At 65.5% G+C, this 113,226-nt stretch carries 108 protein-coding genes (1 of these 108 only partly in view); 67 read left to right on the top strand and 41 right to left on the bottom strand.

Annotation, left to right across the window (positions count from 1 at the left end; all coding sequences use genetic code 11):
* The 5 genes from ABIE08_RS15675 to ABIE08_RS15655 all read left to right on the top strand — a co-directional run.
* Positions 1-494, top strand: the 3' portion of a protein-coding gene (locus ABIE08_RS15675; protein ID WP_354552457.1) for an ABC transporter substrate-binding protein. Its footprint begins 1,048 nt before the window's first position; 494 of the gene's 1,542 nt are visible here — the last part of the coding sequence; its start codon lies beyond the left edge, outside the window; the stop codon is at positions 492-494.
* Positions 495-580: 86 nt separating this feature from the next.
* Positions 581-1,528, top strand: coding sequence for an ABC transporter permease (locus ABIE08_RS15670; protein WP_354552456.1), 948 nt, complete (start codon positions 581-583; stop codon positions 1,526-1,528).
* 11 nt (positions 1,529-1,539) lie between these two features.
* Positions 1,540-2,448: an ABC transporter permease gene (locus ABIE08_RS15665; protein ID WP_354552455.1), complete on the top strand. Its 909-nt coding sequence runs from the start codon at positions 1,540-1,542 to the stop codon at positions 2,446-2,448.
* On the top strand, positions 2,445-3,431 hold the full coding sequence (locus ABIE08_RS15660; protein ID WP_354552453.1) for an ABC transporter ATP-binding protein: 987 nt from the start codon (positions 2,445-2,447) through the stop codon (positions 3,429-3,431). Before ABIE08_RS15665 ends, ABIE08_RS15660 begins: the two co-directional genes overlap by 4 nt.
* Positions 3,428-4,267 carry an ABC transporter ATP-binding protein gene (locus ABIE08_RS15655; protein WP_354552452.1) on the top strand — a complete coding sequence of 280 codons (840 nt, stop codon included), beginning with the start codon at positions 3,428-3,430 and terminating at the stop codon, positions 4,265-4,267. Before ABIE08_RS15660 ends, ABIE08_RS15655 begins: the two co-directional genes overlap by 4 nt.
* Positions 4,268-4,480: 213 nt before the next feature.
* Here the strand turns inward: ABIE08_RS15655 and ABIE08_RS15650 are convergent, their stop codons facing one another.
* Together ABIE08_RS15650 and ABIE08_RS15645 are read right to left on the bottom strand one after the other, a co-directional pair.
* Entirely contained in the window at positions 4,481-5,470 is a 990-nt protein-coding gene (locus ABIE08_RS15650; protein WP_354552451.1) for a hypothetical protein, read from the bottom strand.
* Positions 5,467-6,228, bottom strand: coding sequence for an SDR family NAD(P)-dependent oxidoreductase (locus ABIE08_RS15645; protein ID WP_354552450.1), 762 nt, complete (start codon positions 6,226-6,228; stop codon positions 5,467-5,469). The genes ABIE08_RS15650 and ABIE08_RS15645 overlap by 4 nt, the downstream gene beginning before the upstream one ends.
* A gap of 65 nt (positions 6,229-6,293) precedes the next feature.
* On the opposite strand from ABIE08_RS15645, the gene ABIE08_RS15640 reads away from it, so the two are divergent.
* Genes ABIE08_RS15640 through ABIE08_RS15630 form a run of 3 tightly spaced genes read left to right on the top strand, consistent with a single transcriptional unit; the run spans position 6,294 to position 8,415 of the window.
* Positions 6,294-7,469, top strand: a complete 1,176-nt coding sequence (locus ABIE08_RS15640) for an N-acetylglucosamine-6-phosphate deacetylase (RefSeq protein ID WP_354552448.1) — start codon at positions 6,294-6,296, stop codon at positions 7,467-7,469.
* A gap of 2 nt (positions 7,470-7,471) precedes the next feature.
* The gene (locus tag ABIE08_RS15635) at positions 7,472-7,930 is read left to right on the top strand and encodes a hypothetical protein (protein WP_354552446.1); all 459 of its coding nucleotides are present in this window, start codon (positions 7,472-7,474) and stop codon (positions 7,928-7,930) included.
* Complete coding sequence (locus ABIE08_RS15630; protein WP_354552444.1) at positions 7,927-8,415, top strand: hypothetical protein; 489 nt, start codon at positions 7,927-7,929, stop codon at positions 8,413-8,415. Before ABIE08_RS15635 ends, ABIE08_RS15630 begins: the two co-directional genes overlap by 4 nt.
* A gap of 34 nt (positions 8,416-8,449) precedes the next feature.
* On the opposite strand, the gene ABIE08_RS15625 is transcribed toward ABIE08_RS15630, so the two are convergent.
* From ABIE08_RS15625 to ABIE08_RS15595, 7 genes are all read right to left on the bottom strand, one after another.
* Positions 8,450-9,397 carry an ABC transporter permease gene (locus ABIE08_RS15625; protein WP_354552442.1) on the bottom strand — a complete coding sequence of 316 codons (948 nt, stop codon included), beginning with the start codon at positions 9,395-9,397 and terminating at the stop codon, positions 8,450-8,452.
* Positions 9,394-10,275 carry an ABC transporter permease gene (locus ABIE08_RS15620; RefSeq protein ID WP_354552441.1) on the bottom strand — a complete coding sequence of 294 codons (882 nt, stop codon included), beginning with the start codon at positions 10,273-10,275 and terminating at the stop codon, positions 9,394-9,396. Before ABIE08_RS15620 ends, ABIE08_RS15625 begins: the two co-directional genes overlap by 4 nt.
* Positions 10,272-12,329 (bottom strand): ABC transporter ATP-binding protein, encoded by a 2,058-nt coding sequence (locus ABIE08_RS15615; protein WP_354552439.1) that lies wholly within the window; start codon positions 12,327-12,329, stop codon positions 10,272-10,274. Before ABIE08_RS15615 ends, ABIE08_RS15620 begins: the two co-directional genes overlap by 4 nt.
* A gap of 39 nt (positions 12,330-12,368) precedes the next feature.
* Positions 12,369-13,934 carry an ABC transporter substrate-binding protein gene (locus ABIE08_RS15610; RefSeq protein WP_354552437.1) on the bottom strand — a complete coding sequence of 522 codons (1,566 nt, stop codon included), beginning with the start codon at positions 13,932-13,934 and terminating at the stop codon, positions 12,369-12,371.
* A 56-nt stretch (positions 13,935-13,990) separates the two neighbouring features.
* A complete protein-coding gene (locus ABIE08_RS15605; RefSeq protein WP_354552435.1) occupies positions 13,991-15,505 on the bottom strand; it encodes a M81 family metallopeptidase in 1,515 nt (504 codons plus the stop codon).
* 257 nt (positions 15,506-15,762) lie between these two features.
* Positions 15,763-17,067, bottom strand: coding sequence for an amino acid aldolase (locus ABIE08_RS15600; protein ID WP_354552433.1), 1,305 nt, complete (start codon positions 17,065-17,067; stop codon positions 15,763-15,765).
* Entirely contained in the window at positions 17,058-18,521 is a 1,464-nt protein-coding gene (locus tag ABIE08_RS15595) for a M81 family metallopeptidase (RefSeq protein WP_354552431.1), read from the bottom strand. Before ABIE08_RS15595 ends, ABIE08_RS15600 begins: the two co-directional genes overlap by 10 nt.
* A 263-nt stretch (positions 18,522-18,784) precedes the next feature.
* Here ABIE08_RS15595 and ABIE08_RS15590 point away from each other — a divergent pair, with 263 nt between their 5' ends.
* From ABIE08_RS15590 to ABIE08_RS15580, 3 genes are read left to right on the top strand one after another with little or no spacing between them, the layout of a single operon-like run.
* Complete coding sequence (locus ABIE08_RS15590; protein ID WP_354552429.1) at positions 18,785-19,579, top strand: IclR family transcriptional regulator; 795 nt, start codon at positions 18,785-18,787, stop codon at positions 19,577-19,579.
* 7 nt (positions 19,580-19,586) lie between these two features.
* Complete coding sequence (locus ABIE08_RS15585; RefSeq protein ID WP_354552427.1) at positions 19,587-21,074, top strand: M81 family metallopeptidase; 1,488 nt, start codon at positions 19,587-19,589, stop codon at positions 21,072-21,074.
* Positions 21,075-21,088: 14 nt separating this feature from the next.
* Positions 21,089-21,472 (top strand): RidA family protein, encoded by a 384-nt coding sequence (locus ABIE08_RS15580; RefSeq protein WP_354552425.1) that lies wholly within the window; start codon positions 21,089-21,091, stop codon positions 21,470-21,472.
* 215 nt (positions 21,473-21,687) lie between these two features.
* On the opposite strand, the gene ABIE08_RS15575 is transcribed toward ABIE08_RS15580, so the two are convergent.
* The 10 genes from ABIE08_RS15575 to ABIE08_RS15530 form a co-directional block, all read right to left on the bottom strand.
* Entirely contained in the window at positions 21,688-22,701 is a 1,014-nt protein-coding gene (locus tag ABIE08_RS15575; RefSeq protein ID WP_354552424.1) for an aldose epimerase family protein, read from the bottom strand.
* A gap of 282 nt (positions 22,702-22,983) precedes the next feature.
* Positions 22,984-23,766, bottom strand: a complete 783-nt coding sequence (locus ABIE08_RS15570; RefSeq protein WP_354552422.1) for an SDR family NAD(P)-dependent oxidoreductase — start codon at positions 23,764-23,766, stop codon at positions 22,984-22,986.
* Between the two features lie 82 nt (positions 23,767-23,848).
* Positions 23,849-24,679, bottom strand: coding sequence for a carbohydrate ABC transporter permease (locus ABIE08_RS15565; RefSeq protein ID WP_354552420.1), 831 nt, complete (start codon positions 24,677-24,679; stop codon positions 23,849-23,851).
* On the bottom strand, positions 24,679-25,554 hold the full coding sequence (locus ABIE08_RS15560; protein ID WP_354552813.1) for a carbohydrate ABC transporter permease: 876 nt from the start codon (positions 25,552-25,554) through the stop codon (positions 24,679-24,681). The genes ABIE08_RS15565 and ABIE08_RS15560 overlap by 1 nt, the downstream gene beginning before the upstream one ends.
* A gap of 70 nt (positions 25,555-25,624) precedes the next feature.
* Positions 25,625-26,863 (bottom strand): extracellular solute-binding protein, encoded by a 1,239-nt coding sequence (locus ABIE08_RS15555; RefSeq protein WP_354552419.1) that lies wholly within the window; start codon positions 26,861-26,863, stop codon positions 25,625-25,627.
* A gap of 531 nt (positions 26,864-27,394) precedes the next feature.
* Positions 27,395-28,846, bottom strand: a complete 1,452-nt coding sequence (locus ABIE08_RS15550; RefSeq protein ID WP_354552417.1) for an aldehyde dehydrogenase family protein — start codon at positions 28,844-28,846, stop codon at positions 27,395-27,397.
* Between the two features lie 42 nt (positions 28,847-28,888).
* Positions 28,889-30,025: an amidohydrolase/deacetylase family metallohydrolase gene (locus ABIE08_RS15545; RefSeq protein ID WP_354552415.1), complete on the bottom strand. Its 1,137-nt coding sequence runs from the start codon at positions 30,023-30,025 to the stop codon at positions 28,889-28,891.
* Positions 30,026-30,276: 251 nt separating this feature from the next.
* Positions 30,277-31,260, bottom strand: a complete 984-nt coding sequence (locus ABIE08_RS15540) for a MurR/RpiR family transcriptional regulator (protein WP_354552414.1) — start codon at positions 31,258-31,260, stop codon at positions 30,277-30,279.
* Positions 31,261-31,364: 104 nt separating this feature from the next.
* Positions 31,365-32,393 carry a GntR family transcriptional regulator gene (locus tag ABIE08_RS15535; protein WP_354552412.1) on the bottom strand — a complete coding sequence of 343 codons (1,029 nt, stop codon included), beginning with the start codon at positions 32,391-32,393 and terminating at the stop codon, positions 31,365-31,367.
* On the bottom strand, positions 32,369-33,907 hold the full coding sequence (locus tag ABIE08_RS15530) for a UxaA family hydrolase (protein WP_436409559.1): 1,539 nt from the start codon (positions 33,905-33,907) through the stop codon (positions 32,369-32,371). Before ABIE08_RS15530 ends, ABIE08_RS15535 begins: the two co-directional genes overlap by 25 nt.
* A 237-nt stretch (positions 33,908-34,144) precedes the next feature.
* Here ABIE08_RS15530 and ABIE08_RS15525 point away from each other — a divergent pair, with 237 nt between their 5' ends.
* From ABIE08_RS15525 to ABIE08_RS15505, 5 genes are all read left to right on the top strand, one after another.
* On the top strand, positions 34,145-34,828 hold the full coding sequence (locus ABIE08_RS15525) for an amino acid ABC transporter permease (RefSeq protein WP_266331022.1): 684 nt from the start codon (positions 34,145-34,147) through the stop codon (positions 34,826-34,828).
* Positions 34,829-34,881: 53 nt separating this feature from the next.
* The gene (locus tag ABIE08_RS15520) at positions 34,882-35,526 is read left to right on the top strand and encodes an amino acid ABC transporter permease (RefSeq protein WP_354552408.1); all 645 of its coding nucleotides are present in this window, start codon (positions 34,882-34,884) and stop codon (positions 35,524-35,526) included.
* A gap of 55 nt (positions 35,527-35,581) precedes the next feature.
* Complete coding sequence (locus ABIE08_RS15515) at positions 35,582-36,322, top strand: amino acid ABC transporter ATP-binding protein (RefSeq protein ID WP_354552811.1); 741 nt, start codon at positions 35,582-35,584, stop codon at positions 36,320-36,322.
* 46 nt (positions 36,323-36,368) lie between these two features.
* Positions 36,369-37,169, top strand: a complete 801-nt coding sequence (locus ABIE08_RS15510; protein ID WP_354552406.1) for a transporter substrate-binding domain-containing protein — start codon at positions 36,369-36,371, stop codon at positions 37,167-37,169.
* A 305-nt stretch (positions 37,170-37,474) separates the two neighbouring features.
* Positions 37,475-38,275 (top strand): shikimate dehydrogenase family protein, encoded by an 801-nt coding sequence (locus ABIE08_RS15505; RefSeq protein ID WP_354552404.1) that lies wholly within the window; start codon positions 37,475-37,477, stop codon positions 38,273-38,275.
* 437 nt (positions 38,276-38,712) lie between these two features.
* Here the strand turns inward: ABIE08_RS15505 and ABIE08_RS15500 are convergent, their stop codons facing one another.
* Positions 38,713-39,459, bottom strand: a complete 747-nt coding sequence (locus tag ABIE08_RS15500) for a GntR family transcriptional regulator (protein ID WP_354552402.1) — start codon at positions 39,457-39,459, stop codon at positions 38,713-38,715.
* Positions 39,460-40,088: 629 nt separating this feature from the next.
* Between ABIE08_RS15500 and ABIE08_RS15495 the strand changes: the two genes are divergently transcribed.
* Genes ABIE08_RS15495 through ABIE08_RS15480 form a run of 4 tightly spaced genes read left to right on the top strand, consistent with a single transcriptional unit; the run spans position 40,089 to position 43,020 of the window.
* Positions 40,089-40,766, top strand: a complete 678-nt coding sequence (locus ABIE08_RS15495) for an amino acid ABC transporter permease (protein WP_354552809.1) — start codon at positions 40,089-40,091, stop codon at positions 40,764-40,766.
* Between the two features lie 14 nt (positions 40,767-40,780).
* Positions 40,781-41,428 carry an amino acid ABC transporter permease gene (locus ABIE08_RS15490; protein ID WP_266331015.1) on the top strand — a complete coding sequence of 216 codons (648 nt, stop codon included), beginning with the start codon at positions 40,781-40,783 and terminating at the stop codon, positions 41,426-41,428.
* On the top strand, positions 41,415-42,203 hold the full coding sequence (locus ABIE08_RS15485; RefSeq protein WP_354552400.1) for an amino acid ABC transporter ATP-binding protein: 789 nt from the start codon (positions 41,415-41,417) through the stop codon (positions 42,201-42,203). Before ABIE08_RS15490 ends, ABIE08_RS15485 begins: the two co-directional genes overlap by 14 nt.
* Before the next feature lie 22 nt (positions 42,204-42,225).
* The gene (locus ABIE08_RS15480; protein ID WP_354552399.1) at positions 42,226-43,020 is read left to right on the top strand and encodes a transporter substrate-binding domain-containing protein; all 795 of its coding nucleotides are present in this window, start codon (positions 42,226-42,228) and stop codon (positions 43,018-43,020) included.
* 281 nt (positions 43,021-43,301) lie between these two features.
* On the opposite strand, the gene ABIE08_RS15475 is transcribed toward ABIE08_RS15480, so the two are convergent.
* A complete protein-coding gene (locus ABIE08_RS15475; protein ID WP_354552397.1) occupies positions 43,302-43,565 on the bottom strand; it encodes a helix-turn-helix transcriptional regulator in 264 nt (87 codons plus the stop codon).
* Positions 43,566-43,655: 90 nt separating this feature from the next.
* On the opposite strand from ABIE08_RS15475, the gene ABIE08_RS15470 reads away from it, so the two are divergent.
* The 7 genes from ABIE08_RS15470 to ABIE08_RS15440 all read left to right on the top strand — a co-directional run bounded on the left by ABIE08_RS15470 (position 43,656) and on the right by ABIE08_RS15440 (position 50,898).
* Positions 43,656-46,574, top strand: coding sequence for a monovalent cation/H+ antiporter subunit A (locus tag ABIE08_RS15470; protein ID WP_354552395.1), 2,919 nt, complete (start codon positions 43,656-43,658; stop codon positions 46,572-46,574).
* Entirely contained in the window at positions 46,574-46,915 is a 342-nt protein-coding gene (locus ABIE08_RS15465) for a Na+/H+ antiporter subunit C (protein ID WP_354552393.1), read from the top strand. The genes ABIE08_RS15470 and ABIE08_RS15465 overlap by 1 nt, the downstream gene beginning before the upstream one ends.
* Positions 46,915-48,555: a monovalent cation/H+ antiporter subunit D gene (locus tag ABIE08_RS15460; protein ID WP_354552391.1), complete on the top strand. Its 1,641-nt coding sequence runs from the start codon at positions 46,915-46,917 to the stop codon at positions 48,553-48,555. The genes ABIE08_RS15465 and ABIE08_RS15460 overlap by 1 nt, the downstream gene beginning before the upstream one ends.
* Positions 48,552-49,037 carry a Na+/H+ antiporter subunit E gene (locus ABIE08_RS15455; protein WP_354552389.1) on the top strand — a complete coding sequence of 162 codons (486 nt, stop codon included), beginning with the start codon at positions 48,552-48,554 and terminating at the stop codon, positions 49,035-49,037. Before ABIE08_RS15460 ends, ABIE08_RS15455 begins: the two co-directional genes overlap by 4 nt.
* Positions 49,034-49,315, top strand: a complete 282-nt coding sequence (locus tag ABIE08_RS15450; protein ID WP_354552387.1) for a K+/H+ antiporter subunit F — start codon at positions 49,034-49,036, stop codon at positions 49,313-49,315. Before ABIE08_RS15455 ends, ABIE08_RS15450 begins: the two co-directional genes overlap by 4 nt.
* The gene (gene mnhG, locus ABIE08_RS15445) at positions 49,312-49,713 is read left to right on the top strand and encodes a monovalent cation/H(+) antiporter subunit G (protein WP_354552385.1); all 402 of its coding nucleotides are present in this window, start codon (positions 49,312-49,314) and stop codon (positions 49,711-49,713) included. Before ABIE08_RS15450 ends, mnhG begins: the two co-directional genes overlap by 4 nt.
* 111 nt (positions 49,714-49,824) lie before the next feature.
* Positions 49,825-50,898 (top strand): NAD(P)-dependent alcohol dehydrogenase, encoded by a 1,074-nt coding sequence (locus ABIE08_RS15440; RefSeq protein ID WP_354552383.1) that lies wholly within the window; start codon positions 49,825-49,827, stop codon positions 50,896-50,898.
* Positions 50,899-50,946: 48 nt separating this feature from the next.
* On the opposite strand, the gene ABIE08_RS15435 is transcribed toward ABIE08_RS15440, so the two are convergent.
* From ABIE08_RS15435 to ABIE08_RS15425, 3 genes are all read right to left on the bottom strand, one after another.
* Positions 50,947-52,377, bottom strand: a complete 1,431-nt coding sequence (locus ABIE08_RS15435; RefSeq protein ID WP_354552382.1) for an arabinose isomerase — start codon at positions 52,375-52,377, stop codon at positions 50,947-50,949.
* An 11-nt stretch (positions 52,378-52,388) separates the two neighbouring features.
* Positions 52,389-53,033 (bottom strand): SGNH/GDSL hydrolase family protein, encoded by a 645-nt coding sequence (locus tag ABIE08_RS15430; RefSeq protein WP_354552380.1) that lies wholly within the window; start codon positions 53,031-53,033, stop codon positions 52,389-52,391.
* 474 nt (positions 53,034-53,507) lie between these two features.
* Positions 53,508-54,629, bottom strand: coding sequence for a mandelate racemase/muconate lactonizing enzyme family protein (locus tag ABIE08_RS15425; RefSeq protein ID WP_354552379.1), 1,122 nt, complete (start codon positions 54,627-54,629; stop codon positions 53,508-53,510).
* 200 nt (positions 54,630-54,829) lie between these two features.
* Here ABIE08_RS15425 and ABIE08_RS15420 point away from each other — a divergent pair, with 200 nt between their 5' ends.
* From ABIE08_RS15420 to ABIE08_RS15360, 13 genes are all read left to right on the top strand, one after another.
* The gene (locus ABIE08_RS15420; RefSeq protein ID WP_354552377.1) at positions 54,830-56,029 is read left to right on the top strand and encodes a sugar ABC transporter substrate-binding protein; all 1,200 of its coding nucleotides are present in this window, start codon (positions 54,830-54,832) and stop codon (positions 56,027-56,029) included.
* A 61-nt stretch (positions 56,030-56,090) separates the two neighbouring features.
* Entirely contained in the window at positions 56,091-57,617 is a 1,527-nt protein-coding gene (locus ABIE08_RS15415) for a sugar ABC transporter ATP-binding protein (protein ID WP_354552375.1), read from the top strand.
* An 11-nt stretch (positions 57,618-57,628) separates the two neighbouring features.
* Complete coding sequence (locus tag ABIE08_RS15410) at positions 57,629-58,624, top strand: ABC transporter permease (RefSeq protein ID WP_354552373.1); 996 nt, start codon at positions 57,629-57,631, stop codon at positions 58,622-58,624.
* Between the two features lie 10 nt (positions 58,625-58,634).
* Entirely contained in the window at positions 58,635-59,348 is a 714-nt protein-coding gene (locus tag ABIE08_RS15405) for a FadR/GntR family transcriptional regulator (RefSeq protein ID WP_354552371.1), read from the top strand.
* A gap of 13 nt (positions 59,349-59,361) precedes the next feature.
* A complete protein-coding gene (locus ABIE08_RS15400; protein WP_354552369.1) occupies positions 59,362-60,405 on the top strand; it encodes a Gfo/Idh/MocA family protein in 1,044 nt (347 codons plus the stop codon).
* Positions 60,406-60,410: 5 nt separating this feature from the next.
* On the top strand, positions 60,411-61,223 hold the full coding sequence (locus ABIE08_RS15395; protein WP_354552368.1) for a sugar phosphate isomerase/epimerase family protein: 813 nt from the start codon (positions 60,411-60,413) through the stop codon (positions 61,221-61,223).
* Complete coding sequence (locus ABIE08_RS15390; protein ID WP_354552366.1) at positions 61,220-62,023, top strand: SDR family NAD(P)-dependent oxidoreductase; 804 nt, start codon at positions 61,220-61,222, stop codon at positions 62,021-62,023. Before ABIE08_RS15395 ends, ABIE08_RS15390 begins: the two co-directional genes overlap by 4 nt.
* Positions 62,023-62,802: an acetoacetate decarboxylase gene (locus ABIE08_RS15385; RefSeq protein ID WP_354552364.1), complete on the top strand. Its 780-nt coding sequence runs from the start codon at positions 62,023-62,025 to the stop codon at positions 62,800-62,802. The genes ABIE08_RS15390 and ABIE08_RS15385 overlap by 1 nt, the downstream gene beginning before the upstream one ends.
* Before the next feature lie 11 nt (positions 62,803-62,813).
* Positions 62,814-63,128, top strand: a complete 315-nt coding sequence (locus ABIE08_RS15380; RefSeq protein ID WP_354552362.1) for an L-rhamnose mutarotase — start codon at positions 62,814-62,816, stop codon at positions 63,126-63,128.
* 5 nt (positions 63,129-63,133) lie between these two features.
* Positions 63,134-63,898, top strand: coding sequence for an SDR family NAD(P)-dependent oxidoreductase (locus ABIE08_RS15375; protein ID WP_354552361.1), 765 nt, complete (start codon positions 63,134-63,136; stop codon positions 63,896-63,898).
* A 122-nt stretch (positions 63,899-64,020) separates the two neighbouring features.
* Positions 64,021-64,293 carry a helix-turn-helix domain-containing protein gene (locus ABIE08_RS15370; RefSeq protein WP_354552359.1) on the top strand — a complete coding sequence of 91 codons (273 nt, stop codon included), beginning with the start codon at positions 64,021-64,023 and terminating at the stop codon, positions 64,291-64,293.
* Positions 64,294-64,390: 97 nt separating this feature from the next.
* Positions 64,391-64,594: a hypothetical protein gene (locus ABIE08_RS15365; RefSeq protein WP_354552357.1), complete on the top strand. Its 204-nt coding sequence runs from the start codon at positions 64,391-64,393 to the stop codon at positions 64,592-64,594.
* 464 nt (positions 64,595-65,058) lie between these two features.
* On the top strand, positions 65,059-65,442 hold the full coding sequence (locus tag ABIE08_RS15360) for a DUF983 domain-containing protein (RefSeq protein ID WP_354552355.1): 384 nt from the start codon (positions 65,059-65,061) through the stop codon (positions 65,440-65,442).
* An 84-nt stretch (positions 65,443-65,526) separates the two neighbouring features.
* Here ABIE08_RS15360 and ABIE08_RS15355 read toward each other — a convergent pair whose 3' ends face one another.
* A complete protein-coding gene (locus ABIE08_RS15355; protein ID WP_354552353.1) occupies positions 65,527-66,918 on the bottom strand; it encodes an aspartate aminotransferase family protein in 1,392 nt (463 codons plus the stop codon).
* Between the two features lie 198 nt (positions 66,919-67,116).
* Here ABIE08_RS15355 and ABIE08_RS15350 point away from each other — a divergent pair, with 198 nt between their 5' ends.
* The 11 genes from ABIE08_RS15350 to ABIE08_RS15300 all read left to right on the top strand — a co-directional run bounded on the left by ABIE08_RS15350 (position 67,117) and on the right by ABIE08_RS15300 (position 77,779).
* The gene (locus ABIE08_RS15350) at positions 67,117-67,998 is read left to right on the top strand and encodes a MurR/RpiR family transcriptional regulator (RefSeq protein ID WP_354552351.1); all 882 of its coding nucleotides are present in this window, start codon (positions 67,117-67,119) and stop codon (positions 67,996-67,998) included.
* Positions 67,999-68,147: 149 nt separating this feature from the next.
* On the top strand, positions 68,148-69,467 hold the full coding sequence (locus ABIE08_RS15345; RefSeq protein WP_354552349.1) for a glutamine synthetase family protein: 1,320 nt from the start codon (positions 68,148-68,150) through the stop codon (positions 69,465-69,467).
* A gap of 1 nt (position 69,468) precedes the next feature.
* Positions 69,469-70,272 carry an N-formylglutamate amidohydrolase gene (locus ABIE08_RS15340; protein ID WP_354552347.1) on the top strand — a complete coding sequence of 268 codons (804 nt, stop codon included), beginning with the start codon at positions 69,469-69,471 and terminating at the stop codon, positions 70,270-70,272.
* Entirely contained in the window at positions 70,269-70,892 is a 624-nt protein-coding gene (locus ABIE08_RS15335; protein ID WP_354552346.1) for a cysteine hydrolase family protein, read from the top strand. Before ABIE08_RS15340 ends, ABIE08_RS15335 begins: the two co-directional genes overlap by 4 nt.
* A 213-nt stretch (positions 70,893-71,105) precedes the next feature.
* Positions 71,106-71,897 (top strand): ABC transporter ATP-binding protein, encoded by a 792-nt coding sequence (locus ABIE08_RS15330; RefSeq protein WP_354552344.1) that lies wholly within the window; start codon positions 71,106-71,108, stop codon positions 71,895-71,897.
* Entirely contained in the window at positions 71,884-72,612 is a 729-nt protein-coding gene (locus tag ABIE08_RS15325) for an ABC transporter ATP-binding protein (RefSeq protein WP_266330979.1), read from the top strand. The genes ABIE08_RS15330 and ABIE08_RS15325 overlap by 14 nt, the downstream gene beginning before the upstream one ends.
* Complete coding sequence (locus ABIE08_RS15320) at positions 72,609-73,511, top strand: branched-chain amino acid ABC transporter permease (RefSeq protein ID WP_354552342.1); 903 nt, start codon at positions 72,609-72,611, stop codon at positions 73,509-73,511. The genes ABIE08_RS15325 and ABIE08_RS15320 overlap by 4 nt, the downstream gene beginning before the upstream one ends.
* The gene (locus tag ABIE08_RS15315) at positions 73,508-74,557 is read left to right on the top strand and encodes a branched-chain amino acid ABC transporter permease (RefSeq protein ID WP_354552340.1); all 1,050 of its coding nucleotides are present in this window, start codon (positions 73,508-73,510) and stop codon (positions 74,555-74,557) included. Before ABIE08_RS15320 ends, ABIE08_RS15315 begins: the two co-directional genes overlap by 4 nt.
* Positions 74,554-75,729 (top strand): ABC transporter substrate-binding protein, encoded by a 1,176-nt coding sequence (locus tag ABIE08_RS15310; protein ID WP_354552338.1) that lies wholly within the window; start codon positions 74,554-74,556, stop codon positions 75,727-75,729. The genes ABIE08_RS15315 and ABIE08_RS15310 overlap by 4 nt, the downstream gene beginning before the upstream one ends.
* 5 nt (positions 75,730-75,734) lie before the next feature.
* The gene (locus tag ABIE08_RS15305) at positions 75,735-76,481 is read left to right on the top strand and encodes a cyclase family protein (RefSeq protein ID WP_354552336.1); all 747 of its coding nucleotides are present in this window, start codon (positions 75,735-75,737) and stop codon (positions 76,479-76,481) included.
* Positions 76,482-76,513: 32 nt separating this feature from the next.
* Positions 76,514-77,779 carry a cysteine desulfurase-like protein gene (locus tag ABIE08_RS15300; protein ID WP_354552334.1) on the top strand — a complete coding sequence of 422 codons (1,266 nt, stop codon included), beginning with the start codon at positions 76,514-76,516 and terminating at the stop codon, positions 77,777-77,779.
* Between the two features lie 283 nt (positions 77,780-78,062).
* Here ABIE08_RS15300 and ABIE08_RS15295 read toward each other — a convergent pair whose 3' ends face one another.
* Together ABIE08_RS15295 and ABIE08_RS15290 are read right to left on the bottom strand one after the other, a co-directional pair.
* On the bottom strand, positions 78,063-81,530 hold the full coding sequence (locus ABIE08_RS15295; RefSeq protein ID WP_354552332.1) for an ATP-binding protein: 3,468 nt from the start codon (positions 81,528-81,530) through the stop codon (positions 78,063-78,065).
* Positions 81,527-82,789, bottom strand: a complete 1,263-nt coding sequence (locus ABIE08_RS15290) for a metallophosphoesterase family protein (RefSeq protein WP_354552330.1) — start codon at positions 82,787-82,789, stop codon at positions 81,527-81,529. Before ABIE08_RS15290 ends, ABIE08_RS15295 begins: the two co-directional genes overlap by 4 nt.
* 269 nt (positions 82,790-83,058) lie before the next feature.
* On the opposite strand from ABIE08_RS15290, the gene ABIE08_RS15285 reads away from it, so the two are divergent.
* From ABIE08_RS15285 to ABIE08_RS15275, 3 genes are all read left to right on the top strand, one after another.
* Complete coding sequence (locus tag ABIE08_RS15285) at positions 83,059-83,979, top strand: PfkB family carbohydrate kinase (protein ID WP_354552328.1); 921 nt, start codon at positions 83,059-83,061, stop codon at positions 83,977-83,979.
* Positions 83,976-84,605, top strand: coding sequence for a bifunctional 4-hydroxy-2-oxoglutarate aldolase/2-dehydro-3-deoxy-phosphogluconate aldolase (eda, locus tag ABIE08_RS15280; protein ID WP_354552327.1), 630 nt, complete (start codon positions 83,976-83,978; stop codon positions 84,603-84,605). Before ABIE08_RS15285 ends, eda begins: the two co-directional genes overlap by 4 nt.
* A 100-nt stretch (positions 84,606-84,705) precedes the next feature.
* On the top strand, positions 84,706-85,278 hold the full coding sequence (locus ABIE08_RS15275) for an NADPH-dependent FMN reductase (protein ID WP_354552325.1): 573 nt from the start codon (positions 84,706-84,708) through the stop codon (positions 85,276-85,278).
* A gap of 5 nt (positions 85,279-85,283) precedes the next feature.
* Here the strand turns inward: ABIE08_RS15275 and ABIE08_RS15270 are convergent, their stop codons facing one another.
* Positions 85,284-86,543: a Xaa-Pro peptidase family protein gene (locus tag ABIE08_RS15270; RefSeq protein WP_354552323.1), complete on the bottom strand. Its 1,260-nt coding sequence runs from the start codon at positions 86,541-86,543 to the stop codon at positions 85,284-85,286.
* Between the two features lie 210 nt (positions 86,544-86,753).
* Between ABIE08_RS15270 and ABIE08_RS15265 the strand changes: the two genes are divergently transcribed.
* On the top strand, positions 86,754-87,569 hold the full coding sequence (locus ABIE08_RS15265; protein WP_354552321.1) for an IclR family transcriptional regulator: 816 nt from the start codon (positions 86,754-86,756) through the stop codon (positions 87,567-87,569).
* Positions 87,570-87,584: 15 nt separating this feature from the next.
* On the opposite strand, the gene ABIE08_RS15260 is transcribed toward ABIE08_RS15265, so the two are convergent.
* Complete coding sequence (locus ABIE08_RS15260; RefSeq protein ID WP_354552320.1) at positions 87,585-88,088, bottom strand: RidA family protein; 504 nt, start codon at positions 88,086-88,088, stop codon at positions 87,585-87,587.
* A 197-nt stretch (positions 88,089-88,285) separates the two neighbouring features.
* On the opposite strand from ABIE08_RS15260, the gene ABIE08_RS15255 reads away from it, so the two are divergent.
* On the top strand, positions 88,286-89,074 hold the full coding sequence (locus ABIE08_RS15255) for an SDR family NAD(P)-dependent oxidoreductase (protein ID WP_354552318.1): 789 nt from the start codon (positions 88,286-88,288) through the stop codon (positions 89,072-89,074).
* 32 nt (positions 89,075-89,106) lie between these two features.
* On the opposite strand, the gene ABIE08_RS15250 is transcribed toward ABIE08_RS15255, so the two are convergent.
* Positions 89,107-89,847, bottom strand: coding sequence for an MBL fold metallo-hydrolase (locus tag ABIE08_RS15250; protein ID WP_354552316.1), 741 nt, complete (start codon positions 89,845-89,847; stop codon positions 89,107-89,109).
* 144 nt (positions 89,848-89,991) lie between these two features.
* Here ABIE08_RS15250 and ABIE08_RS15245 point away from each other — a divergent pair, with 144 nt between their 5' ends.
* From ABIE08_RS15245 to ABIE08_RS15225, 5 genes are all read left to right on the top strand, one after another.
* Entirely contained in the window at positions 89,992-90,996 is a 1,005-nt protein-coding gene (locus tag ABIE08_RS15245) for a succinylglutamate desuccinylase/aspartoacylase family protein (protein WP_354552314.1), read from the top strand.
* Positions 90,997-91,274: 278 nt separating this feature from the next.
* The gene (locus tag ABIE08_RS15240) at positions 91,275-92,609 is read left to right on the top strand and encodes an extracellular solute-binding protein (protein ID WP_354552313.1); all 1,335 of its coding nucleotides are present in this window, start codon (positions 91,275-91,277) and stop codon (positions 92,607-92,609) included.
* A 67-nt stretch (positions 92,610-92,676) separates the two neighbouring features.
* Positions 92,677-93,549: a carbohydrate ABC transporter permease gene (locus tag ABIE08_RS15235; RefSeq protein WP_354552311.1), complete on the top strand. Its 873-nt coding sequence runs from the start codon at positions 92,677-92,679 to the stop codon at positions 93,547-93,549.
* 1 nt (position 93,550) lies between these two features.
* On the top strand, positions 93,551-94,396 hold the full coding sequence (locus ABIE08_RS15230) for a carbohydrate ABC transporter permease (protein ID WP_354552309.1): 846 nt from the start codon (positions 93,551-93,553) through the stop codon (positions 94,394-94,396).
* Between the two features lie 34 nt (positions 94,397-94,430).
* Complete coding sequence (locus ABIE08_RS15225) at positions 94,431-95,375, top strand: threonine ammonia-lyase (protein WP_354552307.1); 945 nt, start codon at positions 94,431-94,433, stop codon at positions 95,373-95,375.
* Between the two features lie 50 nt (positions 95,376-95,425).
* Here the strand turns inward: ABIE08_RS15225 and ABIE08_RS15220 are convergent, their stop codons facing one another.
* The 3 genes from ABIE08_RS15220 to ABIE08_RS15210 form a co-directional block, all read right to left on the bottom strand.
* Positions 95,426-96,514 (bottom strand): Ldh family oxidoreductase, encoded by a 1,089-nt coding sequence (locus ABIE08_RS15220; RefSeq protein ID WP_354552305.1) that lies wholly within the window; start codon positions 96,512-96,514, stop codon positions 95,426-95,428.
* Between the two features lie 324 nt (positions 96,515-96,838).
* Positions 96,839-97,639, bottom strand: coding sequence for a BtpA/SgcQ family protein (locus ABIE08_RS15215; protein WP_354552303.1), 801 nt, complete (start codon positions 97,637-97,639; stop codon positions 96,839-96,841).
* 41 nt (positions 97,640-97,680) lie between these two features.
* On the bottom strand, positions 97,681-98,445 hold the full coding sequence (locus tag ABIE08_RS15210) for a DeoR/GlpR family DNA-binding transcription regulator (protein ID WP_354552807.1): 765 nt from the start codon (positions 98,443-98,445) through the stop codon (positions 97,681-97,683).
* Between the two features lie 448 nt (positions 98,446-98,893).
* Between ABIE08_RS15210 and ABIE08_RS15205 the strand changes: the two genes are divergently transcribed.
* The 4 genes from ABIE08_RS15205 to ABIE08_RS15190 all read left to right on the top strand — a co-directional run bounded on the left by ABIE08_RS15205 (position 98,894) and on the right by ABIE08_RS15190 (position 103,168).
* Positions 98,894-100,024 carry an ABC transporter ATP-binding protein gene (locus ABIE08_RS15205; RefSeq protein ID WP_354552301.1) on the top strand — a complete coding sequence of 377 codons (1,131 nt, stop codon included), beginning with the start codon at positions 98,894-98,896 and terminating at the stop codon, positions 100,022-100,024.
* Between the two features lie 12 nt (positions 100,025-100,036).
* Positions 100,037-100,834 carry a carbohydrate ABC transporter permease gene (locus ABIE08_RS15200; RefSeq protein ID WP_266330953.1) on the top strand — a complete coding sequence of 266 codons (798 nt, stop codon included), beginning with the start codon at positions 100,037-100,039 and terminating at the stop codon, positions 100,832-100,834.
* 41 nt (positions 100,835-100,875) lie between these two features.
* Complete coding sequence (locus ABIE08_RS15195) at positions 100,876-102,150, top strand: ABC transporter substrate-binding protein (RefSeq protein WP_354552299.1); 1,275 nt, start codon at positions 100,876-100,878, stop codon at positions 102,148-102,150.
* Positions 102,151-102,277: 127 nt separating this feature from the next.
* A complete protein-coding gene (locus ABIE08_RS15190; protein WP_266330951.1) occupies positions 102,278-103,168 on the top strand; it encodes a carbohydrate ABC transporter permease in 891 nt (296 codons plus the stop codon).
* A 77-nt stretch (positions 103,169-103,245) separates the two neighbouring features.
* Here the strand turns inward: ABIE08_RS15190 and ABIE08_RS15185 are convergent, their stop codons facing one another.
* Positions 103,246-104,277 (bottom strand): C-terminal binding protein, encoded by a 1,032-nt coding sequence (locus ABIE08_RS15185; RefSeq protein ID WP_354552297.1) that lies wholly within the window; start codon positions 104,275-104,277, stop codon positions 103,246-103,248.
* 86 nt (positions 104,278-104,363) lie between these two features.
* On the opposite strand from ABIE08_RS15185, the gene ABIE08_RS15180 reads away from it, so the two are divergent.
* The gene (locus ABIE08_RS15180) at positions 104,364-105,044 is read left to right on the top strand and encodes a GntR family transcriptional regulator (RefSeq protein ID WP_354552295.1); all 681 of its coding nucleotides are present in this window, start codon (positions 104,364-104,366) and stop codon (positions 105,042-105,044) included.
* A gap of 99 nt (positions 105,045-105,143) precedes the next feature.
* Here the strand turns inward: ABIE08_RS15180 and ABIE08_RS15175 are convergent, their stop codons facing one another.
* The 7 genes from ABIE08_RS15175 to ABIE08_RS15145 all read right to left on the bottom strand — a co-directional run bounded on the left by ABIE08_RS15175 (position 105,144) and on the right by ABIE08_RS15145 (position 111,567).
* Positions 105,144-106,283 (bottom strand): extracellular solute-binding protein, encoded by a 1,140-nt coding sequence (locus ABIE08_RS15175; RefSeq protein ID WP_354552293.1) that lies wholly within the window; start codon positions 106,281-106,283, stop codon positions 105,144-105,146.
* A gap of 12 nt (positions 106,284-106,295) precedes the next feature.
* Positions 106,296-107,453, bottom strand: coding sequence for a CaiB/BaiF CoA transferase family protein (locus ABIE08_RS15170; protein WP_354552291.1), 1,158 nt, complete (start codon positions 107,451-107,453; stop codon positions 106,296-106,298).
* A gap of 7 nt (positions 107,454-107,460) precedes the next feature.
* Positions 107,461-108,021 (bottom strand): MaoC family dehydratase, encoded by a 561-nt coding sequence (locus tag ABIE08_RS15165; protein WP_354552289.1) that lies wholly within the window; start codon positions 108,019-108,021, stop codon positions 107,461-107,463.
* Positions 108,022-108,128: 107 nt separating this feature from the next.
* Positions 108,129-109,202 carry a Gfo/Idh/MocA family protein gene (locus ABIE08_RS15160; RefSeq protein WP_354552288.1) on the bottom strand — a complete coding sequence of 358 codons (1,074 nt, stop codon included), beginning with the start codon at positions 109,200-109,202 and terminating at the stop codon, positions 108,129-108,131.
* Positions 109,203-109,311: 109 nt separating this feature from the next.
* Positions 109,312-109,641 (bottom strand): L-rhamnose mutarotase, encoded by a 330-nt coding sequence (locus ABIE08_RS15155; RefSeq protein ID WP_354552286.1) that lies wholly within the window; start codon positions 109,639-109,641, stop codon positions 109,312-109,314.
* A 172-nt stretch (positions 109,642-109,813) separates the two neighbouring features.
* Positions 109,814-110,644 carry an amidohydrolase family protein gene (locus ABIE08_RS15150; RefSeq protein WP_354552285.1) on the bottom strand — a complete coding sequence of 277 codons (831 nt, stop codon included), beginning with the start codon at positions 110,642-110,644 and terminating at the stop codon, positions 109,814-109,816.
* 140 nt (positions 110,645-110,784) lie between these two features.
* Positions 110,785-111,567, bottom strand: a complete 783-nt coding sequence (locus tag ABIE08_RS15145) for an IclR family transcriptional regulator (protein ID WP_354552283.1) — start codon at positions 111,565-111,567, stop codon at positions 110,785-110,787.
* A 167-nt stretch (positions 111,568-111,734) separates the two neighbouring features.
* Between ABIE08_RS15145 and ABIE08_RS15140 the strand changes: the two genes are divergently transcribed.
* Positions 111,735-113,063 (top strand): sugar ABC transporter substrate-binding protein, encoded by a 1,329-nt coding sequence (locus tag ABIE08_RS15140; RefSeq protein ID WP_354552805.1) that lies wholly within the window; start codon positions 111,735-111,737, stop codon positions 113,061-113,063.
* The last annotated feature ends 163 nt before the right edge of the window (positions 113,064-113,226 follow it).

The following is a 113,226-nucleotide window of genomic DNA, read 5'->3' as shown; positions in this document are numbered from 1 at the left end:
CTGCTATCGCCGAAAAGGGCTATGCGAGCACGCCGCTCGAATACGCTTCGCTCAGCGACGTGCCGGATCTGTCGCTGCCGGCCGACATCATGGTTCCGGCCATGCAGGCCGCCGGCTTTAACGTCACCCGCAACGCCATCGACCTGGCGCGCTATTCGCAGCTGATCTTCCAGGGCCGTCCTCCGCAGTTCGACGTGACGATCATGTCGGGCGACGCCAATCCGGTGCAGTGGGCCTGCCCCGATCCGACCAAGGCCGGCTGGAGCACCTATTGCTCGGCGGAGTACACCAAGGCGCTCGCCGATGCCGACATCGCCCTCACGCCCGAGGACTATGCCGCACAGATGAAGAAGGCCGCCGACATCCTGCGCAAGGATGCCGTCATCGTCCCGCTGATCGCCAAGAAGGGCGTCGGCCTGTTCAACCCGGACCTCAAGGGCTTCCAGGAGCCGCGCGTCGGCGTGGCGCTCGAGATGTCCAAGCTGCACTGGTAGTCGCCTCCCGCGATCGGACCGCCGCCAGCCCATCGGGGCCGGCGGCGGTCACACCCGCCTGCAAGGCCTCTTCCTGGGAAAGTTGAATGGCGATCTACGTTCTGCGCAAACTGGCGTTCTTCCTGGGCGCGCTTTTCATCGCATCGGTCGCGATCTTCCTGCTGATCCGCGGCGCCGGCGGCAACGTCGCCGCCGTGGTGCTCGGCAAGGGCGCGACGCCGGAAGCGATCAATGCGCTGGCGCATACCTACGGCCTCGACCGGCCGATGGCCGTCCAGTATTTCGACTGGATCGGCAACATGCTCTCCGGCGACCTCGGCCGCTCCTTCCGCACCAATGAAAGCGTCGCCGATCTCGTCACGGCACGGCTTTCCGTGTCGATCCCCCTCGCCTTTTCCGGCCTCGTCCTCGGCCTCCTCATCGCCATTCCTGTCGGCACCTATGCCGCGCGCAATGTCGGCACGCCGTCCGGCGCCCTGCTCGCGCTGGTCAGCCAGATCGGCGTCGCCGTCCCGGTATTCTGGGCCGGCATCCTGCTGTCGCTGCTGTTCGGCGTCCGCCTCGGCTGGCTGCCGACCGGTGGCTGGACGGATTGGTCGGTGAGCCCCTGGGGCGCAATCCGCTCGCTCGTGCTGCCCGTGCTGTCGCTGGGCCTGATCATGGCCGCCGTGCTGATCCGCTATGTCCGCTCCGCCGTGCTCGACGTGATGAACCAGGATTATCTGCGTACCGCGCGGGCGGTCGGCATGACGCGCACCGAAGCGCTGCTGAAGGTCGGCCTGCGAAATGCCGCGCTGCCGCTCGTCACCATTGTCGGCCTGCAGATCGCCGAGCTGATCGGCGGCACGGTGATCATCGAGACCGTGTTCTCGCTGCCCGGCCTCAGCCGCATGATGCTCGCCAATGTCGCCGCGCGCGAAGTCATCGTCGTTCAGTCGACCGTGATGCTGATCGTCGTCTTCGTGATCTCGATCAATCTGATCGTCGACCTGCTGTACGGCCTGCTCGACCCGCGCGTCCGTGCGACCCGGTGAAGGAGAGCCCCATGATCCTGAGCAAATCCTCGCACCTCCCCAACCCCGCTCCCCTGGGCGTGCCCGCCTCGCCGCCGGCCCGCAGGCAGCGGCGCAAGCTGCCGCGCAACGCCTCGCTGCTCATCGGCATCGTGCTGACCACGATCTTTCTCGCCGTGGCGCTGGTGTCGTTCTTCTACCTTCCGTCCAACCCCAACATCCCGGTGATCCGCAACCGGCTGCTTCCCGCCGGAACGCCCGGCCACTGGCTCGGCACAGACGTCCTCGGCCGCGATATCGTCGCGCAGCTGATGGTCGGCGCGCGGACTTCGATCCTGGTTGGCGCCGGTGGCGCGACGCTGAGCCTGATCCTCGGCCTGATCGCGGGGCTCGCCGCCGCCTCCTCTGGCAAGATCGCCGACGAGGCGATCTCGCGCGGCGCCGACATCCTGCTGTCGATTCCCGGCATGGTGACGGCGCTGGTGCTGGCCGCCACCATGGGTTCCGGCGCGCTCACCACCATCCTGGCGCTGACGGCCTTCTTCACGCCGTCCTTCACCCGCGTCGTCCGCTCGGCGGCGATCGGCGTGCTCAACGAGGATTTCATCACCGCCGCCCGGCTCTATGGGCGCGGCAAGATCTTCGTGCTCATTCGCCATGTGCTGCCCAACATCGCCGGCGTCATGATCGTCCAGTTCACCCTCTATTTCGCCGCCGGCATCCTGACCGAGGCGGGCCTCTCCTATCTCGGCGTCGGCGTGCACCGGCCGTCGATCTCCTGGGGGCTGATGCTGAACGAAGCGCAGCAGCAGGTCGGCATCTCGTCGCCGCTCGCCATCTGGCCGGGCCTCGCCATCGTGCTGATGGTGCTCGGCCTCAACCTGCTCGGCGACGGCCTGCGCGACGTCCTCGACCCGAAGCTGGCCCGGAGAGCGTCATGAGCCAGGAAAACGCCATCGAGGTCCACAATCTCGTCGTCCACAATACGGCGCTGACGGCCGTGCGCGGCCTCGACTTCACGCTGCCCGCCGGCGGCCGCATGGGCCTGGTCGGCGAGTCCGGCTCGGGCAAGACGCTGACCGCGCTCGCCCTGATGGGCCTGCTGCCGATGGGCTGGCAGGCGAATGGCAGCGTCCGGCATGACGGCGTGGACCTGATCACGCAATCCGACCGGGCACTCTCCAGCCGGCGCGGGCGCACAATCTCCATGGTTTTCCAGGACCCGCTCTCCTCGCTCGACCCGGTGCGGCGCATCGGCCAGCAGGTCTCCTCTGTCATCCGCCGCCACACCAAGGCCGGCAAGACCGAAGCCGAGCGGCAGACGCTCGAGCTGTTCCGCCAGATGTCGCTGCCGCGGCCGGAGCAGTTGATGCGCGCCTATCCGCACGAGATTTCCGGCGGCCAGCGCCAGCGCATCATGATCGCCATGGCGCTCGCCTGCTATCCGCAACTAATCATCGCCGACGAGCCGACCACGGCGCTCGACGTCACCGTGCAGAAGCAGGTGCTGCGCCTGCTCAACACCGCCGTACAGGAGCGTGGCTCCGCGCTGATCATGATCACGCATGACCTGCCGATCATCGCCGCCATGTGCGACACCGTCGCCGTCATGTATGCGGGGCGGATTGTCGAGATGGGCCCGGTTGCGGACGTGTTCCGCAATCCGCGCCACCACTACACCAAGGGCCTGCTCGACTCCCAGCCGACCATGGACAATATCGCGCTCGATGGCAGTTCGAGGCTCGCCTCGATCCCCGGCATGGTGCCGCCGCTGCACAGCCTGCCCGCCGGCTGCGCCTTCCACCCGCGCTGCGCCGCCGCGACTGAGCAGTGCATGACGCAGGTACCGACGCTCGATGACGGCCCGCGCCGCGCCGCCTGCTGGCACCCGATCGGCGCCACGGTTCCCATGGAGGTCGCATGACCATGGCCGCAAACGATCCGACCCTCGTGCCGCCGCTGCTCGAGATGCGGCAGGTCACGCAGACCTATGCGCTGAACCGCCAGTCGCTGCTGGGCGCAAGGCCGCAACTGACCGTGCTCGACAACATCCATTTCGATGTCCGCCCCGGCGAGGCCGTCGGCCTGGTCGGCGAATCCGGCTCCGGAAAGACGACGCTGACCCGCATTCTGACCGGCATGGAGAAGCCGCGCGAGGGGCATGTTTTCTATGACGGAAGGGACGTCTGGGCGGGCGGCGCCGAGCACTGGCGCCAGTTTCGCCGCTCGGTGCAGGTGGTGATGCAGAACCCGCGCTCGTCGCTCGATCCTAGGATGCGCATCGGCTCGTCGCTGCTCGAACCGCTGCGCAGCCTGAAGATCGAGGGCGACCATGCCGCGCGCGTTTTCGAGGTGCTCGACCAGGTCGGCCTGACCCGCCAGGCGCTCGAGCGCTATCCGCATGAGTTCTCCGGCGGCCAGTTGCAGCGCATCGCCATCGCCCGCGCCCTGATGCCAGGCCCCAAGGTGCTGATCGCCGACGAGCCGGTTTCCGCGCTCGACGTGTCGATCCAGGCGCAGGTGCTGAACCTGCTCAAGGACCTGGTCAACAATCTGGGCCTGAGCCTGGTCTTCATCGCGCACGACCTCTCGGTCGTCGCCTATACGACCAGCCGGGTTTCGGTGATGTCGGCGGGGAGAATCGTCGAGGTCGGCAAGCCGATGGACCTCTTCGTCCGCCCGCAGGCCGAAGCGACGCAAAACCTGGTCGGCGCGATCCTGACGGTCGAGAGCGGCCTCGCGGGGAATGCGCTGGGGTAGTCCACCCCCATCATATCCTCACCCTGGCCGTCATCCTCGCGAAAGCGAGGATCCATACAGCTGAGACGTTGGGCGTTTCGTGCGTCAGCCAACCCGGCTGGATGGATCCCGGGTCTCCGCCCGGGAGGACGCCGAGTGTGGGGCTGGCGGAGGGCTGGAATGGCGGCCGCCCCCCCTTCACCAACGACCCTCAGGGAGAGGTGAAGAAGCCCCCTACCCCAAAAACCGCGCCGGGAACGCGTGCACGGCCGGCGGGCTTTGCCGGTCGGCGAGATTGGCCTCGATCGTCGGGAGCACCTCGGCCATCCAGTTCGCCGTGTCGACAACGAAGCCGGGCCCCTTCTGGTCGAGCAGGAACGGATAGATCCGCGCCTCGCTCAGGCCGCGGATCAGCGGCCGCCAGCTTTGATGGACATGGCCGCAGATCACATCCGGCTTTCCACGCTCGATCGCCTCGACCAGAGCGGTGGTGTTGCCGATATCCGTCTCCTGGTTCACGGCGAGGATGTGCAAATCCTGCGGAACGGCCGCGCTGGCGCGGGCCTCTTGGAACGCTTTGAGCCTCGCGGCCTGTTCCCTCGAGCCGATCGTCGAGTCGAGATAGAGATAGCGCCGACGCTCCGTGCCCAGCGCCTCGAACATGCCCGCGAAAGCCGGGCCATAGTCGAGACGATAGGTGTGGAAACGCGGATCGTCGAGGCTGGCGTCGATCAGGCTGACCTGGCTCGAGGTTTCGCTCAATGGCTCCAGCCGCGTCTGCCGGGTGAAGCCGGTCAGCACCACGGCGTCGAGCGCGTCCCACATGCCGGTCGGCATCCGCTCATTGGTGAAGCTCCCCATGACGAATTCATGCCCGGCCGAGACGACGCCCTTCTCGAACGCCATCACCAGCCGCGTATAGAACTCGTTGTCGAAGATGCCGCCGCCGACGATGTCGCGATTGTAGAAAAAGCCGATGCGCCGGTGCGCCTCGGCCCAGGGCGTGGCGACGAGGAAGGAGCCGCGGCCGACCTGGCGGCGGATGACACCCTCGCTCTCCAGGTCTTTCAGCGTCTTCACGACCGTGATCAGCGAGAAATCGCAGAGCCTGACGATCTCGTTCTGCGATTCGATGCGGTCGCCCGCCTGCAACCCGCTCGTCTTCCAGCGCCGGAAAAGCCAGTCGCGGAGTTGGAGATGGCGCGGCGAGGCGTCGAGGTTCAAACCGGCGGTTCCCATGTCTTCTGGATGGCGAGGATGCCGCCATCGACGAACAGCATCTGGCCGGTGATATAGCCTGCGGCGGGCGAGGCAAGGAAGACCGCCGCGCCGCCGACATCTTCCGGTTGTCCCACGCGACCAAACGGGATCTGTTTGTTGAGCGAGGCCCGCACGCCCGGAACGTCCAGCCCGCGCTGGGTCAGCGGGGTCTCGACGATGCCCGGGCCGAGGCCGTTGACGCGCACGCCGCGCCCGGCGAGCGACACGGCGAGCGAGCGAACCAGCATCAGCACTGCCCCCTTCGAGGCATCATAGGCAACGCTGTGGCGCTCGGCAGTCACCGAATTGGTCGAGCCGACCAGAACGATGCTGGCGCCCTCCTGCCCCGGCGCCAGCAGCCGCACGAAGGCCTGCGAGGCGAAGACATAGGCCTTCACATTGAGATTGAAGGTGCGATCGAACAGCGCCTCGGTCAGATCGTCGAAGGGCGTGTCGAGGAAGGTGCCGGCATTGTTGACCAGCGTGTCGAGGCGGCCAAGCCTGGCGTGCGCCTGTTCGACCAGCGACACCGCGCCGGCGGTAGTCGAGAGATCCGACTGGATGAAATGGCACTCGGTCAGCGCCGAAAGCTTCGCCAATGCGCCATTGTCCGGCAGGTGCGAATTGATCACCAGCCGGGCGCCCTGGCGGGCAAACGCCTCGGCAATGCCATAGCCGATGCCATGGGTCGATCCCGTTACCAGAACGCAGGGCTGCGTCATCTCTTTCTCCTTGCCGCGCAAAGTTATTTTGTTAGCATGATAACATCATAACGATGGAATGCGAGATGCACGTCAAGCAGAGATGGACGAATGTCACGATCGTGACCCCCGAGGGGCAGCGGCCAAACGAGCTACTCGTCCAGAACGACCGCATCGCCGGCATCGTCACCGCCGAGACGCCGGTGGGCGACGACTGGGAGCGGATCGACGGCAAGGGGGCGATCCTGTTTCCGGGCATGATCGACCTGCTGCAGCATGGCTTCGGCGAGCATCTCTATTGCGACGTCGATCCGGGCGCGGTCGCCGCCAATTCGCAGGTGATGCTGCGCCATGGCGTCACCGGCTTCCTGCCGGCGATCCCCTGCCTGCCACCCGCGAGCATGGAAGGCGTTCTCTCCCGCCTTGCTGCCCAATGCGGCGACGCGAAGGGCGCGCGGGCGCTCGGCGTGCATAGCGAAGGGCCCTGTTTCGGCTCGCCCGGCGCGCACAACCCGGAAAACATCGTCGCCCCCAGCGTCGAACTGGCCGAGCGGATGCTGGCCGCGACCGGGGGAATGCTTAAGGCGGTCACCGTGGCGCCCGAACGCGAGGGCGCGGAAGCTTTCATCGGCGTGATGAAGCGTGCCGGCGTTTCGGTCCATCTCGGCCACAGCTTGGCCCGGCCGGAAGACTTGCCGCGCTATGTCGCCTGGGGCGTCGATGCCGTCACGCACATGTACAATGTCATGCCGACCTATCCGCCGGGCAATATGGGCGTGCATGTCGTGTCACTGACGGACGCGCTGCTGGCCGAGCCGACGCTGGCGCTTGGCCTGATCTGCGACGGCATCCATGTCGATCCGCAACTGGTCAAGCTGCTGGCACAACTGCCTGCGGATCGCGTGTTCCTCGAAACCGATGCCATGAAATATGCCGGCACGCCGGGCAGGACCTTCGAATTCTATCCCGGCTACGTCGTCACCAGCGCGCCCGGCAAGGCGGTGCGAGACAGTCAGGGGGGGCTTTGCGGCTCGTCGCTGGCGCCGGACGAGGCAATGCGCAACTATCTCGCCTTCTCGGGCGCGGACCTGGTCCGCACCGCGCATGCGACCAGCCTGGTGCCGGCCCGCCTGCTCGGGATGGAAAGCGAGATCGGCAGCCTCGCGCGCGGAAAGCGCGCCGATTTCTGCGTCCTCGACCCGGCGACGCTGGCCGTCAAGGCGACCTATGTCGGCGGCGAATGCCTCTATGGGAGCGTTTGAGCATGGCGACGCACGAAAGTCCGATGCGCTATGAGGAGGATGGCAACGTCCATCTCGACTTCCACGGCGCGACCAACACGACCATCGACTTCATCGTCGAGCGCTTCGGCGTCGACGCCATGGACGCGATTTTCAGGAAGGTCGGCCGCGACGTTTACGCCAGCATCCGCAGCGACCTCATCGCCGGCGACACCAGCCAGTTGGTGCGCCACTGGCGCCATTTCTTCGATCGCGAGGGCGCCGACTACGATATCGAGATCGGCGAGGCGCAAATCGTTCTCACCGTTCGCCGCTGCACCGCCTGGCATCATGTGAAGGCCCTCGTCGGCCACGTCTCGCCGCATTTCTGCGACCAGACCAGCCGCACCAACGAAGCCATGGCCGAGGGCTCGCCCTTCGCCATCACGACGGAACTCACCGGCGAGGGTTCGTGCCGGCAGGTGATTGCGAGGCGCGCATGATCCCCAGCGACCACTTCACGCGGTTCTACAACGAGATCTTCAAGTTCCTCGAAAGCCAGGGCGAAGAGGCACTGGAAGCCTACTGGCTGGCGATCTCGAAAAACCAGGAACGCCACATCCTCGAGTTGATCCAGACGCAGGGGCTGGCGGGCATGTACGAATACTGGTCGCACATCAAGATCGAGGAAAACTGCGACATGGACCTCGATTTCAACGAGGACCGTCTCGAGCTTCGGATGAATGTCTGCCCGAGCCTTTCCAAGGTGATGGACAATGACGCCGCCCCGATGGAGCGCTATTGCGATCACTGCGCCGGATGGATCGGCCCGATCATGGACAAGACCGGATATCACATGGTCTACGACGTGATCGACCGCACCAAGCCGCAATGCGTGACGCGGATCTTCAAGGATCCGGACAAGGCGCGCGAGGCCGAGAAGGACGCCAAGCTGCTGATGGGCTGGCCGGGCCACAAGGTCGGTTAAGCGCCCCCGTCATCCGGGCTCGCTGAAGCTCCCCTCACCGGTACTCGATGCGCGGGTCGATATAGGCGTAGAGCACGTCGACGGCCAGGTTGATCGCGATGTAGAGCACCAGGATGATGACGATGCAGCCCTGGATCAGCGGGTAGTCGCGCGTCGAGATCGCCTGGATCAGCAGCCGGCCGATGCCGGGATAGGTGAAGACCGCCTCGGTTACCACCGCGCCGCCGATGAAATTGGCCATCATCAGCCCGACGATCGTGATGAAGGGCAGCAGCGCATTGCGCAGGATGTGCACGCCGACGATCTGCCGCTCCGGCAGCCCCTTCGAGCGCGCGGTCCTCACATAGTCGGCGCGGAGTTCGCTGACCAGCGAGGCGCGCAGGAAACGGGCCAGGATGCCCGAGACATAGATGCCCAGCGTCAGCGCCGGCAGAGCCAGATTGCGCAGCGCGCCGATCGGGTTCTCCCAGATCGGCACATAGGCCGAAGCCGAGGGCAGCCAGTGCAATTCGACCGCGAAGACCAGGATCAGCAGGATGCCGAGCCAGAAGGTCGGCACACCGAGCGCCAGCGCGCTCCAGCCCGACAGCACGCGGTCGAGCCAGGAACCCGGCCGGAGCGCGCTGGCGATCGCGACCGGAATGCCGATGACGAGCGAGACGATCGTCGCGGCGAAGGCGAGCTGCAGCGTCGCCGGCAGGCGTTCGCCGATCAGCTGCAGCACCGGCGCGCGGCCGCGGATCGAGATGCCGAAATCGCCGCGGATCGCGTTCCAGAGCCAGTCCGCATATTGCACCAGCACCGGCCGGTCGAGACCGAACTGCGCGGTGGCGGCGGCGATCTGCTCCGGGCTGGCATTGTCGCCGGCGATCGCGCCGATCGGCCCGCCGGGCACGGCATAGATCATCGCCCAGATGGCGGTGGAAGCGAGCAGCAGAACGGGCGCCAGCTGCAGCAGGCGGCGCAGCACGAAACCGATCATGGCGTTGCCCCTTCGCCCTTGGGAGCGATGACGGGATCGCGATGGCCTTCGAGCAGGCCGGACAGCGCCCGGCCCAGCACATCGAAGGAAAGGATGGTGAGCGTCAGCACAATGCCCGGCAGCACGGCGTAATACGGCGCCTCATGCAGGTAGGATTTTCCGGTGCGCAGCATCTCGCCCCAGCTGGGAGTGGGCGGCGGCACGCCGACGCCGAGGAAGGAAAGCGCTGCCTCGAGCAGGATCGCCACCGAGCAGAGCACGACGACCTGCACGAAGATCGGGCTCCAACTGTTCGGCAGGATGGTGCGGAACATGTTGTAGGTCGCGGTGCCGCCAAAGGCCTCCACGGCGGTGACGAAATCGCGCTTGCGGAGCGTCAGCACCTGCGCCCGCGTGATGCGGGCAAAGCTCGGAATGCCGGTCAGGCCCACCGCGATCAGGGCCGCCGCCTGGCTGCGGCCGAGCACCGCGATCATCGCCATGGCGAACAGGATCGCGGGGAGCGCCAGCAGCACGTCGACGAAGCGCATCAGCGCCGCATCGCGCCAGCCGCCGAAAAAGCCGGCGACGAGGCCGATCGGCACCCCGACCAGCGCCGCGATCATCACCGCGCCGCCCGCCGTCACCAGCGAGGTGCGCGCGCCGAAGATGACGCGGGAGAGGATGTCGCGGCCGAGTTCGTCCGTGCCGAACCAGTTGGTGGCGGAAGGGCCCTTCAGGGCGTTGGCGAGCTTCTGGCCCACCGGATTGAGCGGCAGGTAGTCGGCGAAGATCGCCGCCAGCGTGATGCCGACGAGGAAGATCAGCGCCAGCGCCGAGCCCTTGCTGGCGAGCAGCCGGCCGAGGATGGAGAGCGTCCTGGAGGCGATCTTCTTCACGAGGCCGCCTCCATCGCGCCGGATGCGAACACGTTGCGTCGCCCATCCAGAGGGCCGGCATGGTGGCAGGCCGTGCGGGTCGGGAGGTCAAGATAGCGCTCGAAGGGGGGCGCCTTGGCCGAGCAGATCTCGGTGGCGCGGAAGCAGCGCGGATGGAAGGTGCAGCCCGAAGGCGGCGAGGCCGGGTTGGGGATCTCGCCTTCGAGCACGATCCGCCGCCGCGTGTCGCGCACGGCCGGATCCGGCACGGGAGCCGCCGAAAGCAGGCTCTGCGTATAGGGATGGACCGGCAGGTCGTAGAGCCCGTCGCGCGAACTCTCCTCGACGATGCGGCCGAGATACATGACGGCGACCCGGTCCGAGACATGACGCACGACCGAGAGGTTGTGCGCGATGAACAGATAGGCGAGGCCGAGTTCGCGCTGCAAATCCTGCAGCAGGTTGATCACCTGCGCCTGGATCGAGACGTCGAGAGCGGCGACAGGCTCGTCGAGGATCAGCAGTTTCGGCTGAAGGGCCAGCGCGCGGGCAATGCCGATGCGCTGCTTCTGGCCGCCGGAAAATTCGCTGGGGAACCGGCCGAGCATGGTGCGCGACAGCCCGACAAGATCGAACAATTCGGCGATGCGCCGCGCGCCGCCCATTTCGTCATAGAGACCGTGGATACGCAGCGGCTCGGCCACGATGTCCTCGACCGAAAGCACCGGATTGAGCGAGGCATAAGGGTCCTGGAAGACATATTGCATCTGCCGGCGCGCCTTGCGCATCGAACCGCGATCGAGGTCGCGGATCGATTGGCCGGCGAAGCGGATGCTGCCGCCCGTGGCGCGGATCAGGCCCATGATGGCACGGCCGGTCGTCGTCTTGCCGCAGCCGGATTCACCGACCAGGCTGACCGTCTCGCCGGGATTGACGGAGAGGCTGACGCCATCCACCGCCTTGACCCAGCCGGTCGTGCGCCGAAGCACGCCGGTCTTGACCGGAAAATGCACTTTCAGGCCTTCGACGACCAGCAAGGGTTCCGGCATTCTCGGCGCCGCCTCCGCATGGAGGCGCGGCTCGGCGGCAAGCGGGGCTACCGGCAGTTCCTCGGCAAAGTGGCAGGCGGATAGACGGCTTTCGCCGACCGCGCGCTGTGCCGGATCCTCCGCCGCGCAGATCGGCCGGTTATGGCCCACGGCGCAGCGCGGCTGGAAGTCGCAGCCGCGGGGCAAGGCGCCCGGGATCGGCGGCTGGCCGGGGATCGGGTCGAGCCTTGAATCCGACGTGTCGATGCGCGGAATGCTGCGCAGCAGCGCGCGCGTATAGGGATGGCGGGGGCTGGCAAAGATCTCGGCGACCGGGGCCGTCTCGACAATGCGGCCGCCATACATGACGGCGACCCGGTCGGCGACTTCAGCGACGACGCCGAGATCATGCGTGATCAGGATGACGGCCGAGCCCATCTCGGCCTGGCGACGGGCGAGGACGGCCAGCACCTGCGCCTGCACGGTGACGTCGAGCGCGGTCGTCGGCTCGTCCGCGATGATCAGCTTCGGCTGGCCGGCCATCGCCATGGCGATGACGGCGCGCTGGCGCATGCCGCCGGAAAACTGGTGCGGATATTGCCCCGCCCGGCCCTCGGGATCGGCGATGTCGACCTCGCGCAGCAATTCCGCCGCGCGGGCATGCGCATCGGATTTCCGCAGCCTTCCGTGCGCCACTTCGCCCTCAGTGATCTGGCGTCCGACGGTAAGCACCGGATTGAGCGTCGTGGTCGGGTCCTGGAAGATGAAGCCGACATCGGTGCCCCGCATCTTTCGGAGCGTTTCCGGCGCGGCAGTAGTGACGTCGATGCCGCAGAGGCGGATCGAGCCCGCGACCCGCGCGGTTTCCGACAGCAGCCCGGTCACCGCGAGGGAGGTGACGCTCTTGCCGGAGCCGGATTCGCCGACGATGCAGAGCACTTCATTCGGATAGACGTCGAAATCGACGCCGCGAACGACGGGCACCGAGCGCCCCTCGCCGCCGAAATCCACCTTGAGCCCCCGGACGGAGAGAACCGGGTCAACCATGCGTGGATCTTCCGGCGAGAGAAGCGGTGCCCGTCGCCATCACTGGAAGCCCACCGTGCGGGCGACGAACAGGTTGTCGATATCGAGCGCGAGCCCGCCGAGCTTCGGCGACGCCACGATCAGGCCGGTGTCATAGGAGTTGGTCGGGATCGCGAAGGCGTCCGTGACCAGCACGCGATTGAGATTGTCGTAAGCCGCCTTCACATCGGCATCCGGACCGGACGTCGTATTCACCCGCTCGATGGCGGCAACATAATCGGGATGGGGATGCGGGTCCTTCAGCACCGGGTTCTTGACGACGCGGTAGATGCTGTTGGTGGCGACGCGGGAGGGGAATTTCTGCACGTTGCCGACCGCGCCGAAGGTGGCGTCGAAATTGCCGGCGAGCAGCGCCTCGGTATATTCCGCGCCCTGGCGGACATCGAGCTCGATGTTGATGCCGGCTTCGGCCAGCGCGCTCTGCAGGATCTGGCTGATGACGACGGTCGGCTCGTCGCTGCCCCAGACCAGCATCTTCCAGTTGCTCATTTCTGCCGGCGTCAGGCCGGACTCCGCGAGCAGTTCCTTGGCCTTGTCGAGATTATAGGCGAACTCGTCCGTATAGGCCGCGTCGAAGGCGGGGCTTGCCGGCGCCCAGGGCAGCGCCACGACCTCGCCCAGACCGGCATAGCCGACGCGCAGCATGCCCTCGCGGTCCATCAGATAGTTGAAGGCCTGACGGAATTTGGCGTTGGTGAAGGGCGGACGGGTCGAGTTGATGCGGAAGACCTGCACCAGCGGACCGGGGCCGCGCAGCACCTGGTAGCCGGCGTCCTGCAGGCGCACGGCGCTGCGCGAGGTGCCGCCATAGACGATGTCGACCGCGTCGGATTCGAGCGCCGCGCTGGCCGAGGCGTCCTCGCTGAAAATGGTGAACTCGATCTTCTCGGCGATCGGCTGGCCCTTGCGCCAGTAGTTCGGATTGGCCTTCAGCGTCAGGCCCTGGCCGACGGCGCGGCTATCCAGCAGATAGGCGCCGGTACCGGCCGGCACGGTCTCGACCGTGGCGATGCCGGCCGCCTCGATCGGGATCAGGAACTGCAGGAGATCGGTGATCTGGCGCTGCGGAGCCGGGCTCTTAAAGTTGATCGTGACGGTCTTCTCGTCCGGCGTCGTCCAATCCTTGACGATCGACATGGTGGCGTAGACGTTCTTGCCGCGCTCGGGATCGGCCGCCTTGGCCAGCGTCGCCGCCACATCGGCGGAGGTGAGCTTGGCGCCGCTATGGAAGGTGACGTCGTCGCGCAGGGTGACCGTCACGGACTGGTTGTCCGGCGCGATCGCCCAGGCGGTCGCCAGGCTCGGCACCGGCTCGCCCTCGGCCGTATATTCGATCAGGCTGTCATAGAGGTTCTTGATCAGGTGGAAGTTCACCGTCGAGAACTGCTGCGGGTCGAAATTGGTCATGTCGCCGAGCAGCGCCACGCGCAGCGTGCCGCCCTTCAGCGCCTGTTCCTCGGCATGCACCGGCGCGGTCCAGCCGGCGCTGCCGACGACGACAGGCGCGGTCGCGGCGAGGAACAGGAAGCCCAGCCGCCTGAGTGTCCGAAGGAATTGGGTCTTCATGATGTAGGCCCCCGTTCGAGTGCATGGAGTCGGCCATCGCCGACAGGATGGGACGGTCAGGCGTCGACGCGCTGGCCGGGCTGAGACGAGTGCGCCCGCCAGTCGTCAAAGGTTTCGATCGGATAGATCGGGCGCGGAATCCGTTTCCACGGCAGCGTGAACACGTCCGACTGGCCGGGACCGCGCGTATCGGCGCGAATGACGGTGGACGCGATCGGCGCGAAATACTGGAAGTTCGACGCCGTCTTCAGCACGGCGATGCCGTAATCAGTCGGCTCGACCCCCATGGCCCGGTAGACGCCCGGCACGTTTCCGGCGACGGCGCGCAGCGTGGTGATCATCAGCGTGACCGGACCGACATCGAAGATGACGGATGGTCCGAGATCGACCTCGCTCTGGTGGTTGTAGCCCTCGATCTTCAACAAGCCGCCGCCGACCGTGCGAACCGTGCCCGTGACTTCGAGCGGGGTGAAGAATTCCGTCGCCGCGTCGCCGCCAAGCGCCAGCGTCACCGTCGCCCCTTCCCCGGCCGCGACCAACCTGGCCGCCGCCACGGGCGAGATCAGCGGCACCAGCGCGCGCTTGCCGATACCCAGGCGCACCATGGCTTCGAGCAACAGGTTGCTGTCGCCCGCCGCGCCGCCAAACACCGTGTCGCCGGTATCGCTGAGGATCGCCAGACCGGGCGCGGCGTCCGCCTGACGGACCGCATCATCGACCGAGACCGACTCACGGATCTGGAAGTCATCGCGCAACGACCAGCAGAGATCGGCCAGATCGTCGGCGAGCTTTTCCGCCAAAGCCTGGTCGTTGTCGGTGACAACGATGGTGGCCCATCCGCCCTCGGCGACGTCGAGCCAGGGCTGCATCGGATAGTTCGACGCCTGCAGCACGCGCGGATCGGCCTCGACGGCACGGGCCGCGTCGAACCAGACCTTCATCGGTCCCTGCGAGGTCAGGAACTGCTCCTGATGCGAGACGAGCGGGATCTTGCGCCAGGCGATCGTCGGCTTCAGCCCCTCGGTCAGGATGCGCAGCAACAGCTTGGCGCCGAGGACGCCCGTGTCATAGACATCGTGCGGCTGGGTGCGGTGGCCGACGATGGCGGTCGCATTGTCGATGATCTTCTGCGTGACATTGGCATGGTGATCGAGACCGAGCACGATCGGCACGTCCGGGCCCAGGATCTCGCGGCAAAGCGCGATCTGCTCGCCCTCGACATCGTCGATTCCGTCGGCCGAGCAGGCGCCGTGCAGCTGCAGTTCCAGCCCGTCGATCTTGCCCGCCGCCAGCAGGCCGGCGCGGATCTTGTCCTGAAAGAATTGGAAGGTGTCCGCCGACAGTCGGCCGCCCGCCGAGGCATAGCCGCGAATGATCGGGATCAGCTCGATCTCGAGACCGGATTCCTCCATCACCTGGAGGTGGCCGCCGACCTGACCGAAGCCGCGCAGCTTCTCGAAGATCTCCTGGCCTTCATAGATCCCGAAGCCCGCATAGTCGTAGAGCGTCGTCGGCACCGGATTGAAGTCGTTGGTTTCCTGCGAGATGTGGATGACGGCGATACGCAACATCAATCTCCATGAGAATTACTTTTGGCCCCGCACGAATAGATTGACCGGGCGTCTGATTGGCCATCGGAGCGGCCAAGACATGCGCTGTATTGGACCAGAGCGAGCTCTGGATCAGCCCGATCTATATCGAAGCCTTATTGATATTCAGGCTAGGTAGCGGTCCGTTTCGTGTCAATCCCGCGACGTTTCACTGGACGAAACAACGTGGCACTGCAACAAATTCGTGCAATTGCACTGGGGAGCGCCCGGCGCCCCGTTCAGAAGAACGTCTTCAGCGCGCCGGTGACGCGGTATTCCTCGTCGACGCGGTAGAGCAGCGACCACTTGTCAAAGGTGGTGCAGGGATGGCTGATGCCGAAGCCGACCATGTCGCCGGTCCGGAGCGGACTGTCCTCGGGCGTGACGAGGTGGCAATGCTGGTCGTTGAGCGCCACGACCTCATGGCCGGCCGGCATCGCGGCTGGGGCGGCCATGCTGCCATCCGGCCGATACCAGCGCAGCGGCACCGGCAGGCCGGCATCGTGGCTGACGTCGCGCTTGCCCATGGTGAGCATGGTGCGGCCTGTCTCGGGACGAGACTGCACCATCGCCCAGACCTCCAGCGCCGGCTCGAGCCCGCCTTCGGGAAGCTTCAGCGAGGTTTCGCTGACAATGCGCCGGAACGCCGCCGCATAGGCGATGGAATCATGCGTCAGGTAGCAGCCGGACCGCAGCACGCGCAGCACCGGATGCGGAAACGAGACCCGGTTGAAGCGCTCGACAACGCGGTCGAAGAAGGCCGAGCCGCCGGCGCTGATGACGATCGGCGCGGCGGTGACGAACAGCCCCTCCTCCATCGCCAGCAACGCCATCGACGCGACATCGTCGATCAGGCCATCGGCCGTTTCCGGCGTCGGCAGCATGCCCTCGAAGCATTCGAAGCCGGCGAGCTCCAGCCCCGGCGCCGCCGCGATCGCACGCGCCAGCTCGATGGCGCCCTCGCGGGTACGGACGCCGGTGCGCCCGCCGGGAAAGCCCATCTCGACGAGAATGCGCAGCGGATTTCCTTTGGGCGGCGGATTGCGACGCGCGCCCTCGATCAGCATGGCGACGCCGTCGGGATTGTCGGCGAGGCAATAGAGCTCGAAGCCGCCCTCGGTGTGCAGCGCGCGGAAGCAGGCGTCGATCGCCTGGGTGCCGACCGGCTGGTTGGCGAGCAGCACGCGCTTAACGCCGAAGCGCAGGCAGACTCCGACCTGCTGCAGCGTCGCGGCGGTGATCGCCCAGGCGCCGTCCGCGATCTGCAGGTCGAACAGATGCGGCGACATCGTCGTCTTGCCATGCGGCGCGATGACAAGATCGTTCTCCGCCGTGAAGGCGCTCATCCAGGCGCTGTTGGCGGCCAGAACCTCCTGCCGGATCACGGCGACCGGCAGCGGCAGGTCGCCGGCGAGCAGGCTCCAGCCCTGCGCGGCGATATCGCCGACGGTCAGGCGCGGCGCGTCATAGGGCAGCCCCTTGGTCGAGGGATCGAGTTCGAGCGCATCGAGCGAAGCGATGTCGAGGCGGGGGATCAGAGCCATGGATTGGGGTCCAGCGGTGAAAGCGGGCGACGCGCCCGGGTGTAGGGAATCTTCGCCGTGTCGCTCGGATAGGGACCGCCCGTATCGAGGTAGTGCACCTTGTGGGCGATCGGCGCGAAGGCGGCGTGGAAATGGTTAGACGACTTCACCACGACGATCTTCTTGGCAGCGAGATCGACGCCGAGATCGGTGAAGACGGGAGGGCTGAAGGTTTGCGCCCGCGTCGAAGCCAGCACGACATCGAGATTGCCGATCGTCACGGCCGCCGCCGGGCCGAGCGAAACCCAGCTCTGCTCGAACGGCACCAGCAGATCGTCCGTGACGCCGCGCACGACCACGCGCGCATCGATAGGCTTGCCGGAGGTGGAGGCCGCCTTGCCGCCAAAGCGCAGATCGATCTCGGTGCCGATTCCAGCCGCCCGGCAGAAGCTGACGGCGACCGGGTCCCAGAGCGCGCCGATGGCGGCGGGAATTTCGGGATGGCGCAGCAGCGCCTCGACCATGACGGTAGAATCGCCGGCCACGCCGCCGCCGGGATTGTCCCAGCGATCGGCGAGAACGACCGGCTGGCCCAGTTCTGCCAGCGCCTGGACGATCGCCTCTTCCGGCTTGAAGTGATAGGGCCCGCCGCCGCCCGCGCCCCAGCTCAGGATCTCGCGGCCGAGGCGCTCGGCAAGCGCCGCCGCCTTCCCGTGGTTGTCGGCGCCATCGGCGATCACCAGCACTTTGGTGCCGACGTCATGGACATCCGCGGCCTGGAAGCCATGCGCGACCGAAATCGACAGGATGCCGTCCTGCCTTTCCAGCGCCAGCATGCGATCGACGAAGCTGCGACCCGGCTCGCGGCTGGTCATGAAGCCGGTGATGGCGCGGCAATCGAAGACAGCGCTGACCGGCGCGATCTCGCGTTTCGCCGCGCGCAGGCAGAGATCGACGAGATCCTCGGCCCGCTCGAGAAAATCGGTATGCGGGAATTCCTTGAAGGCGGTGATGACATCCGCCGCCTCAACCATCTGGTCGGTCAGGTGGCAATGCATGTCGAGTTCTGCGCCGACGATCGCCTCCGGCCCGGCGATGGCGCGGGCATGCGCCAGCAGGTCGCCCTCGCAATCGTCATATCCGCGCGCCACCATCGCGCCGTGCAGGCCGAACAGCACGACATCGACGGGCATTGCCGCGCGCAACTGGTCGAGGATCTCTTCGCGCAGGCTTTCATAGGCGGCGCGCGAGACGAGCCCGGCCGGCTCGGCCCAGGTCGCCGTGCCCTCGAAAAGCGTGAAGCCATCGGTGCGGGCGCGGCGGCGCGCGGCCACCATCGGGCCGGAACAGAGCGTCGGCGTCTCGGGATGTGTGCCGGGCGGACAATAAAAGGCGCCCTCGAACGCGCTTCGATCGACGAAGAGCGGCGAGAAAGTATTCGTCTCGGTTGCCAGAGACGCCACGAAGACCCGCATTGCCGACCCCTGCTCGCCATGCCGGAAGGGCACGACATCAACTATTCTACATCATGGAACAACGCTTTGGCTGCTTGCAGAAATTTAAGCGACAGGACGGGGCGCCTGTCAACAAGCCTGTCGACATTCCTCTATCGAAACCGGACGTTCGTCTTGCGCGGGCCCCGGAGTTGATGTCTTAATATCCAGGCGAACATCACCATTTCGTTCTATGATATGGAATTGATGCCCGGATAGTCGCGATAGCAACGGTCGGAACCCGCATGTCGAAGCCAGAAAACGAGCCCAGCGGCGCCGCCGTGGCCGCGCGCATCCAGTCGGTGGCCCGCGCCAAGGCGCTGCTCGACGCCATGGCGAGCGGCGATTTCGTCACGCTGCGCGACCTGGCCGCCCGCACCGGCCTTGCCAAGACCACGGCGTTCAATCTCGTCACGGCGCTCGTCGATGTCGGCCTCGCCGAGCGCGACATCAAGGGCGGCGCCTACCGGCTCAGCCTGCAGCATCTGGTCTATGGCAAGGCGGTCGAGCGCCGGCTGGACATCGCAGCGCTGGCGCAACCCTATCTGGTTCGGCTCTGCGCCGAAACGCGCGAAACCGTCAACCTGGCCCTGCCCGGCCCGACCGACGCGGTCATCGTCGAAAGCCTCGAAGGCAGCCAGACGCTGCGCGTCTCGTCCTATTCCGGCACCCGCGCCGCCTATCATTCCACCGCCTGCGGCCGCGCGCTGCTCGCCTACCAGCCCCTATCCTTCCGGCGGATCATCTACAATCTCGGCTCGCTGCCGGCCGCGACCGACCGCACCATCACCGACCCCGAAGCGCTGGAAGCCGTGCTGGAGCGCTGCCGCACCGTCGGCTGGACCACGGAATTCGAGGAAAACGAGATCGGCGGCGCCTGCGTCGCCGCGCCGATCTTCGCGCCCGGTGGCGAAGCCATCGCCGCCGTCTCCATCGCCGGCCCGTCGGCCCGCTTCGAGCCCGACGCCATCGAAAAGCTCGGCCGGCTTCTCGTCGCCACCCTCGCCGAAATCACGGCGAACATGTCCCGCAACAGGTAGCCTTCCCATGAATCCACGCGCTCGCATCCTGCTGGCCGGGCTCTATCACGAGACCCACACTTTCGTGGACGAGATCACCGGGCTTGCCGATTACGAGATCCTGCGCGGCGCCGAATTGCCGGCGCGCCGGGGCGACGGCTCCACCGTTGACGGCTTCCTCGAAGTCGCCGAGGCGGAGGGCTGGGACGTGGTCCCGGTCGTCGAATATTCCGCCCTTCCTTCCGGTACGACCGATCACGCCGTGTTCGAGCAGTTCTGGGCAGAACTGGAAGTGGGCCTTCGCGACGCGCTGGAGCATGGCGGGCTCGACGGCATCTGGCTGGCGCTGCACGGCGCCATGGTGACGACGGACTGCGTCGACCCCGAGGGCGAACTGCTCGCCCGCATCCGCGCGATTCCCGGCGCCGGGGCGCTGCCGCTCTATGGCGTCTTCGACCTGCACGCCACCTTCACCGCCGCCATGGCCCAGCATGCCAACGGCCTCGTCGCCTACCGCGAGAACCCGCATACCGACGCGCGCGAGTCCGCGGTCCGTTCGGCCCAGTTGCTGGCGCGCGCCCTTCGCGAGAGGGCCTCGCCGGTCATGCATGCCCGCAACGCCGCGATCCTGTGGGCGCCGCCCGGCACCGGCACGGCCGACCGGCCGATGCGCGACCTGGAAGCCCTCGCCCGCCAGATCGAGGCCGAGGATGCCGAGATCTGGGCGGTCAACGTCATCGGCGGCTACTCCTTCTCCGACGTCCCGGACGCCGGCGTCGCCTTCTCGCTGGTCACCACCGGCAGCGCCGAGCGGGCGAAAGCCGCGCTTGACCGGTTGGAAGCACTGGCAATCGAATTGCGCGAGTTGGGCCAGCCTAGGGAATGGGACCTCGACAGGGCGCTCGCCGAGATCAAGACGCTCGAAGGCGGCCCCTATATCGTGGTCGAGCCAGCCGACAATATCGGCGGCGGCGCACCGGGCGACGACACGGCGATCCTGCGCGGCTTCCTGCGACACGGCATCCGCAACGCCGCCGTCGCCATTGCCGACGCCGACACCGTGAAGGCGTTCGCGGACGCCAGGCCTGGCGATGTCCGAACGGTGCGCCTCGGCGGCAAGGGCAGCAAACTCGGCGCCGGGCCGCTCGAGATCACCACCACCTTCCTCAGCCGCAGCGATGGCGAGTTCACGCTGGAGGACCGCAACAGCCATCTCGCCGCGATGCAGGGCGTCCATATCAGCATGGGCGACTCGGTCGTGCTGGAAGCGGACGGCGTGAAAATCCTGGTCAACAGCCGCAAGACGCCGCCCTTCGATCTCGGCCAGTTCCGCTCGCAGGGCATCGTGCCGGAGACGCTGACGGCGATCGGGGTCAAGGCGGCCGTCGCGCACCGCCGCGCCTATGACCCGATCACGGTCAGGAGCTACACGGTGGCGACGCCGGGCCCCTGCACCAGCGTGCTGACCTCGCTTCCCTATCGCCGGCTGCGCCAGCCGGTGTTCCCGATCCGCTGAAACCTGGAGACACCATGATCGAATATCCGAGCGAGCCGGACACCCCGCGTTCGCACCTGCCCTTCAGCCCGTCGACCAAGTTCGGCGATCTGATCTTCGTCTCCGGCCAGGCTTCGGTCGATGCCACCGGCAAGATCATCTCCGAGGATTTCGAGGGCGAAATGCGCCGCTCGATGGAGAACATCCGCAAGGTGCTGGAGACAGCCGGCAGCGACTTCAAGCATGTGCTGCAGACCCGCAACTACGTGCAGGATCCGGCTGATATCCCGCTATTCAACAAGCTCTACCGCGAATATTTCAGCGAGCCGTTCCCGGCCCGCACGACGATCACCAATTGCCTTGGCGCGGCCCTGCGCTACGAAGTCGAGTGCATAGCCATCGCCAAGCCGAAGGTCTGATTGTCTCAAGGCCTGAGGAAATAAGGACGGCGTGCCTCGGTCCTCACCTCTCCCTGAGGGAGAGGTCGACGCACGCAGTGCGGCGGGTGAGGGTTTACGGCCGCGCCGGATAGTTCCCTAAACCCTCACCCGGAGCTTCGCTCCGACCTCTCCCTCAGTGAGAGGTGAAGAAACTGCATTCCCATCGCACCAGCCTCGGCACGGGCGGCAAACCGTCACCCGAAGCGATATTCCGTCTCCTGCCGGTAGATCTCGCCGGGACGGAGGATGGCCGAGGGGAAAGTCGGCTGGTTGGGGCTGTCGGGGAAGCGCATCGGCTCCAGGCAGAGCCCGGCATGCGCCTGATACGGCACGCCGTCGAGACCGGCGAAATCGGGTGCCAGCCCCGCCCCGTCATAGAATACAAGGCACGGCTCGGTGGTGTGCACTTCCATGGCCAGTGAGCCATCCGGCGCCTCCAGCCGCGCCGCGCGCAGCAGGCCGTCACCACTGCGGTCGAGCACCAGGCAGCAATCATAGTCGAAGTCCGGGTCGCCGGCCGGATCGGAAACCGGACGCGGGGTCCGGAAATCGTAGGGCGTGCCGGTGACGCTGGCGATCTCGCCGCTCGGCACCAGTTCCGGGCTGAACGGCGTGTAGCCGGAAGCGGCGAATTGCAGCTTGTGCTCCCGGCTGGTGGCGCCGGGCAGCAGCGAAAAATAGGAGTGATGCGCCAAGCTGACGATGGTCGGCGCATCGGTCGTCGCCGTCATCGTGATGTGGATAGTGCCGGGCGGCAGCAGCCGATAGGTGCAGCGAACGTCGAGCGTGCCGGGATAGCCGTCGTCGCCATCCGGCGAGATCAGGCCGAGCGTCACCGATTCCTCGTCCGATTCGAGGATCTGCCAAGGCTTGCGCGAGAAGCCGGTGACGCCGCCATGCAGATGCACGCCGCCTTCGTTCAGCGAGAGCTGGTATTCCTTGCCGTCGATCGCGAGGCGGCCATCGCCGATGCGGCTGGCATGCCGTCCGGCCGTGACGCCCAGAAAGCGGTTGTTCCGCAGATAGCCTTCCAGTTCCTGGAAGCCGAGCACGACGCGGCGCGGTTCGCCGCCCGGCACCGGCACGACGAGATCGCGCAGCGCCGCGCCAAAGGTCAGGATCGAGGCCGCGGCGCCGCTGGCATTGGCCAGCCGGATCTCGGAAATGGCCGTGCCGTCCGGCAAGCGACCGAAGAAATGGATCGACACGATGCCTCCTGGGCGCCTTAGGCGCCTGTTTCCACCGCTCCCTGAGGGAGACCTTCTCGTTACACCGTTGTAACGCCAAGCCCCCGCGTCGCGCGAGCGTCATCCCGGCGAAGGCCGGGATCCAGACACACCGGCCTGCGGAGAGAGGGCCGGCCGCTGGTTGCTGGGCCGGTGTTTATGGGCCCCGGCCTTCGCCGGGGCGACGAGCCTTTCCATGCACGCGGTTTGCATGGCTGTCCTGGAGGTTGGGCAACCGCTCACCTCCGCAAAGAGACCTTGATCCTACCAGAGCGTATAGCCGCCATCGATGACATAGGCGGCGCCCGTCACATAGGAAGCGGCCGGGCTGGCGAGGTAGACGGCAAGTGGCGCGATCTCCGGCGGGTTGCCGGGGCGGCCCATCGGGATATGGGCGACGATAGCGTCGATCACGTCCGGCCGACGCTCGTTCCAGCTGCGGTTGGTGTCGGTCATGAACAGGCCGGGGCAGATCGCATTGACGGTGACGCCATGCGGCGCCCAGTCGGCGGCGGCGCAGCGCGTGAAATGGATTACCGCCGCCTTGCCGGTCTCGTAGTCACGCCCGCCAATGCCACGATTGGCGATCAGGCCGCTCATCGAGGCGATGTTGATGATGCGGCCGCCCTGCCCGCGCTCCAGCATCGCGGCGCCAAAAATCTTGGTGCCGAGGAAGCAGCTGGTCAGGTTCATGTCGAGCGATTGCTGCCAGGTTTCCAGCGTCTCCTCGACGATGGGCATGCTGGCGATGCGGTTGCCGACATTGTTGATCAGGATATCGACGGGACCGTATTCCTTGAGGATGGTCTTGCAGGCCGCCTCGCACTGAACCGCCTCGGCCATGTCGGCCATGACGCCCCAGGCCTGCCGGCCGAGCGCGCGGATCTCGGCCACGGTGGCATCCAGCGTTTCCTGCGTGCGGCCGGTGATGATGATGTCGGCGCCCGCCTCCGCCAGCGCCAGTGCCATTTCGCGCCCCAGGCCGCGACTTGCGCCGGTGACGAGCGCGCGCTTGCCCTCCAGCCCGAACCAATCCTTCAGTCCCATCTCGGTCTCCGATTTTCTTCTGGCGTCGCGAGGGAAGCGGCGGGCCGAGGCCCGCCGCGCGTTCACAACCGTTGTCGAAACGTCACTTCACGGCGCCGACCGTGAGGCCGCTGACGAGCGAGCGCTGCAGCAGGGCGAAGATCGCCGCGACCGGCACGCTGGCGACCAGCGTCGCCGCCATCACATGGTCCCACTCGACCTGATAGCGGCCGCCGACCAGCGAGAAGGTCTGCAGCGTCAGCGTGCTCTTTTCTGGCGAGCGCAGCAGGGTCATCGCCAGCACGAACTCGTTCCAGCAATAGATGAAGATGAAGACGGCGGTGATGCCGATGGCGGGCGCCGCCAGCGGCAGGAAGATCAGCCGCATCCTCTGCAGCGTCGAGGCGCCGTCCAGCGTCGCCGCCTCCTCCAGCTCCTTCGGAATCGTCTGGAAATAGGCCTGCAGCATCCAGACGGAGAAGGCGAGGTTGAAGGCGACATAGGCCAGCACCAGCGCCGGCAGCTGGTCGACGAAACCCATCTTCGCCATCAGGCGGAAGATGCCGAGCACCAGCACGATCGGCGACAGCATCTGGGTGACCAGCAGGAACTGGCGGAACAGCTTGCGGCCGGTGAACTCCATCCGCGCCGCCGCATAGGCGGCGGGGATGGCGACCAACAGGCAGAGGACAGTGGCCGCGATGCTGACGAGCAGGCTGTTCATCACAGCCGGCCCGAGGCGCGTCGCCTGCCACATGTCGATGAAGTTCTGCAGCCGGATCTCCGACGGGAACCAGCTTGGCGGATACATCAGCACCTCGACCCGGGGCTTCACCGCCGTCGAGACCATGACGGCGAAGGGGAAGAGGATCACCACCACCAGCGGCGACAGGAACAGCCACATGAGCAGGGATTTGCGGACAGGATTTTCCATCAGGCCGTGCTCCGCTCGTTGCGCATGGCAAGCGCCGCATAGACCATCGTCAGCGCCAGCAGGATTGCGAACATGACGATCGACAGGGCCGAGGCGATGCCCAGTTCGCCATAGCGGAAGGCGAGCTTGTAGAGCCAGGTCACAAGGATGTCGGTGCTGTTGGCGGGATCGCCCTGCGTCATCACCCAGATCAGCGGGAAGGAGTTGAAGACGTAGATGAAGTTGAGCACCAGCACGATGTTCAGGAACGGACGGATCAGCGGCAGCGTCAGATAGCGGAAACGCTGCCATGCGGTGGCGCCGTCGATCTTGGCCGCCTCGAAGACGTCCGCCTGCAGCGAGGAGAGGCCGCCGAGGATGACCGTCACCGTGAACGGGATCGAGACCAGGATGCCGATGGCGATCAGGATCGGGAACGCCGTGGTCGAGGTGGCGAGCCATTCGACCGGCGTATCCTGCAACCCGAAATTGCTCAGCGTCGCGTTGACCATGCCGAACTGGCCGTTCAGCGACCAGCGCCAGACGATGCCGGTCATGGTCAGCGATACCGCCCAGGGCAGCATGATGATGATGCGGGCCAGCGTGCGGCCGAAGAATTTCTCGTTCAGGATCAGCGCGATCGGAACTGACAGCAGCACCGTGCCGCCGACGACGAAGACCGTCCAGACGAGGGTGCGGATCAGGCAGCCGATGAACAGCTGATGCGAGAACAGCCGCTGGTAGTTGGCGAAATCGTTGAAAGCCGCCGTCTTGCCGAAGCGGTTCACGGCATGAACCGACATGTTGGCCATGTCGTAGATCGGGTAGCCGATGATCCAGAAGGCGAACAGGATGGAGGGGAGGATGAGAAGATAGGGCGCGCTGGCGCGCCCTATCTTGCCGTTGGAGGGCGTCTTGGCGCGAGGAACCGCGCCGCCGACGCCCACTTCCGATGCCGAACCGGCCTTACTGCTGGATAAGGCCATCGATCGTCGCCGCGGCTTCCTTCAGGGCGGCTTCAGGCTGGGCCTGTCCGATATAGACCTTCTGAACAGCGGCGATCACGGCATCGACCATCTGCTCCCAGTTCGCGACCGGCGGCGCGAAGCGGGCGTAGGGCAGCATGTCGGTGAAGGCCTTGAGCTGCGGGTCGTTGGCGAAGACGGGCGCGGCGGCCTCTTCCTTCATGACCGGCAGGAAGCCTTCCTTGGTCGAGAACTCGATGCGCCATTTCGGGCTGAACGCCGTCTCGGTCAGGAACTTCATGGCGAGTTCCTTGTTCTTGCTCGACTTGAAGACCATCAGCGTATCGGTGACGCCATAGGTTGCCTTGGTGGTGCCCTCGGGGATCGGCGACAGGGCGTAGTTGAGCGTCGGGGCGTCGGTCTTGATCTGGCCGCGCAGCCATGGGCCGGTCAGGATCATGCCGATGCGGCCCTGCTTGAACAGACGCTCGATGTCCTGGCGGTTGAGGCCGCTCGGATCAGGCTCGGTCAGGCCCTCGTCGATCATCGACTTGTAGAGCGTCAGCGCCTTGATCGCCTCGGGGCTGGCGACGCCGGACTTGCCGTCCTTGATCAGGTCGCCGCCATGCGTCCAGAGCGAATAGTACCAGTAGGCGTCGGTCTCGATTTCCTTGCCCTGCAGCGCGAAACCATAGGCATCGGTGCCGAGCGCCTTGATCTTCTTGGCGGTGTCGACGACGCCGTCCCAGTTGGTCGGCGGCTCGTTGACGCCGGCCTTGGCCAGAAGATCCTTGTTGTAATACATGGCGCGGGCCGAAGCCGCGACCGGCAGGCCGTACATCTTGCCGTCGAAGGTCGAGGGCGACAGGAACGACTCGATGAAGCCGCCCTTGAATTCCGGCGTCATGTAGCCGTCGAGCGGCTCGGCGATGTCGTTCTTGACGTAGTCGACCAGCCAGCGCGTGCCAATCATGGCGATGTCCGGCTCAGTGCCGCCGGCGATGTCGGTGGTCAGGCGCTGCTGGAGGTTATCCCACTGGATGACTTCGATCTTGACCTCGTCGCCGGGATGCTTGGCCATGAAGTCCTTGGCCATGCCTTCGAACAGTTCCTGCGTCGCGGCGCTGTAATAGCCGAGCACGACGCGCACCGTCTCGGCCTGCGCCATGGACGAGGTTGCAAGTATGGCGGCGGCGCCAGCCAGCAAACCGAGAACCCTGCTTTTTTTGGTTTGGTACATTGAGCTGATCCTGTCGTATTCACGAAGTGAATGTTGATCGATCGAGATAGTGGCCGATGTATCCTTGAATTCTGCTTCTGACGGCCCGCGCTATTGTTTTGGTTCCCCGCGCAGCCATCCGGGCAGAATTGGGTGTCATCCTCGCAGGATGACTACGTCGTGAAAAGTCCCTGATCACGAACGGTCGACAGGCCGGAAACCCGGCTTGTCTTGCAAACGCCGTCTCCTCTTCTTCGCTCGACAGAACCGAGCGGTACGCCTCCCCGTCATGGGGCCAGACTTACTATCGCGCCTCTGCGGGATCCGGCTCTGGAGACCGTTCCCTGGACCTGGTGCCCGATCATGTGTCGCCGGCACGGCCTCTGCCAAGCGATTTTTTTATTCTTGTGTCATTTGTCGACAAAAGAGCGGCCAGAGCATTCCGATTGAGCAATATTTGTTCGACAAAGCCAAATATTGGCAGCCGCTGCCGCTTATCTGACCGGATGCGACCGAAGCCTTTTCCCGGGCGATCCCAACCTTTTCGACGCCTCAGCGGCGGCGTGTGATCGAGATCATCTTGAGTTCGGTCATCGCCTCCAGCGTCAGGCGGCCGCCCAGCCGGCCGATGCCGCTCTTGGTCCCCGGAGCGCCGCCAAAAGGCAGGTGCAGCTCCCAATAGGTGCTCGACTCGTTGACGTTGACGATGCCGGCCGGGATGGCCTCGCCGAAGCGCAGGGCGCGGCCGAGATTTTCCGTGAACACGCCGACGCTCAGCCCATGCTCGCTATCGAGCGCCAGGTCGAGCGCCTCCTCGTCATCTCCGAATTCGAGGATCGGGATGATCGGGCCGAACGTCTCCTCGCGGTTGATCCGCATGTCGCGGGTGACGCCGGTCAGCACGGTCGGCTCGTAGAACAGGTCGCTGCCGAGGTCCGGGCGCGCCTTGCCCCCGGCCAGCACCGTGGCGCCCTTCGCCACCGCCTCGTCGACATGCTCGTGGATCTTGGCCACGACCTTGGGATTGTTGAGCGGGCCCATGGTGGTGCCCTGCTGCAGCGGGTCGCCTAGGATTTGCGCCGCCGTCAGTTCGACCAGCCGTTTCGCCAGCGGCTCGACGATGCTGCGATGCGCCAGCACGCGCCCCGTCGCGGCGCAAACCTGGCCGGCATTGTAGAACGCGCCGCCGGCGACGGCGGATGCCGCCGCGTCGAGGTCGGCGTCCTCGAAGACGATGACCGGGCCGTTGCCGCCCAGTTCCAGCATCATCGGCTTGCCGGCGCCGCGTTCGGCAATGCGCTGTCCCGTTGCGGGACTACCGGTGAAGCCGATGCCGTTGACATCGGGATGCGAGACGATCTCGTCGCCCACGACCGGGCCCTCGCCCATCACCAGATTGACGACGCCCCTGGGCAGGCCGGCTTCCTCGATCGCGCGCATCAGTTCGACGGCGGCCATGGAGGTGGTCGGCGCCGGCACCCAGACGGCGGCATTGCCGGTCGCGACGCAGGGGCCGAGATATTCGACGGGAATGTTGACCGGGAAATTCCAGGGCGTGACGATGGCATAGACGCCGCGCGGCTGGCGGATGGTGATGACCAGCTTGCTCGGATCCTCGGCCGGCAGGGTCTCGCCGCCCAGCTGCTTGACCAGCTCGGCCGCGAGGCGGAAGCCGTCCGCCGCCTTGCCGACTTCGCCAACCGCCTCCGATAGCGGCTTGCCCTGCTCCTGGCTCAGCGTGCGGGCGATCTTCTGGCGATTGCGGTCGATGCTGGCGGCGATGGCGACGCACATCTCGGCCCGCCTCCAGACCGAGGTCGCCGCCCAGCCTGGCTGCGCCTTCTTCGCCGCGGCGATCGCGAGGCGCGCCGTCTCGCGGCTGCTTCTCGGCAGATTGCCGATCACCTGGCCGCTCGCCGGATTGATCGCGTCCATGCGCTCGTCTTCGGCCACCCAGGCGCCGTCGATGAAATTGCTGAAGCTCTCTATGTCCGTATTCAACATGATCCAGTCCCCTGCTCTTTCATCGCGCCGGTTTGCCCGGACTTAGTTCGAGTGCCACCACTTGCCGGCGACGACGACGCCATCCGCGAAGATGCGCTCCTCCGCCGTGACGATGCCGTTGCGCGAATCTTCCAGCGGGAAGGCGCCATTGCGGATCGACAGGATGCTGGCATCACCGGGGCTGCCGGGCTTCAGCGTGCCGAGTTCCGGCCGGGCCAGCGCCTTGGCGGCGTTGAGCGTCGAGGCGGCGACCACCTCGTTCAGCGGCATGCCGAGATGGAGGAACTTCGACATCGTCGTGACCTGGTCGAAGGCGGGGCCCTCGATGCAGAGCGCATGCACGTCGGAGGAAATCGTATCCGGCGCAAAGCCCTGCTCCAGCATGGCGCGCGCGGTCTTCCAGGAGAACGAACCCATGCCATGGCCGATGTCGAAGATCACGCCGCGCTCGCGCGCCGCGATCACCTCGGGCTTGATCTTGCCCTTGCCGGTGATGGGCGCGTTGGGGAACGGGCGGAAGCAATGGGTCAGCACGTCGCCCGGCCTCAGCCGATCCACCACCGCCTCATAGGAAGGCGGCGGCTCGTCGATATGCACCATCATCGGCATGCCGAGCTCGTCGGAAACCTGCAGCGCGATATCGAGCGGCGCGATGCCGCTATCGCCGCTGGCGTGGCGGCCGATGCGCACCTTGATGCCCACGACGACGTCGCGATTGGCATCCGCCACCTCGACCGCGTCCTGCGCCGCCATCAGGCGCATGTCGTGGCTCTCGCCGACCATGATGCGGTTGGAGAAGGCATAGATGCCGGCAAAGGAGACATGCAGATAGGCGAGGATGCGGACCTCGCTCGGCTCGATCACATGCTTGCGGAAGCCGGGAAAATTGCCGGGGCCGGCGCTGCCGGTGTCGACCGAGGTCGTGACCGCGCTCTGCCGGGCATAGGCCTCGGCATCGACGCCGAGCGACGTGCCGCCCCAATAGACATGGGTGTGCAGGTCGATCAGGCCCGGCGTGACGATCCGGCCCGAGACATCGCGGATATCCGCGCCCGCGGCGTCAAGGCCATCGCCGATCGCCGCCACCTTGCCATCGGCAAAGGCGACGTCGGTGATCCGGTCGATACCCTGGGACGGATCGATGACCCGACCCTTCTGGAGAACGAGGTCAAATGGCATGGTGGGCAGGTGCTCTGCGTTGTGACGACCGAGGCGACAGGCATGTCTCGCGGCAACCGGCCGAACGGGCCGGAAACCGCCTCGTGAAGGCACCCGATGATGAGCATCGATCGAGGCGGCCGCCAAGCTAATTTTTCATTTTTCCGTCATTTCGCGCAGACGCATGGGAGCTCTTTTCGCAGTGCGGCGAGAAAATGATCTGAAAAATCAATTCCTGGGCAGCTTCAGCCCATTCGCGGTGCAGCGCCGCGTCAATCCGCCAGCGGCTTGCTGGTGTCCGAGTCGCGATGCACGGTGAACTGCTGCTTGATCCGCCGCAGCTTCTCCAGCGCCGCCGGGCGGCTGCGCACCGCCGCGCCATAGGCGAGCATGTCGATGACGGCGAGAAAGGCATAGCGCACCGAGGTCGGCCCCAGCACGTCGCCATCGTCGGCGACGTTCACGGCGAGCGAGATATCGACCATGTCGGCCAGCGGCGTGCCGGCCACCGTCAGGCCGATGGTCTGCGCGCCATAATCGGCGCCGATGCGCAGCGCGCGCATCAGTTCCGGGTTGGTGCCGCTCAGCGACGAGCAGAAGATGACGTCGCCGCGCCCGACCGTCGCCGCCAGCATCATCTGCATCTGGTGGTCTGCGCTGGTGCTGACATGCAGGCCGAGCCGGAACAGCCGGTTGTGCACTTCCTCGATCAGCCAGCTCGAAACGCCGCCGGAGCCGAAGGCATAGATCATGCGGCTGCGGCTGATGATCTCGATCGCCTGCTCTAGCGCGCCAAGATCCAGGGTTTTTTGGGCGTTCACGATCGCGCGCTGGGCCCGCATGGCGACGCGCTCGCCCACTTCGATCAGGGTCGCGGGCGGGGTCTGCGGCTCCAGATATTGCAGGCCGACCCGCATGCTGCCCATGATCTTCAGCTTGAGATCCCGCAGGCCATCGCAGCCGACCTCGCGGCTGAAGCGGGTGATGGTCGGCGCCGAGACGCCGATCCAGGGGACCAGTTCCTCGATCGGCTTTTCGACGAAGACACGCGGATAGCCAAGGATGGCCTGGGCGATCTTGCGATGGGATTTGGACAGACCCGGCTCGCGGTCGAGGATGGCGGCGAGGATGTCGTTGGCGGCCGACTGCGCGTCCTCGACGGAGATCGACAGATCGGTGCCGCGGTCGCGCGCCGCTCCGCCACCGCCAAGCTCCGGGCTATCCGTGGTCCGTGCCCGTCGCCGGCGGCCATCCATCCGCTGTCTCTCCCGCGCTTTCATTTTCGCATCAGATTTGTCGCGACGATTGCACAGGACCCCGGCTTGGGGAAGACGGCTTCGTATCGGACGGCGGCGACGGCTCAGACGAAATAGGAGGTCGGCGACACCTGGTGGGTGGCGCGGAAGGCCGCGAGGCGCTCGGCCGCCTTCTCGCTGGAAGCCTCGAGATGGGCGCGCAAAAGGTGCTTGGCGCCGTTCACGTCCTGCCGGCCAATCGCCTGCAGGATCTCCAGATGCTCTTCCATGAAGGAATCGAAGAAGGGCTGGCGCTGCAGCGCGACCTGGAAGTGCTTGCCGGAAACCAGGATGCAGCGGGTGCGCTTCAGCGCCTCGACGATCTCGGGATTGCGGCCATAGGAGAGGCAGCCGATATGCAACTCCTCCTCCAGCACGTCGAGTTCGGCGATGCCGGCGTCGCCGGCGCGGTTGATGCCGTCTTCCAGCCGTCCGGCCATCGCCGAGAGCACGGGCGTGGGAATGGCGCCGACCGCGGTTTCAAGCGCCGCCGGCTCCAGCAGCATGCGCAGATCGTAAAGGTCCTGGAAGCGCGCCTCGTCGAGCGGCACGATCCACCAATGCGATTTTTCGCCCTTGGCGACGATGCCGACCTGCTGCGCGTGAATGAGCAGGTCGCGCGCCACGGTGCGGCCGACATTGAAGTGCCGGGCCAACGCCAGCTCGTTGACGCGAAACCGGCCGAACACCGAGCGCAGGATGACCTCGCGCTCGAAATCATAATAGAGCGATTGCCAGGCGAAATGCTTGGCGACCGGCATCGCGGCCGCGTCCATGTCGAACATCTCGGCCGTGATCTTCAGCCGAATAGGCTCGCCGGCGGTGCCGACGAGAAGACCGCGGCCGTCGAAGCGGCTGAGCAGCCCCTCCTCCTCCAGCCGCGCCAAAGCCTGCTTCACCGGCGAGCGGCTCGATCCGAAGATCGAGGCGAGCGGCCCTTCGAGCAGCACCGCGCCCTCGGGCAGGCTGCCGCTCTCGATGCCGCGGCGCAGCCGCTCGGTGATCGAGGCATAGGCGGGCGTGCGATCCACGCCGCCGCCTTCCGCACGTTTTCCGTTTCGCGCGACCGTCAGGTCACCGCGCCGATCTGCCATGGCACGAACTCATTATCGCCGAATCCGAAGTCTTCACTGAGGGTATACTGACCCGACGCGGTGGCGATAACAGCTTCGAAAATGCGCTGACCGGCCGCCTCGATCGTATCCTCGCCCGTGACGATGCCGCCGCAGTTGACGTCCATGTCATCCTGCATGTGCTCGTACATCTCGCTGTTGGTAGCGACCTTGATGCACGGCGCAGGCTTGAAGCCGGAAACGGAACCGCGACCCGTGGTGAAGACGATGACGTTGCAGCCGCCCGCGACCTGCCCCGTTACCGCTACGGGATCGTAGCCGGGTGTATCCATAAAGACAAACCCGGTCTGGTTGATCGGCTCGGCATATTCATACACCGCTTCGAGCGGCATCGTGCCGCCCTTGGCGACCGCGCCGAGCGACTTTTCCAGGATGGTGGTCAGCCCGCCGGCCTTGTTGCCATGCGACGGGTTATTGTTCAGTTCCGCGCCGTTGCGCACGGTGTAGTCGCGCCACCATTCGATCCGGTCGACCAGTTTCTGCGCCACGGCCGGCGTCACGGCGCGGCGGGTCAGGAGATGCTCGGCGCCGTAGATCTCCGGCGTCTCGCTGAGCACGGCGGTGCCGCCATTCTGCACGATCAGATCGGCCGCATAGCCGAGCGCCGGATTGGCCGAAATGCCGGAATAGCCGTCGGAACCGCCGCATTGCAGCGCCAGCTTCAGGCCGGAAAGCGGCACGGTCGTGCGCCTGGCGGCGTTGGCGATCGGCAGCATCTCGCGGATGATCTCGGAGGCGATCTCGACCGTCTTGCGCGCTCCGCCGAGGCGCTGGATCGTCATGGTGCGCAGCATCGGCCCGACCTCGAGACCGAACTTCTCGACGATCGGCTCGATCTGGTTGGTCTCGCAGCCGAGGCCGATCATCAGGATGCCGGCGAAGTTCGGATGCTTGGCATAGCCGCTCAGCGTGCGGGTCAGGTAGGTGTAGCCCTCGGCCTTCGTCGATATGGCGCAACCCGTGCCATGCGTCAGCGCCACGACGCCGTCGACATTCTCATAGCCGTCCAGCGCGCCGCCGCGATTGAAGGCGTCGGCGATGGCGCGCGACACGGTGGCCGAGCAGTTCACCGAGGTGATGATGCCGATGTAATTGCGGGTGCCGACCTCGCCATTGGCGCGGACATAGCCCTCAAAGGTGCGGCGCTCGGCTTCCGGCAGCAGCGGCGTCGGCCGCGCGTCGGCGGCGAAGTTGTGGGTAACATCGCTCTCCTGCATCGCCAGATTATGCAGATGCACATGCTCGCCCGGCTGGATCGCGGCGCTCGCCGTCCCGATCACCTGGCCATATTTCAGCACGGGCTGGCCCGCCTCGATCGGCTGGATCGAGATCTTGTGGCCGGAGGGAATCTCGTCCCGCGCCACGACATTGCTGCCGGGCAGCACGGTGCCGGCGGGAATGACCGCCCGCGCCACGCTCACATTGTCTTGCGGGTTGAGCAGGATGACAGGGGATGACGGCGTCGGGAGCGACATGATCATTTCCGTTAAAATGGTTATTGCGTGCATCAATCAATCATGTTAGATCTGCTCTAGTCAACAGAAAAACAATAATAATTATAGGATATGGGAGCACTGCCGGCATGGTGTGCCAAGGCAGGAATCGAGCCTATGCGTAGATCTCGATAACGAACGCGCCACTTCCAAACTTATGATTCAGAAATACGGCTCCGTTGCGATTCATCATCGCTACGGAATGTGCGGGGTTGCGCCTTGTCATATGAATTCGATTTCTCGTTCCTGAACGATTATCTGCCGGAACTTTGGCATGGAATCTGGCTGACGCTTGGAATGACCGTCGTCTCGATCGTTCCCGGCTTCGCGCTCGGCACCGGTTGCGCCGTCGGCCGTCTCTATGGCCCGCCCTGGGTGCAGCGCCTCGTCACCATCTATGTCGAGGGCATCCGCAACACGCCCCTGATCATCCAGGTGTTCTGGCTGTTCTTCGGACTGGCGGTTCTGCAGGTCCGCGTCGGCCCCTTCCCCGCCGCCGTGATCGCGCTGGTCATCAATGTCGGCGCCTATACGGCCGAGATCATGCGCGCCGGCCTGCAGAGCATTCCCAAGGGCCAGCTGGAAGCCGCCGCCTGCCTGGCGCTGAAGCCGAGCCAGAGCCTCTGGTCGGTGCAGATCCCGCAGGCGGTCGAGCGGGTCTATCCGGCCCTTGTCAGCCAGTTCGTGCTGATGATGCTCGCGACCTCGATCATGTCGCAGATCTCCGCCGAGGAACTGACCGGCGTCGCCTACATGATCCAGTCCTTCACCTTCCGCGGCTTCGAGGTCTACCTCGTCATCGCCGGCATCTACCTCGTCATGTCCTGCCTGCTGCGCCTGACCCTGCTCGGCGTGGCGCAGGTGTCCTTCCCGCGGCGGCGGCGCCTCGGCACGCCGCTCTAGCGTTCCGCCCGCCTGCTCCCGCCCGCCCCTTCCACGATGCACGGATCCCGCCCATGTTCGGACTGACCATCGAGCAGATCGCCTTCATCTTCCGCGGCGCCGGCTGGACCATTGTCCTGTCGCTGCTCGGCTTCGTCGGCGGCACGATACTGGGCCTGCCGGTGGCGCTGGCGCGCGCCTCGCGCCGCAGAAGCCTGCGGACCGCGTCCGGCCTGTTCGTGCAACTGGTGCAGGGCATCCCGCTGCCGGTCATCATGTTCGTCGTCTATTTCGGCATCTCGATCGGCGGCTATGACGTGCCGGCGCTGGTCGCCGCCGGCATCGCCATGACGCTCTATTCCAGCGCCTATCTCGGCGAGATCTGGCGCGGCTGCATTCAGGCCGTGCCGAAGACGCAGTGGGAAGCGGGCGAATGCCTGGCGCTGACCAATACGCAGCGCTTCGTCTTCGTCATCCTGCCGCAGGCGCTGCGCATCGCCGTGCCGCCGACGGTCGGCTTCCTGGTCCAGATCGTCAAGAACACCTCCTATGCGGTGGTGATCGGCTTCTTCGACCTCACCTACTCGGCCAAGGTGATCAACAACTCGACCTTCATGCCCTTCACCGTCTTCACCATCGCGGCGCTGATCTATTTCGCCATCTGCTTCCCGATGTCGGTCCTGGCGCGCCGGTTCGAGCGCCGGCTGAGCCGGAGCTGAGGAGAGCCAGATGAACATCGCCGCCACCCCGCAACGCGCGACCGAGATCCAGAGCATGACCCGACGCGATACCCCGCTCGTCCGCTTCCAGGGCGTCCGCAAAAGCTTTGGCGAACTCGAAGTGTTGAAAGGCATCGATCTCGAGGTCAAGTCGGGCGAGGTCGTGGCGCTGATCGGCCGCTCGGGCTCCGGCAAGAGCACGGCGCTGCGCTGCGTCAACGGGCTGGAGCGGATCAATGCCGGCGAACTCACCGTCTGCGGCCGCACGCTGCATGACGGCAAGGTCGACCTGCGCGACCTGCGCCAAGACGTCGGCATCGTGTTCCAGAGCTACAATCTGTTCCCACATCTGACGGTCGAGCAGAACGTCACGCTCGCCCCGCGCAAGGTGCACAAGATCGGCTCGAAAGAGGCGCGCGAGCTGTCCGATCAGGTGCTGGCGCAGGTCGGCCTTTCTGACAAGGCGAAGAACTATCCCGAGCAGCTTTCCGGCGGCCAGCAGCAACGCGTCGCCATCGCCCGTTCGCTGGCCATGCGGCCCAAGCTGATCCTGTTCGACGAAGTCACCTCCGCCCTCGACCCTGAACTCACCGGCGAAGTGTTGCGCGTCATCGCGAAGCTCGCCGCCGAAGGCATGACCATGATGCTCGTGACCCACGAAATGGCCTTTGCCCGGTCGGTCGCGGACCAGATCGTCTTCATGCACCAGGGCCGCATCTGGGAGAGCGGCAAGGGCGAGATGCTCGACAATCCCCAGACGCCGGAGCTGCGCCAGTTCGTCGGCAACGGTCTCTAAACGACGCCAGAGGCGTCAAACCGAACTACCCAGTGGAGGAAACACCATGAACTTCAAGCATCTGGTCGGCGGGCTCACCCTGTCGCTCGCGCTGTGCGCCGGTGCGGCGACGGCCCATGCCGATACGCCCGCGCAGATCAAGGAGCGCGGCACGCTGCGCGTCGCGGTCGATATCGGCCATCCGCCCTACGGCATGCTCGACGCGCAGGCGCAGGCAACCGGCTCCGACATCGAGACCGCCAAGCTGCTGGCCGACGATCTCGGCGTGAAGCTCGAAGTCGTGCCGGTCTCGGGCGCCAACCGCGTGCCGTTCCTGCTCGCCAACAAGGCCGACGTCGTCATCGCCTCGTTCTCGATCACGGCCGAGCGCAAGAAGGTCGTCAACTATTCCAAGCCCTACGGCGTCATTCCCGTCGTCGTCTCGGCCCCGAAGGCGGTCGCGATCGCCACAGCCGCCGACCTCGCCGGCAAGAACATCGCGGTTGCCCGCGGCACGACCGCCGACATCGAGCTGACGCGCGCCCTCAAGGAAGCCGGCGCCGCCGCCAGCATCGTCCGCTACGAGGACGAGGCGACCACCAACACCGCCGTCGCCACCGGCCAGCAGGATGTGTTCGCGGCAGCCCTTTCGACCGCCAACTCGGTCGCCGAGCAGAACGCCGACAAGGGCCTCGAGGTCAAGCTGACGCTCGCCGCCTACCCGATGGCGATCGGCCTGCGCAAGAACGACTCGGAACTCAAGACCTGGGTCGATGAGTGGGTCGTGACCAACCTGAAGAACGGCAAGCTGAACGAGATCTACGTCAAGTATTTCAACCAGAACCTGCCGGAAACCATCCCCGAATAAGAAGCGCAGCGGGCCCCTCGGGGGCCCGCCTTTTTCCGACAATGAATGTCCGGGCCTTCGGGCCGATCTACCGGCTCCGCCATCATCCTGAGGCGCTTCGCGCGAGCGAAGCCTCGAAGGAGGTTCCAGCGGAGCTCATTCGTTGCAGACGACGCCGTATCCCGCCTCCCTTAGACGCGTTTCCTGGACCCTCCTTCGAGGCCCGGCTTTGCCGGGCACCTCAGGATGATGGTCGAGTTCTGGGAGTCGCAGAGATCGGCGCGGCGCTCTGTTTTCCAGACCACGTCCGACAAAGGCGCACCGACATGACCGAGACCCGAGAGATCACCGGCAAGACCCGCGTGCTCGGCATCCTGGCCGACCCGATCGCGCATGTGAAAGCGCCGCCCGGCATCAACCGCATAGCCCGCCAGCGCGGCCGCGACGCCGTCATGGTGCCGTTCCAGATTTCCCCGGAGACGCTGCCCCACTTCGCCGACGCGCTGCGGAACCTCAGAAGCTTCGACGGCGCCATTATCACCGTGCCGCACAAGGGCGCGATGGCTTCGCTGTGCGATGAGGTCAGCCCGAGCGCCCGCGCCATCGGCGCCGTCAACGTGATCCGCCGCGAGCCGGATGGCCGGCTGGTCGGCGACATGCTGGACGGCCTCGGCTTCGTCGCGGGCCTGAGGGTCGCCGGCATCCCGATCGCCGGGCGCAGCGCCTATCTGGCCGGCGCCGGCGGCGCAGCCAATGCCATCGCCTTTGCGCTGGTCGAGGGCGGCGTGTCGAAGCTGACGATCGCCAACCGCACCCGCGCCAAGGCCAAGGCGCTGCGCGAGCGCATCCTGGGACTTCATCCGGATGCCAATGTCCTCATCGGCGACAGCGACCCAAGTGGCCATGACCTTGTCGTCAACGGCACGTCGCTCGGCATGCGCACCGAAGACCCCGCGCCGCTCGATTTCGCCCGCCTGACGCCCGAGATGATCGTCGCTGAGGTGATCATGCAACCGACCATGACGCCGCTGCTGGTCGCGGCCGAGGCCGCCGGCTGCCGCATCCACTTGGGCAAGCCGATGCTCGACCAGCAGTTGGAACTGATGGCGGACTATTTCGGGTTGTAGCTCACGAAGACCCTCACCCCACCCCTCTCCCGCAAGCGGTAGAGGGAGCCCATCGCACCCAGTCTTCCCTTCGACACTGCCTCGGCGGAAAAGCCCTCGCCCGCTCGCGGGAGAGGGTGGGGTGAGGGAACTGCTGACTGAACGTCGCGGACGCCATACGCTTATGATGCAGACAGAGGCTCGTCGCCCCGGCGAAGGCCGGGGCCCATAAACACCGGCCAAGGAAACGGGTCGCACTTCGGCGGGGATGATGGCAGAGCGTATACCTAAAGCCTGCTTCACCTCTCCCTGAGGGAGAGGTCGACGCACGCAGTGCGGCGGGTGAGAGTTTACGGCCTTTCAGACAAGTTCCCGAAACCCTCATCCGGAGCTTCGCTCCGACCTCTCCCGCCGGGAGAGGTAAGGAATGAGGCCATCCATGGCGGGCTTGCTGGCCCCTAGCGGCCGGGCGCGCGGCGGGCGAACTGGGGCTTTTCCTCGAAGAAATCGGGATAGCGCTCGCGCAGACCCTCGAGGCGGGGCAGCAGGTCGCGCACATGCACGCGCATCGCCTCGCGCGCGTCTTCGGGCCGGTGCTCGCAGATCGCCTCAACCACCGTCGTGTGCTGGGCGACGACCCGGCGCGACGTGTCGATTTCAGGCAGCGTCAGGTAACGGACGCGGTCGAGATGGCCGCGCGCCTGCTCCACCGGGCGGCCGAGCCCGCGCAGGCCGGCGACCTCGCAGATCAGCCGGTGCGTCTCCTCGTCGAGCAGGTGGAATTCCGGCCACCGCTCGGCCTCGAGCGCCGCCGCATGGCGGGCGAGCACGGCGCGCAGGCGGATGATGCCGTCCTCGTCGATGATGCGCGCGGCACGCTCCGCCGTGGCGCATTCGATCGCTTCGCGCAGGAACTGCGCCTCCAGCAGCGCTTCCATGCGGATCGGCGCGATCACCGTCGCGAGCTGCGGATAGCTGGTCAGCAGCCCCTCCTCCGACAGGCGGATGAAGGCCTCGCGGACGGGCGTGCGGCTGACGGAGAGGCGGTTGGCCACGTCCTGCTCGGAGATCGGCCGGTTGGGCACGAGCTGCAGCGACAGGATCGCCCGCCGCAGCAGGTCATAAACCTGCTGCGAGGCGCGCCGGTCGCGCGTGAGATTGGCGTCGTCCAGAATCGCCCCGAGCGAGTGGTTTCCCGCTTCCATGATTCCGCCCCCTGCTTTTTTATTCGGCTTTTTTGCGTCCCACCCTCGGTGGATACGCTGAATCTTAGAATGAAACCAAACGTTTCCGCCGTCCACTCCGGCCAAACAAGCCGATTGTTGGGCCATATTGTCAAGAACCGTAGACTAGAATACTAGTGCCGGGACGCACAAAGAGGCAAGGGAAGCCCGACTGGCACACGGATCCGAGCGGTCTGGAGCCAGGGAGTGATCCGGCTGCGCGAACCCATCGCGACACCGGATCCTGGCAGCTCGACAAGGCCCGCGCGGTTCCGCCCTCACCGGCGCAGTTCCACTAGGATGCCTCCGGGAGGAGGTTCGACCAAGGCGACGCAATGAACACCACGAGCCCTATGGCTTCCACGCCGCACCGCCCGGTCCCGCACCGGGCATCGAACGGGAGCCTTACGATTCCGCCTAGGTCGGATTGCCACAGCCATCCGGTGTTGCGATCGCCGTCCGCGGGGACTATGCCGCCGTCGACGGAACGGGCCGGTGCAACGTCATGACGGGCCAAGCCGCCTCGAAGATCCGCGCCGTGTAGCGAAAAACCGCTGCCATCCGCGATCTCGCTCCCCCTACCGAGCCCACCAACAGCAGGCGACGGGATGATCTCATACTCATTTGACTTCTCATTTCTTTTGACGACCTGGCCCGCCTTCATGCGCGGCGCCTGGCAGACGATCCTGCTCGCGGGGACGTCGATCGCCATCGGCTTCGTCGTCGCGCTGGTCTGCGCCATCATCCGTTCCGGCAAGAACAGGCTCGCCTCCGGTCTGGTCGGCGCCTATGTCGAGGTGATCCGCAACACGCCACTTTTGGTGCAGATCTTCATCGTCTATTTCGGCCTGCCCAGCCTCGGCCTGCGCCTTTCGGCCGAGACGGCCGCCGTCATCGCCCTGGTCATCAACACCGGCGCCTATGGCAGCGAGATCATCCGCGCCGGCATCGAGTCGATCGCCAAGGGCCAGATCGAGGCGGCGGAATGCCTCGGCCTCAACAAGCTGCAGATCTACTGGCACATCGTGCTGATCCCGGCCGTCGAGCGCGTCTATCCGGCGCTGTCGAGCCAGTTCGTGCTGCTGATGCTTTCCTCCTCGATCACCTCGCAGATCTCGGCGCAGGAACTGACCGCCGAGGCGAACATGATCCAGTCGGAGACGTTCCGCTCGTTCGAGGTCTACCTGATCGTCGCGGCCGTCTATCTCGCCCTCTCCGTCCTCTTCCGCGTCGTCCTGTGGGCCATCGGCGAAGTCGCCTTTGTCCGCCGCCGCAAGCTGCGCACGTGAGGTGAGGTGAAGCCATGATCACGTTTTCCTCCACCCATCTGATCTACCTCATCGAGGCCGCGCGCTGGACGCTGCTGCTGTCGGTGCTGGCCTTCATCGGCGGCGGCATTGTCGGCCTCGCCCTGGCGCTCGGCCGCGTCTCGCAGATCCGCTGGCTGCGCTGGGTGTCGTCCGCCTACATCCAGATCATCCAGGGCACGCCGCTGCTGGTGGTGCTGTTCCTGGCCTATTTCGGCCTGTCGATCCTCGGCCTCGATATCCCGCCGATCGTCGCCGCGGGCCTGTCGCTCACGCTCTACACCTCGGCCTTCCTGGGCGAGATCTGGCGCGGCTGCATCCTCTCCGTACCGAAGACGCAGTGGGAAGCCTCCAATTGCATCGGCCTGAACCGGCTGCAGCAGTATCGATACGTCATCCTGCCGCAGGCAGCCCGTATCGCGATCCCGCCGACCGTCGGCTTCATGGTCCAGATCATCAAGAACACCTCGATCACCTCGATCATCGGTTTCGTCGAGCTCGCGAGAGCTGGACAGATCGTCAACAACTCGACCTTCGAGCCGTTCATCACCTTCGTCTTCGTGGCGATGATCTATTTCGCCATGTGCTACCCCCTCTCTCTCGCCAGCAGACATTTCGAAAGGAAGCTCAATGTCGGTAAATGAAGCCACCGGCACGAGACCTCGGAACGAAGCCGTGCCGGGCGCCGAACCCATCATCGTCGTCGACAATGTTTCGAAGAGTTTCGGCCCCCTCCAGGTGCTGCACGGTGTGTCGCTGACCATCGAGCGCGGCACCATGGTCGCCATCGTCGGACGCTCTGGCTCCGGCAAGAGCACGCTCCTGCGCTGCATGAATGCGCTCGAGGAGATCAATGGCGGCGCCATCGAGGTGTGCGGCAACAAGGTCTCGATGGGCGACCGCCCGTCGGTCAAGCGCCTGCGCACCGATGTCGGCATGGTGTTCCAGAGCTACAACCTGTTCCCGCACCTGACCGTGCTGCGCAACATCACGCTGGCGCTGACGGTGGTGCAGAAGAAGCCCCGCGCCGAGGCCGAGGCGATCGCCCAGAAGGTGCTCGCCATGGTCGGCCTCGCCGACAAGGCCGAAGCCTATCCGGAACAGCTTTCGGGCGGCCAGGCGCAGCGCGTCGCCATCGCCCGCTCGCTCGCGCTTTCACCAAAAGTGCTGCTGTTCGACGAAGTGACCTCGGCGCTCGACCCGGAACTGACCGGCGAAGTGCTGAAGGTGATGGAAGACCTCGCCCGCGAGGGCATGACGATGGTTCTGGTGACGCATGAAATGGCGTTTGCGCGCCGGCTCGCCGACGTCGTCGTGTTCATGCATCAGGGCAAGGTCTGGGAGGCAGGTCCGCCGGCCGAGATTTTCGCAGATCCGAAGACTCCGGAACTGCGCCAGTTTCTCAGCAGCGGCCTTTGACGTTTCAACTGGAGGTAATGACATGAAGTTTCTGACCCGCGTCGCGCTCGCCGCGACCCTGGCACTCGGCGTCGCCGGTGTTGCCAAGGCCGATCTTCTGGCCGACATCAAGGCCAAGGGCGAGATCGCGATCGCCATCGACCTCGGTGCGCCGCCATGGGGCATGACCGATGCCAACCTGAAGCCCGCAGGCGCCGACGTCGACGTCGCGAACAAGCTGGCCCAGGATCTCGGCGTGAAGATGCGCCTCGTCGAAGTGACCGGCCCGAACCGCGTGCCGTTCCTGCTCACCGGCAAGACCGACATCGTGATCTCGTCCTTCGCGATCACCCCGGAGCGCGCCAAGGTCGTCGACTTCGTCCCCTACTCGGTCAACCGCCTGATCGTGTTCGGCCCCAAGGGCGTCGAGATCAAGTCGCTCGAGGACCTGTCCGGCAAGCGCGTCGGCGTCGTCCGCGGCAATCTGCAGGACACCGAGCTGACCAAGAAGGCTCCGGCCGATACCAAGCTCGTCCGTTTCGACGATGACGCGACCACGATCACCGCGCTGATGTCCGGCCAGGTCGACGCCATGTGCGCGCCCTACGGCATGTTCCTGACCCTGGCCGAGCGCTACCCGGCCAAGGAACTCGAAATGAAGGCCGAAGTCGTCCAGCAGCCGCTGGGCATCGGCCTGCGCCAGAACGAGCCGGAGCTGAAGGCCTGGCTGCTCGATTGGGTCAAGAAGGGCGCCGACGACGGCTCGCTCTCGACCATCTTCGAGAAGTACATGGGCGCCAAGCTCGACCTGGCTCCGTTCCTGGCGGACGCCAAGTAAGATCTACGCCCCGGCGTGAAAAGAAGGGCTGCCCGCAACCGCGCGGCAGCCCTTTTTTGATTCCAAGACGGCTTTAGAGAGTTCTCAGTGTGGGGCGCCCGTCCGCGCCCGGCGCATGCGCGAAACTCCGTCGCCTCGGCGAAGGCTGGGGCCCATGAACACCGCCCCGGGAGATATGGCGACCCCGACCTTCGTCGGGATGACGGCCGCGGATGGCATGGCCTGCGCGCAGCGAAAGGGCCTGCCGGGATCGCAGGAAGAGGCGAAGAACGCCCCCGCCGTCAGTTCACCAGCCCTGATTGGGCGCCGGCGCAGCGGCAGGTCAGGCGGACGCCGGGGCCCTCGCCCTCGGCAGGGATGAGACGGACGCCGCCATCCTCGAAAGCTCGAATCAGCAGCGCCTCCGTGGCCCGGTGAATCGCATGGCGATTGCACTCGAAGTCCTTGATCGTGCTACGCGACACGCCCGCGAGGCTGGCGAGATGCTCCTGTGTCCAGTTAAGCAGTCCCCGCGCCGCCCGACATTGCTCCGGAAGCAGATTCATCGTTTCAAAGCCTTGCCTAACGTCCCCCAAGTCAACCATAATGGGTGAGATCAGGCAATGGGGCCTGTGTTCGAGCGGGCCACGGCACCAATGACGGACGACGCATCGCTAATTCTGATGGTCGGCCTGCCATTTGCCGGGAGCATTCTCGCTGCGGCGCTCCCCACAAATGCCCGAACCGCCGCCGCGGCCCTTGCCGGCGGCGTGACAACGATCTGTCTCATCATCGCGGTCATGCTCTATTCGCCCGTCGCCTCCTTCGGCGCGGTGCGCAACGAGATCGACTGGATCCCCGCGCTCGGCCTCAATTTCTCGCTGCGGATGGACGGCTTCGCTTGGATGTTCGCGCTGCTGGTCGCCGCGATCGGCCTGCTCGTGGTGCTCTATGCGCGCTATTACATGTCGCGCGAAGACCCGGTTCCGCGCTTCTTCTCGTTCTTCCTCGCCTTCATGGGCTCGATGCTCGGCATCGTGCTGTCGGGCAATCTGATCCTGCTCGTCGTGTTCTGGGAGATGACGAGCATCTTCTCCTTCCTGCTGATCGGCTACTGGCACCACAATGCCAGCGCCCGTGACGGCGCGCGCATGGCGCTGACGATCACCGGCATTGGCGGCCTCGGGCTGCTGACCGGCGTGCTGCTGATCGGCCACATCGTCGGCAGCTACGAACTGGACGTCGTGCTCGCCTCCGGCGACCTGATCCGCGAGCATCCGCTCTATGTGCCGACGCTCTGCTTCATCGCCCTCGGCGCGCTGACCAAAAGTGCCCAGTTCCCGTTCCATTTCTGGCTGCCCAACGCCATGGCAGCCCCCACCCCGGTGTCGGCCTTCCTGCATTCCGCCACCATGGTGAAGGCGGGCGTCTTCCTGCTGGCGCGGTTCTGGCCGGTGCTGGCGGGCACGAATGAATGGTTCTGGATCATCGGCCTGGCCGGCATGATGTCCTTCCTGCTCGGCTCCTATTTCGCCATCTTCCAGCAGGACATCAAAGGCTTGCTCGCCTATTCGACCATCAGCCATCTCGGCCTGATCACCATGCTGCTCAGCCTCGGCAGCCCGCTTGGCGCCGTCGCCGCCATCTTCCACATGATGAACCACGCGACCTTCAAGGCGTCGCTGTTCATGGCGGCCGGCATCATCGATCACGAGACGGGTACGCGCGACATGCGGCGGCTGAGCGGCTTGTTCCGCTTCATGCCGTTCACCGCGACGCTGGCGATGGTGGCCAGCGCCGCCATGGCCGGCGTGCCGCTGCTGAACGGCTTCCTGTCGAAGGAAATGTTCTTCGCAGAGACGATCGAGACGCATGTCAATTCGATCCTCGACACGATCGCGCCCTATGCCGCCTTCCTCGGCAGCGCCTTTGCCGTCGCCTATTCGGTGCGCTTCATCCACTCGACCTTCTTCGGCCCGCCGCCGACCGACCTGCCGAGCGTGCCGCATGAGCCTCCCTTCTGGATGCGCTTCCCGATCCTGCTGCTGGTGCTCACCTGCCTCGTGGTCGGCACGCTGCCCGGCCTGACGATCGGACCGTATCTCCATACCGCCGTCACCTCGGTGCTCGGCGACCGGACGCCGGAATACAGCCTGGCGATCTGGCACGGCTTCAACCTGCCGCTGATGATGAGCCTCGGCGCGCTCGCCGCCGGCCTGATCCTGTTCGCGCTGCTGAAGAACTATCTCGCCACCAGCGAGGAAGGACCGCCCTATTTCCGCCGGCTGAAGGGCCAGCGCATCTTCGAGCGCGCCATGGTCACGATGTCGTGGCGCTGGGCGCGTTTCCTGGAAGCGCGCCTCGGCACCCGCCGGCTGCAGCCGCAGCTTCGGCTGCTGGTGCTGGTCGCCATCGTCGCCGCCGTGTGGCCGCTGACCATCCTCGGCTTCAATCGCGACAAGCTGACGCTCGCCGGCGCCGATCCGGCCTTTGTCGGCCTCTGGGCGATCGCCATCGTCTGCGCCATCGGCGCCGCCTGGCAGGCCAAGTTCCACCGACTCGTCGCGCTGACGCTGATGGGCGGCGCCGGTCTCGTCACCTGCATAACCTTCCTGTGGTTCTCCGCGCCCGATCTCGCCGTCACGCAGTTGCTGGTCGAGGTGGTCACCACGGTGCTGATCCTGCTCGGCCTGCGCTGGCTGCCGAAGCGCTCGCCGGAAATCTCGGCCGGCGACTCCGGCCTCGGCGCCAAGCTGCGCCGCTATCGCGACCTGATCGTCGCCGCGGCCGCCGGCACAGGCATGATGCTGATCTCCTACGCCATCATGACCCGCTCCATGCCGGACACGATTTCCGACTATTTCCTCGAAAAGGCCTATTCGGAAGGCGGCGGACGCAACGTGGTCAACGTCATCCTGGTCGATTTCCGCGGTTTCGACACCATGGGCGAAATGACGGTTCTGGGCGTCGTGGCGCTGACGGTCTATGCGCTGCTGCGCCGCTTCCGCCCGGCGGCCGACAGCGTCGATTCCCCGGAGCAGCAGCGGATCCAGAACGCGGATGACGATGCGCGGCCCGACCGCAAGCTCGGCGACACGGTCAGCGACTATCTGCTCGTGCCGGCCGTGATCATGCAGTGGCTGTTCCCGGTGATCATCGTCTTCGCCGCCTATCTGTTCATGCGCGGGCACGACCTGCCGGGCGGCGGCTTTGCGGCCGGCATCGCGCTCGCGGCCGCCTTCATCCTGCAATACATGGCTGCCGGCACGGTTTGGGTGGAAGACAAGCTCCGCGTCCTTCCGGTGCGCTGGATCGGCATCGGACTGCTGCTGGCGGTGGCCGTCGGATCCGGCTCGTGGCTGCTCGGCTATCCGTTCCTCACCACGCATTCGCAATATATCGAGCTGCCCTGGATCGGCGCCGTTCCGGCGGCAACCGCGCTGCTGTTCGATTTCGGCGTCTTCTCGCTGGTTCTCGGCGCCACCACGCTGATGCTGATCGCGCTCGCCCACCAGTCGATCCGGCGCCTGCGCGCGCCCCGGGCGGCGGCCGGCCCCAGCGAGGAGGCTCCCTGATGGAACTCATCCTCTCCATCGGCATCGGCGTCCTGATCGGGTCCGGCGTCTTCCTGCTGTTCCGGCCGCGCACCTACCAGCTCATCATCGGGCTGTCGCTGATCGCCTATGGCGTCAATCTCTTCATCTTCTCGATGGGCCGGCTGAAAGTCGCGGCCCCACCCGTGCTGGCCTCGGGAGGGCCCGTGAATCCCGCCGATTACGCAGACCCCATCCCCCAGGCCCTCGTCCTGACCGCCATCGTCATCGGCTTCGCCACCGCCGCGCTGTTCCTCGTCGTACTGCTCGTTTCGCGCGGGTTGACGGGTAGCGATCACGTCGATGGCCGGGAGCCCAACTGATGGGTTGGCTGGATCATCTCGTGATCGTCCCGGTGCTGCTGCCGCTGCTCACCGGCGCGCTGCTGCTGATGTTCGACGAGCGCCGGCACCGGCTGAAGGCCACGATCAACGTGGTCTCGACGATCCTGCTGGCTTTGGTCGCCGTGTCCCTGCTCGACATCGCCGATACGCCGACGGCCGCGAACAAGGCGGCCGCCCTCGTCTACTTGCTCGGCAATTGGCCGGCGCCGTTCGGCATCGTGCTGGTGCTCGACCGGCTTTCGGCGATGATGCTGGTGCTGACCGCGATGCTGGCGCTGCCGGCGCTGATCTATTCGCTGGCGCGCTGGCACAAGAGCGGCCCGCATTTCCACACTCTGTTCCAGCTGCTGCTGATGGGACTGAACGGCGCCTTCCTGACGGGCGACCTGTTCAACCTGTTCGTCTTCTTCGAGGTGCTGCTCGCCTCGTCCTACGGCCTGATGCTGCATGGCTCCGGCCCGCTGCGCGTCAAGGCGGGCCTGCATTATATCGTCATCAACCTGGCCGCCTCGTCGCTGTTCCTGATCGGCGTCGCCATGATCTATGGCGTCACCGGCACGCTGAACATGGCCGACCTCGCCGTGCGCATCGCGCTGGTGCCGGCTTCCGACCGCATGCTGCTCGATGCCGGCGCCGGCATTCTCGGCATCGCCTTCCTGGTCAAGGCGGGCATGTGGCCGCTCGGCTTCTGGCTCCCCACCGCCTATAACGCCGCCGCCGCGCCCGTCGCCGCGATCTTTGCGATCCTCTCCAAGGTGGGCGTCTATGCGCTGATGCGGCTTTCGCCCCTGCTGTTCGGCGCCGGAGCGGGCGATTCGACCGGCTTCGGCGACAACTGGCTTCTGGTCGGAGGGATGGCGACCATGGCCTTCGGCATCGTCGGCGTGCTGGCCTCGCAAGCGAAGGGCCGGCTCGCAGGCTTCTACATCCTGGTTTCGTCCGGCACGCTGCTGGCCGCGACCGGCATGGCCAACGCACCGACAACCGCCGGCGCGCTCTACTACCTGGTTTCCTCGACCCTGGCGGTCAGCGCCTTCTTCCTGCTGAACGAGCTGATCGACCGCGTGCAGGACCCCGCCGCCAACGTGCTGGCCGTGACCATGGACGCCTATGGCGACGACATGGAGGAGGAAGAGGCGGAAGAGGAAGTCGGCGTCGCCATTCCCGCGACCCTCGTCATCCTCGGCATCTGCTTTGCGAGCTGCGGCCTGCTGCTGGCAGGCCTGCCGCCGCTCTCGGGCTTCGTCGGCAAGTTCGCCATCCTGACGGCGGTGTTCAATCCGAACGGCCTGACCCAGGGCAGCACGCTGTCGCTCTCGGCCTGGACCTTCATCGGCCTGCTGGTGCTTTCCGGCCTGGCCGCGATGATCGCCATCACCCGTTCGGGCATCCAGACCTTCTGGGCGCCGATCGAGGGCCGCGTGCCGCGGGTGCTGCTGATGGAAATCGCGCCGGTCGCCTTCCTGCTGACGCTCTGCGTCGGGCTGACGGTCTTCGGCGGACCGGCGATGCGCTACATGGAACAGACGGCACAGGCGCTGCATTCGCCCGCGACCTATATCGAGGGCGTGATGCACGCGCCGCGCGTGCCGTCGCCCGCCAAGGAGGCCGCGCCATGAGACGGGTGCTGCCCTATCCGCTGCTGACCGCATCGCTGATCCTGATGTGGCTGCTGCTCAACAGCTTCTCGCTCGGCCACCTGATCCTGGGCACGATCTTCGCCTATGGCGCGTCCTGGGCCATGGCGGCGCTGCAGCCTTCCAAGCCGCGCATCCGGCACTGGGACGTGATCCCGCGCCTGTTCTTCGTCGTGCTGGGCGACGTCTTCCGCTCCAACGTCGCGGTCGCAGGAATCATCCTGCTGGGCAAGCGGCGGGAGCGCACTTCCGGCTTCGTCATCATCCCGCTCGAACTGCGCGACCGCACCGGCCTGGCGGTTCTCGCCTGCATCCTGACCGCGACGCCCGGCACCGCCTGGGTCGAATATCATGCCGATAATGGCCGGCTGCTGATCCATGTGCTCGATCTCGTCGACGAGAACGCCTGGATCGAGCTGATCCGCAACCGCTATGCGCGCATGCTGTCGGAGATTTTCGAATGAGCGCGACGATCCTCTTCTGGTCCGTCACCCTGTCGCAATGGATGCTGGTCGCGGCCATGGGCTGCGCCGCCTTCCGCGTCATCGCCGGCCCGCGCGCGCAGGACCGGGTGCTCGGCCTCGACGCGCTTTATGTCGCCGCCATGCTGCTGATCCTCACCTTCGGCATCCGCACTGGCAGCACGATCTATTTCGAGGCCGCGCTGGTCATCGCGCTGCTCGCCTTCGTCTCGACGGCGGCGCTCGCCAAGTTCCTGATGCGCGGCGAGGTGATCGAATGACCGGCCTCGACGATTTCCCGCTCTGGGCGGCGATCCTCGTTTCGCTGCTGCTGCTGGTCGGCGCGGCGCTGACCCTGCTCGGCACCATCGGCCTGGTGCGGTTCAGCAGCTTCTACGAGCGCGTCCACGCCCCCACGCTCGGCACCACCTGCGGCGCCGGCGGCATCCTGCTCGGCTCGATCCTGTTCTTCTCGGTGCTGCAATCGCGCCTCGCCTTGCACGAACTGCTGATCACCGTGTTCGTCACCGTGACGACGCCGGTGACGCTGATGCTGCTCGCCCGCGCCGCGATCTATCGCGACCGCACCGAGGCCAAGGCCAACATGCCGGAATCCCAGGCCGACGTTCCCCCGTCCTCGGCGATGTCCTCCGAGAGCCTTCCCGACACCAAGGCCTGACGCAACCCTGCCGGGTATCTCGATCAATTTTACGTTACCTTGACGTGTATCAATTCGGCTGTCTTACGGCTCGGCTATCCTTCGCGCTCCATTAGGGTGCAGGAGGTCCAGATGCCACGCATGAAAGCCGCCATCTTCGTCGAGCCGGGTCGTATCGTTCTCGACGAAAAGCCAATTCCCGATGTCGGACCCCGCGATGCCCTGATGCGCATCACGACGACGACGATCTGCGGCACCGACATCCACATCCTCAAGGGCGAGTACCCGGTCGCCAAGGGCCTGACCATCGGCCATGAGCCGGTCGGCGTGATCGAGAAGCTCGGCTCCGCCGTCGAGGGCTATCAAGAGGGCCAGCGCGTCATTGCCGGCGCGATCACCCCCAGCGGCCACAGCTATGCCTGCCTCTGCGGTTGCGGCTCGCAGGATGGTCCCGGCACCAAGCATGGCTTCAAGGCGATGGGCGGCTGGAAATTCGGCAATACCATCGACGGCTGCCAGGCCGAATACGTCCTGATCCCCGACGCCGCGGCCAATCTGAGCCCGGTCGCCGAGGGCCTTTCGGACGAAGAGATCCTGATGTGCCCCGACATCATGTCGACGGGCTTTGCCGGCGCCGAGAGCGGCGGCGTCCGGATCGGCGACACGGTCGTGGTCTTCGCGCTCGGCCCGATCGGCCTTTGCGCCGTCGCCGGCGCCAAGCTGATGGGCGCCACCACCATCATCGGCGTCGATACGGTTCCCGAGCGGCTGGCTGTCGCCAAGAAGCTCGGCGCCGATATCGTCGTCGACTTCAAGAAGGGCGACCCGGTCGAGCAGATCATGAAGCTCACCGACGGTCGCGGCGTCGACGTCGCGATCGAGGCGCTCGGCACCCAGGGCACGTTCGAATCGGCACTGCGCGTGCTGCGTCCGGGCGGCACGCTTTCCAGCCTCGGCGTCTATTCGAACGATCTCAAGATCCCGCTCAGCGCCTTCTCGGCCGGGCTTGGCGACAACAAGATCATCACCTCGCTCTGCCCGGGCGGCAAGGAGCGCATGCGTCGCCTGATGAACGTGGTCGCTTCCGGCCGCGTCGACCTGAAAGCGCTGGTCACCCACCGCTTCAAGCTCGACGACATCGAGGCGGCCTACGACCTGTTCGGCCACCAGCGCGACGGCGTGCTGAAGGTCGCGATCACTCCCTGAGATCTTGCGTCGGGCGTCCCGGACTCCGCATCGGGACGCCCGCTTTTTTCAGCAGACCTTTACCGTCGGGATGCCGAGCAGCAGGCCGAGCTTCTCGATTTTGTCGGCGATATGGCCGATGCCGATCGCGCAGTGATGCGCCGGGCATTGGGCGTTCCATTGCTCGACAAAATTCCGCGCGCCTATGGGGAAGCGGTAGCGGCTGTTGGTGTTGCCGATCTCGAGGATCGGACCCGGCACCGATTCCGCTTCCGCCACCACCAGCTTCAGCTTGCCGGCGCCATCCTCGGCGACCGAGAGCAGCGTCACTGGGCCGTGCTTCACCGACATCTCGACGCTGACGCCCGAGCCGACCTTGCCGTGATAGACTTTGAGCGGCCGGACCTTGGTCTTGCCCTCGGCAATTTTCGTGTGGCCGGGGCCGTCATGGCCCATCAGCACGATGTCGTCGTTGAAATCGATGCCGTAATACTCGGTGAAGGAGCCGCCGACCCCGAACGTGTCGAGGATCTTCATCGCCTGGGCGTTCTTCACCTCATATTCGCCCGCCACCGGCACGCCGCGCGCCGTCAGGTAGGAGCATCCGAGGATCACCGAGGAAATCACGTCCTCATGGTCATGGCCGGGCGTCGATTCGTAGTAATAGGCCAGCGAACCGAGCTTGTGCTTCGCGACCAGCCGGTCGAGCGCCACCGACGTCCGCGCCGCACGCAGCAGTTCGGCCGGGTCGCAATCGGGCTGGATCTCGAACTCATCGCGAAAGGCGTCGACACGGGCCGTTGCCTCGATCTCGGTGACCTGTTTGCGCAGTGCCGCCAGTTCGTCGATCTCGACGATTTCCAAGTGCCCGCCAAAGGTCGCGACCTGCGCCGTCGTGTCGGAATAGATGTCGAGCATGCCATTATAGTAGCGGCCCATCAGGCCAAGGCGGTTGTGCGACATGACATAGGCGACGCGCGCCGCCTCGATCCAGGCCTCGATCTCGCGGTCGACATGCGCGTCGCCATCGAGCACGCCGGTCACCTGATGGAAATCGATGCCCGAGCGGCGGAAGACATTGGCGATCTCCGGCACCGGACAGGCGGCGCAAAAGGCGAGCCATTCGCCGGTCATCTGGGTTCGATCCTCGAGCGCGTTAAAGCTGGCGTAATCGATCGCCGCTTCAGGCTGCAGGTTGAGGATCACGACCGGCACCTTGGCGCGCTGCACCACCGGCAGCACGGTCGAGGACACCGCATAGGTCGTCACATGCAGGAAGATCAGATCGACATCGGCGGCGCGGAGCTGGTGGCCGGCGTCCATCGCCTTTTCCGGGTCGTCGATCAGCCCGAGATTGACGATCTCGACGCCGGGTCGCGCCAGCTTTTCGGCCACCCGCTCGATATAGCCGCGCAGGCGCGGTTCGAGACCGGCGAATTGCGGCCAGTAGGCGTTGAGACCGATGCCGAACAGACCGACTTTGAGCGTGTCATGCGCCATTTTTTTCCCCCTCAATCCGCCAGGATTTTTCCGACACGCGCGCCAAGCGCCTCGCCCAGGATGCGATGCGCGTCAGCGTCCAGATGGATGCCGTCGACCTCGCTGGAGGCGATCACCGAGCCGGCATCGAACATCTCGATATTTCGCCCCTTGGTCGCGCGGGCAAATTCGGCGGCGAGTTTTCGCGATTTCTCCGTGCCGCCTTCGAACATTTCGGTCAGCCAGCCGAGTTTCGACAACGTCGCCGGGACGACGAGCAGCACCTTGGGCGCCCTACCCTGCGGCCCGGTCGCGGAGCCGAGCACGATGTCGGCAAGGCGAACCGCGCCATCGGCGATGTCGCCTGCCTGCATCGAAAGCCGCGCCTTCAGATCATTGGTGCCGAGCTTGATGATGACGAGGTCGAGCGGCATATGCGTCTCGATCGCCACCTGCAAAAACCGCGCGCCATTCTTGTGATGGCCCTCGACGGGATCATCGACGCAGGTGGTGCGGCCGTTCAGCCCCTCGGCGATCACCTGCACGCTGTTGCCGAGAATTTTCTGCATGACGCCCGGCCAGCGCACATCCGGCGCGAACCGCCCCCCGACGCCGCGCTGTGGCTGCGGTTCCGCGCCCCAGCTGTTGGAATCGCCATAGACCATCACGGTTTTCATCGGGCTTTCCTCGGCACGAGCCATTTCCATTCTCCCCTCACTTCTGGCCGCAGCTACTCCGCGCCGTTGCGAATGGCGGCCCCGCGACAACCCAAATCATCCCACCGAGAAGCCGGACCGGGTTTGAGGCCGGGCTTGGGTCGATGCCTCAGCCCTGGCTCCGCCGTATCCCCACCCTCGCCGTCATCCCTGCGCAAGCAGGGATCCATACGGCCGCGGCATCGGGACGGATCGCGGCGAGGCTTCTGCTGAATGGATCCCTGCTTTCGCAGGGATGACGGAGTTCTGCCGACCCCGTCTCCGTCCTTCCCGTGGCAGGGGAAGCCCAAGCAAGCCCCTCACCCCACCCTCTCCCGCAAGCGGGCGAGGGCTTTCTTGGCCGGCGGGGCGGAGGCGTCGAGACCGGGCTCCAACCGCCCCCTCGCCCGCTTGCGGAAGAGGGTTGGGGTGAGGGTCCGTCCGCCATCCCCGCCCCTAGTTCACCCGATACCGGGCCAGCACGTCCGCGCGCGGTTCCGCGCCGTGGCCGGGGCGGCTTGGCGCCGAGATCAGCCCGTTTTCGTGCCAGAACGGCTTTTCGATGAGATCGAACTGCATCGGCCCGACCAGCGGCTTCAGTTCGAAAAGCTCGGCCGCCTTCGAGGCCAGCGACAGATGAAGGCTTGCGCCGGTCAGCACCGCCGTGCTCCAGGCATGCGCGTTGACCATCCTGCCCGCCGCCTCGATCACCGCAGCTACCTTGCGGAAGCCGGTGACGCCTTCGATGCGAGCGGGATCAAGACCGAGCACGTCGGCGGCGCCCGTATCGAGCCAGCGCTGATAGCCGGCGACGGTGAATTCCCGTTCGCCGACCGCGACGGGCGTAGAAATGGCTGCCTTCAGCGCGATGTGATCGGCGACCCGGCTCGGCGGGAAGGGCTCCTCGATCCAGGCAATATCAGACTCTTCCATCCGCTTGACCGTGCGGATCGCGGTATCCAGATCCCATTTCGTGCCATTGCCTGCGTCGACCATGATGCCGGCTTCCAGCCCGATCGCTTCGCGGAGCGCCGCCACCAGCGCCACGTCGTAATCGGGATCGCGGCCGGCCTTCGAAAGCCCGCGTTTTCCAAGCCCCAACTTGGTCGAGCGGAAGCCGGCGGCGATATGGCCTGCGATCTCGCGGACACTCGCCTCGATCGTCGCCTGGTTCACATGCAGGCTGGCGCAGACCGGCAGGGAGTTGTGATGCGCGCCAAACAGCTCGACCAGCGGCTTGCCGGCGTCCTTGGCCTTGATGTCCCACAGCGCCATGTCGAGCGCCGAGATCGCCATCGAGGCGATGCCGCCCTCGCCGTACCACCAGCAGTGATTTTTCATTGCCTGCCAGCAGGCTTCGACATCGCCAAGATCGCGCTCGGCCAGCACGGGAAGCAGGCCGTCGCGGATGATGGTTTCCGTGGCGCGGAGCGCCTCCGGCCACATCGCGATCGCCTCGCCCCAGCCGGAAATGCCCTCGGCCGTGTCGACCCGGACCAGGAGCGTCATCCGCTCGTGGTTGAAATCATTCGGCTCCGGCCAACGCAGCACAAAGCACTCAGCTCCGCCGAGACGCATGCAGTTTCCTCCCCAAACCTGCGCTTGCCGCGCGGTCGTTTGCAGCAAGGCTAGATTCAAAACCCGGAGGTCGTCAATCGAATTGGTCAGGCCAATTATTGCAACGTGACCCTTGCGTCATCCGAAATGTCGTGCCAGTTTTGCCGCCAAGAAATTGGCCTTACCAATTCAAAATGCTCTTTGAGGGAGGAGACTTTTCCATGCACGCTCGGATTCCGTTCCACGCCATGCGCCGCGTCGCCAGCGCCGCGGTCCTATCGCTTCTGCTCGGCAGCGCCGCCTATGCCGAGGATTTCCACGGCTTCGATCCGGCCAAGTTCGACGGCGCCATGCTCAGCGCCGACCAGCTCAAGGCGATGGTCGCCGACGCCACGGCCGCCCATAAGCCCAACAACGGCAAGAACCTCGTTCTCGGCTTCGCCAACCTGCAGCGCGACGTCTCGTTCTGCCTGAAGGTCGAAAACGGCATGGTCGAAAACGCCAAGGCCGCCGGCGTCGACCTGCAGATCACCGACAACCGCCTGGACGGCGCAACTGCGCTCGCCAATGCGCAGAGCTTCCTGCAGCGCCAGGTCGATCACGTCACCGAATTCCAGACCGACGCCAATTTCGGCGCCACCATTATGCAGCAGATGAACGACGCCAACACCAAGGTGGTGGCAATCGACATCCCCATGCCGGGCGCGACCTTCTTCGGCGCCAACAACCCCCGCTCCGGCTTCATGGGCGGCGCCTATCTCGGCCAGGCGGCGATCGCCAAGTTCGGCGCCGACAAGGTCAAGGAAGGCTTCTTCGTCGTCGGCGAACTGCCGCAGTCGGGCGCGATCCCGGCCATGCGCACCGGCGGCCAGGTCGCCGGCTTCAAGGCCGCCGTCGAGGGCTTCTCGGACGATCACATCATCAAGATCGACACCAAGAACACGCTCGAAGAGAGCTTCACCCAGATGAACAACGTCATCGGGCGCATCCCCGAAGGCGCGCCGATCATGGTGACGGCGATCAACGACCAGGCGGCGACCGGCATGCTCCGTGCCGTCAAGCAGGCCGGCCGCGAGGCGGACCTGATCGTCGTCGGCATGGGCGCCGACGAGATTCAGACCATGATCGACGAGGCCGCCTTCGTGTCATCGGTCGGCTACTTCCCCGAGCGCTACGGCAACTACCTGATCCCGCTGGCGCTAATGCAGCTGGCCGGCAAGGACGTGCCGGACACGGTCCTGGTCAACCATGTCATGGTGACCAAGGACAATGTCTGCACCTATTACGACAAGTTCGCCTGCGCCAAGGGCAAGGACCCGATCCAGTTCACCTTCCCGCAGGCCGCTTTCGAGAAGCACCTGGCCGAGATCCGCACTCTGCCGGACCTCGCCGACTACCAGAACCTGATCCCGACCAACTGATCGGATCCTTCGGCGGACGCTCCGGCGTCCGCCGATGTCTCAACATTCCAGGAAGGGCCGCATGGCGTCCACCGCTCCCCGCCTCGGCATGCATGGCATCGGCAAGTCCTTCGGACGCGTGCCCGTGCTTTCGGATGTCGACCTGACCGTCGACCCCGGCGAAGTCGTCGCCCTGCTCGGCTCCAATGGCGCCGGCAAGTCGACGCTGATGAAGATCCTGACCGGCCTCTACAATCGCGACGGCGGCACGATCCAGGTCGATGGCGAAACCGTCGATTTCAAGGATCCGGCGGCGGCCGTCGCCTCCGGCGTCAAGCTGCTGCCGCAGGAAATCTCGGTCATGCCGGACATGACGGTGGCGGAGAACATCTTCCTGGGCGACATGCCGCTGAAGCGAAAGTTCGGCGTGATGCAGGTCGACAAGGACGCGATGCGCATCCGGTCGCGCGAGCTGCTCGACCAGTTGGGCTTCGCCAACATCCTGCCCGACATGCTGGTGAAGCGCCTCTCCGTCGCCGAGCAGCGCATCGTCGAGATCGCGCGGGCCCTGGCCGGCAAGGCGCGCATCCTCGTCATGGACGAGCCGACGGCCGCACTCACCGAGCAGGAAGCGAAGATGATCTTCAGGATCATCCGCCGCCTGAAGGAGAACAAGGTTTCCGTCATCTACATCTCGCACTATCTTTCCGAGGTGTTCGAGATTTCCGACCGCATCGTGGTGCTGCGCGACGGCCGAAACGCCGGCACCTTCATCACCGCCGAGACCAAGCGCGCCGAAGTGCTGGCCGCCATGCTCGGCAATACGGTCGATGATCTCTACGACGTCGGCACGCCCGGTATTGCCGGCGCCGAGACCCTGAACGTCGAGAAGCTGACCATCCCGCGCAAGCTCGAAGACGTCGCCTTCAGCCTGCACCAGAACGAGATCCTCGGCATCTTTGGCCTGGTCGGTTCCGGCGTCGAGGTGCTCGGCCGCGCGCTCTATGGCGCGCTGGGCCCGCTGAAGACCGCCGACGTCCGCCTCGGCGGGCAGAGCTATCGGCCGATGAGCGCCCGCGACGGCAAGCTCGCCGGCATCGGCTTCGTCGCCGCCGAGCGCAAGAAGGAAGGCATCATCGCCGACCTGACCGTGCGCGAGAACATCGCCCTCCCCTTCGAGGAACGCTTCGAGCGCGGCCTGTTCATGTCGCAGGCGGAAGAGTCCCAGCACGCCATCCGCTGGATCGGCGAACTCGGCATCCGCACGCGCGGTCCCGAACAGAAGATCCGCACCCTTTCCGGCGGCAACCAGCAGAAGGTCTGCATCGCCCGCTGGCTGGTCGAGGGCGTCAAGCTCTTGATCCTCGAGGAGCCGACGCGCGGCGTCGATGTCGGCGCCCGGCGGGAGATCTACGGCAAGCTGCGCGAGCTCGCGAACCGCGGCTATGCCGTGCTGATCCTCTCTTCCGATGTCGAGGAAGTCGCCGGCATCAGCGACCGCTCGCTGGTGCTCGATCGCGGCCGCATCGTCGGACACTTCGAACGCGGCGCCAAGCCCGCCGAACTCATGGCCGCCACCGGCAACGATCCTGCCTTCCAGGCCCCGTAAGGACCCATCCCATGGCCCAATCCATCGAAACCCACTCCACCGGCGGCGCCAGGGAACAGATGCTCCAGCTGTTCGGCAAGCCCTGGTCGGGCGTTGCCATGCTCGGGATCTTCTACCTGATCCTGATCGCGGTCTTCTCCGTCCTGTCGCCCTATTTCCTGACGCTCCGGAACATGCTGCAGATCGGCGGCAACGTCGCCTATATCGGGCTAATGGCCGCCGCCGGTACGCCGCTGATCATCGCCGGCGGGCTCGACCTTTCGGTCGCCGCGATCGCCGGCCTGACCGGCGTCGTCATCTCGATGCTGCACGGCATGGGCTTCCCGATCTGGATCGGTGTGCTGCTGGCCATCGTGGTCGCCGCCGCCATCGGCGTGGTTAACGGATTGTTTACAACGCGCTTACGGCTGAACCCGCTGATCGTGACGCTCGGGATGATGAGCATCATCTCCGGCATCGCCCTGGTACTCACCGGCGGCCTCACCCGGCCGCTGATGGTTCCGGGCTTCAACTGGGTCGGCTCGGGCCGCGTCATCGGCATCCCGATCCCGTTCATCATCATGATGGTGACCTTCGTCGGGCTCTGGATCGTCATGACGAAGATGCGCTTCGGCCGCTACATCTACGCCGCCGGCGGCAATGCCGAGGCGTCGCGCCTGATCGGCATCCCGCTCGAGAAGACCGTCATCACCCTCTATGTGATCTCGGCCATTTCCGGCGCCGTCGCCGGCACCATCCTCGGCGCCATGCTGGGCGCCGCCGGCCCGACCGCCGCCGGTTCGCAGCTCCTCACCGTCATCGCCGCGATCATCCTCGGCGGCACCAGCCTGAACGGCGGGCGCGGCAGCGTATGGGGCACCCTGCTGGCGGTTCTGATCCTGGGCACGCTCAATAACGGCCTGACTTTGCTCAATGTTTCCAGCTTCTGGCAGGATGTCACGCGGGGCGTCGTCCTGATGTTGGCCGTCAGCCTCGACCAGATCCGAACCCGCGCACTGGGCGAATAAGATGGCGGAGATGGGCGCAGGCGACTTCGAACCGATCGAGCGCAGCTCGGTGGCCGAGCAGGTCGCCAAGAAGCTTCTCGACCTGGTGCGGACGAAAAACCTCCGGCCGGGCGACCAGCTTCCGCCCGAACGCGAGCTGGCGGCTGCCATGCAGGTCAGCCGGCCCAGCGTCCGCGAGGCCCTGCGCGGCCTGCAGATCCTCGGCGTGCTCAAGGTCCGGCAGGGCGGCGGCATCTATGTGTCGTCGCTCGAAGCCTCCGACCTGCTCGGGCCGCTGCAGCTGCTGATCACGCTGAACGAGCACAACGTCAACGCGCTCTACGAGTCGCGAAAGCTGATCGACGGCGGCATCGGGCGGATGGCGGCCGAGCGGATCACGCCGGAAGATTTGACGCGGATGAAGAACATGCTTCTCGTCCAGCGCGGATTGATCAACGATCCCATAGGCTTCCGTGTCTCCGACGTCGAGTTCCACCGCGTGCTGTCCGACGCGACGGGCAACCCGTTCCTCGTGCGCGTCTCGACCTCGCTCTACATCCTCGGTATGGAATACCGACGTATCGCCGCCGAAAACCCCGGCGTTCTCGGCCAGTCCTTCAAGGATCACGAATTGATCGTCGCCGCCCTCGAAGCGCGCGACCCGGACGCTGCGGAAGCCGCGATGGTGCAGCACATGACCAACGTGCACCTCTCGACGGTCAACGCCATGGATATCACTCCCTAATGGAACGAAACTCATGAAGCGCGCCAGGATAGGCATCATCGGGGCTGGCTGGTGGGCGGTCGAGAACCACATCCCGATCCTGAAGGCGAACCCGGATTGCGAGCTCGTCGCGGTCAACCGGCTCGGCCAGGCCGAACTGGCGCAGATCCAGGCAAAATTCGATATTCCGCACGGGTTCGAGGACTATCGCGACATGCTGCGCGAGGTCGAGCTCGACGGCGTCATCGTCGCCTCGCCGCATGTGCTGCACCATGAGCACGCGATCGCCGCGATCCGCGCCGGCTGCCATGTGCTGGTCGAGAAGCCGCTGGCTACCAACGCCGCGGACGCGCGCGACATCGTGACGGAAGCCGCAGCCTTCGGCCGCGAAGTCGTCGTGCCCTATGGCTGGAACTTCAAGCCGTTCAGTGAGCGCGCCGCCGAACTGGTCGCGTCGGGTACGATCGGCAAGGTCGAGCATGTCGTGCTGCAGATGGCCTCGGCGCTCGGCGATCTGATGGCCGGACAGCCGATGAAGGAAACCGAAGGCGCGATGTTTCGCCCGCCGGCCTCGACCTGGGCCGATCCGCAGCGCGCCGGCGGTTATGGCTGGGGCCAGCTGGTCCATGCGCTGGGCCTGCTGTTCAAGATCGCCGACATCGCGCCCGAAGAGGTCTTTGCCATGGTCGGCCGCTCGCCGGCCGGGGTCGATTATTACGACGCCGCCGTCGTCCGCTTCGCCAATGGCGCGACCGCCTCGCTTTCCGGCGCCTCGACGGTTCCAAAACATCGCGGCTTCCAGATCGACCTGCGCATCTTCGGGTCGGAAGGCATGCTGCTGCTCGATATCGAGCGCGAACGGCTGGAAGTGAGCCGCCGCGACGGCACCGACGAATTCGTTGAGATCGAGCCGGGCGCCGGCGCCTATAGCTGCGTCGAGCCGGTCAATCTGCTGGTCGATATCTGCCGCGGTCTCAATCCGCCCAATGCCTCGCCCGGCACGGTCGGCATGCGCGCCGTCGAAGTGCTCGACGCGCTCTACCGCTCGGCCGAAAGCGGCCGGATGGAAAAGGTCTGAGCGCCATGAAGCTGTCGCTCACCACCTGGTCCCTGCGCAGCCTGACGCTGGACGAAGCGGCCGGACTCTCCAATCTGCTCGGGATCGGCGCGCTCGACCTTGGCTATTTCTACCGGCCCGGCCTCGACCGCGAAGCGCTGATCGCCGACCCGGACGGCACGGCCGACCGGGTGCTCCAGCTCGGCGTCGCCCTGCCCAATCTCTACCACCTGTTCGGCGGTTCACTGTCGGACCGGAACCTCGCCGACCCCGGACATCGCGAGCGCAACGAGGCGGATTTCCGGGCGGTGGTGCGCTTCGCCAAGCGCGCTGGCCTCGAAACCGTCTTCGTGCTGCCGGGCGTCGTCAATGCCGGCCAGGACCGCGCTTCGGCGCTGGCGGAATCGGCGGAGAGCCTGCGCCGGCTGGTGGCGATCGCGGCCCCGGCAGGCATCCAGCTCACCGTCGAGCCGCACGTCCATTCCTATCTCGAAAGCCCGACCCTGGTGCTCGACCTCCTCGATCGCGTGCCCGGGCTGAAGCTGACGCTCGACTACGCGCATTTTGCCTGCCTCGGCTATCGGCAGGAAGAGATCGATGGGCTCGCGCCGCATGCAGCCCATGTGCATCTGCGCCAGGCGCGCGCCGGCGTGCTGCAATGCAAGCTGTCGCTCGGCACGCTCAATTTCGGCGCCATGCTCGGGACGCTGAAGGCGGCCGGCTATGACGGCTATCTCTCCATCGAATATGTGCATCAGGACTACATGGACGGCCAGCATGACGACGTGCTGACCGAAACCGTCGACATGCGGGATTGCGTAAGGGAGTGGCTGGCGTGACGGCAAAAGGCATTGCGCTCGTGACCGGCGGCGCCGGCGGTATTGGCGCGGAGATCGTGCGACGGCTGGCGAGCAACGGCTATCACGTGGTCGCCGCCGACCACAACGAGGCGCTCGCAGCCGAGGTCGCCAACAGCGTCGGTGGCGGCGCGGTCGGCATCGACATCACGGACGCGAATTCCGTCGACCAGGCCTTCGAGACGGTTCTGGAACAGCATGGCCGCCTCGATGTGCTGGTCAACGCCGCCGGCATCCATCTGCAGAAGCTGGTGGTCGATACTACGCCGGAGGAATGGGACCGGATCCAGTCCGTCAATACGCGCGGGCCGTTCCTGACCTGCCGCGCGGCGGCGCGGGCCATGATGCGCGCCGAGAGCGGCCGGATCATCAACATCATCACCCGGCTCAATTTCGGCAACCCCTACTCCAGCGCCTATGTCGCGTCGAAGAATGCGCTCTGGGGCCTGACCCAGTGCCTCGCCGTCGAGCTGGCCTCCTACGGCATCACGGTGAACGGCGTCGCGCCCGGCCATGTCGGTCCCGGCACCGGCATGGAAAAGCAGTTTCGTGAAAAGGCGGAAAAGCTTGGCCTCTCCTGGGAAGCATTCGAGGCGCAGGTGCTGAAAACGATCCCCGTCGGCCGCTGGTGTCGCCCCGCCGACGTCGCCGCCGCCGTTTCCTATGTCGCCTCCCCGGAAGCTTCCTTCGTCACCGGCGAACTGATCAACGTGACGGGCGGCTTCGTCGGCTATGGCATCGCGCCGCCGAAGGAAGCACGCTTCGCGAGGGATGCCGACTGATGAGCAAGGATCTGCGCAATGGCGGGCTCGACCGACTGACGGTCGAGGACATCCTGAAACCCGGCTTCTCGACGCCCTGGGACGCGCCGATGGTGCCGCCCTACCCGTTCGCCTTCCGCAATGTCGACGTGCTGACGCTGGTCTGGCGCTCCACGGAGGCAGCGGTCGCGCGGCTGCTGCCGCCACCGCTGGAACCGACCAGCGACATCGTCATGGCGCATGTCTACCGCATGAACGATACGGAATGGCTTGGACCCTATGGCGAGAGCAATGTTTCGCTCGGCTGCCGGCTGCCCGGCGTCGCGGAAGGGTCCTATTCGCCCTACCTGTTTCTGTCCTCGGATGCCGGCGTCGCGCACGGCCGTGAACTGCACGGCCAGCCGAAGAAGCTGGGCGAACCGAAGCTGGAACTGCGCGGCGATCTCGTCGTCGGCACGGTGGCTCGCAACGGCATTGACGTGCTGACGGGCACGCTGCCCTACAAGCAGCGCACCGACACGCTCGCCAGTCTCAACAAGCATTTCGACTTCGCCGAGAACATCAATTTGAAGGTCATCGACCACATCGACCAGCGCCCGGCGATCCGCCAGTTGACCGCGCGGCGGCTCGCCAATGTCGTCGTGCATGAATGCTGGGGCGGGCCCTGCACGGTCGAGCTTCGACCGAATGCGCAGGCGCCTATTCACCGTCTGCCCGTCGTCGACATGCTGGACGGCCTGCACTGGAAGGCGGATTTCACGCTCGTGCCGGGGCGCATCGTTCACGACTATCTCGCCTGAAAGGGGAAATCATGGGTCACTACGCCTGGGTTCTGGAAGTCCGTCCGGGATGCGAAGAAGAATACAAGAAGGCGCATGACGAGATCTGGCCGGAAATGCTGGATACGCTCAAGGCGGCCGGCATCCGCAACTATTCGATCTTCCGGCTCGGCCTGAAGCTGATCGGCTATTTCGAGACCGACGATCTTCAGAAGACCATCGCCTATCTGAAGGACGATCCCGTCAACAAGCGTTGGGGCGAGGCGATGGCCCCGATCATGAAGCTCGAAGGCGATCCGCGCACCGGCTTTGCCTATATGCTTCCCCTGCAATGGCACATGGATTGATGAGCATGCTCGACGGAGAAATCGCCCTTGTCACGGGCGCCAAGGGCGGCATTGGCGCGGCGACTGCCAAGGCGCTTGCCGAGGCCGGCGCTCGAGTCATCGTGACGGCCCGTCGTATCGATGACGCAGAGGCGATCGCACGCCAATGCGCCGAAGGTCGCGCCATCGGGCTTGCCTGCGACGTGGCGGATCCGGATTCCGTCCGTGCGGCGGTGCGCGAGGCGACCGCGATGGTCGGCGCGCCGACGATTCTCGTCAACAATGCCGGCACGGTGCAGCCGATCGGGCTGCTGCACGAGACGGACGCCGACGCCTGGGCCGCCAACATCAACGCGACGCTGATCGGCGCGGCGGCGATGGCGCGGGCCGTGCTGCCAGCCATGCTCGACCAGGGTCGCGGCACCATCGTCAACCTGTCGTCCGGCGCGGCGCATCACGCCATGGAAGGCTGGAGCGCCTATTGCGCCGCCAAGGCAGGGCTCGCCATGGTGACGAAATCGCTGGCGCTCGAATATGGCGCGCGCGGCATCCGCGCATTCGGCTTTGCGCCTGGAATTGTCGATACCGACATGCAGGTCGAAATCCGCGCCTCGGGCATCAACCCGGTCAGCCAGTTGCCGCGCGAGAAACTCGCGGGTGTCGGCGAACCGGCGCGGGCGATCGTCTATCTCTGCACGACCGCCGCCGACGATCTCGCCGGCCGTGAGCTCGACATCCGCAATGCGGAATTCCGGGAGCGGGCCGGCCTGCCGGCGTTGCCCCCTGCCTGATCCCGGCACGAGCCCGTCCCATTCAACATCTTGCTATCGACGCACGTAAGTCTGGAACAGTTTCGGTTTTCGTGCGTTTCTTTCCAAGGCGGCAGGGGTGTGCCGCTATTTGGGAGGGAAAGATGGAGCTTCGTCATTTCCGCCAGCAGCCCAATATGGGACCGCGCGACACCGCGGGGCTGCCGGACCATGTACTGGAAAAAATCGCTGCCGGCGAACAGCCGCTGAAAGCCATTCGTGAGTGGCGCTGCATCAGCCAGACCGACCTCGCGGATCGCACTGGCGTCGCCGTGACGCAAATCATGCGCTGCGAGACGGGTTGGTTGATCTCGAAGGAAGCCCTGCGGCTTCTTGCACGCGGCCTTCGGGTGCGCGACGACCTGCTGACCGACTAGCAGAGCTCTTTAATCGATAGATCTGTGGCAGCGACGGTTCCCGGCGCTGAACTGTTGATGCTGTCCGAAAATCCAGTCCTCGATCAAGGAGACCGATATGGATCCGAAGAAGCCTTTCCCCGATCCGCTGAGGCCCGGCCGCGGCGAGCATGCTGTCCCTGAGATCGATGATCGAGCCAACCAGGCCTTTCTCGACGCGCTAATCGACACCGACGGTCGGCCTATGCGCGATGCCGTCGACATGCCTGAGGAGAAAATCGACGAGGACGCTCTCGAAGACGAGGACGAGATCGAGCCCTGAAATAGGCCAGCTGGCGTTGGCAAGACCACGACAATCCTTTCCCGGCGAAATTCAAAAGACGTGGTTCGGTATTCCGGACCGCGTCTTTGCTTTTTTGATATACTCCATAGCTTCCGCAACCGCGGACTTGAGATGAGCGGCTAAGAAAGCGGCTGCATGGTCAGTCGAGATTGCGCCCGAGAAGCCGGAGCGGCCCGACAGAACCCGACTGCGCAGCGTGCGATTCACCAACCTCCGCGAGCATTCGAGCACCGAAACAGCCGCAGGCTGCGACAAATGTTGCCGGCTACATTTCGTCGCCTCGTTCGCCGCAAGAAAAGCGGCTAGATTTTGCGCACTGAGATCGAAAGACAGGCATTGCGCGCGGGCATTCTGCTTCCGCTGGTGCCGGCAAAGTCTTTCCGCAGGCAAGACCTTGCCCTCTTTCGGGCAAGGCGGCCGAATACGCACCGAAGGATCGCCCCATGAGCGAAACCGAGTCTCCCTATCGCCTGGCCTTCAAGCTCGGCGTTTCCGGCCGCTGCCCGCGATGCCAGTCGGGCCACATCTTCAGCGGCTGGCTGAAGATGGCGCCGAAGTGCGAGGTCTGCGGTCTCGACTTCTCCTTCGCCGACCCGGCTGACGGCCCCGCCTTCTTCGCGCAGCTGATCGGTGCGATTCCGGCCGTGATCTTCGCGCTGTGGCTACAGGTCAAGTTCGCGGCCCCGCTCTGGGTGCACCTGTTCACGACATTGCCGCTGCTGTTGCTGCCGACCTTGCTGCTGCTCAGGCCGATCAAGGGGTGGCTGGTCTGCTCGCAATATCTGCATCGGGCCGAAGAGGGCAAGCTGCACAAGGCCGACGAGTAACCGCGGCTTTCAGCGATATGAAGAAAGGCCCGGCCATCGCGGATGGCCGGACCTTTTTCTTTTGCCGTTCGGCGGAGCGGCGCCTTAGAGCGTGGCGGCGACTTCGTCGATGGCCTTGACCGTCGCGGCGACGACGATGTCCGCCTCCTCGCGCGTCAGGCAGAGCGGCGGCGCGAAGCCGAGGATATCGCCCTGCGGCATGGCGCGGCCGATCACGCCCTGACCCAGCAGCGCGGCCGAGATGCGCGGGCCGACTTTCTCGGAAGCGTCGAAGAACACGCGGTCGTCGCGATCCCGAACGAATTCGACCGAGGCAAGCAGCCCCTCGCCGCGCACATCGCCGACGTTTCTGTGGCCACCGACGGCATCGGCCAGCGACTGGCAGAAATAGGCGCCGACCTCGCGGGCATTGTTGACGAGGTCGAGTTCATCGACCACCTCGAGATTGGCGACGCCCGCCGCCGTGCAGAGCGGATGCGACGAGTAGGTCCAGCCATGGCCGATCGGACCGAACGTGTCGGAGCCCTGCTCGAGGATGCGCCAGAGCTTTTCCGAAACGATGACGCCGGAAAGCGGCGCGTAGGCGGAGGTCAGGCCCTTGGCGATGGTGATCAGGTCCGGCTTCATGCCGTAGTGATCGGAGCCGAACATCGAGCCAAGTCGGCCGAATGCCGTGACCACTTCATCGGCGATCAGGATGATGTCGTACTTGTCGAGAATGGCTTGGATCTTGGGCCAGTAGCCGGCGGGCGGCGGCACGATGCCGCCCGTGCCCAGCACCGGTTCGCCGATAAAGGCGGCGATCGTCTCCGGGCCTTCGGCCAGGATCATCTCTTCCAGCTTGTCGGCACAGAATTGCGAGAACTGCTCCTCGGTCAGGCTGCGATCCTCGCGGCGGTAGAAATACGGCGCCTCGGTATGCAGCACCGGCGCGCGCGGCAGGTCGAACAGATTGTGGAAAGCGGCCAGGCCCGTCAGGCTGCCGGTCATGACGCCGGAGCCGTGATAGCCGCGCCAGCGCGAAATGATCTTCTTCTTTTCCGGCCGGCCGAGCACGTTGTTGATGTACCAGACCAGCTTGATGTTGGTCTCGTTGGCGTCGGAGCCGGACAGGCCGAAGAACACCCGGCTCATATGCTCGGGCGCCCGGTCGATCACCATCTTGGCGAGCCGGATCGACGGCTCCGAGGCATGGCCGACATAGGCGTGATAATAGGGAAGCTGCGACGCCTGATGGGCGATCGCGTCGCTGATCTTGGTGCGGCCATAACCGACATTCACGCAATAGAGGCCGGCAAAGGCATCCAGGCTGCGCTTGCCGTCAATATCGGTGATGTAGACGCCCTCGCCGCCGGCGATGATCCGGTTGGGCGTGTCGCCGCGCGCGTGCTGCGCCATGTGGGTCGAGGGATGGAAGAAATGATCCCGGTCCCAGGCGTGGAGTTCATTGTGCGAGAGCGTCGGCTGTTCTGACATATCGGTCCTTCGAAACCTGGCCGGATGCCCCGGCGGCGGATGCGTGGGTCCACCGGGAACCTTCCGCCTCTGTGCAGGCGGCATCTGGCTGTCCGGCGAGGCCAATGTTTGTGCGAGACGAGTGTAATAGGGATTACGGTTCTGGGAAGATACTGCCAGAATGTTATCGAATAATTCCATCGGGGAGAGGGAAGCGACATGAACGACGAGGCGGAGCCGACCGACGGGCCTTCCCAGCGCACGAGCAATCCGACCCTCGCCGATCGCGTCACCGCCAGCATGGCCTCGCTGAGCGAGGCGGAAAGGCGGGCGGCGCGGGCGCTTCTGGCCCGCTATCCCACGACGGGCATGGAAACTGTCGCACTCTTCGCCGAGCGCGCCAAGGTGAGCGCGCCGACGATCCTGCGTTTTGTCGCCAAGCTGGGATTTGCGGGCTATGCCGACTTCCGCCGCGCGCTGCGCGAGGAGATGGAGGCGCAGGCCGAATACCCGCTGACGCGGCCGCATGCCGACGGCACGTCGACCGCCTTCGCCGCCTTCACCCGCAGCCTCGTCACCACGGTGGAGAACTCGCTCGCCATGGTGAGCCAGGCCGACATGGAGAGATTGACCGACCTCCTGATCGACGAAAGGCGGGAAATCTTCCTGCTCGGCGGCGATTTCACCGATCCGGCCGCCCGCCACCTCGAGTTCCACCTGCGCAAGATGCGCAGCCGCGTTCGTCTGTTCTCACAGTCGCTTCCCCGCCGCGCCGACGAACTGGCCGATATCCGCAAGCGCGACGTCGTGATCCTGTTCGACATCCGCCGCTATCAGCTCGACACCATCCGCACCGCCGAGATCGCCAAGGAACGCGGCGCCGTCGTAGCGCTGTTCACCGATCGCTGGATGTCCGACGTCGCCCAGGTCGCCGACATCGTCATCCGCGCCCAGGTCGACCTGCCCTCGCCCTGGGACAGCCTGATCGGCCTGATCGCCCTCGTCGAAACGCTGGCACTCTCTATAGACGCCCGCCAGTGGCCGATCGGGCGCTCCCGGTTCGAGGCGATCGAGCAGGTGCGCAGCAAGCTTATTCCCTGATCGGGGCCGTGCGAAAAATTACAGCTTCACTGCCTATTTGCGCGTCTTGTAAAATTTTCGTCACGCATGCTAGCGTCAGGGGCTGCCGAGAGAGACGCGGTCCACAACGCGCCACGGCAGCCTGCGATTGAGGGATTTCCGGGGGAAGAATGGCGATCGAGCGTGAAACGATCGTCACAGTCTGCTGCAGCGACATCGCTGGGCAGGTTCGTGGCAAGGGCTTTCCGGCCCGCGAACTTGAGAATCGGCGCCGGTTCGGCGTCGGTTGGACGCCAACCAACATCATGATCAACTGCTTCGGCCGCATTCCGGCGACGCCTTTCGGCGCCGAGGGCGACCTGATGCTGGTGCCGAGCCCCGAGGGCGACATCACGCTCGACTATGGCGACGGTTCGCCGGTCGAGCGCATCGTGCTGGGCGACATCCTCACCCTGTCCGGTGAACGCTGGGATGGCTGCCTGCGCGGCTTCCTGAAGAACGCACTCGACCAGTTGGAGGCCGAGACGGGCCTGCGCGTGCTCGCCAGCTTCGAACATGAATTCTGGCTCGACGGCGGCGAAGAGCGGCCGGGCGATGCCTATGCCGCCAGCACGCTACGCGGCCTAGAGCCGTTCATCGGCGATTATGTCGGCGCGCTGCGCGCCAACGGACTGCAGCCCGATACCTTCCTGCCGGAATATGGCCCGAAGCAGTACGAGATCACGGTCGATCCGGCGCTGGCCCTGACAGCCGCCGACGAAGCGGTGAAGCTGCGCGAAATCGGCCGCTCGGTCGCGAAGAAGCATGGCTATCACCTCTCCTTCTCGCCGGTCGTCACGCGCGGCATCGTCGGCAATGGGGTTCATATCCATTTCAGCCTGATCGATCGCGACGGCAACCCGGTCGCCTATGACGCGGAAGCCCCCGGCAAGCTGAGCGCCATCGGCGCCTCGTTCTGCGCCGGCATCCTGAAGCATGGCCGAGCGATCTGCGCCATCGCCGCGCCCAGCGTCGTTTCCTATGAGCGGCTGAAGCCGCACTCCTGGGCCGCCTATTACCTCAACCTCGCCGACCGCGACCGCGAGGCGCTGCTGCGCATCTGCCCCTATCCCGAGGTCGAAGGCGTCAACGTCGCCAAGCGCTACAACATCGAGTTCCGCGGCGCCGACGCCACGGCCAGCCCCTATCTGCAACTCGCCATGCTGGTGCATGCCGGCCTTGCCGGCATCCGCGAGAAGCTTCCGGCGCCCTATCTTTCCAGCGGCGACCCCGGCACGCTTTCGCAGGCCGAGCGCGATGAGCGCGGCATTGGCGATCTGCCGCGCACCCTGCCGGAAGCGCTCGACGCGCTGGAGCAGGACAGTGTCGCCATGGGCTGGCTCGGGCCGGTGCTTTCCAAGGCCTATCTGATGCACAAGCGCGGCGAGATCGCGATGGCGGAAGGCATCGAGATCGACGAACTTTGCCGCATCTATGCGCGGGCCTATTGAGATGAGCGAAGCCCTGCAAACCCCGCGCACGCTGCTTGGCCCGGAGGACCCCGAACCGGTTGGCCTGATCGATCGGGGCGATGCCTCGCCCTTCGTCCTGATCTGCGACCATGCCGGCAATGCCGTACCCAAGGCGCTGGGCGGGCTGGGCCTGCCACAGGCCGAACTCGACCGGCATATCGGCATCGATATCGGCATTCTCGGCGTGTCCGAGCGTCTCGCCGAGCAGCTTGGCGCCTCGTTGGTCTTCCAGCGCTATTCGCGCCTGGTCGTCGAATGCAACCGCCGCGTCACGTCGCCGGACAGCATCGCGCTGGTCTCGGATGGCACGATCGTGCCGGCCAATGCCGATCTCGCGCCGGACCAGCGCGCCGAACGCATTGACGAGATCGCGGCACCCTATCACCGCCAGATCGTGGCGATCCTGGACCGCCGGGCCGAGGCAGGCCTGCCGACCATCCTCGTCTCGATGCACTCGTTCACGCCGTCGCTTCGCGCGAGGCCGTTCCAGCGCCCCTGGCAGATCGGCCTCTGCTACGCCAATGACAAGCGCTTCACCATTCCGGTGCTGGAGGCGCTCGGCCAGGAAGCCGGCCTCGTCATCGGCAGCAATGAGCCCTACTCGGTCGATCTGGTGAAGGACTATTCGATCCCCGTTCACGGCGAGGAGCGCGGTCTTCCCTATGTCGAGTTCGAGATCCGCCAGGATCTGATTGGCGAGACAGCAGGACAGGAAGAATGGGCCGCGCGCCTCGGCCGCGTGCTTCCCGCCGCCCACCGCGATTTCACGGTGTCCGCAGCATGACCCGTCCGCCGCTCCTCGCCCGACTGTCGCCCGTCGAGGCGAACCGGACGGCGATCCTCTTCATCGATACCCAGGACGGCATCTTCCATCCCGGGGCCGAAGCCGCCCGCCCCTATTTCTTCCAGAGCGCCCGCGACACCGCCGTGCCCAACATGGCGCGCCTTCTCGCAGCCGGCCGCGCGGCGGGGGCCGAGATCGTCTTCACTGTGATCGAGAGCCTGACGCGCGACGGCCGCGACCGCAGCCTCGACTACAAGCAGACCAACTTCCATTTCGCGCCGGGATCGCCGGAGACCCGCGTCATCGACGCGCTGAAGCCGGGCGACGACGAAATCATCCTGCCGAAGACGTCCTCGAGCCTCTTCAACTCGACGATCTTCGAATATCTGATGCGCAATATCGGCATCGACACCGTCATCGTCACAGGCTTTCTGACCGACCAATGCGTCGACCACACGGTTCGCGACGGCGCCGACCGGGGATTCCGCATGATCTGCCCGGTCGATGCCTGCACCACCGACAGTCGCGAGCGGCATGACGGGGCGCTCGCCGCCTTCAAGGGCTATTGCCGGCAGACCGATACGACGACACTGATCGCGGAACTGAACGCCAAGACCTGAAAGACGAGATTTGATCGGAATTTGAATGAATCGGGTCGCGATCACTTGACAGGACGACGGACGGAACATTGAATGCCAAATAGACGCAAGTCTTTGTTCCGCAACAATAAACATAGACCGGAATTTATCTGGCATCGGGAAGACGCTGCGGAAATATTTGACGATTTTCTGCAAGCATCGTGAACTGCGCTGATATCTCTTGAGGGGTCGAGTTTGGCATTGCGTGACGGCAAATCGGATGAGCAGATCCTGCTCAGGACTACGGGGCTGACCAAGGCCTTTCGGGGTCTCGTCGCCTTGCGCGACCAGACCATCACGCTCCGAGCCCGCGAGATCGTCGGGGTCATCGGCCCCAATGGTTCGGGCAAGAGCACCTTTTTCAACCTGATCACCGGCTTTTCGCAGCCGAACTCCGGACAGATCGAGTTCAAGGGCCGCTCGATCGTCGGCATGCGCACCTCGCGCATCGTGGCGCTCGGCATCGCCCGCACCTTCCAGGGTTCGCGCCTGTTCGGCACGCTGACGGTGCGCGAAAACGTGCTGGCCGCCGCGCAATTGCGCCAGCCGGTCGGGCCGATCGCCTCGATCGTGCGCGGACCGCTCTATCAGCGCCGCGTCGCTGCCGCCGAGGCAGTGGCGACCGAACTGCTCGACCTGATGGGGCTGTCGGACCAGGCCAACCGTCTCGCCGCCGACCTGCCCTATGGCGACCAGCGCCGGCTCGAGATCGCCCGAGCGCTGGCAACGAAGCCGGAACTGCTGCTGCTCGACGAGCCGGCCGCCGGCCTGGACTCCAACGAAACCAAGGTGCTTGCCGGGCTGATCCGTACGATCCGCGACCGCTACGACGTCGCCGTCGTCGTCGTCGAGCACGACATGGACCTGATCATGGGGCTCTGCGAACGCATCCAGGTGCTCGCCACCGGCGAGGTCATCTGCGTCGGTACGCCCGAAGAAGTCCGCAACCATCCTCGCGTGCGGGAGGCGTATCTTGGCCACAGCTGATCCGCTGCTGCGCGTCGACAATCTCGAAGTGAATTTCGGCGCCGTCCGCGCGCTGAAGGGTGTTTCGCTCGACGTCTATGAGGGCGAGGTGATCGCGCTGGTGGGGGCCAATGGCGCCGGCAAGAGCACGACATTGCGCAGCATCTCCGGCCTCGCGCGGGCGAAATCCGGCACCGTTACCTTTGCCGGCACGGTGATCAACAAGCGTACCGCACCGCAGATCGTCCGCCTCGGCATCGCCCACAGCCCCGAGGGCCGGCGCCTGTTCGGCGGCCTGTCGGTCGCGGAAAACCTGCGGCTCGGCGCCTGCACGCGCTCCGATCCCGAAGGGGTCGCCCGGGACACGGAAAAGATGTTCGTGCTGTTCCCGATCCTGCGCGAGCGCTGGCGCCAGCTCGCCGGAACGCTTTCGGGCGGCGAGCAACAGCAATTGGCGCTCGCCCGCGCCCTGATGGCGGCGCCGCGGCTGCTGCTTCTCGACGAGCCGTCGCTGGGCGTCGCGCCGCTGCTGGTGCGCCACATCTTCGACGCGCTGGCAGAACTGAAGCGGCAGGGCATGACCATGCTGCTCGTCGAACAGAACATCGCGCTGGCGCTCGAACTCGCCGACCGCGCCTATGTCTTGCGCACCGGCAAGGTCGCGCTGTCTGGCATTGCCTCCGAACTGCGGGTCGATGACCGCGTGGCTCAGGCCTATCTGGGGGCGGCGGAATGAGCCAGCTTGAATACATCCTCCAGCAGGTGATCAACGCCGTCAGTCTGGGCAGCCTCTATGCCCTCGTGGCGGTCGGCCTCTCGATCGTCTTCGGCGTGCTGAAGCTGACCAACTTCGCCCATGGCGACGTCATGATGGTCGGCGCGTTCACGACCGTGCTGCTGATCGGCCTCGGCATGCCCTTCGTGCCGGCCATGATCTGCGGCATCGCCGCCTCCGCTATCGCCGGCTTCCTGATCGAGCGCATCGCCTATCGGCCGATCCGCAACGCGCCGGACGTCACGCGATTGCTGACCAGCCTCGCGGTCACCTACATCCTGGAAAACCTCGGCATCCTGCTGTTCACCTCGTCGCCGCGCAATTTCCCTCTTCCCGACATCCTGAACAGCTCGTGGCAGCTTTCCGGCGGCGCGATCACCTTTACCAATATCAACGTTCTGACCGTGCTTCTCACCTTCGTCTCGCTGATCGGGCTCGGCTGGTTCATCACCAAGACCACGATCGGCCTCGGCATGCGGGCGGCAGCCGAGGACATGCAGGCGGCCCAGCTGGTCGGCCTCAACGTCAACAAGGTGATCGTCGTCGCCTTCATCGTCGCCTCGGCCTATGCGGGCCTTGCCGGCGTGCTCTGGGCGGCCCAGGCGGGCGTCGTCCAGCCACAGATGGGCTTCACACCGCTGCTCAAGGCCTTCGTCGCGGCCATCATCGGCGGCTTCGGCTCGATCTCGGGCGCGCTGCTCGGCGGCTACATGCTGGGGGCGCTGGAGATCTTCATCATCGCCTTCCTGCCCGATACCGTCGTCCCCTATCGCGACGCCATCGTCTTTGCGCTCCTGATCGCCTTCCTGCTGTTCCGGCCGGGCGGTCTTCTGCAGCCGAACCGGGAGATCAAGCTGTGAAGGCCGATCCACGTATTCCAATCGCCGTGGGTGCGGCGCTCCTCCTCGCCGCCGGGGTCGCCTTCGGTGCCCCGCATATGGTCGGCGACTACTTCGTCCGCATCCTGCTGCTGATCGCGCTCAACAGCATCCTGGTGCTGTCGCTGTCGCTCTCGAACGGCTTCACCGGCGTCTTCTCGCTCGGCCATGTCGGCTTCATCGGGGCCGGCGCCTATGCCGCCGGCATCCTGTCGCTGACGATCCAGCAGAAGAAGGCGCTGCTGCCGCACCTGCCGGACCTGCTGAACTGGTTCAGCCTGCCCTTCCTGCCGGCGACCTTGGTGGCGGGTTTGTTCGCGGCCCTTCTGGCCGTCATTGTCGGCTATCCGCTGATGCGGCTGTCGGGCTATTTCGTCTCGGTCGCGACGATGGGCTTCCTCATCATCGTCAACGTCGTGCTGATCAACGCCTCCGACTTCACCCGCGGCGCCAGGACGTTCACCGGCGTGCCGCTGGCCACCACGCTGCCCTGGGTGCTTGGCTGGCTGGCGGTCACCCTGCTGGTGCTGGCGCGGCTGGTCTATTCGCCCTTCGGTCGACGGATGAAAGCGGTACGCGACGATACGATCGCGGCGAGCGCCGTCGGCATCAGCGTGCTGCGCGCCCGTCTGGTCGCCTTCGTCATCGGCGCCTTCTTCGCCGGGGTCGGCGGTTCGCTCTACGCCCACTATCTCGGCTCGTTCTCGCCCAATACCTTTTATTTCGCGATGACGATGAACCTCATCGCCATGCTGGTTCTCGGCGGCATGGGCTCGCTTTCCGGCGCGATCATCGGCGTGATCTGCGTGTCGATCCTGTCGGAACTGCTGCGCTCGGTCGAACGCGGCTTCACGATCGGCGACATCACCGTGCCTGCTCTGTTCGGAGCCAGCCAGATCGTGCTCGGCTTCCTCTTCATCCTGATCATGATCTTCCGGCCGAAGGGGATCATGGGAGACCGCGAGCTGACGTTCGGTCTCTCCGGAAGATCGGCGAACCAAAATCATAAAGAGGGAAAAGACAGATGATGAAGCTCTCACGACGGGCGGCCATCGGCCTCGGGCTTGGCGCCGCCTTTGCCTTCTCCACCGCTGGAGCCTACGCGGCCGATCCGATCAAGATCGGCTTCCCGGCCAATGTGACAGGCATTCAGGCCTCGCTGGATGGCCCGATGCTGAACGGCGCCAAGCTGGCCGTGGCCGAGATCAACGCCGCCGGCGGCGTGCTGGGCAGCCCGCTCGAACTGGTCACCTATGACTCCAAGAGCGACGCGACCGTCATCTCGACCGTCGCCTCCCAGCTGATCGATAGCGACAAGGTCGTCGGCATCATCGGCTTCGCCGATTCCGACAGCGTGCTGTCGATCGGGCCGCAGGTCGACAAGGCCAAGATCCCGTTCATCACCCCGGGCGCCACCTCGCCCAAGCTGCCGGCCCAGCTCGGCGACCAGGTCTTCCTCGCCGCCTTCGGCGACAACGTCCAGGCGGCCGTCGGGGCCGAATTCGCGCTCAACAAGCTGGGCGCCAAGACCGGCTACCTGCTGACCGACATCGGCTCCGAATACACCACTTTGCTGGCCGACTACTTCGTCGCGGCCTATGAGCATGGCGGCGGCAAGCTGCTCGGCAAGGACACCTACAAGATCGGCGACAAGAACTTCACCGCCCAGATCGCCAAGATCAAGGCGCTGCCGGAGCAGCCCGCCTTCATCTATGCCTCGTCCAATGCCGAGGAAATCGGCCTGATCCTGAAGCAGCTGCGCCAGGCGGGCATCAACCTGCCGGTCGTCGGCGGCGACGGCTACGACACGCCTCTGCTGATCGAAGTGGGCGGCGCGGCCGCCAACGACGCGTACTTCACCACCCATGCCTTCATGGGCGAAGGCGCGAGCCCGGTGGTCGCGGCCTTCAACGAGGCCTACCAGAAGGCAACCGGCCACGCTCCGGAGAACTCCTTCGCAGCGCTCGGCTATGACGCCACCAAGCTGATGGCCGATGCCATCAAGCGCGCCGGTTCGCCCGAGCCCGCCAAGATCCGCGACGCCATCGCCGCGACCCAGGGCCTTGCCGGCGTCACCGGCACGATCAGCTACCGCCCCGGCGTCGCCGTTCCGGACAAGTCCGTCTCGGTCATCGGCGTCAAGGACGGCAAGCTGACGCTCGCCAGCGAAGCCGCTCCCACCTTCGTTCCGGAGCCGTAGGAACCATGACCGGCAGCAGCCTCTGGGATCTCCACCGCACCGGCCTTGCCGGTGCGACCTTCACGGACCTCACCCACGCCTTCCATCCGGGCCAGCCGCACTTCGCGTCTTTCCCGGATGAGGAGCGGGAACTCCTGTTCGATTTTGCCAAGGGCCATGGATTTCAGGTCCATCGCTACAGCATTCCCGGGCAGTGGGGGACGCATGTCGATCCGCCGGTCCACTTCATCGAAGGTGGCCGGACGCTCGACCAGATCCCGGTCTCGGAGATGCTGCTGCCGCTCGTCATCCTCGACATCAGTGAACGCGTGGCGGCGGATGCCGACGCCACGCCGACCCTCGACGACGTCGCCCGATGGGAGGCCCGCAACGGCCGCATTCCGGAGAAGTGCTTCGTCGCGCTTCGCACCGACTGGTACAAGCGCTGGCCGGATACCGACCGGTTCTACAATCGCTCGGCCGATGGCGTCGTGCACACGCCCGGCTGGAGCCGCGAGGTGCTGGAGCATCTCTTCACCGAACGCGGCATCACGGCCGTCGGCCACGAACAGATCGATACCGATCCCGGCCTCGCCACCTCGGCCGGAAGCTATGCACTCGAGCACTATGTCCTGTCGCTTGACCGCTGGCAAATCGAGCTGATGAACAATCTCGACAAGGTGCCCGAGACGGGTGCGCTGATCATGGCGAGCTGGCCCAAGGCCAGGGGCGGATCGGGCTTTCCAGCGCGGGTTGTCGCCATACATCGCTGAAACCAAACAAGAACAAGAGGGAGGGAGCGGCCATGGCTGGTTCGCGCCTGGATATCGACGCCATTCGCCAGGAATTCCCAGCGATCGCCACTCGCGGCGACGCGACTCCCGTCTTCTTCGACAATCCGGCCGGCACGCAGGTGCCGCGCCGCGTCATCGACCGGATGATGCAGGCGCTCGTCGAGGACAACGCCAATCTCGGCGGCTATTTCGACACCTCGCAGCGCGCCATCGCCCAGGCGCAGGAAGCCCACAAGGCGATGGGCGACCTGTTCAACGCGAATGACTGGCACGAGGTGATCTTCGGCCAGAACATGACCACCCTCACCTTCTCCATGTCGCGCGCCATCGGGCGCACGCTGAAGGAGGGCGACGAGATCCTGCTGACCCGCATGGATCACGACGCCAATGTCGCGCCGTGGCTCATGCTGGCAGAGGACAAGGGCCTCGTCGTGCGCTGGATCGACTTCGATCCAGAGACCTTCGAGTTCGACCTGACGCAACTCGACAGCGTCATCACCGACAAGCTCAAGGTCGCGGCGATCGGCTATGCTTCGAACGTCACCGGCACCATCCACGACGTGAAGGCCATCACCAAAGCGGCAAAAGCGGCCGGCGCGCTCGTCTATGTCGACGCCGTGCAGTTCGCGCCGCATGGCATCATCGACGTGCAGGATATCGGCTGCGATTTCCTGGTCTGCTCAGCCTACAAATTCTACGGACCGCATCATGGCGTGCTCTGGGGCCGTCGCGACGTTCTCGACCGGCTCGAGGCCTACAAGGTGCGCGCCGCGTCGACGATCCCGCCCGGAAAATTCGAAACCGGCACGACCAACCGCGAGTCGCTCGCCGGCGTGCTGGGCGCGATCGAACACTTCGAATGGCTCGGCACCACGTTTGGCGACGCCCCCGAAGGCGGGTCCCGGCGCGAGCACTTCGTTGCCGGCATGCACGCTGTCGATACGCATGAGCGCGTGCTGACGGCCCGCCTGATCGACGGGCTGCAATCCTTTCCGAAGCTGAAGATCCAGGGGCTGACCGAAAAGCAAGCGCTGTCGCGCCGGGTGCCCACCGTCTCCTTCACCTATGAAGGCACCGATCCGGCCGATATCTGCAAGGCGATGGCGAAGAAGAACATCTCGCTCTGGCACGGGCACAATTACGGCATCGAGCCGACCACCCGGCTGGGCCTGATGGACAAGGGCGGCGTCGTCCGCGTCGGCCTGGCGCAATACAACACCGCCGCCGAAGTAGACCGCTTCATCGAGAACTTTGGCGAGTGGACGACGGCGGGGTGATTTCCAGCCCCATCGCTCGGCCTGCACCTCTCCCCCAGAAGACCTTGGCGTAACATCGAAAGGCCTCCTGCTGCACGCCATGTCCAACATCCTGAGGAGGCTTTCGGAGAAAGCTGTCTCGAAGGACGCACGGGCTAGGAACAGGATTGCTTTGGATTTGCACGACCGCTCTGAGTCCTTCGAGACGGCCCTTCGGGCCTCCTCAGGATGTGGGGGCAGAGTTCTGCAAAGGCCCCCATAGGCGAGGTGAAGGAAATGACGTCCAGCTAGCGCCGTGCCACCCTCACAGCTCGATCAGCCCCGCGCGGCTGCCCAGCACGCGCTTGGCGTGTTCGGCGACATGGACATGGTGGGTGAAGACGATCACCTGTGTCACGGCACCCAGTTCCGCCAGGAGCTCGAAACCGGCTGCCGTTCGCGCTTCGTCGAAGGTGGTGAACAGGTCGTCGGCGATGAAGGGGAGCGGCGTGGCGCGACGCGCATGCTCCTCGATCGCTGCGATACGCAGCACCAGGAAAAGCTGGTCGCGCGTTCCTTCGGAAAGTGCGTCGGGGGCGAGAAGCGCTCCCTCGCGCAAGGCCGCCAGCCGGGGCGGATCCTGATCATAATCGATGCCGATGCCGCTCCACTGGCCGCCGGTCAGCATGGTGAAGGCCCGCGAGGCGCGCTCGACGATCGGGTTCTGATGCTCGGCCCGATAGCGCTCGATGGCCGCCTGGAGCAGCCGGGCTGCCACATGGTCGCGACTGAAACGCTCGACCGCCTCGACGATCTCGGCCACTGCGTCCTGCTCGTCCTGCGCCGCCGCCGCCGCGCCGTCGCGGCGATCCAACGCCGCCAGGGCCGACCTCGCCTGGGTGTCCGCCTCGATCGCGGCGTCGCGGGCGGCGCGCGCTTCGGAATGGGCGGCCTCGATCTCGGCCGCCGCCAGCGCCAGGGCCTCGTCGTCGCGCCCCTCGATCGCACCCCGGACTTCGTCCTCGCTGCGCGATCCCCGCAGCCCATCTAGCCGCTCCCGCGCCTCGGCCAGCTTGCCGTCGCAAATCGAAGCCTGATCCAGCCGATCCAGCAGCGCCGGCAAAGCCTCCGCGCTGGGGCAGTTGGCGACCGCCAGCAATTCCACCAGCGCCGTCTCCGCCTGCAGCAGCGCCTCGTCGGCAACGATCCGCGCCGCCCGCCGGGTCGCCAGCGCCTCTCCGGCAGTGTCCGCCTTGGAGCGGGCTTGCCGTGCCTGATCCAGCCGCGCGCGCAGCCGGCGAGCAGCGGCGAAGGCGTCCCCATCCGATACGCTGTCGCCGGCTCCCGTCAGGAGCTCGCCGACGTGACCGACGAACACCGCCTCGTCGCGCTCGATGGCAGCAATGCGCGTTTCCAGCGAGCGAAGCGCCGTGAACTGAGGCAGCGCCTCGCGCCAGAGGTCGATCGCCGCCCGTGCCTCTCCGGCAAGGGCGCCGGGACGAACAGCGAGCCGCGGGAAGATTTCCTTCGCCTCCGCCGCCTGCGCCTCGGTCTCGAGCATCACGTCGCGCTGGCGGGAGGCCAGATCGGCCGAGGCCTCCTCCAACTGGCGCAGATCACGTTCATGATCCCGCGCCTCCAGGAAACGCGCCTCGGTCGCGGCGATCGCCTCGCGCAGATCGGCCATGCGAAGCGGCGCGTCGCCAAGCGGCGGCAGGCCGAGCTCCTGGCGAAGCCGATCCGTCTCGGCCCGTTCGATATTCACCGTCTCGCGCTGCGCGGCGGCCTGCGCCTCGTCCTGCCGGAGAAGATCGCGCGCCTGACGCGCCAGTTCCGCGTCGCGCAGAAAGGCGGTGGACCGCTCATCGGCCGGAAGCGACAGCCCCGTGGCTGCCCACAGCGCTCCCCAATCGGCGGCCAAAGCGTCCTGACGCGCACGCGCCTCGGCGACGCGCCTGCCGGCCATGTCGATCCGGACTCCGAGCTCGGCAATGTCACGTTCGGCCTGCGCCAGCGCCGCCAGCCTCTGCGTCTCGACCTGTCGCTCATCGGCCAGCCGATCGGCGTCAATCAGCGTGCGGTCGATGCACTGGACCAGCGCTCCGTCGCCTTCCTCCCGCCCGCGCTCGCCGAGGGCCAGCGGGCGGAGCGATGTCCAGGCCGCGTCCCGCTCGGTGCGGGCGGCAGCGATCACATCCTCGGTAGGCGCCGGACGGCCGGAACGCAGAGCCGCCAGCCGCGCCTCAGCCTGCGCGCGCTGCTCCTCGAAGCCGGACAATGCTTCGCGCTGGCGATCCAGCGCGTCGGCCGCGAGCTTCTGTTCCCGGAGCGCGGCCTCGACAGCCGCCAGCGCTGGCAGAGGCAGAGCGGCCAGGGCGGTGGCATCCGCCAGGCCATGACCGAGCCGGGCAACCCGCTCCCCCAGTTGCGCGCGCTGCGCCACCAGCCGGTGATCCAGCGTGCGCCATGCCCGTTCGCGTTCCTCGGCGCCATCCAGCCGCGCCAGCCGTCGCTGCAGTGGCACCGGGTCCGCCACATGGCCGAGCGAGGCCCGGGCCGCTTCGATCGCACGCCGGTCGGCGACGATCCGGGCGCTGTCCCTCGACACAGTCTCCTCGCGAATGGCGGCGGCGCGCATCTTTTCGACCAGCGCCTCGGCACGCGCCAGCAAAGGCAGGTCCGGCAACCGGTCGCGCAGAACCTCGATATCGGCCAAGCCAAGCGCTAGCGCGATCCGGTGCAGCGCCGCCTGCGCCTCGCCGGCCTCGGCGCGTCGCTTGGGCAGGCTCTGCAACTCTTTCTCGACCGCCGCGCGCTCCTCGTCGCAGATTTCGATCGTCGCCGCGAAGGCCAGGATGGCGTCATCGACGGCAATGGCATCAAGGGCGGCCTTGGCGGCGGCCTCTTCCCTCGCCGCAAGGGCTGCTGCCTCGCGCGCCTTGTCGAGCGCCGCCAGCAAACCGCGCGCCCTTGGCACGAAGCCCGCGACAACCGCGGGCAAGTCGCCCAGTTCGGCGCGGGCGCGGGACTGCGCGTCGAGAATGCGCAGTTCCTTGGCGCCATGCACCAGAGCGCGAGCGCGCGCAAGCGCCACATCGGCCGCGCGTTCCGCCGTCTCGGCCAGCTTGCGCGCCTCGGCCGTGCGCTCGGCCTCCTTGCGCAACTTCGTCACCTCGTCGACCCGAAGCTCCAGCTCGCGGATCGCCTTTTGCGCCTGCGCGCGCTTGTCGATGGCGACATGGAAGCTGTGGCTGGAAGTCTTGCGCGCCGGATTGAAGATCTTTGCCGCGCTTTCCTGGAAGCGATCCCGCAGAGTCGCCACCTGGCCCAGGCCGGGCGCGGCAGCCATCAGCGTCTCGGCGAGGTCGCCGCCGCCAGCCAAAAGCTTCTCGCCGCCCTCGCGCAGACGGCGCTGGTTCAATCCGAATATGTCGAGGAAAGCCTGCCGGTCATGCGCGCCCAGAAACGGCGTCAGCACGTCATCGGCCAGCGGCGTCTCGCTCGCGGGGTCGATCAAGGTTGCGTTCTGACGCTTCAGCCGGGCAAAAGAGAGCGAGCGGCCATCCGGCGCTTCGACGGTGGCGGCGAGCCGCATCGTCTTGTAATCATGCAGGAAATTGTAGCGCGACCGCGTCTCGATGCCGTAGAGCGCATCGGCGACGGCGGCGAGCGCCGTCGTCTTGCCGGCCTCATTGGCGCCGACAATGACGGTGACCCGCGCGTCGGGATCGAATTCCAGCGTCCGGCCGGTGAAGCGGCCATAGCGTTCCAGTCCGAGGGAACGAAGCTTCATCGCGTGCCCTCCCCCTCGCTACCGACATGACCGAGGCCGGCGAGGATCGCCTCGGTCGCGGTGCCGATGACCGCATCCGCCAGCGCCTCGGGCTCGGTGCCTTCCGTGTCGATCAGCGCCAGGGCATCGCCCGGCGTGCGGGCGCGGAGGTCGCCGAGGGTCTTGGCGATCTCGGCGCGAAAGGCCGGATCGGCGGCGATATCGGCGAGGATCGCATCGAAGCCGAGCAGCGTCGAAAGCCGCGCGCTGCCGGCCCGGGACGTCGTCTTGTCGCGGACCCTCTCGATCAGGACATCGGACCCCGCCTCCCAGGCAAGCGCCTGCATCTCCTCGCGCACTTGTTCCGCCTGCACGGAGAGATAGTCGTGCAGCGCGGTTTCGCCGGAAAGCGTCAGCCGCAGCGCCAGCGGCCGTCCCTCCGCGCCGTCGCGCGCAAGGGCGATGGCGCGCCGCGCCTCCGCCAGCAGCGCCGCGGGTTCGCTCATCCCCGAGGCATCGATCTCGATCGCTTCGAACCGCGCCGCATCGAGCGTCAGCGCCTCCAGGCTTTCGATCCGGCCATCGGCGACGGTGACCAGCGTCGCGCCCTTCGGGCCCGTCTCGCGCGCATGCCGCCCTTGCAAATTTCCGGGAAAGACGATGGCCGGGTCTTCCGAGACGACCTCGCGGCTGTGGATGTGGCCAAGCGCCCAATAATCATAGCCGGCGACGCGCAGATCCTCGACCGAGCACGGCGCATAGACATCATGCCCGTCGCGGCCGGTCAGGGAGGTGTGCAGCACGCCGATATTGAAATAGCCGGGCCGGGCGGTGGGATAGCTGAGCGCGACATTCTCCGGCACATGGCGATTGGCAAAGCCGCGCCCATGCAAGGCGACGCGCAGATCCTCGATCGTCTCGGTCTCCACCGTGCGGACGGAGAAGCTGTGGACGTTGGGCGGCAGCGTCAGGCTGCGGCTGATGACGGAATCGGCGTCGTGATTGCCCCGGATCAGGAAGACGCGGATATTCTCGCGATGCAGCCTTCCCATCTCACGGACGAAGAACTGGCCGGTGGCGTAATCCTTCCAGTCGCCGTCATAGACATCGCCGGCGATGACCACGAACCGTACCTTCGCGTCGATCGCCGCCTGGACCAGGTTTTCCAGCGCCTTGCGCGAGGCTTCGAGAAAAGCGCCCGCCAGTTCGCCGCGCCGGGCAAGGCCACGCAGCGGGCTGTCGAGATGGATATCGGCGGCGTGAATGAAACGAAACGACATGGGTCCCCGTGGCCTTTTCCGCCATCCGGTCAGGGCGGCGGATCGTCATTCGGCCGTTCAGGCCGTGTGCGGGCATCGGCGCGACTCAGTCGCTGCCGGCTGCCCATAATTCCAGCATATGACCTGAGCCCCGCCCTGTCGCCTTTGCGCCCAGCGGGAGAAAGGCTCCAAAAAGCCGTGCGCTGGCGTGCGACGGCCGCGCCGCCACCATGCCGGGCGCGCCCATTCTCTGCTACCGTTCCGGCCCGATCCCGGCTCCGAGTTCATCGATGGCATCCGTTCCCCGCATTCTCTCCGTCGGCGCGCTGACGCAGGACACGATCTATCGGCTGGACGAACTGCCGCGCGGGCCGGGCAAATTCATCCCGATCGAGGCCGTGCAGAATGCCGCCGGCATGGCGTCGAGCGCCGCCACCGCCGCGAAACGCCAGGGTGCCGACGTCGCGCTCTGGGCCAGCGTGGGCGAAGACTCGCTCGGCCAGGAACTGATCGCAGAACTATCGGCCGAGGGCATCGATTGTTCCGGCATCCGGCGGGTCGCCGGTGCGCGCTCGGCCATTGCCACCATCCTCGTAGACGCGCGCGGCGAGCGCATGATCGTGCCGTTCTACGATCCGCGCGCCACCACCGCACCGGCTGCCCTGCCCTTCGATATCAGCCAATTCGACGCCGTGCTCGCGGATGTACGCTGGCCGGCGGCTGCTGCGATGGCGCTGCAGGCAGCCAAGGCGGCGGGCGTTCCGGCCATTCTCGACGCCGATGTCGCGGCCCGCTCGGTGATCGAGGGACTGCTTCCCTTTGCCAGCCACATCGTCGCCTCGGAGCCGGCCGCCGCCATCCTCTGCGGCGACGAGATTTCAGCGCCAGAGGCCGTACAGGCGCTGCACACCCGCACGGGCGTCTTCGTCGCCGTGACGGCGGGTGGCGACGGCACGTTCTGGCTCGACCCGGAAAGCGGTCGCGTCCGCCATACCCCCGCGCCAAAGATCACCCCCGTCGACACGCTGGCCGCCGGCGATGTCTTCCATGGCAGCTTTGCCGTCGGCCTCGCCGAAGGCTGGGACATGGAGCGCATCATCCGCTTCGCCAGCGCCGCGGCTGCGCTGAAATGCCTGAAATTCGGCGGGCGCCTCGGCGCTCCCAACCGAGCCGAAACCCTCGCCATGCTGGAAGGACACTTAGCCGGATGACACCCGACCTTCTCGAACCCCGCCTCCGCCAAGCGGCGATCCTGCCGATCGTGCAGCCGCGCTCCGTCGACTTCGTGCTGTCGCTGGTGGCGGAGCTCGCCGCGGGGGGCGCGGAGGCGATCGAGATCGTGATGCGCAGCGAGGCGGCGCTGGCATCGATCGAAGCCTGCCGCCGCGCTTTCCCGGACCTGCTGATCGGCGCCGGCACGATCCTGACCGATGAGCACTATGACGCCGCCGTCGCGGCGGGCGCCCAGTTCGGCATCAGCCCCGGCTTCCTGCCTTCCGTCTGCGCCTATGCGAAGAAGGGGCCGATCACGCTGGTGCCCGGCGTGCAGACCGCAAGCGAGGTGATGGCAGCGCAGGCGGCCGGCTTCGATCTGCTGAAATTCTACCCGTCCGAGCCGGCCGGCGGCACCGTGGTGCTGGCCGATTTCGCCAACATCTTCACCACCGCCACCTTCATGCCGAGCGGCAAGATCCAGCTTTCTCACCTGGCGGGCTACGGCAAGCTGCGCAACATCACCTCGGTCGGGGGCTCGTGGATGTATGCCGAAGGTGCGAGCGAGAGCGTCCGGGACCGGATGGCCGCCTCGCTGACCGCCATCCGCGCCGCCCGGGGCTGATCCGTCCTGTCTTGAAACGAGAGCCTCGCGCGCTCTTTAGCAACAGGGAGCCGGATTGTTTCTGGCTGAACCCTCGCGCCGCTCTCGATCGGGATGGATCATGAAAACCTACAAGGTCGGCTATTTCATCGGCAGCCTCGCCAAGGGCTCGATCAACCGCAAGCTCTCGACCGCGCTGATCAAGTTGTCGCCGCCGAACCTCCAGTTCAGCGAGATTCCGTTCAAGGACCTGCCGCTCTACAGCTACGACTATGACGCGGACTATCCACCGGTCGCCAAGGCGTTCAAGGCAGCGATCGCCGAGGCCGATGCCCTGCTGTTCGTCACGCCGGAATATAACCGCTCGATCCCCGGCGGGCTGAAGAACGCCATCGACTGGGCGAGCCGGCCCTATGGCACCAACTCCTTCGCCCGCAAGCCATCCGCCGTGATCGGCACGTCGCCCGGCGCGATCGGCACGGCCGTCGCCCAGCAGAGCCTGCGCAGCGTGCTTTCCTTCTGCAATGCGCCGCAGATGAACGCCCCGGAGGCCTATATCCAGTTCAAGCCGGGGCTGATCGACGATCATGGCGAGGTCTCGGACCCATCGACCGAAACGTTCCTCCGCGACTACATGGAAGCCTTCCACATCTTCATCGCCCGCGTCACCTCGGTACTGCCGCGCGACGCCTGACCCGTCTATCCGAGGCGGACGAGTTCCCGCGGCAGGTGGTTCAGGACTTCGATGCCGGTATCGGTGACGATCAGGCTATCCTCGATCGTCAGCGCGCCGATGCCCTTGCCGTAGAACGGCGTCTCAAAAGCGAGCGCCATGCCGGGCTCGAGGATGACGTCGCTGTCGGCCGCGAAGAAGGGCCATTCTTCCGAGCCGACGCTAGCGCCGATCGAATGACCATAGTGACCACGCCGGTAGCCTGGATAGCCGGCCGCCCGCATGGCGCCGACCGTCACCTCGAACACCTCCCGCATGGCGACGCCCGGACGGATCGCGGCTAGTCCGGCCTCGAAGGCACCTTCCAGCGCGGCATGAACGTCCCGCGCGATCCGGTCCGGCTCGCCGAAGACGTAGCTGCGCGCTGTATCGGAATTGTAGCCTTCGACGATACAGCCGACATCGGCCTTCAGGATCGCGCCGCGTACGACCGAGCCGCCGCCGCTCCAGGGATCGGAACCGACCGACATGTAGTCCCACATGCCGGTCAGACCCGTCTCGCCGCGCGTAGCAGCGGCGGCCAGGACGCCATCGCGCCACAGACGCGTCATGTCTTTCGGCGTCTGGCCGGGCTCGATGCCCGTAGTCAGCGCATGGAAGCCCGCATCGGCGAGCGAGCAGGCGCGGCGGATGCAGTCGATCTCGCGGGCCGACTTGATCGCGCGAAGCCGGCGCAGGACCTCGGAAGCATCGACCCAGTCAATCTCGGGCAGGACCCGCTGTAGCGTGGCAAAATCGGCGGCCGGCATGAATTCGAGATCGATGCCGATCCTCGATCGGGCCAAGTCGCGCTCGCGCAGCAGATCGCCCAGGACCGCGAACGCCCCGGCGGCGGAGAAGGTCGTCGGACGGGGCGGAAAGACGTCCTGGCCCCCATTGTCGCGACGATAGGCTTCGGCGACGCGCGTCGCCGTATCCGCCGGAGCATCCGTGCCGAGACCCTCTATATCGACGAGGTCGATCCACAGCGGATGGGTGCGGATGTCGATCGCCGGCGCGCGGCGCGCCAGCGCGTCGGCATTGAGATCGCCGACAACCGCGCCAAGCCGGGCGCCTGCATCCGCCGGCACCAGCGCCGTGGCGCCGCCCGCCCGTCGCCACATCGCCGGCACCCCGGCGGGCAAGCCGGTCGCATAGGTGAAGCTTTCCGGCTGGGTCAGCACCAGCGCATCCAGCCCGCGTTCCTGCAACAGGCGCTGGGCGCGCAGGCGATCCAGATCGGACATGTCTCTATCTTTCCTTCAACCAGCCGAGATGGCGGCTGCCGCCTTCGGTCCCGGCGACTCTGACAAGCCGCGAGGCCGAACTTGCGTCGCGGGAGGGTCGATCGCAAGGCCTTGGCGGCTTTACCCCGCCGGATCCGATTGACGGCGGCGATACGCGCCACTATTCCATATATATGTAATAGATCGCATGCAGAGAGAATGGTCGCCACCATGAAGTCCGTGCAACGCCCCATCGCCGAACCGGAAGCGGACGACGCCAAGGCGCCGCGCCGTTCGCGCGTCAGCGGCATGGACCGGGCGCTGCAGATCCTCGATCACCTCTACCAGACCGGCGAGCCGGCCGGCAGTTATGCCATCGCCAAGGCGGTCGGGGCGCCGCTCTCGACCATTTATGTCATTATTGATGAACTGGTGGAGCGGGATCTGCTGTCCCGCCGGGGCGACGGCCTCGTGTGGCTCGGGCCCCGCCTCTACCATTATGGCCTGGTATATGCCCGGTCGCTGGATTTCCTCGGCGAGGCCAGCCACGTCATGCATGAGCTCGGCCGGCAGATTGGCGAGACCGTGCAGATCTGCGGCCGCGACGGCGACCACATGGTGGTGCTCGCCATGGCGGATGGCCCGGGCCATTTTCGCGTCATGTCGGAAGTCGGCACCCGCGTGCCGCTGAACTGGACCGCGTCGGGACGGCTGCTGATCGGCCATCTGCCGGATGCCGAGCGGGTCGCCATTTTCAGCCGCAGTGCCAAGGCGTCGCCGACCGAAAAGGCGAAGACCGACGCCGCAGCCCTCTCCGAACTCGCGGGCGAAGCGTTTGAAAAGAGGCTGTCGATCCAGATCAGCGAGACCGATTTCCTCGTCTCCTGCGTCGCTTCGCCGATCTGCGACGAGTCAGGCGCCTGTGTCGCGACGATTTCCATCGTGCTGCCGGAGCACAAGGTGGTGGCCAATCCCGAGCTTTACGGCAAGGCGGTCCGCGACGCCTCGGAATCGATCGAGCGCAAGCTAGGCTGGCGCGAACGCTAGGCTCCGACGACCGGCCTAGTCCTCGACGGCGACGACCGCCTCTATTTCGACGGTGATCTGGTTCGGCAGCGAGCCCATGCCGACGGCCGAGCGAGCATGGCGGCCCTTGGTTTCACCGAACACGTCTAGAAACAGGTCCGAGCAACCGTTGATCACCTGCGGATGCTGGGTGAAATGCGGCACCGCATTGACCATGCCAAGCAGCTTGACGACACGCCGGACCTTGTCCAGCGAACCCAGCGCTTCCTGCATCACGGCCAGCAGGTTGAGCCCGGTAATGCGGGCATGCGCATAGGCCTGCTCGACCGTCACATCGTCGCCGACACGGCCGTGATGCTCGAAACCGTCGCCCTGCATCGGCCCCTGCCCCGACAGGAACAGCAGGTTCCCCTCGCGGACATGCGTGACGAAATTCGCGACCGGCGGCGGCACGCTCGGCAATTCGATGCCTAGCGCGCGCAGGCGATCATAGGGCGAGCCGCCCTCGGCTGCAGGGGCGGCAGTCAGATTGTGGCGCATTCGATGACCCGTTTTCCGCCCCGCGCATCGGAGCCCTGCTTGTCGAGATGCGGCGGGATCGAGCATATCGCGACCCGCACCGCTTAATTCCATAATTGTGTAATTGCGCTCATTAGAGCGGAACGTTAGCATCCTCCTCGACGAGGTCAAGCCCGGCGAGCCAGGACCGCGGACGCCAACGGGATGGGGAAGTTACCATGCAGGATCGAATGGCTCAGCGCGGACGGCTGGCCGGCAAGACCGCCATCGTGACGGGCGCCGCCGGCGGTATCGGCCGCGCCACGGTGGAGGCCTTCCTCCGCGAGGGCGCCCAAGTCGTGGCGATGGACCTCACCGCGCCGCTGGCCCGCATAGCGTTCGAAGGCGACGGCGTGATCCGGATCGCCTGCGATCTGGCGGACCGCGCCGCGATCCAGGCCGCGACCGACGAGGCGGTGTCGAAGCTCGGCGGCCTCGATATCCTCGTCGCCTCGGGAGCGCTGAAGGGCGGCACCGGCAATTTCATCGATCTCACTGACGCGGACTGGGACCGCTATGTCGACGTCAACCTGACCGGCACCTTCCTCGCCTGCCGCGCCGCGGCGCGCGCCATGGTCGCAGGCGGCAAGGGCGGCCGGATCATCACCATCGGCTCCGTCAATTCCTTCCTGTCCGAGCCGGAGGCGGCGGCCTATGTCGCGGCCAAGGGTGGCGTCGCCATGCTGACCCGCGCCATGGCGGTGGACCTCGCCAAATATGGCATTCTCGCCAACATGATCGCGCCGGGGCCCGTCGATGTAACCGGCAATAATACCGGTTACAGCGAACCGAAACTGGCCGGCGAAGTGCGCGACGAGGTAGCGCTCGGCCGCCCCGGCCTGCCGCAGGAAGTCGCGACCGCGGCCGTCTTCCTGGCCGAAGCCGGATCGAGCTTCATCACCGGTTCGACGATCACTATCGATGGCGGGATGTCGGCGATGATCTTCGGCGGCATGCGGGGACGCTGACCAGGCCACAGCGTATCTCGACAGGCGGGGCATCAGATGATGGAGGGCGGGATTTGCATACGGTTCACACATTGAAGCGCGAGGTCGGCGTGGCGGCGCGCATCCTTCAGCGTGAAGCCGTGGTGCCCCGGCAGCAAGGTGTCGAACTCGATCGCCGCCAGCTTGCGGACCGTCTCGCAGATCGCGCCGACATCGCAGTCCGCAATGTCCTGGATGGCAACCTTGCCGCCGTGAAACAGGGCATCGCCCGCTACCAGCATTTTTCGTCGCTTGGTCGTGACGAGATAGCTCACATGGTCATGGCTGTGGCCCGGCGTCAGGATCATCTGCACGGCGACGTCGCCGAAGCGCCGAACCTCGTCCGGCTGCCAGACGCTGTCGACCGGGCAGGCGTGATAGACATAGTCGGGCGGGTAGACGCCGCCGCGTTTCGCCTTGCCAAGGCTGATGCCCTCCTCGTCGCCCTGGGAGACCATCGCCGCCGTCGCCGCGCCGGCATGAACGGTAAGTCCGAGCCGCTCGCGCAGCGCCGCGGCGCCGCCGGAGTGATCGGCATGGCCATGCGTCAGCAGCAGATGGCGGACGCTCGACGGATCGATGCCGTCTTCGGCCAGCACGTTCAACACGCCTTGCGGATCGCGTCCTGCCCCGGCGTCGAACATCAGCCAGCCGCCATCGGCCGCGACGAGGAACACGTTGCAGTCAAAGGCGTCGGTCAGGTCGAACCCGCCGCCGCCGCTCATAACCAGATGAAGACCCTCTTCGATACGCACGTCCGTCTCGACTCCCGCTCGGGTTTGAGGATGCGGCGGCCGATGCCGTCGCGGGCTGAAGGATGCAACGAAAGCTTGGCAAATCCAGCGGAACGGGCGCCTGCCCTGCCGCTGGAAAATCGTGAATCACGAAGGATCTAGAGAATGCATACGGGCGCCTTTTCCGACATATCCTGGGACCAGGACGGCAAGCAGGTCGGCTTCTTCAGCTTCCCCTATTCGATCGACCGCTCGCCCTATTACCAGATCAAGATGCCGGTCTGCCGGATCAGGAACGGCGAGGGACCGAGCCTGGTGCTGATGGCAGGCAATCATGGCGACGAGTATGAGGGCGAGCTGACGCTGCTGAAGGCGATCCGCCTGATCGAGGCGTCCGACATCAAAGGTTCGCTCACCATCCTCACATCCGCCAACACGCCGGCGGTGATGGCGGCCAAGCGCTGTTCGCCCTTCGATGGCGGCAACATGAACCGCGCCTTCCCCGGCAATCCGTTCGGGGGCCCGACCCAGCGCATGGCGCATTTCATCGAGCACGAGATCTTCCCGCGGCACGAGGTGGTGCTGGACCTCCACTCCGGCGGCACCAGCATGGACCACCTGATCTGCAGCCTCATCGAGCGGCTTGGCGACGGCGAACGCTATGCGCGCGGCCTGGAACTGATGCGCTCGATGCGCCTGCCCTATGGCATGATCGCCGACAACGGCCCGGACTCGCCGACCTCGATGGCGGCGGCCTTGCGCGCCGGCTGCATCGCGCTGTCGGGCGAATTCGGCGGCGGCGCCACGGCGACCAAGACCAGCATGGCCGTCACCCAACGCGCCGTCGACAATCTGTTGCAGGCCGTCGGGCTGACCAGCCGGCCGATCCTCTATCTGGAGGCGGACCGCGGCCCCGAGACCGTCATTCTGTCGACCGGCGGCCAGTCGCTGTTCGTCTATGCCGAGCGCGAAGGCTGGTTCGAGCCCGCCGTCGATATCGGCGACACGGTGGCGGCCGGCGACATTTGCGGCTGGCTGCACGATCTGGAGCGGCCGCTGGAAGAGCCGCTGATGTTGCGCTTCCAGGAAGGCGGCATCGTGCTGACCCGCCGCCTGCACACACACAGCCAATCGGGCGACTGCCTGATGAACCTCGCCAGGTTCGAGTAAGGCGGGGTGCCGGAGGGCGGCCGGCGCCGGGCCGGCCGTCGGGACGTAAAACCTCATCGCGGAGATTCCTGCGGTGACCGGTCGATCAAACGGGCCTTGACCCGGGAGGTCACCATGCTAGGCTTCTGTTGTAATGAATTCAATTCTATAAATATGGAATATATCGAATCCGCGCCGGGCCGATGGCCCTGCCCGCAGACCGGCTCGCAGAAGCTCGGCAATCGGGAAATGGGTCGGCACGGGACAGCGAAGTCCAGAGAACAGCAACGGGGAACGACATGTTGAAATCCAGATTCCTGACCGCCGGCGCCGCCATCCTGGCAACCGCACTCTCCGCCTCGACGGCGCTCGCCGACATCACCATCCTGGCCTGGCCGGGCGAGCCGGCCGAGTCCGCCTTCCGCAAGGTGCTCGACCTCTACAACTCGACCGAAGGTGCGAAGAACAATTCGAAGGCCTCGGTGATCTATTTCAGCCAGCAGGGCTTCAAGGAGAAGATGCTGGCCGACGTCGCCGCTGGCTCGAAGGAATTCGACGTCATGCTGACGGCGACCTATGACGTCGGCCTCTATGCGCCCTTCATGACGCCGATCGACGACCTCATCACCGACGACGTCTACAAGGTCGTCTCGAAGAACTCGATCGAGACGCAGAAATATGAAGGCAAGACCTACGGCATCCCGACCGACCTCAGCCTGCACTTCCTCTATTACCGCAAGGACCTGATCGACCAGCTCAATACCGATCCGGCCTGGAAGGCGAAATACGAGGAGATCTCGGAAAAGATCCTCGGCAAGAAGCTGTCGCCGAAGCCGGCCGACCAGTGGGACTGGGACGATTTCATCGCCTCCGCCCTGTTCTTCACCAAGTCGATCAATCCCGACAGCCCGGTCCGCTACGGCACGGTGCTGCAGATGAAGAACCTGCTCTACAACATCATGCTGTGGCAGGGCACGGTCGCCAGCAATGGCGGCAACTGGCGTGACAAGGACGGCAACATCACCGTCGACTCGCCCGCCTTCAAGCGCGGCCTTGAGATCTACAAGATCATCACCGACAACGAAGCGACGCCCGGCGACAGCTCGACCTATGAATATGGCGAGGCCAACAGCGTGTTCGGCGCCGGCCAGGTCGCCTTCATGCTGCAGTGGAACGCGGCCGTTCCGGAATTCAACGACGCCACCAAATATCCGACGGTTGCCGGCAAGCTCGGCCTCAGCCATGAACCCGCCGGCTCGGAAGGTCCGAAGACCCACTTCCACAGCCTCGGCCTCGGCATCAACAAGAATACCGCGAAGCTGGACGAGGCGAAGGCGTTCCTTTCTTGGCTCGCCACCGCCGAGCCGATGAAGCTCTACGCCAAGGAAGGCGGTTCGCCGCCGCTCGCCGAGGGCCTGATGGCGGAGATCGCCGGCGACCGGCCGGAAATGCTGCTGATGGGCGAGCACGCCGCGAAATACGGCTTCGTCATGGACGGCGCCACCAGCGCCAAGGCGATGGGCATCTACACCAACATGGCCGAGAACTTCACCGGCTACTGGACCGGCGAGATCGAGCAGGACGAGGCGATCGCCAATGTCGTCGCCGACATGAAGAAGGCCTTCGCCCAGTAATATCCATCCGGTGACCTCAGGCTGTCGCGGGAAACCCTCGCGACAGCCTCCGCGCCCAGGAGCCCGAATGTCCTACGCAAGCTTCGAGAGCAAGGAGCAGGCCTCGGCCCGCGCCCTTCTCGTGCCACTCTGCCTGTTCATGGGCGCGCTGCTCGGCTTTCCGACGCTGATCAACCTCTGGTATTCGTTCAGCGACGTCTCGTTCCAGAACATGATCGGCAGTTTCGTCGGCATCGACAACTACGTCGCTGCCGTGACCAATCCGAAGATGTGGCAGGCGCTGCGCTTCTCGCTGCAATTCGCCGTCATCTGCACCACGATCGAGGTCGGCGCGGCCCTGATCCTCGTCTTCATCCTGCATCCGCTCCTGGTCAAGCGACCGTGGATGACGGCGATCCTGATGCTGCCGATGATGGTGTCGCCGGCGCTGATGGGGGTGATGTACCGGCTGATCCTCAATGAATTCACCGGCGCTGTTCCGGTCTATCTCGAGATGATGGGCTATGCCGTCAACTTCCTCGGGCGCGGCAACATCTACAAGACCGTGGTCGCCATCGAGGTGCTGCAGTGGACGCCCTTCGCGTTCCTGATACTGCTGACGGCGCGCCAGACCGTCTCCTACGAACTTGAGGAAGCCGCCGCCGTCGATGGCGCGACGGGCTTCCGCTCGACCTTTCACATCCTGCTGCCGATGATGAAGCCGGCGCTGGTGATCGTCCTCTTCGTGCGCTTCATCGACAGCTTTCGCGTGTTCGACCACATCTACGTGCTCACCGGCGGCGGTCCCGGCAACCTGACCACGTCGATCAGCATCTACATCTACAAGCTGTTCTTCGTGCAGAACACGTTGGGCGAGGCCGTCGCCGTCTCGATCCTGCTGCTCTTGATGTCGCTCACCCTGATCGTGGTGGCGATGCGTCTCGTGGTCCGGAGGAGCTGACATGATCGTCTCGCGTCACAGCCGGCTCGACAGCGTCGCGCATTTCCTGCGCTGGGTGGTGTTCGTCGCGGTCGCGCTTCTGGTCAATTTCCCGATCCTGTCGACGGTGCTGACCTCGTTCAAGACCAATGCCGACATCAACGCCTACCCGCCGAAATGGATCTTCTCGCCGACGCTGGAGCACTATCGCGCGGTGCTCGCCTCGCCGAACGTGAACTATTCGCACTACATCATGAACAGCATCGTCATCGCGACGCTGGGGACGATCTTCGCCATCGTGCTGACCCTGCCTGCCGCCTACGCCATGGTGCGGCAGGGCGTCGGACGGACCTGGCTGCTCCCCATCATCACCAACCTGCGCGCGCTGCCGCTAATCATCTTCGCGATCCCGTTCTACTTCATGTACAAACAGGTCGGCCTGCTCGACACGCGCATCGGCCTCGCCCTGATCAGCTGCATCATCAACATCCCGATCGCCCTGGTGATGTTCGTCGGTTTCGTGCAGGACGTGCCGCGCGAACTGGACGACGCCGCCAAGATCGACGGCGCGTCGATGTGGAAGACGCTCTGGCATGTCGTGCTGCCGCTGAGCCGCCCGGTGATGCTCGCCGTCTTCCTGCTATCCTTCATCTACAGCTGGAACGAGTTCCTGTTCGGCCTGATCCTGACCACCAAGAACGCGGTCCCGGTAACGGTCGGCGCCACCTTCTTCGTCACCTCGCGCGGCATCGAATGGGGCCCGACGGCGGCGGCCATGACGATCGGCATCCTGCCGCCGCTGATCCTCGGCCTGTTCGCCTATCCCTATATCGGCAAGTCGATGCTTGCCGGCGCGGTCAAGGGCTAGCCCTCCACCCCGCCTTTTCTGGAAAACGGGTATCATGCAACCGACAGCCTATACCGACGCCGCCGCGCGCATCCGCGATCATGTCCGCCACACGCCGCTGGTGCCCGCCGCGCCCTCACCCCGCAAAGGCGACCTGGCCGAGCTCTGGTTCAAGCCGGAATGCCTGCAGGTCTCGGGCTCGTTCAAGGCGCGCGGGGCGTTCAACTCGGTGCTGTCGCTGCCGGAAGAAGTGCGCAGCCGAGGCGTGGTCACCGCCTCGGGCGGCAATTTCGGCGCGGCGATCGCCTATGCCGGGCAACAGCTGGGCGTGCCCGCCAGTGTCTGCGTCATGACGACCTCGACGGAGCTGGCGCGCCAGCGCATCGCCTCCTATGGCGCGGAGCTGCATGTGGTCGGCGCGTTCTGGGACCTTTCCTGGGAGGCCGGCCGCAAGCTGGCCGAGGAACGCGGCGGCGCCCTCCTCCACCCGTTCGCCGATGAGGCGACGATCGCCGGCCAGGGTACCATCGGCCTGGAGATCCTCGAGGACATGCCGGATGTCGATACGGTGGTGATCTCGATCGGCGGCGGCGGGCTGATCGCCGGCATCGCCGAGGCGATCAAGCAGCGCAAGCCCGGCGTGCGCATCGTTGGCGTCGAGGCGGCCGGCTGCCCGACACTCTTCGAGTCCCGCAAAGCTGGAAAACCGGTCATGCTCGAAAACGTCGTCACCAACGTGCCGATCCTGGCAGCCCGCGCGACCGCGCCGATCAATTTCGAGATCATCGAGCGCTGCGTCGACGAACTCGTTCTGGTGCCGGAAGACGAGCCACTCGCGGCGGCGGAATGGATGTGGAAAAACACCGGGCTCGCCGTGGAGCTTGGCGCAGCGACGGCAGCAGCCGCGGTTCTCAACAGCCACATCAAGCTCACTGCCGGCGAAAAGACGGTTGTCGTCCTCTGCGGCAGCGGCAATGACGGCCTCGGCATCAAGGCCTAGTCAAGGCGCGGGAGGCGGCGGCCGAAGGGCGCCACCTCCCCGTTCGTTGGTCAGACTGCATCGACGGTAGAGCTCGGGACCTTGACGCCGAGCTTGGCGGCAAAGCCTTCCAGCGCGGCCCAGGTGACGTTGTCGACCGGAATGCCTTCCACGGCGCGCTTCTTGGCCTCGACCTTTTCGATATCGCCCGGCGCATGAACCGTCTGGCCCGGCTTGCCCGGCTGGGCGCGCAGGTCCTCGACGAAGGAGGAGATGCGGGCGTCGAACATCGACAGCGTCTGGAACATCGCCGGGGACAGCAAGATAAAGAAATGGCCGATCTGGATGGGCTTGGAGAAGTCCGGACCGTTGAACGACGCCATCGTCTTGCCATGGCCCATGCCGGTGAAGGCCGAGCAGAGAATGTCGATCATCGCGGCGAGACCGGAGCCCTTATAGCCGAAGCCGGCGCCGCCGACCGGGGCGACCCAGACGGCCGCATTGGGGTCGGTGGTGAAATGGCCCTGATCGTCGACCGCGACTTCCTCGGGAAGCGGCGTGCCGGTGGCGCGGCGCAGGCCGACCCGGTTGAACGGGATGGAACTGGTCGCCATGTCCAGCAGCAGCGGATCCTCACCCTCGACCGGGACGGCGAAGGAGAGCGGGTTGGTGCCGAAGAAGGCGGCCGCGCCGCCATGCGGGACCACCATGGCATCGGCATGGGTCATGCCGATCGCGACATAGCCCTTGGTCGCGGCATATCGCGTGTAGCAGCCCGTGGCGCCGTGATGGGTCGAGCGGCCGACGGTCGCAACCGCGACGCCGGTCTTGTCGGCAAGCTTCGCGGCCTCGTCGATGGCGCGGTAGCTGGCGAAATGGCCAAAGCCGTCATCGGCATCGATATGAACGGCTGAAGCCGCCTTTTCGGTCACGGTCAGCGTCGGCGTCTTGTTGATCCGGCCGCCCGTGACGCCCTGCATGTAGAAGGGGATCAGGCGAACGCCGTGCGTGTCGAACGCGCGGGATGAGGCGTCGACCAGGGCGCGCGCACAGGCTTCCGCGCTCTCCGCGCTGACGCCGGCTGCCTTGAACAGGTCGGCGACGAACGGTTCCACGTCACGGGCCGCGGCACGAACGCCGGCGATCTTTTCCAAGGCCATGTCTATTCCTCAAGCAAGCGTTGAACCGGAAGCCGTCGGTCCGACTTCCTGGTTCGCCAATTCAACAAAAGCGAAGGGGTGCGAGGGTGCTCATCGCGAGCCAACGCAGCCGCGAACCCTCGTCTAAGGCGAAACCGCTCCGCATTCAAATGATGAATGAGGTGAAACACCTCAGAGCGCTTCGGAACCGCACGAAGGCGCTAATTTTCGGGGGGCCGTGCGATTTCCGGCACACGCGACAGCCCAAAACGACCATGCCGGCCTCTGCGCGTGGCAGGGCCGGCATGGGAAGATGCGGCCGGGATACCCGGCCGGAAACGTCGCCTAGCGCAGGCGCGCGACGACGTCCATGAAGCGCTTGACGCGGTCGGCGTCGACCGCGTTCCAGGTGTAGCCATCGACCTTGAAATGGGTGCCGATGACGACGCCGCTAGCGTGGTTCAGGATGTCGGTGACGTTGTCGATGTTGACGCCGGTATTGGCGAAGACCGGCACGCTGGTGACGGTCTCGCAGACCTTGCGCAGGTTCGAGGCGTCGGCTGGCTCGCCGGTGATCGGACCCGAGACGAGGATCGCGTCGGCGAGGGACGAGAAGACGGCGCTCTTGGCGCGCAGCTCGATCGGACGCTGGTCGAGCGAATGGGCGAATTCAGCGTTGATGTTGAAGAGCAGCTTCATGTCATCGCGGCCGAGATTGTGGCGCAGGCGCGATGCCTCGGCGCAATTCGGCTCCCAGATGCCCATGTCGGAAGCGAACACGCCGGTGAAGATCTCGCGCACGAAAGAGGCGCCGGTGACGGCGCCGATCGATACCGAGGCGATCGGATCCCATAGATAGTTGACGCCGAACGGAACCTTGAGCTCGGGCTTGATCGCCTGGACGATGGCCGACATGGCGGCGATGCCCGACGGCGCGCCCTTGAACACGTAGGGGCGGTCGTTCTCATTGCCGAACATGATGGCATCGACGCCGCCGGCCTGCAGCTTCTCGACATCGGCAAGCGCGTCGTCGATCAGCTTGTTGAGGCCGCCCTTGGCGTCATAGAGCGGCGAACCCGGCAGGGCGCCGATATGCGACATCGAGATGACGACCTTCTTCTTGTCGCCGAAAAAGTCAAAAACCATAGTCCGCTCCATTGCGAGAGAAACTGGGAAGGGTTGGAAACTCAGGGGGCGACGTGCACGTCGACCTTGGCGGCTTTGAGCGCTGCCGCGATCTCGGGCGGCGGCGGCGCGTCGGTGATGAGCACGTCGATCTCGGTCAAGGGCGCGACATGCACCAGCGACATGCGCTGGAACTTGGACGAGTCGCACAATGCAACCTTCAGGCCGGAACGGTTGAGATAGACCTGTTTCAGGTCGACGTCCTCGAAGGAGTAGTCGAACAGCCCGCTTTCCGTCAGGCCGGAAAGGCCGATGAAGCAGATGTCGAACCAGAGCTTCTCGAATTGCGCAACGGCCTCGGCGCCACCGACGGAGAGCTCGTCGCGACGCACCCGGCCGCCGGCGAGATAGACCTCGGCCTGGCTGGAGCCGAGCAGGGCGGCGACGCGCACGCTGTTGGTGAAAACCTTGGCATGCGCCCGCTCGCGCAGGTGGTTGGCGATCAGATAGGTCGTGGTGCCGACGTCGAGGGCGATGGTGCGATGGGCCATCGACAGACCCGCCGCGGCGACGGCGATGCGTTCCTTGGCCTCGTTCTGGCGCCGGAGACGGGCGTCGAAGCTCGGCTCCTCGCTGTCCATCGATACCGTGGTGGTCCCGACTGCGCTCACGGCGCCGCCATGGGTGCGGATCAGCCGGCCGGCGCGTTCGAGCTCAACCAGATCGCGCCGCACCGTCATGTCGGAAACCTGGAGCTGCGCGGCGATCTCGGCGACAAGCACGGCGCCCGTCGCCCGCAGGGCGTCCAGAATGGCCGCATGCCGCATTTCCGGCAGGATGCGACCGCGGGCGGCGGCGTGCGGATCGGGCTTCGGTGCGTCAACCGGGGTTTCGGACAATCAACTTTCCTGCTGCATGCGAGATCGCTCGAGTCTGGCTCCTTGCATAGCAGGAAAATAAACAAATTCAAACACGATGAACGACATTCTGTGCGAATATGTTGAATTCCTTGGCCGCGTGAAATTGCACAGGATTCAACGCAATTTCTCGACTGCCATTTCACTTAGTTTTTTCAAATAGTTAGATTTACGCTAGGGGTTTCCGCATGGTCTCTCGCGCAAAAATTAAACACGATCGACCAAAAAAGATCCTTGAGGCGTTTGAATTTGTGCGCATACAATCGCGCCGCTTACGCTGGAAGATGTCGGCCTCGTGCCGGCAAATTGCGGAGGGGGGAACGGGAGCCGCAAGGCTCTCACCCTACGAGGGACGATAATGGCATCCATCGAGCTCGATCGAGTATCCAAGATCTACGCCAACGGCGCCTATGGTGTGCGCGACGTCGATCTGAAGATCGAGGACGGCGAATTCGTGATTTTCCTGGGCCCCTCCGGCTGCGGAAAATCCACCACGCTCCGCATGATCGCAGGCCTCGAAAGCATGTCGGCGGGCGATCTCCGGATCGGCGGCCGCAGCGTCAACAACGTCGCCCCGCGCGACCGCAATGTCGCCGTGGTGTTCCAGAGCTACGCGCTCTATCCGCACATGTCGGTCTGGCACAACATGGCCTTCGGCCTGAAGATGCGGGGCGTCGCCCTTTCCGAGATCGACGCCAAGGTCGCCAAGGCTGCCGATCTTCTCGGCCTCAACCATCTTTTGCAGCGCAAGCCCGGCGCGCTTTCCGGTGGCCAGCGCCAGCGCGTGGCGCTGGGCCGCGCCATCGTCCGCGAACCGGAAGCCTTCCTGCTCGACGAACCGCTTTCCAACCTCGATGCGCAGCTTCGCGCCGAAATGCGCCTGGAACTGGTCAAGCTGCATCGCCGCCTCGGCCGCACCATCGTGCATGTGACGCATGATCAGGTCGAAGCGATGACCATGGGCGATCGCATCTGCATCATGCGCGAAGGGCGGATGATCCAGACCGGCCGGCCGCTCGACGTCTACGCCAATCCCGCCGACACCTTCGTGGCGCGCTTCCTGGCGACGCCGCCGATGAATCTGATCCCCGCGCAGCTCGAACATGAGGGCGAGAAGCTGGTGGTGCGGATCGATGCCGAGACCAGCGTCACCGTCCCCGACAAGCATTATCTGCCCTATGTCCAGAAGGCAGGCGGGCCGATCACCGCCGGCATCCGCGCCGAGGATATCTATGAGACCCAGGACCGGCCCGATTGGCAGCGCATTCGCGTCAAGGTCGTCGCGGTCGAAGCGCTGGGCGCGGAAAACATCCTGATCGGCCAACTCGGTCGCGACAAGCCGATCGAAATCCAGGCGCGGCTCGGCCGGCATGTCTTCGCGCCGGTGGACTCGATGATCGACCTCTATGTCGATGTCGAGCCGATGCATCTCTTCGATTCAGAAACCGGCAAGGCGGTCGCGCGACCGCCTCTGCCGGTCGGTCGCTAAGGCGAGGGTTCCATGCGCAAGTTCGGCCTGCATTTCGGTTTGATTCTGGCATGCGTGGTCGTGCTGCTGCCGCCGCTTTGGGCGTTGCGCACCAGTCTGGTGCCGGAATCCATGTCCTACAGCACGGAGATCTTCCCGGCCTTCACGCTGGACAACTATACCGGCCTGTTCGCCAAGAACCGGTTCGGCACCTTCTATGTAAACAGCCTGATCGTGGCGCTCGGCTCGGTCATCGTGGCCCTCCCCTTCGCCGCCTGCACCGGCTACGCCTTCGCCCGCTTTCGCACCGGCGGGCGCTTCGCCCGGTTCGCCGTGCTGGCGACCCAGATGCTGCCTCCCGTAGCGCTGGTGCTTCCCGCCTTCGCGCTGCTGCGCGGCGCCGGCCTGACCAATTCGCTGCCCGGCCTTATCCTCGTCTATTCCGCGCTCAACCTGCCGTTCCTGACCTGGATCCTGATGGGATTCTTCGAAGGCGTGCCGGTCGACATGGAATGGGCGGCGATGACCGATGGCGCGACCGCCTGGGGCGCGTTCTGGCGGATTGTCCTTCCGATCTCGCTGCCTGGCCTTGCCGCGGCGGGCGTGCTCGGCTTCATTCTCTCGTGGAACGAGTTCCTGTTTGCCCTCGTCTTGAGCGGGCCGCAGACCGCCACGATACCCGTTTCGCTGGCTGCCTTGCAGACATCGAATGGCGTGCAGATTGCCAAGGTTTCGGCAGGTGTGGTGCTGGCCATCCTGCCGCTCGTGATCGCTTCGCGTTTCATCCAGCGCTTCATCATTCAGGGATTGACGTTCGGCGGTGTCAAATAAGCCGCAAGGCATCGCATCGCCGGCACAATGAGGAGAAAATCATGACGCTGAAACGGATTCTACTCGCAGCCGCCGGTGTTGGCGCGCTGCTGGCGACGGCTCCGGCCTATGCCGACGACATCGTCCTGCGCGCCCTGATGGAGGATGTGCCGGAGACCCAGATCATCGAGACGATGCTGCCCGATTTCGAGAAGGAGACCGGGATCAAGGTCGAGTTCGAGAAGATCGGCTACCCGGACATGCACGACAAGCTCGTGTCACAGCTGGTCTCGCCGCAGAGCTACTACAATCTGCTCGAGGTAGACTTCCTCTGGGCGGGCGAATTTCCGGCCGCCGGCTGGCTTGCGGACCTGAAGCCGTTCATCGAGAAGTCGAACTACGACCTGTCGCCGTTCATCCCCTCGACGCTGGACCTGCTCGGCCGCACGCCGGACAGCCTGCAGATCCTGCCCATGTACAATTACTCGATGGGCCTGATCTACCGGAAGGACCTGCTGACCGATCCGAAGTTGCAGGAAGCCTTCAAGAAGGCGACCGGCAAGGACCTCGCGGTTCCCAAGACGCTCGCCGACTATGTTGAGATCTCCAAGTTCATGAAGGCCAATGCCGACGTCGCGGGCGCTGCCATGCAGGGCCAGCGCGGCGACCCGAACAGCATGGAATTCTCCAACTACCTGTTCTCGGCCGGCGGCAGCTATCTCGGCGACGGCAAGAAGGTCACGCTCGACAGCCCCGAGGGCAAGGTCGCGCTCGACCTCTATGTCGACAACATCAAGAACGGTGCGCAGCAGGGCGCGCTTTCCGCCAATCTCGACGACACGCTGCGCCTGATGTGCAGCGGCAAGGCGTTCAGCATGGTCACCTATTGGTGGATGCTGCCGCAGATCGACAATGCGGAGAAGTGCCCTGACGTGGCCGGCAAGGTCGCGCTCACCACCATGCCGGGCGGGCATGGCGAAAGCGGCGGCTGGGGCTGGGGCATTCCCAAGAATGTCAGCCCGGAAGAGCAGGAAGCCGCCTGGAAGTTCATCCAGTGGGTGCAGAGCAAGGACGTCTCGGTCGCCCGCGCCCTGCAGGGCCACGCGCCCGTCCGCTCCGACGTCTACACGGACGCCAAGGTGCTCGAGAAGTACCCCTACTACAAGGAAGCCCAGGAGATCGTCGCGACCGGCAAGTCGTTCCCGATCTTCGCCTATTCCGCCCAGTATGAGGACGTGCTCGGCACGCATCTCTCGCAGGCCGGCGGCGGCGAGGCGACCACCGACGACGCCCTGAAGGGCGCGGCCAAGGGCCTCGAGGAACTGCTGGCCAAGTAAGGCCCGGCAACCGGCACTTCGCCGTCACCACAATGCGGGAGCGCGGCGCCAAGCTGCGCTTCCGTCGCCGGACAACCGGAAACGCCGCGCCGCGCGCTCGACAAGCAGAAACATCGGACGGGACCTTATGACAGGCTGGATGAACTGGGCGCATCGGGAAGCGCGGACGGGATGGGCCTTCGCCTCGCCCGGACTGATCCTGCTCGCCATCGTCATGGGCTTTCCGCTGCTCTATGCCTGCGTGCTTTCGGTCTCGTCCTATACGCTGCTGAAGCCTGCGATCCTGCCGATCGTCGGTGCCGACAATTTCGCCACCATGATGGGAAGCGACCGCTTCTGGAACGCGACCTGGCTGACAGTGAAGTACTCGGTCATCACCGTGACTGGCGAATTCGTCATCGGCCTTGGCATCGCGCTGATGCTGAACCGGGTCGTTCGTACCAAGCCCTATTACTTCGCCATTCTCACCATCCCGATGGCGATGTCGCCGGTCAGCGTCGCGCTGATCTGGCGCATGCTGCTGCAGCCCAATCTCGGCATCGTCAATCACCTGATGGAAACGATCGGCCTGCCGCGCCTGGACTGGCTGGGCTCGCCGAGCCTGGCGCTCTGGACCATGGCCGGCATCGACATCTGGCAGCAGATGTCCTTCGTCGTGCTGATCCTGGCGGCCGGCCTCGCCTCGCTGCCGCGCGAGCCCTATGAGGCCGCCGAAGTCGATGGCGCGCTCGGCTGGCAGCAATTCTGGTTCATCACCCTGCCGATGCTGCGCCCGGTCGCGGCGATCACGGTGATCATTCAGCTGATCAATGAATTCCGCACCTACGACCTGCCCTATGTGCTGACCAAGGGCGGCCCCGGCACCTCGACCGAAGTGCTGAGCTTCTTCGCCTACCGCCAGGCCTTCCTCGGCCTGTCGATCAATGAGGGCGCCGCGGCTGCCTTCGTGCTGCTGGTGATCGTGCTGGCGATGACGGTGGTGTTCTTCGCCCTGCTGGAGCGCCAGTCGAAGCCGTAGCGACAGTTCCTGCATCGACCAAAAGAGGCGGCGATCCTGCGATCGTCGCCTTTTGCTTTTCCCGACGCCGATCGCCGCTAAGAAGCCTTGCGAAGCGGCGTCTTCAGGAATTGTCGATTGACGCAATTGGTGAGCCGCCCCTCGTTCAGATAAGCGAGGATGCACTCGACCGCCTTGCGCTGCATGTCCTTCATCGAGGCCGGGCTGTAGAAGGCGGCATGCGGGCTCAACACGAGCCGGCCGTCGATCCAGGCCTCCCGGGCGCCCCAGGCAGCGATCAGCGGGTGGCTGCGATCCGCGGGCTCTTTCGGCAGCACATCAAGCCCGGCGCCGGCGACGCGACCGTCCCGAAGGGCTTCCGTCAAGTCGTCGAGGTTGACGATCGGCCCGCGCGCCGTGTTGATCAGGATCAGCCCCGGCTTGGCCGCCGCGAAAGCCCCGGCATCGATGAACCCATGGGTCTCCGCGCTGAGCGGCGCATGGACGGACAGCACGTCGCTGATCGACATCAACTCATGCAGGCTGTGCACGCGCTCATAGCCGGTCGCGAGCTCGACCCCGTTCGAAAGATGCGGATCGTAGAAGACGACGCGCATGTCGAAGGCGGCCGCCCGCCGTGCCGCGGCGAGGCCGATGCGACCAAGGCCGACGACGCCGAACGTCGCGCCGCGCAACCGCCGGACCAGCGGCGCGCGCGAGAAACTCCAGCCATTCGCCGGATCGCTATTGAGCAGGCGGTCATAAGTCTCAGTACCGCGCGTGAGCGCCAGCATCAGGGCAATGGCATGGTCGGCCACCTCGGTGGTGCCATAGTCCGGCACGTTGCAGACCGGAATGCCGCGCGCGCCCCAGCCTTCGAGATCGAGATTGTCGTAGCCGACGCCCTCGCGCACGACGATCTTCACCCTGGCGAAGTCATCGAGATCCGCCGGCACTGGCAGTGTCGCCGAGCAGTTGATCAGCGCATCCGCGGCGGCGCTGCGCTCGCCCGCCAGGCGGTAATCCGGACTCGTCGGGGTCGGGTCGATATCGAAGTCCACGCTTGAGCCGAACAGGCGCGCGAGTTCCTCGTTTTCGGGCGGATACCAATTGGCCTTCAGAATGCGCATAGTGCTCCTCACCGGTTTTTGGCCCACCTTCATGCTGGCCTTGGCCAGATTGTTAACAGTAGACTGCAGCGATGAGCAAGAGCCCCGTGACCCCTGCCCTGGAGCGGCGCGAACGTCGCGTCCTGACCGACGATGTCGCGGATTCGATCCGTGAAGCCATTCTGAGCGGCCGTATCCAAGGCGGCGAGCGGCTGATCGAGGACGAACTGGCAGAAAGCCTGAAGGTGAGCCGAGGGCCGATCCGGGCCGCAATTTTCCGGCTGCAGCAGGAAGGGCTGGTGGTGCATGAGACACATCGCGGCGCGACGGTCGCCCGCGTATCGGCCGAAGATGCCGAGGAGATCTACACCTTGCGCCGCGCCCTGGAACGGCTGGCCACGGAGAACGCCTGTTTGAAGGCGACCCAAGCCGACTTGGCGCCGCTCGACGCGATTCTGCTGCTTTTCCAGTCAGTTCCGCGTGCCAGCATGACGCGCCGCCGGGTCGCCGAACTCGATATCGACTTCCATGACGCCCTGTTCCGCGCCGCGCATCACGGCCGGCTCTATCGCGCCTGGGAAGCGCTCCGCTCGCAGATCTTCGTCTTCCTGCTGCTGCGCGACGGGCTGCCCGACGACTACCTGACCTCGTGGTACCGCGACCATGCCGATTTGCTGCAGAAGGTGCGCGAGGGGGACGTGGTCAAGGCAGTCACCGCCATCGACGAACATATCCAGGGCGCCTATGCGCGCCTCAAGGAACATCTCCAGCAGGATGTTCCGGCCTGAAAAGGCTGGGCGGAAGGCGCGAGCCGTCAGGGCGACATTGTTAACAATGCGGGTGACGAGGTCAGGCGGGTGCGTTAGCCCCGCCTGACCCGGAGCAGATTACGCGTTGGCGAAGCTCTCGCGGAACATTAGGTTCAGTTCCGCCACTACCGAGGCCGCGGGTTCGCCGGCCTTCAGCGCGACGTTGATGCGCTTCGCGGCCGCGTCCTGGAACTCCATGTAGCCATTATGGCGCGGGCGCAGCCAGGCGCCTTCCAGCGTCGGCCGGGTGTGCTCATAGAAGCCGTGCGTCGGCGCGTTGACGGCGGGATCCTCCCAGGCCGTTGCATGACCGGGCTGGCCGCCACTCGAAGCATAGAGGCCGCGCTGGATATCGGCGCTGGCGAGCCAGTAGGCGAGATCGATCGCGGCGTCCCGGTTCTCCGAATAGGCCGAAACGGCGATGCCAGTGCCGCCGAGCGCCGAGCCCACAGGACCATTCGATCCCAGAACCGGCATGTCGGCGAAGGCGAGGCGATGGGGGCGGAAGCCGTCGATGGCATAGTTGACATAGCCATAGAGCAGCGGCGCCACGGCAATCTCGGAGCCTTCCGCCGCGAGCTTCTCGAACACTTCAATCGGGTCGCTGTCGAAATCGGCCATGCCGTTGGCAGCCAGACTCTGCAGCAGCTCATAGACCCGAGCGCCTGCCTCCGGGTCGATCAGGTTGCCTTTGCCGGATACGTCACAGGGACGACCGAGATTGGCGGCGAGCGAATAGAAGCTCATCAGCGAATGTGGCGCCCGGAACGGCAGCAGCGCCTTGCCGGGGCCAAGCGCCAGCACTTCGTCCCAGGTCTTCGGCGGCGTGTCGATCAGGTCGGGACGATAGGCCAGCACCGGCGTCGCGGCGTCGATCGGGAACGCCCACTGGTGGCCCTGCCAGGTGTAGCTCGGATAGGACTTGCCGACGGAGCCGGCGGCCATCGCCTCACGCTCTGCCTCGCGGCCGGGGACGTCCAGCGGGGCCAGGCAGCCTTCCTTGGTGATCTGGCCGACATGCGGATGATCGATGACGATCAAATCATAGGCGCGCGCCAGTTCCTCGACGGGGAAGCTCTCGAAATCCTGCAGCGAGCGCTTGTCCCATTCGACCGCGACGCCCGTCTTCTTCAGATACAGCTCGGCGCAGGCAACCATCGGATCGTAGCCGCGCGGGTGGCTCCAGGTCATGCCCTTGAGCGTGATCGGCTTGGTCATATCTCTTCCCCCTCAAAGACCGAATTCGGCCCGGATCTCTTCCGTGTGTTCGCCAATGCGCGGCGCGGCGCGCGACAGCGGCGGGCGCTTGCCGTCGACGCGGATCGGCGAGCGGGTGGTGACGACGCGGACATTGTCGGCGCGCTCCACCGTCTGCAGCATGTCGAGCGCTGTGAAGCCCTCGCTCTGCAGCAGTTCCGGCCATTCCAGCACCTTGGCGCACCAGATGTCGGCGGGCTCGAGGATGGCGAGCCAATGCTCGGTCGTCTCGGTCGCCAGCTTGTCGGCAATCAGCCGTTTGATCGCGTCGCGCTCGGAGAACCAGCTTTTCGGCGTGTCGCGATAGAGGTCGAGCTCCGGCATGTCGAGAAGATCGGCCAGCTTCGGAATCGGCGTCATGGCGACGGCGAGGAAGCCGTTCTTGGTCGGATAGATGCCGTAGGGCGCGGAAAGATAGGCATGCGCGCTGCGGAAACTGGCGCGGGTCGGCTTGCGGCCGCCATCGTTCAGATGCGTCGTCAGCACCTCGAACTGGAAGTCGATCAGCGCTTCCATCAGGCTGGTCTCGACATGCGAGCCCTTGCCGGAGATGCCGCGCTTGACCAGCGCCGCCAGGATGCCCTGGCAAAGCGCCGCGCCGGCGAGCATGTCGGCGATGGCGAGGCCGAACGGCACCGGCCCCTGGCCCTCGTCGCCATTCAGCCAGGTGACGCCGGAACGGGCCTGCGCTAGCAGGTCCTGGCCTGGGCGAGTGACCCACGGCCCCTCGTCGCCATAGCCAGTGATCGAGCCATAGACGACGTCGGGATTGATCGCCTTGATCGTCTCATAGCCGAGGCCGAGGCGATTGATCACGCCGGGGCGGAAGTTCTGCATCACGACGTCGGCCTTGGCGAGGAGCTTCTTCAGGCTCTCCAGCTCAGCCGGGTTCTTCATGTCGACGGCGTAGCTCTCCTTGTTGCGATTGATCGCATGGAAGAGCGTGGAATCGCCGCCGATCTCGGTGTCGGTCAGGTACAGGCGACGGCAGAGATCGCCGCCATCCGGGCGCTCGATCTTGATGACGCGGGCGCCGAGATCGAGCAGCCGCAGCGCGCAATAGGGGCCGGACAGGAACTGGCTGAGATCGACGACGAGCAGGCCGTCGAGCGGCAAATCGGATTGGGACATTCTTGGCCTATTTCTTCTCGACCTGATCGGCGAAAGCGGTGGCGTCGCGGTAGCGGACGGTCTGCAGATGCTCGCAATACAGCACCAGTTCCCCCTCGCCCTTGAACACTTCGTAGGAGGCCCGGATCAAGCCCATCTCCGCGTATTTCGGACGCTTTTCGAGATTGGTACGCACCGTGTAGATGGTGTCGCCGATGAACACAGGCTTGATGAAGCGGAGCTTGTCGTAGCCATAGGAAAAGGCGTTGACGCAGTTGGTCGCGACAAGGCCGAGGCCAGCCGAAAAGACGAAGGCGCCGGCAACCAGCCGACGGCCGAACACGCCTTCCGTCTCGGCGAATTTCTGGTCCTGGACGTAAGGGTGGATGTCGGTCACGAGCACATTGAAGAGATGCGAGTCGCTTTCGCCGATCGTGCGGCGCAGCGAGCGAATCTTCTGGCCGACCGGCCAATCCTCATACAGCCAGTTCTCCGCATTCCAGACCGGAAGGTCGGCGTGCTCCCTGGGCATGTCCTTGGGATGCGTCGAACTCACGCCGACAGTCGGCGCGAAATCCTCAGTTGTCATCGTCCTCTCCGTCCCTCAATTTTCTTCATATATCAATCAATCGCTCATCTGCAAATCAAGTTTCCGCCCGCAGATCCATTGATCGATTGGATCAGATGCCTCGCCGATCAGGGCTGTTTCGGTACCGGCGTTGCCGGCTCGGCGGCCGAGCGGAACGCTGCCTCGACCAGCGCCATGGTGTGCCAGGCATCCTCGACCGAGGTAACGAGGGTTTCGTCCTCGCCGGCGGCAAAGCGCTGCAGGTTCGACATCACGCCGGCAAAGGCATGGGGGAACCAGCCGCCCGCCAGCGGCACCTGCTGCCAGTCGGCGGCCGCGCCCCGCGCCGCGGTGATCCACAGTTCATCCGGCTCGCCCTCCGGATAGTTGAGCAGCAGGCCGAGCTTGACCGAAGCCGCGCCCTGGTCGCCCTCAAAGCGGAAGCTGGCATCCTGGAACTTGCGGCCGAAATCATGGTCGTGGTTGATCGACAGGGTGCAACGGACATCGCCGCCGAAATCGAGGATCGCCGAAGTGCGCGTCTGCGCCAGCTCGTTGCCGGGATGGCCCAGCGTGCGGGCATGGATGCCGGCCGGGTTGCCGAGCATGGCGCGGATCAGGTCGAGATAGTGGATCGAATGGACCGCGATCTCGACCCGCGACATGCCCTTCAGGAAAGGGAACAGATGCCAGGGCGTGACGAGGTTCAGGTGCATCTCAACATCGACCAGCCGGCCGAGCAGCCCCCTGGCCAGCGCATCGCGCACCGCCAGCATCATCGGCGAGAAGCGGAGCTGGAAATTGACCGCGGCGTTGAACTGGCGCTCGCGTGCCAGCTTCAGGATCGCGGTCGCCTCGTCGAGATCGCGCCCCATCGGTTTCTGGATCAGCACGGTCGCCCCCTTGGGCAAGCGACGCATGATTTCCAGGTGGGCTGCCGGCGGCGTCGCCAGGTCGAATACCGCGTCGCGCACGGCGACCGCCTCGTCCAGCGTCCGAAGGGGCACGCCCCATTGCTCGGCCAGCGCCTTGGCGCGCCCGACATCGCGATCGAAGATGCCCGCGACCGGGAAGCCCGCCAGCGCATAGGCCGGAAGATGCGCGTCGTTGACGATGCCGCCGGCGCCGATGATGACGATCGGGCGCGGCGCGGTGGGAAGCGGCCAGGCCTGGATGAGCGATGCGGGGTCGAAGGACGTCATGGCAATCTCATTTCCATATGGCGGGAAACGCCTTGCTGCCCTTCTCCCATCTGCGGAGAGGGCTACGTGAAGGGCTCGCGGCGATTGATCGAAGAGCCCCGCCAATATTTCAATCTACGTGGAAGACTTCTTCCATACCGGCCCACCACTCACCTTCCCTACGGGTATCGAGCGGCTTCTGCAGCGGCATGCAGACGGACCACCATTCCTGCGTCGTCGGATCCGCGGCCATCTTGGCGCTGTCGGCGGCGAAGTCGGTGCCGTGATATTCGAAATAGGCGAAGAGCAGGTTTTCCGGCTCCTTCAGGTAGATCGAATAGTTCCTGATGTTACAGTCGGCGATCTTGGCCAGCACGCCCGGCCAGACGTCGGCGTGCAGGCGCTTATATTCCGCAATGGCGTCCGGCTGCAGGCCGATGACATTTCCCATACGCTGCATAGTGTTTTCCTCCCGTTAGTTTGGGTCGTTGGGTGGTGCGTGCTCCGAGACGCCCGCTGACGCGGGCTCCTCGGCATGTTGAAGGGGCGGCAGTGAGACGAACTTCACTCCCCAACATGCTGAGGTGCCCGGCAAAGCCCGGCCTCGAAGCACGCACGGCGCCCGAGAAAGCCTAATCCAGCCGGTAGATCCGCTCGGCGTTGCGATGAAGCAGGCCGGCCTTTTCGTCGTCGCCGGCGCCGCGGATGATCTCATGCGTCGCCGCGACCCACTTGCCCAAATCGGCCGTCAGCGTGCAGACGGGCCAGTCCGAACCCCAGACGACCCGGTCCCAGCCGAAGGCGCCGATCGTATGCTCGACGAAGGGCCGAAGGTCCTCGACCGTCCAGTTGACCGGATCGGCATAGGCGATGACGCCGGAGATCTTGGCAGCGACATTCGGCAGTTCGGCAATCGCCGACATGTTGGTGCGCCAGGGCTCGAAGGCCTTGTCCTTGACATCAGGCACGCCGCAATGATCGACGATGAACTGGACGTCGGGGGCCGCCTTGGCAATGGCGATCGCGATCGGGATCTGGCGCGGCAGCACGCAAAAATCGAAGCTCAGCTTGTGCGCGGCGAGACGCTTGATGTTTTCCGCGAAGATCGGCCGCTGGCCAAGCTCGTCGGGCGATTCATGCAGGATGCGGCGCAGGCCCCTCACCTTCGGATTGGCGGCAAGGCGCTCGAGCTGGCCGACGAATTCCGGGCTCTCGGGCCGGCAGGCGGCGATCGCGCCGATCACGCCCTGGCCAAGGCCGGTGACAAAAGCCGTCTCGGCCTCGATATCGGCCTCGGCGACATCGACCTCCATATGCAGCATGTCGGTGATGCCCGCAGCCTTCGCCTGCGGCAGGTAATCTTCGAGCGTGAAATTCCGATTGAGCTTCGGCGCGCCGCCGAGCCAGGGATAGGAAAACCGCTCCTGATGGACCAGGTGCAGGTGGGTATCGATCATCCGCATCGCACGTCTCCTCCGCCCGGGCTCTTTGGCTCCGGTTCATTCATATGTGGGCACATCATTCACAGTGTTGCGACGCTGACAAGGCCCGTTTCAACACGGCCGCAACCTGGATTCGCCGACTCAGGCTGCCGATTGGACGGTCAGGCTTCGGCTTGGCCGCGGCCGAGCACATGCGACAGATCCCGGCTCGCGGCGAGCAGGATGGCCATCACTTCCTGCATGTCGGGAACATTGGGACGATCGATGCGCGGCAGGAAGGGACAGGTCAGCGCCGCCAGCGCCGTGTCGTTGGCGCCCAGCACCGGCACCGACAGGTTATAGACCGACTGCGACTGCGAGCTCGCCGTCGACTCGTAGCCACGCCGGCGAATCTGCACCAGGCGCTCGTCGAGATTGTCGGGCCGACCCTTGTCCTCGGCCTGCTCCTCGCGCTCAGCTTCCATCATCGACCGCTCCTCCGGCGTCGCGAAAGCGAGCAGCACATGGCCCGAGCCGGTATTGTAAAGACTGACCCGCGCGCCCACACGAATTGAATAACTCCAATAGCTTGGCGCATCCATCTGGGCGACGACGACGATCCGGCCGCGGTCGTAGATGGCGAGATGGCAGGCCTGTTCCGAATCGCGAGAGAACTGCCGCATCACCGGCAGCGCCTGGCTGACGAGCCGGCGGACCGGCGCGTGCTGATGGGCTAGAGCGAACAGCCGAAGGGTCAGCTCGTAGCGATCGCCATGCACGCGGGCGACATAGCTGCGCCGCACGAGGCGATCGAGCATGCGATAGATCTCGTTCGGAGACCGGTTCAGCGCCTTGGCGATTTCCGCCTGCGTCATGCTCTCGTCGGTCGCGGCGAGCAACTCGAGAATGTCCAACCCCTTGTCCAGGGCAGGTGCGCGATATCGATCGTTTGCGTCGTCCAGCATGATGCGCCTCCCCATGGGCCCCGGGCCCGGCCGTGACAAGTTAGACATTGACTCGGTCCAGTCAATTTCGCTTATATACGAATGCTCCATTCAGTGGTGGAGAATGTGGCGACCTCGAACCCACCCGGTTCGGTCGTTTTCTGGGAGGAATTCGACACATGAATTTGATGCGCGGCATTCAGGCCGCTCTTTTTTCGTGCGCGGCCCTTGGCGCGCTGACCGCTGTCGCTTCGGCTGAAGAGGCCGCCAACTGGGGTTCGTTTCCCGGCTACACCCTGAAGGTGAAGCTCATCGGCGGCACCCAGTATGAGAAGCTCTACACGCGCATTCCCGAGTGGGAAAAGGCGACGGGCGCCAAGGTCGAGATCGTTTCCTCGAAGAACCATTTCGAGCTCGACCGCGAGATCAAGCAGGACATCGCCACCGGTGCGATTACCTGGTGCGTCGGCTCCAACCACACCAGCTTCGCGCCGCAATATGGCGACATCTATGTCGACCTGAAAACGCTGATCCCGCAGGCGACGCTGGACGAATTCGTCCCGGGCACGCTCGCCTCTTCAATGGTGGACGGCCGCCTCGTGCAGCTTCCGCGGGTCACCGACGTGTCGAACCTTTACTACCTGAAGGACCTGTACGAGAACGCCGACAACAAGGCGAAGTACAAGGAAAAGTTCGGCACCGAACTCGCGCCGCCCACCACCTATGACGAGCTGAAGCAGCAGGTCATCTTCTTCGCCAATCCGCCGAACCTCTACGGCACCGCTTTCGCCGGCAAGGACGAGGGTATGACCGGCCGGTTCATGGAGATCGTGCGCGCCAATGGCGGCGACATGTTCGACGAGAACTGGAAGCCGATCTTCAATTCGAAGGCCGGCGTCGACGCCCTGCAGTGGTTCATCGACATCTACAACGCCAAGGCCGTTCCGGCCGGCACCGTCAACTACACCTGGGACGATATCGGCCAGGCCTTCGCCGCCGGCACGCTCGCGGTCGACCTCGACTGGCCCGGCTTCGCCGCCTTCTACAACGACCCGGCCAAGTCCAAGGTCGCCGGCAAGGTCGGCTTCGCCCTGTCGCCGCTCGGCACCGCCGGCAAGCGCGGCGGCTGGTCCGGCTCGCACTCCTTCTCGGTCACCGAAGCCTGTGACAACAAGCCGGCCGCGGCCAGCCTGATCACCTTCCTGACCGACTACGATTCGGAAATGCTCGAAGCCCGCGCCGGCAACCTGCCGACCCGGACCAAGGCCTTCGCCGACGTGGTCGAGGAGTTCAAGAAGAGCGACACGCCGTACATGGCCGAGATGTTCGCCGTCTGGGAAAAGTCGCTCGCCGACGCCCGCACGCCGCCGCTGGTCCCCCAGTGGATCGAAGTGTCGAACGTGATCTGGCCCGAGCTGCAGGCTGCCATCGTCGGCCAGAAGACGGCCCAGGAAGCCCTCGACACGGCCGCCAAGAAGGCCACGCAGATCATGGAAGACGCCGGCGTCCTCCAGTAGGCCGCGCGTCCCGCAGATCGACCCTCGCCCGTCCGCGGGCGGGGGTCTTTGAATCGCGCCGGCTGATGGCGCCAACGCGCTCCCCGCCTCCCCAAACCCGGGGCTCGCGGCCAAGACCCGGACCTTGCGGTCCAAGCCCGTTCCAACGGCCCACGGATTCCCT

Origin of the sequence: Kaistia defluvii, assembly GCF_040548815.1 — a bacterium.
In the GTDB taxonomy this organism is placed as follows: Bacteria; Pseudomonadota; Alphaproteobacteria; order Rhizobiales; family Kaistiaceae; genus Kaistia; species Kaistia defluvii_A.
This window is presented reverse-complemented; position numbering and strand designations above follow the sequence as displayed.

Coding starts and splice junctions, on each gene's coding strand:
- ABIE08_RS15670 (WP_354552456.1), top strand. CDS start 581: ATGGCGATCTACGTTCTGCGCAAACTGGCGTTCTTCCTGGGCGCGCTT.
- ABIE08_RS15665 (WP_354552455.1), top strand. CDS start 1,540: ATGATCCTGAGCAAATCCTCGCACCTCCCCAACCCCGCTCCCCTGGGC.
- ABIE08_RS15660 (WP_354552453.1), top strand. CDS start 2,445: ATGAGCCAGGAAAACGCCATCGAGGTCCACAATCTCGTCGTCCACAAT.
- ABIE08_RS15655 (WP_354552452.1), top strand. CDS start 3,428: ATGACCATGGCCGCAAACGATCCGACCCTCGTGCCGCCGCTGCTCGAG.
- ABIE08_RS15645 (WP_354552450.1), bottom strand. CDS start 6,228: ATGACGCAGCCCTGCGTTCTGGTAACGGGATCGACCCATGGCATCGGC.
- ABIE08_RS15640 (WP_354552448.1), top strand. CDS start 6,294: ATGCACGTCAAGCAGAGATGGACGAATGTCACGATCGTGACCCCCGAG.
- ABIE08_RS15635 (WP_354552446.1), top strand. CDS start 7,472: ATGGCGACGCACGAAAGTCCGATGCGCTATGAGGAGGATGGCAACGTC.
- ABIE08_RS15630 (WP_354552444.1), top strand. CDS start 7,927: ATGATCCCCAGCGACCACTTCACGCGGTTCTACAACGAGATCTTCAAG.
- ABIE08_RS15625 (WP_354552442.1), bottom strand. CDS start 9,397: ATGATCGGTTTCGTGCTGCGCCGCCTGCTGCAGCTGGCGCCCGTTCTG.
- ABIE08_RS15615 (WP_354552439.1), bottom strand. CDS start 12,329: ATGGTTGACCCGGTTCTCTCCGTCCGGGGGCTCAAGGTGGATTTCGGC.
- ABIE08_RS15610 (WP_354552437.1), bottom strand. CDS start 13,934: ATGAAGACCCAATTCCTTCGGACACTCAGGCGGCTGGGCTTCCTGTTC.
- ABIE08_RS15605 (WP_354552435.1), bottom strand. CDS start 15,505: ATGTTGCGTATCGCCGTCATCCACATCTCGCAGGAAACCAACGACTTC.
- ABIE08_RS15600 (WP_354552433.1), bottom strand. CDS start 17,067: ATGGCTCTGATCCCCCGCCTCGACATCGCTTCGCTCGATGCGCTCGAA.
- ABIE08_RS15595 (WP_354552431.1), bottom strand. CDS start 18,521: ATGCGGGTCTTCGTGGCGTCTCTGGCAACCGAGACGAATACTTTCTCG.
- ABIE08_RS15590 (WP_354552429.1), top strand. CDS start 18,785: ATGTCGAAGCCAGAAAACGAGCCCAGCGGCGCCGCCGTGGCCGCGCGC.
- ABIE08_RS15585 (WP_354552427.1), top strand. CDS start 19,587: ATGAATCCACGCGCTCGCATCCTGCTGGCCGGGCTCTATCACGAGACC.
- ABIE08_RS15580 (WP_354552425.1), top strand. CDS start 21,089: ATGATCGAATATCCGAGCGAGCCGGACACCCCGCGTTCGCACCTGCCC.
- ABIE08_RS15570 (WP_354552422.1), bottom strand. CDS start 23,766: ATGGGACTGAAGGATTGGTTCGGGCTGGAGGGCAAGCGCGCGCTCGTC.
- ABIE08_RS15565 (WP_354552420.1), bottom strand. CDS start 24,679: ATGGAAAATCCTGTCCGCAAATCCCTGCTCATGTGGCTGTTCCTGTCG.
- ABIE08_RS15555 (WP_354552419.1), bottom strand. CDS start 26,863: ATGTACCAAACCAAAAAAAGCAGGGTTCTCGGTTTGCTGGCTGGCGCC.
- ABIE08_RS15550 (WP_354552417.1), bottom strand. CDS start 28,846: ATGTTGAATACGGACATAGAGAGCTTCAGCAATTTCATCGACGGCGCC.
- ABIE08_RS15545 (WP_354552415.1), bottom strand. CDS start 30,025: ATGCCATTTGACCTCGTTCTCCAGAAGGGTCGGGTCATCGATCCGTCC.
- ABIE08_RS15540 (WP_354552414.1), bottom strand. CDS start 31,260: ATGGATGGCCGCCGGCGACGGGCACGGACCACGGATAGCCCGGAGCTT.
- ABIE08_RS15535 (WP_354552412.1), bottom strand. CDS start 32,393: ATGGCAGATCGGCGCGGTGACCTGACGGTCGCGCGAAACGGAAAACGT.
- ABIE08_RS15530 (WP_436409559.1), bottom strand. CDS start 33,907: ATGTCGCTCCCGACGCCGTCATCCCCTGTCATCCTGCTCAACCCGCAA.
- ABIE08_RS15520 (WP_354552408.1), top strand. CDS start 34,882: ATGTTCGGACTGACCATCGAGCAGATCGCCTTCATCTTCCGCGGCGCC.
- ABIE08_RS15515 (WP_354552811.1), top strand. CDS start 35,582: ATGACCCGACGCGATACCCCGCTCGTCCGCTTCCAGGGCGTCCGCAAA.
- ABIE08_RS15510 (WP_354552406.1), top strand. CDS start 36,369: ATGAACTTCAAGCATCTGGTCGGCGGGCTCACCCTGTCGCTCGCGCTG.
- ABIE08_RS15505 (WP_354552404.1), top strand. CDS start 37,475: ATGACCGAGACCCGAGAGATCACCGGCAAGACCCGCGTGCTCGGCATC.
- ABIE08_RS15500 (WP_354552402.1), bottom strand. CDS start 39,459: ATGGAAGCGGGAAACCACTCGCTCGGGGCGATTCTGGACGACGCCAAT.
- ABIE08_RS15490 (WP_266331015.1), top strand. CDS start 40,781: ATGATCACGTTTTCCTCCACCCATCTGATCTACCTCATCGAGGCCGCG.
- ABIE08_RS15485 (WP_354552400.1), top strand. CDS start 41,415: ATGTCGGTAAATGAAGCCACCGGCACGAGACCTCGGAACGAAGCCGTG.
- ABIE08_RS15480 (WP_354552399.1), top strand. CDS start 42,226: ATGAAGTTTCTGACCCGCGTCGCGCTCGCCGCGACCCTGGCACTCGGC.
- ABIE08_RS15475 (WP_354552397.1), bottom strand. CDS start 43,565: ATGAATCTGCTTCCGGAGCAATGTCGGGCGGCGCGGGGACTGCTTAAC.
- ABIE08_RS15470 (WP_354552395.1), top strand. CDS start 43,656: ATGACGGACGACGCATCGCTAATTCTGATGGTCGGCCTGCCATTTGCC.
- ABIE08_RS15465 (WP_354552393.1), top strand. CDS start 46,574: ATGGAACTCATCCTCTCCATCGGCATCGGCGTCCTGATCGGGTCCGGC.
- ABIE08_RS15460 (WP_354552391.1), top strand. CDS start 46,915: ATGGGTTGGCTGGATCATCTCGTGATCGTCCCGGTGCTGCTGCCGCTG.
- ABIE08_RS15455 (WP_354552389.1), top strand. CDS start 48,552: ATGAGACGGGTGCTGCCCTATCCGCTGCTGACCGCATCGCTGATCCTG.
- ABIE08_RS15450 (WP_354552387.1), top strand. CDS start 49,034: ATGAGCGCGACGATCCTCTTCTGGTCCGTCACCCTGTCGCAATGGATG.
- mnhG (WP_354552385.1), top strand. CDS start 49,312: ATGACCGGCCTCGACGATTTCCCGCTCTGGGCGGCGATCCTCGTTTCG.
- ABIE08_RS15440 (WP_354552383.1), top strand. CDS start 49,825: ATGCCACGCATGAAAGCCGCCATCTTCGTCGAGCCGGGTCGTATCGTT.
- ABIE08_RS15435 (WP_354552382.1), bottom strand. CDS start 52,377: ATGGCGCATGACACGCTCAAAGTCGGTCTGTTCGGCATCGGTCTCAAC.
- ABIE08_RS15430 (WP_354552380.1), bottom strand. CDS start 53,033: ATGAAAACCGTGATGGTCTATGGCGATTCCAACAGCTGGGGCGCGGAA.
- ABIE08_RS15425 (WP_354552379.1), bottom strand. CDS start 54,629: ATGCGTCTCGGCGGAGCTGAGTGCTTTGTGCTGCGTTGGCCGGAGCCG.
- ABIE08_RS15420 (WP_354552377.1), top strand. CDS start 54,830: ATGCACGCTCGGATTCCGTTCCACGCCATGCGCCGCGTCGCCAGCGCC.
- ABIE08_RS15415 (WP_354552375.1), top strand. CDS start 56,091: ATGGCGTCCACCGCTCCCCGCCTCGGCATGCATGGCATCGGCAAGTCC.
- ABIE08_RS15410 (WP_354552373.1), top strand. CDS start 57,629: ATGGCCCAATCCATCGAAACCCACTCCACCGGCGGCGCCAGGGAACAG.
- ABIE08_RS15405 (WP_354552371.1), top strand. CDS start 58,635: ATGGGCGCAGGCGACTTCGAACCGATCGAGCGCAGCTCGGTGGCCGAG.
- ABIE08_RS15400 (WP_354552369.1), top strand. CDS start 59,362: ATGAAGCGCGCCAGGATAGGCATCATCGGGGCTGGCTGGTGGGCGGTC.
- ABIE08_RS15395 (WP_354552368.1), top strand. CDS start 60,411: ATGAAGCTGTCGCTCACCACCTGGTCCCTGCGCAGCCTGACGCTGGAC.
- ABIE08_RS15385 (WP_354552364.1), top strand. CDS start 62,023: ATGAGCAAGGATCTGCGCAATGGCGGGCTCGACCGACTGACGGTCGAG.
- ABIE08_RS15380 (WP_354552362.1), top strand. CDS start 62,814: ATGGGTCACTACGCCTGGGTTCTGGAAGTCCGTCCGGGATGCGAAGAA.
- ABIE08_RS15375 (WP_354552361.1), top strand. CDS start 63,134: ATGCTCGACGGAGAAATCGCCCTTGTCACGGGCGCCAAGGGCGGCATT.
- ABIE08_RS15370 (WP_354552359.1), top strand. CDS start 64,021: ATGGAGCTTCGTCATTTCCGCCAGCAGCCCAATATGGGACCGCGCGAC.
- ABIE08_RS15365 (WP_354552357.1), top strand. CDS start 64,391: ATGGATCCGAAGAAGCCTTTCCCCGATCCGCTGAGGCCCGGCCGCGGC.
- ABIE08_RS15360 (WP_354552355.1), top strand. CDS start 65,059: ATGAGCGAAACCGAGTCTCCCTATCGCCTGGCCTTCAAGCTCGGCGTT.
- ABIE08_RS15355 (WP_354552353.1), bottom strand. CDS start 66,918: ATGTCAGAACAGCCGACGCTCTCGCACAATGAACTCCACGCCTGGGAC.
- ABIE08_RS15350 (WP_354552351.1), top strand. CDS start 67,117: ATGAACGACGAGGCGGAGCCGACCGACGGGCCTTCCCAGCGCACGAGC.
- ABIE08_RS15345 (WP_354552349.1), top strand. CDS start 68,148: ATGGCGATCGAGCGTGAAACGATCGTCACAGTCTGCTGCAGCGACATC.
- ABIE08_RS15340 (WP_354552347.1), top strand. CDS start 69,469: ATGAGCGAAGCCCTGCAAACCCCGCGCACGCTGCTTGGCCCGGAGGAC.
- ABIE08_RS15335 (WP_354552346.1), top strand. CDS start 70,269: ATGACCCGTCCGCCGCTCCTCGCCCGACTGTCGCCCGTCGAGGCGAAC.
- ABIE08_RS15320 (WP_354552342.1), top strand. CDS start 72,609: ATGAGCCAGCTTGAATACATCCTCCAGCAGGTGATCAACGCCGTCAGT.
- ABIE08_RS15310 (WP_354552338.1), top strand. CDS start 74,554: ATGATGAAGCTCTCACGACGGGCGGCCATCGGCCTCGGGCTTGGCGCC.
- ABIE08_RS15305 (WP_354552336.1), top strand. CDS start 75,735: ATGACCGGCAGCAGCCTCTGGGATCTCCACCGCACCGGCCTTGCCGGT.
- ABIE08_RS15300 (WP_354552334.1), top strand. CDS start 76,514: ATGGCTGGTTCGCGCCTGGATATCGACGCCATTCGCCAGGAATTCCCA.
- ABIE08_RS15295 (WP_354552332.1), bottom strand. CDS start 81,530: ATGAAGCTTCGTTCCCTCGGACTGGAACGCTATGGCCGCTTCACCGGC.
- ABIE08_RS15290 (WP_354552330.1), bottom strand. CDS start 82,789: ATGTCGTTTCGTTTCATTCACGCCGCCGATATCCATCTCGACAGCCCG.
- ABIE08_RS15285 (WP_354552328.1), top strand. CDS start 83,059: ATGGCATCCGTTCCCCGCATTCTCTCCGTCGGCGCGCTGACGCAGGAC.
- eda (WP_354552327.1), top strand. CDS start 83,976: ATGACACCCGACCTTCTCGAACCCCGCCTCCGCCAAGCGGCGATCCTG.
- ABIE08_RS15275 (WP_354552325.1), top strand. CDS start 84,706: ATGAAAACCTACAAGGTCGGCTATTTCATCGGCAGCCTCGCCAAGGGC.
- ABIE08_RS15270 (WP_354552323.1), bottom strand. CDS start 86,543: ATGTCCGATCTGGATCGCCTGCGCGCCCAGCGCCTGTTGCAGGAACGC.
- ABIE08_RS15265 (WP_354552321.1), top strand. CDS start 86,754: ATGAAGTCCGTGCAACGCCCCATCGCCGAACCGGAAGCGGACGACGCC.
- ABIE08_RS15260 (WP_354552320.1), bottom strand. CDS start 88,088: ATGCGCCACAATCTGACTGCCGCCCCTGCAGCCGAGGGCGGCTCGCCC.
- ABIE08_RS15255 (WP_354552318.1), top strand. CDS start 88,286: ATGCAGGATCGAATGGCTCAGCGCGGACGGCTGGCCGGCAAGACCGCC.
- ABIE08_RS15245 (WP_354552314.1), top strand. CDS start 89,992: ATGCATACGGGCGCCTTTTCCGACATATCCTGGGACCAGGACGGCAAG.
- ABIE08_RS15240 (WP_354552313.1), top strand. CDS start 91,275: ATGTTGAAATCCAGATTCCTGACCGCCGGCGCCGCCATCCTGGCAACC.
- ABIE08_RS15235 (WP_354552311.1), top strand. CDS start 92,677: ATGTCCTACGCAAGCTTCGAGAGCAAGGAGCAGGCCTCGGCCCGCGCC.
- ABIE08_RS15230 (WP_354552309.1), top strand. CDS start 93,551: ATGATCGTCTCGCGTCACAGCCGGCTCGACAGCGTCGCGCATTTCCTG.
- ABIE08_RS15225 (WP_354552307.1), top strand. CDS start 94,431: ATGCAACCGACAGCCTATACCGACGCCGCCGCGCGCATCCGCGATCAT.
- ABIE08_RS15220 (WP_354552305.1), bottom strand. CDS start 96,514: ATGGCCTTGGAAAAGATCGCCGGCGTTCGTGCCGCGGCCCGTGACGTG.
- ABIE08_RS15215 (WP_354552303.1), bottom strand. CDS start 97,639: ATGGTTTTTGACTTTTTCGGCGACAAGAAGAAGGTCGTCATCTCGATG.
- ABIE08_RS15210 (WP_354552807.1), bottom strand. CDS start 98,445: ATGCGGCATGCGGCCATTCTGGACGCCCTGCGGGCGACGGGCGCCGTG.
- ABIE08_RS15205 (WP_354552301.1), top strand. CDS start 98,894: ATGGCATCCATCGAGCTCGATCGAGTATCCAAGATCTACGCCAACGGC.
- ABIE08_RS15200 (WP_266330953.1), top strand. CDS start 100,037: ATGCGCAAGTTCGGCCTGCATTTCGGTTTGATTCTGGCATGCGTGGTC.
- ABIE08_RS15195 (WP_354552299.1), top strand. CDS start 100,876: ATGACGCTGAAACGGATTCTACTCGCAGCCGCCGGTGTTGGCGCGCTG.
- ABIE08_RS15190 (WP_266330951.1), top strand. CDS start 102,278: ATGACAGGCTGGATGAACTGGGCGCATCGGGAAGCGCGGACGGGATGG.
- ABIE08_RS15185 (WP_354552297.1), bottom strand. CDS start 104,277: ATGCGCATTCTGAAGGCCAATTGGTATCCGCCCGAAAACGAGGAACTC.
- ABIE08_RS15175 (WP_354552293.1), bottom strand. CDS start 106,283: ATGACCAAGCCGATCACGCTCAAGGGCATGACCTGGAGCCACCCGCGC.
- ABIE08_RS15170 (WP_354552291.1), bottom strand. CDS start 107,453: ATGTCCCAATCCGATTTGCCGCTCGACGGCCTGCTCGTCGTCGATCTC.
- ABIE08_RS15165 (WP_354552289.1), bottom strand. CDS start 108,021: ATGACAACTGAGGATTTCGCGCCGACTGTCGGCGTGAGTTCGACGCAT.
- ABIE08_RS15160 (WP_354552288.1), bottom strand. CDS start 109,202: ATGACGTCCTTCGACCCCGCATCGCTCATCCAGGCCTGGCCGCTTCCC.
- ABIE08_RS15155 (WP_354552286.1), bottom strand. CDS start 109,641: ATGCAGCGTATGGGAAATGTCATCGGCCTGCAGCCGGACGCCATTGCG.
- ABIE08_RS15150 (WP_354552285.1), bottom strand. CDS start 110,644: ATGCGGATGATCGATACCCACCTGCACCTGGTCCATCAGGAGCGGTTT.
- ABIE08_RS15145 (WP_354552283.1), bottom strand. CDS start 111,567: ATGCTGGACGACGCAAACGATCGATATCGCGCACCTGCCCTGGACAAG.
- ABIE08_RS15140 (WP_354552805.1), top strand. CDS start 111,735: ATGCGCGGCATTCAGGCCGCTCTTTTTTCGTGCGCGGCCCTTGGCGCG.